Annotated in this window: 99 protein-coding genes, 2 tRNA genes and 2 pseudogenes (1 of these 103 running past the window's edge); 51 read left to right on the top strand and 52 right to left on the bottom strand. The window is 65.9% G+C overall.

Annotation, left to right across the window (positions count from 1 at the left end; all coding sequences use genetic code 11):
- Nucleotides 1-233, bottom strand: the 5' end (the start) of a protein-coding gene (locus ACIBW7_RS31295; RefSeq protein WP_364485848.1) for a TetR/AcrR family transcriptional regulator. Its footprint begins 433 nt before the window's first position; the window shows 233 of its 666 coding nt (coding positions 1-233); the start codon lies at nt 231-233; its stop codon lies beyond the left edge, outside the window.
- A gap of 850 nt (nt 234-1,083) precedes the next feature.
- Between ACIBW7_RS31295 and ACIBW7_RS31290 the strand changes: the two genes are divergently transcribed.
- Nucleotides 1,084-1,156: transfer RNA gene (locus ACIBW7_RS31290), tRNA-Lys, on the top strand.
- A 335-nt stretch (nt 1,157-1,491) separates the two neighbouring features.
- Here ACIBW7_RS31290 and ACIBW7_RS31285 read toward each other — a convergent pair.
- A complete protein-coding gene (locus ACIBW7_RS31285; protein WP_397052594.1) occupies nt 1,492-1,629 on the bottom strand; it encodes a hypothetical protein in 138 nt (45 codons plus the stop codon).
- A gap of 399 nt (nt 1,630-2,028) precedes the next feature.
- On the opposite strand from ACIBW7_RS31285, the gene ACIBW7_RS31280 reads away from it, so the two are divergent.
- A complete protein-coding gene (locus ACIBW7_RS31280; RefSeq protein WP_397052592.1) occupies nt 2,029-2,994 on the top strand; it encodes an acyl-ACP desaturase in 966 nt (321 codons plus the stop codon).
- A 123-nt stretch (nt 2,995-3,117) separates the two neighbouring features.
- On the opposite strand, the gene ACIBW7_RS31275 is transcribed toward ACIBW7_RS31280, so the two are convergent.
- Nucleotides 3,118-3,768, bottom strand: coding sequence for a hypothetical protein (locus ACIBW7_RS31275; RefSeq protein ID WP_397052590.1), 651 nt, complete (start codon nt 3,766-3,768; stop codon nt 3,118-3,120).
- A 233-nt stretch (nt 3,769-4,001) separates the two neighbouring features.
- On the opposite strand from ACIBW7_RS31275, the gene ACIBW7_RS31270 reads away from it, so the two are divergent.
- From ACIBW7_RS31270 to phoU, 4 genes are all read left to right on the top strand, one after another.
- Nucleotides 4,002-4,868, top strand: coding sequence for an SDR family oxidoreductase (locus ACIBW7_RS31270; protein WP_397052588.1), 867 nt, complete (start codon nt 4,002-4,004; stop codon nt 4,866-4,868).
- A gap of 70 nt (nt 4,869-4,938) precedes the next feature.
- Nucleotides 4,939-6,087, top strand: a complete 1,149-nt coding sequence (gene dusB, locus ACIBW7_RS31265; protein WP_397052586.1) for a tRNA dihydrouridine synthase DusB — start codon at nt 4,939-4,941, stop codon at nt 6,085-6,087.
- Between the two features lie 222 nt (nt 6,088-6,309).
- The gene (locus ACIBW7_RS31260) at nt 6,310-8,694 is read left to right on the top strand and encodes an LCP family protein (RefSeq protein ID WP_397052584.1); all 2,385 of its coding nucleotides are present in this window, start codon (nt 6,310-6,312) and stop codon (nt 8,692-8,694) included.
- Between the two features lie 100 nt (nt 8,695-8,794).
- Nucleotides 8,795-9,457, top strand: a complete 663-nt coding sequence (gene phoU, locus ACIBW7_RS31255) for a phosphate signaling complex protein PhoU (protein WP_397052582.1) — start codon at nt 8,795-8,797, stop codon at nt 9,455-9,457.
- A gap of 139 nt (nt 9,458-9,596) precedes the next feature.
- Here the strand turns inward: phoU and pstB are convergent, their stop codons facing one another.
- The 6 genes from pstB to ACIBW7_RS31225 form a co-directional block, all read right to left on the bottom strand.
- Nucleotides 9,597-10,373, bottom strand: a complete 777-nt coding sequence (gene pstB, locus ACIBW7_RS31250; protein ID WP_040686399.1) for a phosphate ABC transporter ATP-binding protein PstB — start codon at nt 10,371-10,373, stop codon at nt 9,597-9,599.
- 14 nt (nt 10,374-10,387) lie between these two features.
- The gene (gene pstA, locus ACIBW7_RS31245) at nt 10,388-11,293 is read right to left on the bottom strand and encodes a phosphate ABC transporter permease PstA (protein WP_397052579.1); all 906 of its coding nucleotides are present in this window, start codon (nt 11,291-11,293) and stop codon (nt 10,388-10,390) included.
- Complete coding sequence (gene pstC / locus ACIBW7_RS31240; RefSeq protein WP_397052577.1) at nt 11,293-12,267, bottom strand: phosphate ABC transporter permease subunit PstC; 975 nt, start codon at nt 12,265-12,267, stop codon at nt 11,293-11,295. Before pstC ends, pstA begins: the two co-directional genes overlap by 1 nt.
- A 91-nt stretch (nt 12,268-12,358) precedes the next feature.
- Complete coding sequence (gene pstS, locus ACIBW7_RS31235; protein ID WP_397052575.1) at nt 12,359-13,471, bottom strand: phosphate ABC transporter substrate-binding protein PstS; 1,113 nt, start codon at nt 13,469-13,471, stop codon at nt 12,359-12,361.
- Between the two features lie 249 nt (nt 13,472-13,720).
- The gene (gene mshD / locus ACIBW7_RS31230) at nt 13,721-14,632 is read right to left on the bottom strand and encodes a mycothiol synthase (protein ID WP_397052573.1); all 912 of its coding nucleotides are present in this window, start codon (nt 14,630-14,632) and stop codon (nt 13,721-13,723) included.
- A 65-nt stretch (nt 14,633-14,697) separates the two neighbouring features.
- Entirely contained in the window at nt 14,698-15,465 is a 768-nt protein-coding gene (locus ACIBW7_RS31225) for a winged-helix domain-containing protein (RefSeq protein ID WP_397052571.1), read from the bottom strand.
- A 183-nt stretch (nt 15,466-15,648) separates the two neighbouring features.
- Here ACIBW7_RS31225 and ACIBW7_RS31220 point away from each other — a divergent pair, with 183 nt between their 5' ends.
- From ACIBW7_RS31220 to ACIBW7_RS31195, 6 genes are all read left to right on the top strand, one after another.
- Nucleotides 15,649-16,455 carry an LmeA family phospholipid-binding protein gene (locus ACIBW7_RS31220; protein ID WP_397052569.1) on the top strand — a complete coding sequence of 269 codons (807 nt, stop codon included), beginning with the start codon at nt 15,649-15,651 and terminating at the stop codon, nt 16,453-16,455.
- Nucleotides 16,452-16,892: a thioredoxin family protein gene (locus tag ACIBW7_RS31215; RefSeq protein ID WP_364485811.1), complete on the top strand. Its 441-nt coding sequence runs from the start codon at nt 16,452-16,454 to the stop codon at nt 16,890-16,892. The genes ACIBW7_RS31220 and ACIBW7_RS31215 overlap by 4 nt, the downstream gene beginning before the upstream one ends.
- 322 nt (nt 16,893-17,214) lie before the next feature.
- Nucleotides 17,215-17,778, top strand: coding sequence for a DUF4395 domain-containing protein (locus ACIBW7_RS31210; RefSeq protein ID WP_397052566.1), 564 nt, complete (start codon nt 17,215-17,217; stop codon nt 17,776-17,778).
- A gap of 31 nt (nt 17,779-17,809) precedes the next feature.
- A complete protein-coding gene (locus ACIBW7_RS31205) occupies nt 17,810-18,643 on the top strand; it encodes a sulfurtransferase (protein ID WP_397052564.1) in 834 nt (277 codons plus the stop codon).
- 4 nt (nt 18,644-18,647) lie between these two features.
- Nucleotides 18,648-18,953 (top strand): DUF1416 domain-containing protein, encoded by a 306-nt coding sequence (locus tag ACIBW7_RS31200; protein ID WP_062988334.1) that lies wholly within the window; start codon nt 18,648-18,650, stop codon nt 18,951-18,953.
- 182 nt (nt 18,954-19,135) lie between these two features.
- Nucleotides 19,136-19,843 carry an FABP family protein gene (locus ACIBW7_RS31195; protein WP_063044459.1) on the top strand — a complete coding sequence of 236 codons (708 nt, stop codon included), beginning with the start codon at nt 19,136-19,138 and terminating at the stop codon, nt 19,841-19,843.
- Here the strand turns inward: ACIBW7_RS31195 and ACIBW7_RS31190 are convergent.
- The 7 genes from ACIBW7_RS31190 to ACIBW7_RS31160 all read right to left on the bottom strand — a co-directional run bounded on the left by ACIBW7_RS31190 (nt 19,840) and on the right by ACIBW7_RS31160 (nt 28,981).
- The gene (locus ACIBW7_RS31190) at nt 19,840-20,424 is read right to left on the bottom strand and encodes a Uma2 family endonuclease (protein WP_397052562.1); all 585 of its coding nucleotides are present in this window, start codon (nt 20,422-20,424) and stop codon (nt 19,840-19,842) included. The genes ACIBW7_RS31195 and ACIBW7_RS31190 overlap by 4 nt on opposite strands.
- Before the next feature lie 137 nt (nt 20,425-20,561).
- A complete protein-coding gene (locus ACIBW7_RS31185) occupies nt 20,562-20,999 on the bottom strand; it encodes a hypothetical protein (RefSeq protein WP_397052560.1) in 438 nt (145 codons plus the stop codon).
- A 291-nt stretch (nt 21,000-21,290) separates the two neighbouring features.
- Nucleotides 21,291-23,354 (bottom strand): thiol reductant ABC exporter subunit CydC, encoded by a 2,064-nt coding sequence (gene cydC / locus ACIBW7_RS31180; RefSeq protein ID WP_397052820.1) that lies wholly within the window; start codon nt 23,352-23,354, stop codon nt 21,291-21,293.
- 77 nt (nt 23,355-23,431) lie between these two features.
- Entirely contained in the window at nt 23,432-25,360 is a 1,929-nt protein-coding gene (locus ACIBW7_RS31175; protein ID WP_397052558.1) for an ABC transporter ATP-binding protein/permease, read from the bottom strand.
- A gap of 2 nt (nt 25,361-25,362) precedes the next feature.
- Complete coding sequence (gene cydB / locus ACIBW7_RS31170; RefSeq protein WP_397052556.1) at nt 25,363-26,394, bottom strand: cytochrome d ubiquinol oxidase subunit II; 1,032 nt, start codon at nt 26,392-26,394, stop codon at nt 25,363-25,365.
- 9 nt (nt 26,395-26,403) lie between these two features.
- Nucleotides 26,404-27,888 carry a cytochrome ubiquinol oxidase subunit I gene (locus ACIBW7_RS31165; protein ID WP_397052554.1) on the bottom strand — a complete coding sequence of 495 codons (1,485 nt, stop codon included), beginning with the start codon at nt 27,886-27,888 and terminating at the stop codon, nt 26,404-26,406.
- Nucleotides 27,889-28,063: 175 nt separating this feature from the next.
- Nucleotides 28,064-28,981 carry an aminodeoxychorismate lyase gene (locus ACIBW7_RS31160; RefSeq protein ID WP_397052552.1) on the bottom strand — a complete coding sequence of 306 codons (918 nt, stop codon included), beginning with the start codon at nt 28,979-28,981 and terminating at the stop codon, nt 28,064-28,066.
- A gap of 310 nt (nt 28,982-29,291) precedes the next feature.
- On the opposite strand from ACIBW7_RS31160, the gene ACIBW7_RS31155 reads away from it, so the two are divergent.
- The 9 genes from ACIBW7_RS31155 to ACIBW7_RS31115 all read left to right on the top strand — a co-directional run bounded on the left by ACIBW7_RS31155 (nt 29,292) and on the right by ACIBW7_RS31115 (nt 39,444).
- Nucleotides 29,292-30,404 (top strand): YgfZ/GcvT domain-containing protein, encoded by a 1,113-nt coding sequence (locus tag ACIBW7_RS31155; RefSeq protein ID WP_397052550.1) that lies wholly within the window; start codon nt 29,292-29,294, stop codon nt 30,402-30,404.
- Nucleotides 30,404-31,126 (top strand): MOSC domain-containing protein, encoded by a 723-nt coding sequence (locus tag ACIBW7_RS31150; protein WP_397052548.1) that lies wholly within the window; start codon nt 30,404-30,406, stop codon nt 31,124-31,126. The genes ACIBW7_RS31155 and ACIBW7_RS31150 overlap by 1 nt, the downstream gene beginning before the upstream one ends.
- Nucleotides 31,123-32,067 (top strand): asparaginase, encoded by a 945-nt coding sequence (locus ACIBW7_RS31145; protein ID WP_397052546.1) that lies wholly within the window; start codon nt 31,123-31,125, stop codon nt 32,065-32,067. Before ACIBW7_RS31150 ends, ACIBW7_RS31145 begins: the two co-directional genes overlap by 4 nt.
- 175 nt (nt 32,068-32,242) lie before the next feature.
- Nucleotides 32,243-32,455: a DUF3073 domain-containing protein gene (locus tag ACIBW7_RS31140; RefSeq protein ID WP_040686370.1), complete on the top strand. Its 213-nt coding sequence runs from the start codon at nt 32,243-32,245 to the stop codon at nt 32,453-32,455.
- A gap of 910 nt (nt 32,456-33,365) precedes the next feature.
- Entirely contained in the window at nt 33,366-34,217 is an 852-nt protein-coding gene (locus ACIBW7_RS31135) for a TIGR02569 family protein (RefSeq protein WP_357478799.1), read from the top strand.
- Nucleotides 34,218-34,512: 295 nt separating this feature from the next.
- Nucleotides 34,513-36,357, top strand: a complete 1,845-nt coding sequence (locus ACIBW7_RS31130; RefSeq protein WP_397052543.1) for an SCO2524 family protein — start codon at nt 34,513-34,515, stop codon at nt 36,355-36,357.
- Nucleotides 36,358-36,360: 3 nt separating this feature from the next.
- Nucleotides 36,361-37,272 (top strand): SCO2523 family variant P-loop protein, encoded by a 912-nt coding sequence (locus tag ACIBW7_RS31125; protein WP_397052541.1) that lies wholly within the window; start codon nt 36,361-36,363, stop codon nt 37,270-37,272.
- Nucleotides 37,273-37,319: 47 nt separating this feature from the next.
- Nucleotides 37,320-38,336, top strand: a complete 1,017-nt coding sequence (locus ACIBW7_RS31120; RefSeq protein WP_040694812.1) for an SCO2522 family protein — start codon at nt 37,320-37,322, stop codon at nt 38,334-38,336.
- A gap of 1 nt (nt 38,337) precedes the next feature.
- Entirely contained in the window at nt 38,338-39,444 is a 1,107-nt protein-coding gene (locus ACIBW7_RS31115; protein ID WP_397052538.1) for an SCO2521 family protein, read from the top strand.
- Nucleotides 39,445-39,458: 14 nt separating this feature from the next.
- On the opposite strand, the gene ACIBW7_RS31110 is transcribed toward ACIBW7_RS31115, so the two are convergent.
- The 4 genes from ACIBW7_RS31110 to ACIBW7_RS31095 form a co-directional block, all read right to left on the bottom strand.
- On the bottom strand, nt 39,459-40,316 hold the full coding sequence (locus ACIBW7_RS31110; protein ID WP_397052536.1) for a hypothetical protein: 858 nt from the start codon (nt 40,314-40,316) through the stop codon (nt 39,459-39,461).
- 67 nt (nt 40,317-40,383) lie between these two features.
- Nucleotides 40,384-40,923: a GNAT family N-acetyltransferase gene (locus ACIBW7_RS31105; RefSeq protein ID WP_397052534.1), complete on the bottom strand. Its 540-nt coding sequence runs from the start codon at nt 40,921-40,923 to the stop codon at nt 40,384-40,386.
- Between the two features lie 255 nt (nt 40,924-41,178).
- Nucleotides 41,179-42,663, bottom strand: a complete 1,485-nt coding sequence (locus ACIBW7_RS31100; RefSeq protein ID WP_397052532.1) for an MFS transporter — start codon at nt 42,661-42,663, stop codon at nt 41,179-41,181.
- Nucleotides 42,664-42,851: 188 nt separating this feature from the next.
- Nucleotides 42,852-43,523 carry a FadR/GntR family transcriptional regulator gene (locus tag ACIBW7_RS31095; RefSeq protein WP_397052530.1) on the bottom strand — a complete coding sequence of 224 codons (672 nt, stop codon included), beginning with the start codon at nt 43,521-43,523 and terminating at the stop codon, nt 42,852-42,854.
- Nucleotides 43,524-43,588: 65 nt separating this feature from the next.
- Between ACIBW7_RS31095 and ACIBW7_RS31090 the strand changes: the two genes are divergently transcribed.
- The 6 genes from ACIBW7_RS31090 (at nt 43,589) to ACIBW7_RS31065 (ending at nt 51,720) form a co-directional block, all read left to right on the top strand.
- Nucleotides 43,589-44,848 carry a CynX/NimT family MFS transporter gene (locus ACIBW7_RS31090; protein ID WP_397052528.1) on the top strand — a complete coding sequence of 420 codons (1,260 nt, stop codon included), beginning with the start codon at nt 43,589-43,591 and terminating at the stop codon, nt 44,846-44,848.
- Between the two features lie 250 nt (nt 44,849-45,098).
- A complete protein-coding gene (locus ACIBW7_RS31085; RefSeq protein WP_397052818.1) occupies nt 45,099-46,562 on the top strand; it encodes an MFS transporter in 1,464 nt (487 codons plus the stop codon).
- Nucleotides 46,563-46,588: 26 nt separating this feature from the next.
- Entirely contained in the window at nt 46,589-49,138 is a 2,550-nt protein-coding gene (nirB, locus tag ACIBW7_RS31080) for a nitrite reductase large subunit NirB (RefSeq protein ID WP_397052526.1), read from the top strand.
- A 64-nt stretch (nt 49,139-49,202) separates the two neighbouring features.
- Complete coding sequence (nirD, locus tag ACIBW7_RS31075; protein ID WP_357478823.1) at nt 49,203-49,655, top strand: nitrite reductase small subunit NirD; 453 nt, start codon at nt 49,203-49,205, stop codon at nt 49,653-49,655.
- Nucleotides 49,652-50,893 (top strand): uroporphyrinogen-III synthase, encoded by a 1,242-nt coding sequence (locus ACIBW7_RS31070; RefSeq protein WP_397052523.1) that lies wholly within the window; start codon nt 49,652-49,654, stop codon nt 50,891-50,893. Before nirD ends, ACIBW7_RS31070 begins: the two co-directional genes overlap by 4 nt.
- Nucleotides 50,890-51,720 (top strand): sirohydrochlorin chelatase, encoded by an 831-nt coding sequence (locus ACIBW7_RS31065; RefSeq protein WP_397052521.1) that lies wholly within the window; start codon nt 50,890-50,892, stop codon nt 51,718-51,720. Before ACIBW7_RS31070 ends, ACIBW7_RS31065 begins: the two co-directional genes overlap by 4 nt.
- Before the next feature lie 120 nt (nt 51,721-51,840).
- Here ACIBW7_RS31065 and ACIBW7_RS31060 read toward each other — a convergent pair whose 3' ends face one another.
- Both ACIBW7_RS31060 and ACIBW7_RS31055 read right to left on the bottom strand, forming a co-directional pair.
- A complete protein-coding gene (locus tag ACIBW7_RS31060; protein ID WP_397052519.1) occupies nt 51,841-52,218 on the bottom strand; it encodes a hypothetical protein in 378 nt (125 codons plus the stop codon).
- A gap of 21 nt (nt 52,219-52,239) precedes the next feature.
- Nucleotides 52,240-52,815, bottom strand: coding sequence for a DUF3558 family protein (locus ACIBW7_RS31055; RefSeq protein ID WP_397052517.1), 576 nt, complete (start codon nt 52,813-52,815; stop codon nt 52,240-52,242).
- A gap of 32 nt (nt 52,816-52,847) precedes the next feature.
- Here ACIBW7_RS31055 and ACIBW7_RS31050 point away from each other — a divergent pair, with 32 nt between their 5' ends.
- Nucleotides 52,848-52,976 carry a hypothetical protein gene (locus ACIBW7_RS31050; protein WP_397052515.1) on the top strand — a complete coding sequence of 43 codons (129 nt, stop codon included), beginning with the start codon at nt 52,848-52,850 and terminating at the stop codon, nt 52,974-52,976.
- Between the two features lie 133 nt (nt 52,977-53,109).
- Here the strand turns inward: ACIBW7_RS31050 and ACIBW7_RS31045 are convergent, their stop codons facing one another.
- Entirely contained in the window at nt 53,110-53,433 is a 324-nt protein-coding gene (locus ACIBW7_RS31045) for a hypothetical protein (protein WP_397052513.1), read from the bottom strand.
- A 451-nt stretch (nt 53,434-53,884) separates the two neighbouring features.
- On the opposite strand from ACIBW7_RS31045, the gene ACIBW7_RS31040 reads away from it, so the two are divergent.
- Together ACIBW7_RS31040 and ACIBW7_RS31035 are read left to right on the top strand one after the other, a co-directional pair.
- Nucleotides 53,885-54,754 carry a helix-turn-helix domain-containing protein gene (locus tag ACIBW7_RS31040; protein WP_397052511.1) on the top strand — a complete coding sequence of 290 codons (870 nt, stop codon included), beginning with the start codon at nt 53,885-53,887 and terminating at the stop codon, nt 54,752-54,754.
- Nucleotides 54,751-54,957, top strand: coding sequence for a DUF397 domain-containing protein (locus ACIBW7_RS31035; protein WP_397052508.1), 207 nt, complete (start codon nt 54,751-54,753; stop codon nt 54,955-54,957). Before ACIBW7_RS31040 ends, ACIBW7_RS31035 begins: the two co-directional genes overlap by 4 nt.
- A gap of 168 nt (nt 54,958-55,125) precedes the next feature.
- Here ACIBW7_RS31035 and ACIBW7_RS31030 read toward each other — a convergent pair whose 3' ends face one another.
- Together ACIBW7_RS31030 and ACIBW7_RS31025 are read right to left on the bottom strand one after the other, a co-directional pair.
- Nucleotides 55,126-55,470, bottom strand: a complete 345-nt coding sequence (locus ACIBW7_RS31030) for a hypothetical protein (protein ID WP_397052506.1) — start codon at nt 55,468-55,470, stop codon at nt 55,126-55,128.
- 272 nt (nt 55,471-55,742) lie between these two features.
- The gene (locus ACIBW7_RS31025) at nt 55,743-56,702 is read right to left on the bottom strand and encodes a GlxA family transcriptional regulator (protein WP_397052504.1); all 960 of its coding nucleotides are present in this window, start codon (nt 56,700-56,702) and stop codon (nt 55,743-55,745) included.
- Nucleotides 56,703-56,831: 129 nt separating this feature from the next.
- Between ACIBW7_RS31025 and ACIBW7_RS31020 the strand changes: the two genes are divergently transcribed.
- Entirely contained in the window at nt 56,832-57,743 is a 912-nt protein-coding gene (locus ACIBW7_RS31020; RefSeq protein ID WP_397052502.1) for an NAD-dependent epimerase/dehydratase family protein, read from the top strand.
- Nucleotides 57,744-57,824: 81 nt separating this feature from the next.
- Here ACIBW7_RS31020 and ACIBW7_RS31015 read toward each other — a convergent pair whose 3' ends face one another.
- From ACIBW7_RS31015 to ACIBW7_RS30995, 5 genes are all read right to left on the bottom strand, one after another.
- Nucleotides 57,825-58,094 (bottom strand): Txe/YoeB family addiction module toxin, encoded by a 270-nt coding sequence (locus ACIBW7_RS31015; RefSeq protein ID WP_397052500.1) that lies wholly within the window; start codon nt 58,092-58,094, stop codon nt 57,825-57,827.
- Nucleotides 58,095-58,098: 4 nt separating this feature from the next.
- Nucleotides 58,099-58,362 carry a type II toxin-antitoxin system Phd/YefM family antitoxin gene (locus tag ACIBW7_RS31010; protein WP_397052498.1) on the bottom strand — a complete coding sequence of 88 codons (264 nt, stop codon included), beginning with the start codon at nt 58,360-58,362 and terminating at the stop codon, nt 58,099-58,101.
- A gap of 276 nt (nt 58,363-58,638) precedes the next feature.
- Complete coding sequence (locus ACIBW7_RS31005) at nt 58,639-59,091, bottom strand: VOC family protein (RefSeq protein ID WP_397052496.1); 453 nt, start codon at nt 59,089-59,091, stop codon at nt 58,639-58,641.
- Nucleotides 59,092-59,199: 108 nt separating this feature from the next.
- The gene (locus ACIBW7_RS31000; RefSeq protein WP_397052494.1) at nt 59,200-59,619 is read right to left on the bottom strand and encodes a pyridoxamine 5'-phosphate oxidase family protein; all 420 of its coding nucleotides are present in this window, start codon (nt 59,617-59,619) and stop codon (nt 59,200-59,202) included.
- A gap of 66 nt (nt 59,620-59,685) precedes the next feature.
- Nucleotides 59,686-60,711 (bottom strand): hypothetical protein, encoded by a 1,026-nt coding sequence (locus ACIBW7_RS30995; protein WP_397052492.1) that lies wholly within the window; start codon nt 60,709-60,711, stop codon nt 59,686-59,688.
- A 94-nt stretch (nt 60,712-60,805) separates the two neighbouring features.
- Between ACIBW7_RS30995 and ACIBW7_RS30990 the strand changes: the two genes are divergently transcribed.
- Nucleotides 60,806-61,423 (top strand): TetR/AcrR family transcriptional regulator, encoded by a 618-nt coding sequence (locus ACIBW7_RS30990; RefSeq protein ID WP_397052490.1) that lies wholly within the window; start codon nt 60,806-60,808, stop codon nt 61,421-61,423.
- Here ACIBW7_RS30990 and ACIBW7_RS30985 read toward each other — a convergent pair whose 3' ends face one another.
- On the bottom strand, nt 61,424-61,870 hold the full coding sequence (locus ACIBW7_RS30985; RefSeq protein ID WP_397052488.1) for a cupin domain-containing protein: 447 nt from the start codon (nt 61,868-61,870) through the stop codon (nt 61,424-61,426).
- Nucleotides 61,871-62,059: 189 nt separating this feature from the next.
- Here ACIBW7_RS30985 and ACIBW7_RS30980 point away from each other — a divergent pair, with 189 nt between their 5' ends.
- Nucleotides 62,060-63,760 (top strand): metallophosphoesterase, encoded by a 1,701-nt coding sequence (locus tag ACIBW7_RS30980; protein ID WP_397052486.1) that lies wholly within the window; start codon nt 62,060-62,062, stop codon nt 63,758-63,760.
- Between the two features lie 4 nt (nt 63,761-63,764).
- Here ACIBW7_RS30980 and ACIBW7_RS30975 read toward each other — a convergent pair whose 3' ends face one another.
- The 6 genes and pseudogenes from ACIBW7_RS30975 to ACIBW7_RS30950 form a co-directional block, all read right to left on the bottom strand.
- Nucleotides 63,765-64,103 (bottom strand): TfoX/Sxy family protein, encoded by a 339-nt coding sequence (locus tag ACIBW7_RS30975; protein WP_397052484.1) that lies wholly within the window; start codon nt 64,101-64,103, stop codon nt 63,765-63,767.
- A 47-nt stretch (nt 64,104-64,150) separates the two neighbouring features.
- Entirely contained in the window at nt 64,151-65,125 is a 975-nt protein-coding gene (locus ACIBW7_RS30970; protein WP_397052482.1) for an alpha/beta hydrolase, read from the bottom strand.
- A 226-nt stretch (nt 65,126-65,351) separates the two neighbouring features.
- Nucleotides 65,352-65,987: pseudogene (gene narI, locus ACIBW7_RS30965) on the bottom strand (respiratory nitrate reductase subunit gamma); the annotation flags it as partial.
- Nucleotides 65,988-66,001: 14 nt separating this feature from the next.
- A complete protein-coding gene (gene narJ / locus ACIBW7_RS30960) occupies nt 66,002-66,682 on the bottom strand; it encodes a nitrate reductase molybdenum cofactor assembly chaperone (protein WP_397052480.1) in 681 nt (226 codons plus the stop codon).
- Nucleotides 66,683-66,707: 25 nt separating this feature from the next.
- Nucleotides 66,708-68,438, bottom strand: a complete 1,731-nt coding sequence (gene narH / locus ACIBW7_RS30955) for a nitrate reductase subunit beta (RefSeq protein WP_397052478.1) — start codon at nt 68,436-68,438, stop codon at nt 66,708-66,710.
- 62 nt (nt 68,439-68,500) lie between these two features.
- The gene (locus ACIBW7_RS30950) at nt 68,501-72,280 is read right to left on the bottom strand and encodes a nitrate reductase subunit alpha (RefSeq protein WP_397052476.1); all 3,780 of its coding nucleotides are present in this window, start codon (nt 72,278-72,280) and stop codon (nt 68,501-68,503) included.
- 765 nt (nt 72,281-73,045) lie between these two features.
- Here ACIBW7_RS30950 and ACIBW7_RS30945 point away from each other — a divergent pair.
- A complete protein-coding gene (locus tag ACIBW7_RS30945; RefSeq protein WP_397052474.1) occupies nt 73,046-73,840 on the top strand; it encodes a helix-turn-helix transcriptional regulator in 795 nt (264 codons plus the stop codon).
- Nucleotides 73,841-73,949: 109 nt separating this feature from the next.
- Nucleotides 73,950-74,384: a hypothetical protein gene (locus tag ACIBW7_RS30940; protein WP_397052472.1), complete on the top strand. Its 435-nt coding sequence runs from the start codon at nt 73,950-73,952 to the stop codon at nt 74,382-74,384.
- 20 nt (nt 74,385-74,404) lie between these two features.
- Here the strand turns inward: ACIBW7_RS30940 and mtnC are convergent, their stop codons facing one another.
- The 4 genes from mtnC to ACIBW7_RS30920 all read right to left on the bottom strand — a co-directional run bounded on the left by mtnC (nt 74,405) and on the right by ACIBW7_RS30920 (nt 79,745).
- Complete coding sequence (gene mtnC, locus ACIBW7_RS30935; RefSeq protein WP_397052470.1) at nt 74,405-75,088, bottom strand: acireductone synthase; 684 nt, start codon at nt 75,086-75,088, stop codon at nt 74,405-74,407.
- Nucleotides 75,085-75,660, bottom strand: coding sequence for a 1,2-dihydroxy-3-keto-5-methylthiopentene dioxygenase (locus tag ACIBW7_RS30930; protein WP_397052468.1), 576 nt, complete (start codon nt 75,658-75,660; stop codon nt 75,085-75,087). The genes mtnC and ACIBW7_RS30930 overlap by 4 nt, the downstream gene beginning before the upstream one ends.
- Nucleotides 75,657-77,333: an S-methyl-5-thioribose-1-phosphate isomerase gene (gene mtnA, locus ACIBW7_RS30925; protein ID WP_397052465.1), complete on the bottom strand. Its 1,677-nt coding sequence runs from the start codon at nt 77,331-77,333 to the stop codon at nt 75,657-75,659. The genes ACIBW7_RS30930 and mtnA overlap by 4 nt, the downstream gene beginning before the upstream one ends.
- 99 nt (nt 77,334-77,432) lie before the next feature.
- Complete coding sequence (locus ACIBW7_RS30920; RefSeq protein WP_397052462.1) at nt 77,433-79,745, bottom strand: sulfatase-like hydrolase/transferase; 2,313 nt, start codon at nt 79,743-79,745, stop codon at nt 77,433-77,435.
- Between the two features lie 294 nt (nt 79,746-80,039).
- On the opposite strand from ACIBW7_RS30920, the gene ACIBW7_RS30915 reads away from it, so the two are divergent.
- The 4 genes from ACIBW7_RS30915 to ACIBW7_RS30900 are packed head-to-tail and all read left to right on the top strand — an operon-like array spanning nt 80,040 to nt 85,217.
- Entirely contained in the window at nt 80,040-81,644 is a 1,605-nt protein-coding gene (locus ACIBW7_RS30915) for an ABC transporter substrate-binding protein (protein WP_397052460.1), read from the top strand.
- Nucleotides 81,641-82,600: an ABC transporter permease gene (locus ACIBW7_RS30910; protein WP_397052457.1), complete on the top strand. Its 960-nt coding sequence runs from the start codon at nt 81,641-81,643 to the stop codon at nt 82,598-82,600. Before ACIBW7_RS30915 ends, ACIBW7_RS30910 begins: the two co-directional genes overlap by 4 nt.
- On the top strand, nt 82,597-83,439 hold the full coding sequence (locus ACIBW7_RS30905; protein ID WP_397052455.1) for an ABC transporter permease: 843 nt from the start codon (nt 82,597-82,599) through the stop codon (nt 83,437-83,439). Before ACIBW7_RS30910 ends, ACIBW7_RS30905 begins: the two co-directional genes overlap by 4 nt.
- On the top strand, nt 83,436-85,217 hold the full coding sequence (locus ACIBW7_RS30900) for a dipeptide ABC transporter ATP-binding protein (protein WP_397052453.1): 1,782 nt from the start codon (nt 83,436-83,438) through the stop codon (nt 85,215-85,217). Before ACIBW7_RS30905 ends, ACIBW7_RS30900 begins: the two co-directional genes overlap by 4 nt.
- Nucleotides 85,218-85,800: 583 nt before the next feature.
- Here ACIBW7_RS30900 and ACIBW7_RS30895 read toward each other — a convergent pair.
- From ACIBW7_RS30895 to ACIBW7_RS30880, 4 genes are all read right to left on the bottom strand, one after another.
- A complete protein-coding gene (locus tag ACIBW7_RS30895) occupies nt 85,801-87,585 on the bottom strand; it encodes an NTP transferase domain-containing protein (RefSeq protein WP_397052450.1) in 1,785 nt (594 codons plus the stop codon).
- A 97-nt stretch (nt 87,586-87,682) separates the two neighbouring features.
- The gene (locus ACIBW7_RS30890) at nt 87,683-88,423 is read right to left on the bottom strand and encodes a VOC family protein (protein ID WP_397052448.1); all 741 of its coding nucleotides are present in this window, start codon (nt 88,421-88,423) and stop codon (nt 87,683-87,685) included.
- A gap of 39 nt (nt 88,424-88,462) precedes the next feature.
- Nucleotides 88,463-88,759, bottom strand: coding sequence for an MGMT family protein (locus ACIBW7_RS30885; RefSeq protein WP_357478911.1), 297 nt, complete (start codon nt 88,757-88,759; stop codon nt 88,463-88,465).
- Nucleotides 88,760-88,763: 4 nt separating this feature from the next.
- Nucleotides 88,764-89,549: an alpha/beta fold hydrolase gene (locus tag ACIBW7_RS30880; protein WP_397052445.1), complete on the bottom strand. Its 786-nt coding sequence runs from the start codon at nt 89,547-89,549 to the stop codon at nt 88,764-88,766.
- 84 nt (nt 89,550-89,633) lie between these two features.
- Here ACIBW7_RS30880 and ACIBW7_RS30875 point away from each other — a divergent pair, with 84 nt between their 5' ends.
- The gene (locus tag ACIBW7_RS30875; RefSeq protein ID WP_397052442.1) at nt 89,634-93,650 is read left to right on the top strand and encodes a PD-(D/E)XK nuclease family protein; all 4,017 of its coding nucleotides are present in this window, start codon (nt 89,634-89,636) and stop codon (nt 93,648-93,650) included.
- 73 nt (nt 93,651-93,723) lie between these two features.
- A pseudogene (locus ACIBW7_RS30870) lies at nt 93,724-96,216 on the top strand (UvrD-helicase domain-containing protein); the annotation flags it as partial.
- Nucleotides 96,217-96,552: 336 nt separating this feature from the next.
- Here ACIBW7_RS30870 and ACIBW7_RS30865 read toward each other — a convergent pair.
- Nucleotides 96,553-97,149 carry a hypothetical protein gene (locus tag ACIBW7_RS30865; protein WP_397052816.1) on the bottom strand — a complete coding sequence of 199 codons (597 nt, stop codon included), beginning with the start codon at nt 97,147-97,149 and terminating at the stop codon, nt 96,553-96,555.
- 129 nt (nt 97,150-97,278) lie between these two features.
- Here ACIBW7_RS30865 and ACIBW7_RS30860 point away from each other — a divergent pair, with 129 nt between their 5' ends.
- The 3 genes from ACIBW7_RS30860 (at nt 97,279) to nudC (ending at nt 100,004) form a co-directional block, all read left to right on the top strand.
- A complete protein-coding gene (locus ACIBW7_RS30860; protein WP_397052814.1) occupies nt 97,279-97,881 on the top strand; it encodes a PD-(D/E)XK nuclease family protein in 603 nt (200 codons plus the stop codon).
- A gap of 141 nt (nt 97,882-98,022) precedes the next feature.
- Nucleotides 98,023-99,078, top strand: a complete 1,056-nt coding sequence (locus ACIBW7_RS30855) for a potassium channel family protein (RefSeq protein WP_397052440.1) — start codon at nt 98,023-98,025, stop codon at nt 99,076-99,078.
- A gap of 23 nt (nt 99,079-99,101) precedes the next feature.
- On the top strand, nt 99,102-100,004 hold the full coding sequence (gene nudC / locus ACIBW7_RS30850) for an NAD(+) diphosphatase (protein ID WP_397052438.1): 903 nt from the start codon (nt 99,102-99,104) through the stop codon (nt 100,002-100,004).
- Between the two features lie 62 nt (nt 100,005-100,066).
- Here the strand turns inward: nudC and ACIBW7_RS30845 are convergent, their stop codons facing one another.
- On the bottom strand, nt 100,067-100,297 hold the full coding sequence (locus tag ACIBW7_RS30845; RefSeq protein WP_040694747.1) for a mycoredoxin: 231 nt from the start codon (nt 100,295-100,297) through the stop codon (nt 100,067-100,069).
- Between the two features lie 117 nt (nt 100,298-100,414).
- On the opposite strand from ACIBW7_RS30845, the gene ACIBW7_RS30840 reads away from it, so the two are divergent.
- The 4 genes from ACIBW7_RS30840 to ACIBW7_RS30825 all read left to right on the top strand — a co-directional run bounded on the left by ACIBW7_RS30840 (nt 100,415) and on the right by ACIBW7_RS30825 (nt 104,483).
- Entirely contained in the window at nt 100,415-100,870 is a 456-nt protein-coding gene (locus ACIBW7_RS30840) for an EVE domain-containing protein (protein WP_397052436.1), read from the top strand.
- On the top strand, nt 100,867-101,322 hold the full coding sequence (locus tag ACIBW7_RS30835) for a MarR family winged helix-turn-helix transcriptional regulator (RefSeq protein ID WP_397052434.1): 456 nt from the start codon (nt 100,867-100,869) through the stop codon (nt 101,320-101,322). Before ACIBW7_RS30840 ends, ACIBW7_RS30835 begins: the two co-directional genes overlap by 4 nt.
- A 60-nt stretch (nt 101,323-101,382) precedes the next feature.
- On the top strand, nt 101,383-103,572 hold the full coding sequence (locus ACIBW7_RS30830) for an ATP-dependent DNA helicase UvrD2 (protein WP_397052811.1): 2,190 nt from the start codon (nt 101,383-101,385) through the stop codon (nt 103,570-103,572).
- A gap of 590 nt (nt 103,573-104,162) precedes the next feature.
- Nucleotides 104,163-104,483 (top strand): WhiB family transcriptional regulator, encoded by a 321-nt coding sequence (locus tag ACIBW7_RS30825; RefSeq protein WP_084484010.1) that lies wholly within the window; start codon nt 104,163-104,165, stop codon nt 104,481-104,483.
- A gap of 149 nt (nt 104,484-104,632) precedes the next feature.
- On the opposite strand, the gene ACIBW7_RS30820 is transcribed toward ACIBW7_RS30825, so the two are convergent.
- From ACIBW7_RS30820 to ACIBW7_RS30810, 3 genes are all read right to left on the bottom strand, one after another.
- Complete coding sequence (locus ACIBW7_RS30820; RefSeq protein ID WP_397052431.1) at nt 104,633-105,988, bottom strand: ABC1 kinase family protein; 1,356 nt, start codon at nt 105,986-105,988, stop codon at nt 104,633-104,635.
- 72 nt (nt 105,989-106,060) lie between these two features.
- The gene (locus ACIBW7_RS30815) at nt 106,061-106,927 is read right to left on the bottom strand and encodes a hypothetical protein (protein WP_397052429.1); all 867 of its coding nucleotides are present in this window, start codon (nt 106,925-106,927) and stop codon (nt 106,061-106,063) included.
- Between the two features lie 88 nt (nt 106,928-107,015).
- A complete protein-coding gene (locus tag ACIBW7_RS30810; protein ID WP_397052427.1) occupies nt 107,016-108,425 on the bottom strand; it encodes a zinc-dependent metalloprotease in 1,410 nt (469 codons plus the stop codon).
- 127 nt (nt 108,426-108,552) lie between these two features.
- Between ACIBW7_RS30810 and ACIBW7_RS30805 the strand changes: the two genes are divergently transcribed.
- Nucleotides 108,553-109,578 carry a PDZ domain-containing protein gene (locus ACIBW7_RS30805; protein ID WP_397052425.1) on the top strand — a complete coding sequence of 342 codons (1,026 nt, stop codon included), beginning with the start codon at nt 108,553-108,555 and terminating at the stop codon, nt 109,576-109,578.
- Here the strand turns inward: ACIBW7_RS30805 and ACIBW7_RS30800 are convergent, their stop codons facing one another.
- Complete coding sequence (locus tag ACIBW7_RS30800; RefSeq protein ID WP_397052423.1) at nt 109,579-110,169, bottom strand: PPA1309 family protein; 591 nt, start codon at nt 110,167-110,169, stop codon at nt 109,579-109,581.
- 481 nt (nt 110,170-110,650) lie between these two features.
- On the opposite strand from ACIBW7_RS30800, the gene ACIBW7_RS30795 reads away from it, so the two are divergent.
- The gene (locus tag ACIBW7_RS30795) at nt 110,651-113,656 is read left to right on the top strand and encodes a UPF0182 family protein (RefSeq protein ID WP_397052421.1); all 3,006 of its coding nucleotides are present in this window, start codon (nt 110,651-110,653) and stop codon (nt 113,654-113,656) included.
- A gap of 108 nt (nt 113,657-113,764) precedes the next feature.
- Here the strand turns inward: ACIBW7_RS30795 and ACIBW7_RS30790 are convergent, their stop codons facing one another.
- Entirely contained in the window at nt 113,765-114,316 is a 552-nt protein-coding gene (locus ACIBW7_RS30790) for a transglycosylase family protein (protein WP_397052419.1), read from the bottom strand.
- Between the two features lie 555 nt (nt 114,317-114,871).
- Between ACIBW7_RS30790 and ACIBW7_RS30785 the strand changes: the two genes are divergently transcribed.
- A tRNA-Met gene (locus ACIBW7_RS30785) sits at nt 114,872-114,945 on the top strand.
- The last annotated feature ends 398 nt before the right edge of the window (nt 114,946-115,343 follow it).

Below are 115,343 nucleotides of genomic sequence, written 5' to 3'. Positions count from 1 at the left end.
GCAAGCCAACGCTCGGCCGATGTGCGGTATCGGTCGACCGCGGTCTCGAGTACCGCGCGTGCGAGATCTTCCTTGGAATCGAAATGAAAGTACATGGCGCCCTTGGTGGCGCGTGAACCTTCCAAAATGCGGTTGAGCGATGCAGCGGCATAGCCGCTCTTCCCGAACTCAACGGCGGCGGACCTGATTATCGCCGCGCGTGTCCGGCGGGCCCGCTCTTGCTGCCGTGCCATGCTCGAAACGCCTCCGAAGCCTACTCGTCGCCAATCGGTGCCCCCAAAGGAACAAACCCTTGGCGCGAAGTTATGAGTTTTATCAATACTTCAAACCGGGATTTCGCCCCGTTTCAAACTTTCGGTACGAAAACTTGGGAAAATCCTGAAACACACCAGCTGGTATAGTTTCCTTGCCCAGGTGCGCCGCAGGGGGTGCGCACCTGGGCATTACTTCGTCTCGGATCTGCCTCCCCCGGCGTCGATTCGTAGGAAGTCGCGATCGGTCGAACCGGCCGCGACACGTTCGGGCACACCAACGATAAGCCGAATTCCGGATCGCCGGGTAAGTCGGCGATTCTTCCGTAATTCACCAAGTCGTCACCGTACCCGGAAACACCATCCGACACGCGGCAAACCGAAGACTCCAGCGGCCGAAACATCCGGATATCTGTTACGGCAAACTTCACGCAATCGAGCAAAGTGATGCCTCGGATTTCCGAATTCGACAGCGTCGCAGCACTGTTCACCCGAGTCGACCAGCGGCCCGGTCGCCGCGGCGCCGACCGCGCGACACCGGCCAGTCGCCTCGCTGCGTCCCCCCGCGCACTGGCCCTACACCCCCCGCAAATCCAAAGACATTGGTACGCAACATGATTGGATGGTATCGCGGCGCGGTAGGAATGAACAAAGCTGGGTACCAATTGTTTACCGGCAGCATCGCTACCCGCACGCATCGTGTTACCCGGTGCGCCAGCACGACTCGACACCGGCACCCGACAACCCCGAGCGAACCGATCCACGCCCCCAGCCGACGCGCCCCGCCCCCGGTTACCCGATCCCCGCCCGGCCCACTACACTGTCCATCCGCGCCCCTATAGCTCAGTTGGTAGAGCTACGGACTTTTAATCCGCAGGTCGTAGGTTCGAGCCCTACTGGGGGCACCTTCTCAGGCGTCCGGTTTCCATACCGGACGCCTGAGTCATATTCCAGACCGCACGCAGTCGCGAAACGCATCGGCTGCGGCCATGAAACACCACATTCCGCGGCACGCTTTCCATACCGTCGGCCGCAGCCCGCACACCCGGGGGCATCCCTCGGCAACAGGCGGTGCCGATGACTTCGCTCGATGATTCGGCTCCCTCAGATTGCTATTGGACAGATCGCCGACAGGTCGACCATGCCATCGACACGAAGGCGGTAGAGGCGGCATTGCTCGGTTGATTGCCCCCCGGGGCGACCGAGCCGAGGGCGCGGCTTCGTTGGTCGACGCGCTGGATCAGCCCTCGGCGTGCAGGAGGGCACCAGCGGCATTGATCCGGCCGCCGATGCCGGCCCGTATCGTGATGGCCCATCCGGTCGAGCAGCTGGGCAGTGGCGCGCCCCACAGGCGCAGTCCGGCGACGGCGTCGGACACATGCTCGGCGGTCCGCTCGGCGGCAGCGGCAAGTGTGGAGGCATCGGCGGCGTGCTCGGAGAAGCGTTGGCCGAGAACACAGGTGGTGCACCCACGCGGACTTTCCGGTGGCGAACGCGGAACGATCGCAGCGGCGACACCAGCGGCTTTGTGCGTTACGGCACGCTGGGCTAACGACTCTCGGCCCGTAGCGATACACCCCTAGCTGCGGGCCGAGCCCCTACAATCGGTGTGGTTGTCGAACGCCGACGTCGGCGTATGACCTCTGTCACGAGGTCTTATTTGTCAGCCAGATGCGTTTCGCATCACACCTACGGTGCCGTAAGGTATGGCCGCATCGGCACACGGTCTACCCGGGGGACTGACCAGCAAGAGCGCACACACATGAAGGGCTTGTATATGGCAAGGGATCTGACTCAACTCGAGCTGCTCACGGAGTTGGAGCCGGTTGCCGAAGAAAACGTCAACCGGCACCTCTCCCTGGCAAAGGAATGGCATCCGCACGACTACGTCCCGTGGGATGAGGGCCGCAACTTCGCGGCACTCGGCGGGGTGGACTGGGACCCTGAGCAGTCCCGACTGAACGAAGTCGCGAAGGCGGCCATGATCACGAACCTGCTCACCGAAGACAATCTGCCCTCCTACCACCGAGAGATCGCCGAGAACTTCTCGCAGGACGGCGCCTGGGGCACCTGGGTGGGTCGCTGGACCGCCGAGGAGAACCGCCACGGCATCGTCATGCGCGATTACCTCGTGGTGACCCGTGGCGTCGATCCCGTGGCGCTCGAAGAGGCGCGCATGATCCACATGACCAACGGATTCGCTTCGCCGACCGAAGCCGATGCGGGCTTCCTGCACTCTGTCGCGTACGTGACCTTCCAGGAGCTGGCCACCCGGGTCAGCCACCGCAATACCGGCCGGGTCTGTGACGACCCCATCGCCGACCGCATGCTGCAGCGCGTCGCCGCCGACGAGAACCTGCACATGATCTTCTACCGCAACATGTGCGGCGCGGCCCTGGATCTGTCCCCGGACCAGGCGCTCGAGGCGATCACACTGATCCTGGAGAACTTCCAGATGCCCGGCGCCGGTATGCCCAACTTCCGCCGCAACGGCGTACTGATGGCCAAGCACGGCATCTACGATCTGCGCCAGCACCTCGAAGATGTGGTGCAGCCCGTGCTGAAGAAGTGGAACATCTTCGAACGCACCGATTTCACCGCACGCGGCGAGGCCGTGCGCGAACGGCTCAGCCTGTTCCTGGAGAAGCTGAGTCAGGACGTCGTCAAGTTCGAAGAGCAGCGCGACCGCATGCTCGCCCGCGAGGCGAAGAAGCGCGAACTCGCCGGGGTCGCCGCCGGCTGATCTCGACCCGCAAACGTAAACGCGCCGCCACCGGATTTCTCCGGCGGCGGCGCGTTTATTTTCGGCAACGCCCGATCTCAGTGGCGAACTTATAGCTTCAACAAGCCGAAACTCCTTGCGGCGCTACTTCACCGGCAGTGCGCCGTCGACACCGCCCACATCGGTGATCTTCCAATCCGAGTTCTTATCCAGCGTGACGTTGTAGGTCACCGTTGTCTGCGCGCCTTCCGGACTCTGCGCATTCGTCGAACTCACATTTACGAACACATCGACTTTGTAGATACCGCCTTGCTCCGACATCACCTTTGCGGTAATCGGCGCGGCGGTGGAGGTCCACTTCAACGGAACCAGAATCTGTTCGAGCTTGGGCGCGGTCGCATCGAACTTATTCGCCAACTGCGGAACGGTATTCGCCTTCAGCTTGGCCACCCATGACGGGATGTCCTGGTAATTGACGGTGGCCGCGCCGACCGCGTATTCGGTGGCCACCTGCTCGGCCTTCTTATCCGCGGCTTCCCGATCGTTCCGATCGGCGAGATCATCGCGGGCCGAGACGAGAAAACCGCCCAGCACGGCGACCGCGATTACCAATGCGCCGATTACCGCACCGAGGACGACGGTGGAGATGCGAATCGACACGGTCCCCGACTGCCGATCCGGCTGCTGTCCGGACTTGCCGGCCTTCGTATGGGACGCCTTGGTCTCGGCAGTCTTACCCAACTCGCCGCCGGAGTCGTCCCCGCCCGATGCGGTGCCCTCGATCCGTTCTGTCATTCGCCCTCTCCCGGTGAGTCTGGTGGTCACGGGCGCTACCCGTGAGTAACAGGCTACTGAGGGCGTCTGAGAAGGTCGGAGTGCCCTCGGCGCCGGGACACCGATCCGAGATGGGACATCTGATTCCGAATCCACCGACGATCCGGCCGCGAACCTCGACACTGGTGGTATTGCCGCCGACGGCGCGCCGCGCTGACCGGCCATGGCTCAGAGGACCGCAGGAGGCCGAGGATATGTCCAGCACATCGAAGGGCGACGGAGCGCTCACCGGGAAGGTTGTCGCGATCACCGGAGGGGCGCGCGGTATCGGACGCGCGAGCGCCGAGGCATTTCTCGCGGCGGGCGCCGCGGTCGCGATCGGTGATATCGATGTCGAACTGGTCGCCAAGACGGCTGTGGAGTTGGGCGCCGATCCGGATGCCAAGATCGTCGGCCTGCCGCTGAACGTCACGGACAAGGCCTCCTTCGCCGCCTTCCTCGACAGCGTGGACAGCGAGCTCGGACCGCTGGACGTGCTGGTCAACAATGCGGGCATCATGCCGACCGGATTGTTCGCCGACGAGGACGAGGCGATGACCCAGCGGATCATCGATATCAACCTCATCGGCGTCGTCCACGGCTCGCGTCTGGCCGTCCAGCGGTTCATGGACCGCGGCAGCGGGCATCTGATCAATATCGCGTCTTTGGCTGGGACACAGGGCTTTCCGGGCCTGGCCACCTATTGCGCGACCAAGCACGCGGTAGTCGGTTTCACCTCGGCGCTGCATCTGGAGATGAAGGAGCACGGCGTGCACGTCGGCGCGGTGCTGCCGGGCATCGTGCGCACCGAACTGTCCGCCGGCGCCAATATGCCGGCCTGGATTACGCCGCTGACCACGGTGGATCCGGAGGATGTCGCGCAGGCGATCGTGAAATCGGTGCGACAGGACAAACCACTGGTGACCGTGCCGCGCCGACTCGCGGCCATCATCAAATCAGCACAGCTGCTGCCCTACCGCGCGCAGCTGGGTGTCGCCAAATTCACCGGCGCGACAACGGCTTACGCACAACCCGACCCGGCTGTGCGGGAGATCTACCACCGCAGGCTTCGCGGCGAATAGCAGGTGAATCAGCGCACGTCAGCGCATGCGGCTTGGGAACAGCCCGGCCGCTGATGAGAGACTGGTGGGCGTGACGATTACTGCCGAAGCCAAGAGCACGCTGCGGATCGGACCGTATCCGGTCGATCCGGCGGTGGTGCTCGCGCCGATGGCGGGCATCACCAACCTCGCGTTTCGGAAGTTGTGCCGGGAGTTCGGCAGCTCTACGTCGATCTATGTGTGCGAGATGATCACCGCGCGAGCGGTGGTCGAGCGCAATGAGAAGACGCTGCACATGATGTCCTTCGACGAGGACGAGCATCCGCGCTCGATGCAGCTCTACGGTGTGGATCCGGCCACACTCGGCGAGGCCGTGCGGATCATTGTCGGCGAGGGTTGGGCCGATCACATCGATCTCAACCTCGGCTGCCCCGTTCCGAAGGTCACTCGACTGGGTGGCGGCGCGGCGCTGCCGTACAAGCGCGCGCTGTTCAGCAAGATCGTCAAGGCGATGGTTTCCGGCGCCGAACCGGCCGGTGTTCCGGTGACGGTGAAGTTCCGGATCGGCATCGACGACGACCACCTCACCTACTTGGACGCGGGCCGCATTGCCGAGGCCGAGGGCGCCAAGGCCGTAGCGCTGCACGCCCGTACCGCCGCACAGCGATATTCGGGCCAGGCCGACTGGACGAAGATCGCGCGGCTCAAGGAAGCCGTCACGACGATTCCCGTGCTCGGCAACGGCGATATTTTCTCGGCCGCCGACGCGGTGCGCATGATGGACGAAACCGGTTGCGACGGAGTCGTTGTCGGCCGCGGCTGCCTTGGTCGCCCGTGGCTGTTCGCCGAATTGCAGGCGGCACTGCGCGGCGAAGCACTGCCCGAGGCGCCGAATCTCGGCCGCGTCGGCGAGGTGCTGTACCGGCACGGGGCGCTGCTCGCCGAACACCTCGGCGAGGACAAGGCCATGCGCGATCTGCGCAAGCATATGGCCTGGTATCTGATGGGCTTTCCGGTCGGTGCGGACCTGCGCCGCTCCTTCGCCACTGTGTCGAGTCTCACCCAATTGCAGGACCTCGTCGGCGAACTCGATCCGACCGCGCCATTCCCCCGCGACGCCGAGGGACCGCGCGGCCGTCAGGGTTCGCCGGGCAAGGTGGCGCTGCCGCACGGCTGGCTCGACGATCCCGACGATCCGGCCGTCCCCGCGGGCGCGGATCTGATGCACAGCGGCGGCTGATCGTTTCGCGCGACCGGCCAGCGACTCGCACGTGCAATCGCACTTTCACCCGATCATAGAAAACCCTCCGACCAGCACACATCCAGATGCGCAAGACATCCTCGGCCCGTCGATTTCGCACTGGGCTGGCTCGCTGTGGCGGAATCGTTATCATTGGCGGAATCGGTCATGCGGGTCGAAAGCGGCCGAAACGGCAGCGGAGACGAAAAGCGAGGTTCGTTGGTGGGTGACGATCGGCACGGGCAGTCGCCACGGCCCGGAGGTCGCGCCCCGTGGGAGCGCTATCCCACGGCGGATTACACCGAGCGCGACGGTGCACGGTCGTCCCGGAGAGCCCGACATACCGATCCCGATTCCGGCTCGACACCGCTGACGGTTCAGGACCTGGTCCAGAAGGTCGACAACGAACGCAGCGGGCGCAGACGTCGGTCCGCCACCCCGGATGCACCGCCCACGCATGCGAACCGGGCCGCCCCGAAGCCGCCGGAGTCCGCCGCACGCCAAGCCGATACCCCGCCGCGCAAATCGAGCGCTCCCTCCGCGCGTCAAGCGGACGCGCAGCCCCGCACCTCGGCCATGCCCGCCGGACGCAATGCCGACGCACCCCGCACCTCGGCCAACCCGGCCGGCCGCAAGGCCGACGCACCGCCTCGCACATCCGCAATGCCAGCTGGACGCAAAGGCGATGCGCCTCGCACGTCGAGCACCCCAGCCGGGCGCAAGACCGACGCACCCCGCACCTCGAGCACTCCGGCTGCACGCAATACCGACGCACCCCGTACATCGAGCACCCCAGCCGGGCGCAAGACCGACGCACCCCGTACGACGGCCACCCCAGCCGCCAAGGCCGACGCCGCCCGCCGTTCCGCGGCCTCCCCGGTCGTCGACGACATCGCGGGCACGACGACCGCGCGCACCGGGAAACGCCGCGCATCGACGGTTTCCGGAAAAGAGCCGCCCGAGGTCGTCACCGACGTAATCCCCCCGGTCGAGGAGACCCCGCGACCGAAGAAGCGCACCATCGGCTGGCCGACCACCGACCCGGACGCCCCGAAAACCGCGGCCGCATCCACCCGTGTCGGCCTGTCCCGGCTCGCCGCGAGCCGACAGCGCCGCAATAAGCGGCTGCAGGTCGCGGGCCGGGCCACCCTGACAATTTGTGCGGTGGTCGCGCTGCTGGTCACCGGCGGCGGCTGGAGCTATCTACGTTCGACCGCCAATGGCTTCACCCAGGTCTCCGCGCTCGACGACCATCCGGAAGACGTCCTCGACTCCGGCGCCCAACTCGGCGACGAGAACTACCTGCTCGTCGGCACCGACACCCGCGCCGGCGTCAACGGCCAGGTCGGCGCAGGCACCCTGGACGATGCCGAGGGCTCCCGCGCCGACACCGTCATGCTGGTGAACATCCCCAAGAACCGCTCGCGCGTCGTGGTGGTCTCGTTTCCGCGCGACCTCGATGTCAGCCGTCCGCAGTGCAACGGCTGGGACAACGACAAGGCCGAATACACCAACGAGGTCTTCCCTGCGGCCATGGGCGACAAGCTCAATGCCGTGTACGCACTCGCCGGACCGAAGTGTCTGGTCAATGTGATCCGCAAGATGACGGGTCTGAGCATCGGCCACTTCATCGGCATCGACTTCGCCGGATTCGAGGCGATGGTCGATCAGGTCGGCGGCGTCGATGTCTGCACACCCAAGCCGATCATCGACGGCATCCTCGGCACCGTGCTGGAAAACTCGGGCCATCAGCACATCAACGGCGAGACTGCGCTCAACTATGTGCGCGCCAGGCACGTCTACGGCGAAGAACGCAGCGACTACGACCGGATCAACCGGCAGCAGCGCTTCCTGGCCTCGCTGCTGCGCGGCGCACTGTCGAGCCGGGTGCTCTTCGATCCCGGCAAGTTGAACGGCTTCATCTCCGCATTCACCAGCCACACCTTCGTCGACAAGGTGCAACCGACAGACTTGCTGACCCTGGGCCGCTCGCTGCAGAAGGTCGACGCGGGCGCGGTCACCTTCCTGACCATCCCGACCGCGGGCACCACCTCCTACGGCAACGAGATCCCGCGCGATTCGGATATCAAGGCGATCTTCCGCGCCGTCATCGATGACCAGCCGCTGCCCGGCGAGAAGAAGTCGACCCCGGCCCCCGGTTCGATCCCATCGGCCCAGCCGGCACCACCGAAGCTGACCGCGGTCGATCCGAGTTCGGTATCGCTGCTGGTCTCCAATGGTTCGGAGACGGCAGGCGCGGCCAATAAGGCGGCGACCAAGCTCGGCAATCAGGGCTTCCAGATCTACAACACCGGCAATTACTCCGGCGGTAATTCCGAGGTCGCCACCAAGGTGCGCTTCGGGCCCGGTCACGAGGCCGAGGCGGCCACGGTGGCCAGTTCCCTGCCCGGGGCGACGATGGAGCAGTCGAATAGTCTCGGCGGCATCGTCGAGGTCGTGATCGGCGCCGATAACCCGACCATTCGCACGCCTACGCCGGTCGGCGATCCGATCTCGAACGTTTCGGTCACCATGGCGAGTGCGGAACCGGTCACACTGCCCTCGGACCTGGAGCACGTCAACGCCGCCGACGAAACCTGCAAGTAGTGCCACCGCGAGCTGGGGCAACACCCTCGCAATCGTTCGGCACCACCCATTAACCCAGTGTTGGTGACTAGGTCAGCACCTGGCACTAATGTCTGTATTCATGCGTGTCATCTACAACGAGCAAATGGCCGACCTTGCCCACCTGCTGGGCGAGATGGCCGGTCTGGCGGGTTCGGCGATGGAACGGGCCACCCAGTCGCTGCTCCAGGCCGATCTCACTCTGGCTGAGTCGGTGATCAGCGAGGGCGACCGGATCGCCGAAATGATCACCGATGCCGAGGAGAAATCGTTTGCCCTGCTTGCGCTGCAGGCGCCGGTGGCGGGTGATCTGCGGCAGGTAGTGAGCGCGATCCAGATCGTCCAGGACGTCAACCGGATGGGCGCGCTGGCGCTGCACGTCGCCAAGGTGACCCGGCGCCGTCACCCGAACCACGCCGTGCCCGAGGCGGTGAACGGCTACTTCGCGGAAATGGGCCGCATCGCGGTGAATATGGGTGAGGGCGCCAAGGAGGTGCTCGAGTCCCGTGATCCGGAGCGCGCCGCGCAGCTCAACGAGGACGACGAGGCGATGGACGATCTGCACCGTCACCTATTCACGTTGCTGATGGATCGCGACTGGAAGTACGGCGTCGCCGCCGCCGTCGATGTGACGCTGCTCGGCCGCTACTACGAGCGCTTCGCCGACCACGCCGTGGAGATCGGCCGCCGGGTGATCTTCCTGGTCACCGGCGAGCTGCCGCCGGACCCCGACGTCGAGCTGTAGTCGAGACATCCTGCCGGACAACGAAACACGGCACGCACCGTCGCGCCGGGGCTCGGTCACGCGCCCCGGCGGTCACGAATAGCGGTGTCCGACATAGCAAAAGGCCCGCACCGTAGTGCGGGCCTTTTTGGCTTGCCTCTTATCCGAAGCGACCGGAGATGTAATCTTCCGTGGCCTTCTGTCCCGGGTTGGAGAAGATCTTCTCGGTATCGTCGATCTCGATCAGCTTGCCCGGCTTGCCCTGTGCCTCCAGGTTGAAAAAGCCGGTCTGGTCACTCACACGCGCGGCCTGCTGCATATTGTGCGTGACGATGACGATGGTGAATTCCTTCTTCAGCTCGGTGATCAGGTCCTCGATCGCCAGAGTGGAGATCGGGTCCAGGGCCGAACACGGCTCGTCCATCAGCAGCACATCAGGCGATACCGCGATGGCGCGCGCGATGCACAGACGCTGCTGCTGACCACCGGAGAGGCCGCCGCCCGGCTTGTCCAGCCGGTCCTTGACCTCGTTCCACAGGTTGGCGCCGCGCAACGAACGCTCGGCGACCTCGTCGAGCTCTTTCTTGTTGCGCACACCCTGCAGTTTCAGTCCGGCCACCACATTGTCGCGAATCGACATGGTGGGGAACGGATTCGGGCGCTGGAACACCATGCCGATGGTGCGGCGCACGCCGACCGGGTCGACGGTGGAGCCGTAGATGTCCTCGCCGTCCAGCAGTACCGCGCCCTCGACGCGAGCATTCGGGGTCACCTCGTGCATCCGGTTGAGCGAACGCAGCACGGTGGACTTACCGCAGCCCGACGGGCCGATGAAGGCGGTCACGCTGCGCGGCAGTACCGACAGCTTGACATCGGCAACCGCATGGAATTTGCCGTAGTAGATATTCAGGTCTTTGACGTCGATCCGCTTGGCCATTTTTCCGTTCGCTTCTATCGGTTCCGCGTGAGCAGCTTGTTGACGACCGCGGCCGCCGCGTACAACAGGGCGATCAGCAGGATCAGCGTCAACGCCGCGCCCCACACCCGGGCTCGGCCGGCCGGTTCCGGGTTCGCCAACTCTTGGTAGATCAGCAGCGGCAACGACGCCATATTGCCGTCGAACAGATTGGTATTGATCGACTTGCTGTAGCCGACCAGCACCAGCACCGGCGCCGTCTCACCCATGACGCGGGCGAGCGAGAGCAGGATGCCGCTGATCATGCCGGGCGCCGCGGTCGGCACCACGATCCGAACGATGGTCTTCCACTTGGGAATTCCGAGCGCGTAGGACGCCTCGCGCAGCTCGTCGGGAACCAGCTTCAACATTTCCTCGGTGCTGCGGATCACCACCGGGAGCATGAGCAGTACGAGCGCCAGCGATACCGCCAGGGAGCTCTGCGGGAAGCCCATGGTCGCGATCCACAGCGCGAAGATGAACAGCGCCGCGACGATCGAGGGGACACCCGCAAGGATGTCGACCATGAAGGTGGTGACCTTGGCCAGCACGCCACGCCCGTATTCGACGAGGTAAACCGCGGCCATGACGCCGAGCGGCACCGCCAGGATCGCCGCGACGACGGTCTGCACGATGGTGCCGTAGATCGCGTGGTACACACCGCCACCGGTCTGGTCCGGCAGGATGCCCTTCTGTGATTTCTGCCACCAGTCCGGCGAGACGACGGACTCGAGGCCCTTCGACACCACCATGTACAGCACCCAGATCAGTGGCACGAGCGCGATGGCGAAGCAGAGCCAGACCACCGCGGTCGCGATGTTGTTCTTGACCCGGCGGGCCGTGCTCACATGCCGGAAGGTGGGCGCCTTGACCGGCTTGTCGAGAGTCGTCGTGGTGGTCATTACCCGTTCACCCTTCCACCGGACACGAGCCGCGCCAGCGCGTTGACGATGAAGGTCAGCGCGAACAGCACGAAGCCGGCCGCGATATAGGCGCCGGTCGGCAGTGGCTGACTGAATTCCGATGCGGCGGCGGCGATTTTGGAGGCGAAGGTGTAGCCGCCGTCGAACAGCGACCAGTGTCCGGCCTGTGCCGAGGTGCGCAGGATCACCAGTACCGCGATCGTCTCACCGAGCGCGCGACCGAGGCCGAGCATGGAACCGGCGATCACACCGCTGCGGCCGTAGGGCAGCACCGTCATCCGGACCATCTCCCATTTGGTCGCGCCGAGTGCCTGCGCGGCCTCGATATGCGAGCGGGGCGTCAGGTTGAAGACTTCGCGGGAAACGGAGGTGATGATCGGCAGAATCATCACCGCGAGCACCACGCCCGCGGTGAAGATCGTGCCGCCACCGGAGATCGACACATTGCCGTCGGAGAACAGGAAGAACCAGCCGAGATTCTTGTTCAGGAAGGTCTCGACGGGTTCGAGTCGCGGCGCGAGCACCAGGAAGCCCCAGAGACCGAACACGATGGACGGCACCGCCGCGAGCAGATCGACGAGCATCGCGAACGGACGCGCCATCGGCTTCGGCGAATAGTGGGTCAGGAACAGTGCGATGCCCACACCGATGGGCACCGCGATCACCAGCGCGAGTATCGAGCTCAACACCGTGACCATGAGCAGGTCCCGGATGCCGAACCGCAGGTGATCGGCATTGGTGGTGTTGAACTCGCTACTGGTGAAGAAGTTCGCCTCGTTCGCCATGATCGAGGGCCACGCACGGATCAGTAGGAATAGCGCGATCAGTGCGATGGCCGCCACGACCGTCGCACCGGCCGCGGTGGCAAGCGACCGGAAGATGACCTCGGCCCTCTGGCTGTGGCCGGGGCGGGCCTTCGGTGAGGCCGGTTCGGTGCTCGGTTCACTCGACATAGGGGCAGTATCTCCAGCCGCCCGCGGACCAGTCGAGTCCGACTGGTCCGCGGCGGTCACCTCAGGGTGCACGGTCATGGCGTGGCAGCTATCAGGAAATGGCGTTGATCGCGGTGGTCAGCTTGGTCTTGAACTTGTCCGGGATCGCAACGTAGCCCGCGGTGTCCAGACCCTTCTGGCCGTTGTTGACGGCCGAGGTCAGGAATGCCTTGACCGCCTTGGACGTATCGGCGTCGGCGTACTTCGAGCAGACGATCTCGTAGGTCGGCAGGATGATCGGGTACGCGCCTGCCGCGGTCGGCTTGTAGAACGACGAAGTGTCGAGCACCAGGTCGTTGCCCTCGCCCTTGATCTTCACGCTGTCGACGGCCTTGGCCGCGGACTCCGGGGTCAGCTTGACCGGATCCTTGGAGGCCGAGGTGACGACCTGCGCGATGGACAGGTTCTGCGCCTTGGCGAAGGACCACTCGTTGTAGGTGATCGAGTTCTTGGTGCTCTTGATGGCGGCCGAGGTGCCCTCGTTGCCCTTGGCACCCTCACCGATACCGCCGTTGAAGGTCTTGCCCGCGCCCTTGCCCCACGCGCCGTCGGAGGCGGCGTCCAGGTAGAGCTGGAAGTTGTCGGTGGTGCCCGACTCATCGCTGCGGAAGATCACCGAGATCTTGTCCGAGGGCAGCTTGGCGGTCGGGTTCAGTGCCTTGATCTCCGGGGCGTCCCAGGTGGCGACGGTGCCGTTGAACACCTTGGCGGCGGTCGGGCCGTCGAGCACCAGATCGCTCACACCGTCGATGTTGTAGGTGATGGCGATCGGACCGAAGACGGTCGGCAGGTTCCACGCCGGGGCGCCGCAGCGCTCCTGAGCCTTGGCGGGCTCGCCCTTCTTGTCACTCAGGGGCGAGTCGGAACCGGCGAAATCGGTCTGGCCGCCGAGGAATTCGTTCACGCCTGCGCCGGAACCGCTGGAGGTGTAGTTCAGCGTGGAGCCGCTGCAGTTGGCCTCGTAGGCGGCGACGAAGCGGTCCATGGCGTTCTTCTGCGCCGAGGAACCGCTGGCCTTGAGGGCCTTCTTACCGCCACAGGCGACATCGACCTTGGCGGCGGAATCGCCGCTGGCAGAGGTGTTGTCGTCACTGCCACAGGCGGCCAGGGGCATGGCGACGGCGGCCAGCACACCGATCAGGGCGCTGCTGCGCTTGAAGTTCACTTATTCCTCCGGGGAATCGCGTTCGACACGCCCGGTCCCTCACCGGCCCGGGCGGGTTTCGTGGTGCCGTTCGCGGGGAACTTGCGCACCAGGCGGCAACTGTGCCGCCCTTATGTAACGTAAGGTCGCTCGGTTGACATTTGGACCAGGCTGAGTGAACGGAGGGTGAACAGCCCGGCGCGATTGGTCACGTCATGTGTGACATTTGCCCCAGTGTTACTCGAGCAACCCCAGCGAGCCGCCTGTTATTCAGTCAGCGACCGAATACGCGACATCGATATGTGCCGGTTCGAAGCCGAGTCGCGTGTAGGTGCGCACGGCCGCGGTGTTGTCGGCCTCGGTATAGAGCAGAACCTCTGGCAGGTCGCGTTCGCGCAGGTAGCGCAGGCCCGCGAGGGTGAGCAGGCGGCCGAGTCCCCTGCCTTGCGCAGCCGGGTCGATGCCGACCACATAGACCTCGCCGACCGGTGGGTTCTGCTCGTAATGCACCTTGGTCCAGTGGAATCCGAGGATGCGGCCCGGATCGGCCGGATCCACCGCGATGAACAGCCCCTTCGGGTCGAACCAGGACTCTTCGCGGCGGACGGCGATATCCCGCGCGGTCCAGCCGCCCTGTTCCGGATGCCAAGCGAAGGCCGCGTTATTGACACGCAACAGTTCGGCATCGTCCGCCGGGCCTTCGTAGGTCCGCAGCGCGTTACCTTCCGGAACGACCAAATCCGGTAGCTCTGGCGTTGCCAGTGACCGCCGCATCTGCCACAACTCCCGTGCGACGCGCAGTCCGAGTCGGGCCGCGAGCGCCTGGGCGGCGGCCCGATTTCCGTGTGCCCAGACCCGGGCACCCGATCCACCCTTTGTCAGCGCGGCCGAGACCAATTCCGCACCGATGCCATGGCCGCGCGCAGCCGGATCGACGGCGACCTCGGCCATTGCGGGGTGTTCGCCGTGTGCGGGAACGAGATTCGCGTATCCGGCGACGACACTGTCATGCAGCGCCACCAGATGTTCGGCTTCGGAATCGGTCGCGACGAGCGAGAGGACGGCCTGTTCGGAGACCGGTGCGACACCGTCTTCGGCACTGGCCCGCTCCAGCAGTTCACGCACCGTCCGCGCCACCTCGGCATCGAGCTCCGTGCTCCACCGCAGCGTCGTCTCACCCATGAGCGTCTCCCTCGTCGATCCCGTCATCGCGACGAACGCGCGAATACCGCGCGCCATTCCATCGGCTACGGGACGGATCCGTTGACGGTGACGGGCGGGGAGTCGTCGGTGCCCTCGGCGGATTCGTCGTCGGGGAAGGCGACGTGGTCGCCCTTGGTGCTGTTGCGCGCGGGGCGGACGGCCTTGTAGCCGACATTGCGGACCGTGCCGATCAGCGATTCGTATTCGCTGCCGAGCTTGGCGCGCAGTCGTCGCACGTGCACGTCGACGGTGCGGGTGCCACCGAAGAAGTCGTAACCCCAGACCTCCTGCAGCAGTTGGGCCCGGGTGAAGACCCGGCCCGCGTGCTGCGCGAGGTATTTGAGGAGCTCGAATTCCTTATAGGTGAGATCCAGCGGGCGACCACGCAAGCGGGCGGTATAGGTGCCCTCATCGATCACCAGTTCGCCGAGGGTGATCTTGCCGGTGTTCTCCGGGCTGGCGACACCGCCGTTGCGGCCGACCAGCAGGCGCAGCCGGGCGTCCAGCTCGGCCGGCCCGGTAGCGGGCAGCAGAATGTCGTCCAGGCCCCAGTCGGCATTGACGGCGACCAACCCGCCCTCGGTCAGCACGGCGACCACCGGCACCGACGACCCGGTGCTGCCGAGCAGTCGGCACAGGCCGCGGGCCGCGGCCAGGTCGGTGCGCGCATCGACCAGCGCAACATCCGCGGTCCCCGCCTCGAGCAGGGACGCCACCTCGGTCGGCGCCGGGCGCACATTGTGCGCCAGCAGCGATAGTGCTGGCAGTACCGACTCAGGGTTGGGGTCGGAGGTCAGCAGGAGCAGCTCCACAAGCCCTCCTCCCATCTAATAGCTCCGGACAACAGCCACACCGCCGGGGCCACGTCGCTGATCACAGGTAATCGGATGCAAGATTAGCGCGTGAACACCGATGACCTCGCCATCCGGGGTTAGTGTGGCACCTCGGGACAGACGTGCGATACCCGAAACGCACCGCCAAGTAGTGTTGCCCGCATGCGCAAGCTGATCATCGGGCTGCTGTGCCTCGCGGCATTGGCGGTAGTCATCGATTTCGGCGCCGCCGCCTACTCCGAGTACCGCGTGTCGCGTGCCCTACGTGTCGGTGCCGACCTCACCGCGGATCCCGACGTGATCATCTATGGGTTCCCCTTCCTCACCCAGGCGCTCGACGGCCGATACCAGACCGTCGATATCCGTGCGCGCGTCATGCGACCCGATATCCCCGGCGAAATTTCGATCGGCGCGACGCTGACCGGAGCTCACCTTTCCCTCGGCGACCTCACCGACGGGAACGTGCGCGCGGTGCCGGTGGACCGGGTCGAGGGACAGATGCGGCTCGAGCCGACGGAGCTCGGCAGGCTGTTCAAAATCCCGGACCTGCAAGTACATTCGGCGCCGGGGAACAAATCCGACGGAACGGGCGGATCGGGCGGGTCCGGTATGACCACCGGCGGGCAGCTCCTGCTCACCGGCACCATGCCGGGCAAGACGCCGAGCAAGCCGGGCGCACCGCTCGGCGGTGACAATGTGAGTGTGACGGCAGACCTGGTGGTCGACGGCGATCAGGTGAAGATCGTCGCGACCAGCATCTACCGCGGTACGGGTGATGCCACGACGACCGCGGTCGTCACCGATACCGAGCGCCCCAAGGTGCTCGAGCAATTCACCCGGACAATCGATACGAACGAACTGCCGTTCGGGCTGCGGCCGACGAAGGTCTCCGCACAGGGCGGCCAGATCGTCATCGAGGCCAAGGCCGAGAACGTGACCATCGACCTGGACAGATTGCGGCGACCATGATTGAAATCACAATACTGCTGGTGGTGGTGCTTGCCGCGGTTGCGGTCGGAGTGGTGCTGCAGCGCCGCAACGGCAAGCTGCGCGCGAGCGACACCGAGGCACAGGACGAATCGGCGCGCACCGATCTGCTGGCATCGGTCGGCGCCGACAACTCGGGCCCGGCGGTACTGCACTTCTCCGCCGACTGGTGCGGACCGTGCGCCGCGGTGCGTCGCGTGGTCGCCGGGGTGACCGAGGAATTGTCCGGATCGCCGCGCCCGCCGCTGGATATCGAGGTCGATATCGATGCCGAGCCCGCGCTGGCCAAGGAACTGAACGTGCTCTCGCTGCCGACCACCTTCGTCTTCGATATCGAAGGGCGGGAACGATTCCGGATCTCCGGGGTCCCCAAATCCGCGGACCTGCGTACCGCACTCGAGCCGCTGACCGTGGGATAACTCTTCCGGCGAATCGCCCCTGACGGTGGAAAAACCGGGCGTGACAAGCGTTGATAGCAACTGTGACGAACCCCGGGTCCAATTCTCCGGCAGAACCAGGTAAACTCCTCTGCGTGCAAGCCAACCACGAGCTGATGCTCACCCGACGCCGCACAGTTGATCTGTGTCGCCTCGGTGGTTGTTGCTGCCTGTGTGGCTGAGCGGTCGGCTCCGTCAGAATTCCTGATGCCGACCTGCGTCCGTCGTGCGAGTGATCTTTTGATCCCCCGGCGAACTGGCATTTTTCCCGCCAACAGCGAAATTCAGCGCAGGAGTACGCACAATGTCCACAAATTCCCGAAACACAGCCGTTGAGAACGGAATTCCCGCCGTCGTCGATGTGCGCGGGCCACGCTTCGCCGCGTGGGTCACCACCGGCGTGCTCGTTCTGGTGGTGCTGACCGCCGCCGTTTCGACGCCGGTCGCCGCGGTGCTCATCGCCGCTCAGGCGGTGGTCTTCGCGATCGGCGCGGCCTATGGGCCGCGGCGGCATCCCTACGGCCGGATCTTCGCCGCGTTCGTCGCACCGCGCGTGGGTCCGACCCTCGAAACCGAACCCGTGGCACCGCTGCGGTTCGCCCAATTACTCGGCCTGGTCTTCAGTGCCGTCAGCCTGCTGGGTTTCCTGGTCGGCTCCACCGTCGTCGGCGCGGTGTTCGCCGGCTTCGCCCTGTTCGCGGCGTTCTTGAATGCGGCGTTCGGGATCTGCCTGGGTTGCCAGATCTATCCGCTGGTCGCCCGACTCCGCCGGGCAGGGCCGATGGGCGGTGTTCGCGGGCCCTCCGTGGTCACGCAAGCTACCGCCTCCGGGCCTGACGCGAACACCGCTGGGTCCCCGGCGAACTGACACTGCAAGTCACCACCCCGAAAGGAACAACATGGCTCGCTCCGATGTCCTGGTCTCCGTTGACTGGGCCGAAGAGAACCTCAACGCCCCCGGCGTCGTCTTCGTCGAGGTCGATGAGGACACCTCCGCCTACGACGGCGGCCACATCGAGGGTGCCGTTCGGCTCGACTGGAAGAAGGACCTGCAGGATCAGGTTCGTCGCGACTTCGTGAACCAGGAGCAGTTCTCCGATCTGCTCTCGGCGCGCGGCATCGGGAACGACGACGAGGTCGTGCTCTACGGCGGCAACAACAACTGGTTCGCCGCATACGCCTACTGGTACTTCAAGCTGTACGGCCACAACAACGTCAAGCTGCTCGACGGCGGCCGCAAGAAGTGGGAGCTCGACGGTCGTCCGCTGTCCCGCGACGCCGTGAACCGCCCGGCCACCCAGTACAAGGCCGCCGCGCCCGACCTGACCATCCGCGCGTTCCGCGACGAGGTCATCGCCGCCATCGGCACCAAGAACCTGGTCGACGTGCGCTCCCCTGACGAGTTCTCCGGCAAGATCCTGGCTCCGGCGCACCTGCCGCAGGAGCAGAGCCAGCGTCCCGGCCACATCCCGGGTGCCATCAACGTGCCGTGGAGCAAGGCCGCGAACGAGGACGGCACCTTCAAGTCCGATGCCGAGCTGACCGAGATCTACGGTGAGGCCGGGCTGGACGGAGCCAAGGACACCATCGCCTACTGCCGCATCGGTGAGCGCTCCTCGCACACCTGGTTCGTGCTGCAGGAGCTGCTGGGCCACCAGAATGTCAAGAACTACGACGGCAGCTGGACCGAATACGGCTCGCTCGTCGGTGCACCGATCGAGTTGGGAGAGTAATCACATGTGCGCAGCACCTACCCAGGGACAGGCCATTCCGGCCGGAGTCGATGTCGAGAAGGAAACGGTCATCACCGGCCGTGTTCTGAGCACCGACGGTCAGCCGGTCGGCGGCGCGTTCGTGCGCCTGCTCGACGGCAACGGTGACTTCACCGCCGAGGTCGTGGCCTCGGGCACCGGTGATTTCCGCTTCTTCGCGGCACCGGGCGCGTGGACCGTGCGGGCGTTGTCCTCCTCGGGCAACGGCTCGGCCGAGGTTCGGCCGGAGGGCGCGGGCATCCACGCCGTGGATGTGGCAGTCGCCAAGTAGCAATTCCACCGACGGCCCCGTCGTTTCCCGGTAGCTGGGAAGCAACGGGGCCGTTGTGCTGGGCGGGACGCAACTCGTTAGACTCCAGTTGTGGTCCTCTTCTTCGAGATTCTGCTGGTGGCCGTGGCCGTTCTGATCGGCTGGTTCGGCCTGTACGTCTTCTACCGGTTGTTCACCGAATCATGAGTGAACTCGCGAGCGAAGGTTCCAACCCGGCCGAGCGAGCGAGTGAACAACTGAACGGCAACGGCCCGGCTGAGTCGGCGCCGCGCCGCAGTGGCGACGAGGCCGTGGCCGAGGCTGCCGAACGGGCGAAATGGACTGGTGCGCGCAATATTCCGGTGCTACCGGATCTGCCGCTGCCGGAGGACACCGCGAATCTGCGGCTCGGTCCGGATCTGAGTTCATCGATGCTGGCGCTGCTGCCGATGGTCGGCGTGTGGCGCGGTGAGGGTGAGGGCAACGATCCCGCTCGCGGCGACTACCGCTTCGGCCAGCAGATCATCGTCTCGCACGACGGTGGCGACTACCTGGCCTGGGACTCGCGTTCCTGGGTCATCGAATCCGACGGCTCCTACGGCGGCCCGGATCTGCGCGAGAGCGGCTTCTGGCGGGTCGGCATCGACGGTGATGACGAGGTCATCGAACTGCTGTTGACCCACAGCACCGGCATCGTCGAACTCTTCTACGGCACCGCGCTGACCCAGTCCTCCTGGGAATTGGCCACCGATGTCGTCATCCGCAGCCAATCCGGCATCGTTGTCGGCGGAGCCAAACGCCTGTACGGCATCGTCGAAGGTGGTGACCTGGCCTACGTCGAGGAGCGCGTCGTGGCCGACGGCCCCCTCGAACCCCGCCTGTCGGCCCGTTTGCAGCGCTACATCGGTTAGCCGCGCCGCCCGATCGATGTCAGGTCGATGTCGATCGGGAAGGGGACGCTGATTTTCAGGCGGTCGTGGAAGATGCCGACCGAGCCGTAAGTTCTTGTGCCGGGATCGAGTTCGTAAGCGTAGACGACGGCGTCCGCGTCCCGCCGCTCGATTCGCCAGTAATGCGGAATCCCGGCCTTGGCGTATTTGCCTGGCTTGGTCTCGCGGTCGCGCTCCTCGGAGTCCGGGGACACGGCCTCCACAGCGAGGACGAGGTCCTCGGCGAAGTAATACGTCGACGGGTCCTCACGGACGAATGCCTCCGCGGTAACGATAAGAACGTCCGGCTCCGGCATCTGACGCTTGCCGAGCCGCACCGCCATCTCCCGATCAGCCCGCAAGTGCGGCGGGGCCTGCAGATCCAGTTCCCTCAGGAAAAGTGAGATGACTCGACTGTGCCACTTTTCCTGTGGACTCACGCAGATCAGACTCCCGTCGATCAGTTCGGTGTGCTTGGGAAGGCCGCGCAGCTCCAAGAAGTCCTCGACGGTGAATCCACCAGCAGGTGGGATCACCCAGTCAGGCAACGGCTCAACGGTCATTGCCCCAGCGTAGCGCCTGTCGGAGTGGAACTTGACGGAAAGCGACGGCCCATCCGCTGTGTACGCAAGCACCCTCTGTATCGGCTGCACACCCGTTGTACTGGGCGTTCGTCTAGGACAATGGGTGTGCGGGCAAATCAGGTTGGGTGCCAGGTGACGAGGAGTTCGTCGGCGAGGGTTTCCACGGCGAGTTTGGAGCCGTTCACCTCGAGAACGGCGGCGCGGAGGCGGTCGTCGTGCAGGCGGGATTCGGAGACGGCGGCGATGTGGGAGCCGATCAAGTGTGAGTACGGGGGTTCGGAGCCGACGTCGAAGGCGGTGTATTTACCGGATTCGGCTACGTAGTCGATGTATTCGGGTTCGGTGAGCCCGGCGAACGGGTCGCGCCACGGGGTCGATGCGACGAGGAGTTCCTCGCCGTCGGTTCCGGCGTCCAGCAGCAGCACCGAACCGTCGTCGAAGGTCAATTCGATGGGGCCTTCGGTGCGGTCGACATCACTGCCCTGTACGTAGAACATGCGGCGAACCGCCCTGATGCGGCGCCCAACCACTGCCGCGAGACCCTCCGATGGCATCGGCTACCCCTCGTGTCGAACCCGGTCGCCGGACTCTACCGTCCGAGAGAATTGTGCCGAAAAAGGAACGGCCCCCGAGCCATACCCCGCAGGCGGTGAAGCCTGCATGGGTCCCGGTCGGACTAGACCGGTAGCTCGGGGGCCGGGTGGCTGCCTGGAATTCGCTCAGCGCTCGCGCGAACGGAAATCCGTTGCAGCGGTGGCGCTAGCGGACAGCCACCTCACGAGTCCTATGAACATACATTCTTCGAACCACCTCCTTCCTTGTGTACATACGAATCTAGTCAGCGATCAGCGGGTCGGCAACGGAATTTCGCGGGGCGCTGAACCGGTGCGCTCCTCAACTCTTCCAATGGTCGTGACCTGGCCTGATGCATCGATTTGCAGCACCACTTCGGCGCGGTGATCCGATGGCAGCTGATGTGTGACGACGACCACAATTCGGTCGGGTTCGACCAGGCCGCTGCCGATATCGAGTAGTTCGCGCAGCAGTCGCGCGCCCGCCTCGGCCTCGAGATGTTCGGTCGGCTCATCGAGCAGCAGCACCCGTGCGGGCGAAATGAGCGCTCGGGCGAGCAGAATCCGCCGCCGCTGCCCGCCCGAAACCGCAGCCGCACCTGCGACCAGATCCGTGTGCACGCCGTCCGGCAGCGACGCCAGCCAATCCCCGAGACCGACCGCGCACAAAGCCTTCTCGGCCGCTTCGGCGCTGAGATCCCCCCGCGCGACACGCAGGTTCTCGAGCACGGAGGTGCCGAAGATGTGCGCATCCTCGGCAAAGAACGTCACGCCGGGCACGGGCGTACCGAACAGCCCCGCCCACGCCATGAGCAACGTGGTCTTGCCCGCGCCACTCGGTCCGACGACGGCAATCCGCTTTCCTGCCGGACGCTCGGGGAGGTTGCCCGGCAATCGATTTCGTGCGCCGCGGATGTCCGCATCGGTACCCCTGCGGTCGGGTGCCACCGGTGCGCCCTCGGTCGACGAGCCGGCCATGCTGTGCCCGCTGCCCTCGGCTCGTCCGGTGGCATTGCGCAGCAGAGGTTCTCGGGCCGAATCGCTGTGGCGGTTCGTGGCGGAACCGGCGATGGCGTGGTCGGAGCGTTGCTGCGTCATCGGGTCTCGGGTGCTGGTTTCGAGCAGCGGGAGGCGGTGGAGGGCCGCGCGGGCGGTGGTGAGTGCCTGGGCGGCGGCGGGGAGTGGGGCGACTGCTTCGAAGGCTGAGAGGGGGAGCAGGACAAGGATGGTGAGGGCCATGGGGGTCATGGCGGGCGGGTTGGTGCCGTAGACGGCGATGCCGATCAGGAGGGCGCCGAAAAAGCTGGCGCCGATCGAGAGTGGCGTGGCCGCGGCCGCCCAGGCGCTGCGTGCGGCCGCGGAATCCTCCGCGGCGACCGCACGTTGTCCGGCGCGGTCAGCGGCCGCCAGCGCGGCATCCAGCTTGCCCGCGACGCGGAGTTCGGCCGCGTGGTCGAGGACCGTGAGCGCCTGCGCGGTGAATTCGGCCCGGTCGGCGCGCACCGCACGTTCGGCCTCACGGGCGGCCCACCCCGAAAGCCACGGTGCGACGATTCCGGCAATGCCGAGCGACACCGCCAGAATGGCCGCTGCCCCAACCGAAATGGTGGCCATGAGTCCGATCGCGGCCAGCGACAGCACAATCGCGACCGCGATCGGCACGAACACGCGGACGACAACGGCTCCGAGATCGTCGATATCGCTGCCGATTCGAACCAGCAGGTCCCCGCGCCGCAACGACGCAGCACCATCCGCGCTCGTCGAATCCGTCTCGGCGACCGGACGACCCACACCGCCGTCCGAGGTGTCGCGTCGGCCGAACGCAGACACCTCGCCGGCGTCCCGAGCCGATTCGGCAACCGAAACATCCCGGCCGCGCCGAGAACTGAAGCCATCGCTACCACGGGCCGAGCCGGCCGACGCACTATCGCGCCGGAGCCGACGAGACGCCTCGTCGAACTCCTCGGCACGTAAGCCGCCGGAACCATCACCGCCGTCGCCCGGCCCGTCCGAAGCGCCACCTCGCATATCCCGCCGCATCCAGACGTCCGATCGAGCGAGGGTCCGGTAAACGGTTGTCCGAGCCGTCGTCATCGCACGCAGCGCAACATCGTGGGTCGCAAGGCGTTCCAGATATCGGCACAACCCACGGGAGATACCCAACGCCCGGACCGCGACAACAGCAACGCTCAGATCGAGCACCGGAGGCATCTCCCAGGCACGTGCGATCAACCACGCCGCCAACGCCGCAAGCCCGAGACCGCTGCCCAGCGCCAACACACCCCACCCGATCGCCACGGCAACTCGCCACGGCGACAACTCGAGCAGACCCCACATCCGCCGCAGATCCGCTACTACTCCGCGGCCACCGCGACGCGCCGTTGTCCTTGGCACCGAAGTGTCTCCCGCGCGGTTCATGAGGCGACTGCCTCGGGAGCGGTGGAGTGGACGGGGATTACGTGGTCGGCAGCGGCGAGGACTGTTGGGCGGTGGGCTATGACGATTACGGTTGCGCCGGCGCGCGCTCGCTGCTGTAGGGCGTTGAGGACGGTGGCTTCGGCGGCGGGGTCCAGGTGCGCGGTCGGTTCGTCCAAAAGGAGGATGGGGCGGTCGGCGGCGAGCACTCTGGTGAGGGCCAGGCGTTGGCGCTGGCCGAGGGAGAGGCCGATGCCGCCTGCGCCGACGATCGTGTTCCAGCCGTCGGGGAGTTCGTCGAGTACTGCGTCGAATCCGGTTGCGATGCAGGCGGCTTCGAGTTCGTCGAGCACGCGTGCCGCGCCCTTCACAGTCGTGTCGGGTGTGCGCGCGCCGAGTAGTTCGAGATTCTCGCGCAGTGTTCCCGGGACCAGGACCGGACGTTGCGGCAGCCAGGCGACACGGGACCACCAGAGCTCCTGATCCAGCTCACCTACGTCGGTGCCGTCGATCCTCACCGAGCCACACTCCGGTGTGATCAAACCCAAGATTGCTTGCAGTGCAGTCGATTTCCCGCTCCCGTTAGGCCCGGTCAGTACGGTCACCAACCCCGGCCGGAACGCCGCCGTCAGCCCGGCGGGCGCAAACCCGTCCCGGGCGCGTATCGAGAGATCACATATCTCGATGAGGCCCCGGCCATCTCCAACGACTTCGGGCCTCGCCTCGGCGGGAATGCCAATCGATGCCACTGAACCGAGTTCGCTGATATCCCAACCGTTGTCCCCGCCGATATCCCCGTGATGGGAGCCGACGGGGGCCACCGGATCAACGTCATTCGGACTCGAAGCCGGTCGGACGGCACCTGCCCCACTAGTGCCGGAGACCGCCCGGTCACGTCCAGCCGCCGGACAATCGGCACCCGGTCCGGCCTGGCCGCGCGTAACCTCAGCAGGCTCCAGAACAGCAAAGGCCTTGTCCGCAGCCGCCATTCCATCCTGCGCCGCATGAAAACGCTCCCCCACCATCCGCAGCGGCAGATACACCTCCGGCGCGAGAATCAACGCAACCAGCCCGGCATAGAGACTCATCTCCCCGTATACGAGCCGCAGACCGATGGATACCGCGATCAACGCGACGCTCAACGTGGCAAGCATCTCGAGCACCATCGACGACAGGAACGCGATCCGAAGCGCACGCATAGTGCGCTGCCGCAACGCATCCCCGAGCGCATGCACACGGTGTTCCATCGAACCCGTCCGCCCCGCGCTTCCCTCCCGCCCCAACGCCCGCAACGTCGGCATCCCGGCGAAGAGATCGAGCAGTTGATCCGACAGCCGTGTGGTCGCGACGAGCGTGGCCGCCGCCCGGCCCTGCGTGAGCAGACCGATGAGCACCATGAACACCGGAATCAACGGCAGCGTTACCACGGCGATGAGACCGGAGATCGGATCATGGAACCCGATGACCACCAGGACAATCGGCGGCACCAGGCAAGCAAGGAGCAGCGCGGGCAGATACCCGGTGAGATACGCCCGCAGCCCGGTCAGCCCGGTACTCACGACAACCGCCAATTCGGTTCGCCGAGTTTCGAGTTCGCGCGGCGGCAGCTGAGCCCCGGCGGCAAGCGCCGCGGTTTCCAGCTCCGCGACCACCGCGGCCCCCGCCCGATGCGCGATCCGCGACTGGACCCAGGTGGCGAGCACCCGACAGCCGATGGCGACCACGAGCACCAGCAACTCGAATGTCCACGCCCCGAAGCTGCGCCGACCGGGATCGGTGACGACCCCGGCCAGCACCTTCGCCAGTGCGACCGCCGTGACCACGATCGAACCCGTGATCACCACGGACAGCGCCACACTCAGCACCAGATAGCGGCGGGCCGAGCGCGCGTACGTCCACAACCGCGGGTCGACGGGCGGACGAGCCATGATCAGTCCTTGACCGCTTCCAACGGCAGCCCGACCGGCGCGGGAATCTGCTCGACCGTAATCCGTTTGCGGAACACCCAGTACGTCCAACCCTGATAGCCCAGCACCACGGGCGTGACGACCACGGCCGCCCAGCTCATCACCTTCAGCGTGTACGGCGTCGAGGAGGCATTGTCGATGGTCAGGCTGAACATGTCGCTGATGGTGGACGGCAGCACATTCGGATACAGCGACCCGAACAGCAGCACCGTGGCCGCCGCGGTGGTGACCGCCGTGCCGACGAACGCCCACCCGTCGCGGTCGGCGAAACTCGCCGCGCCCGCGAGCAGCAGCCCGATTACCGCCAGCGCCAACGGAATCCAGGTCCATCCGGTTCCGTAGGCCAACTGCGTCCACACCCCGAACACACCGACCACGATCGCGGTCGGCGCCAGCAACAATCGCACCGTCTTCGCCGCATCGTCGCGCACCTCGCCGCCGGTCTTCAGGACCAGGAAGACCGCGCCGTGCAGCGCGAACAGCAGTCCGGTCGCGAGTCCGCCGAGCAATGCATACGGCCCGAGCAGATCCCACACCGAGCCGGCGATGTGCTTCTTCTCGTTCAGCGGCACCCCGCGCACCACATTGGCGAATATCCAGCCCCATGCCAATGCCGGTACCCAGGAACCGATTCCGATCGCGGCATCGCACCACGCCCGCCACCGCGCATCGTCGATCTTGCTGCGGTATTCGATGGCGCAGACCCGCACGATCAGCGCGACCAGCACCAGCAGCAGCGCTATGTAGAAACCGGAGAACAGGCTCGCGTACCACTCCGGAAAGGCCGCGAACATCGCACCGCCCGCGGTCAGCAACCAGACCTCGTTGCCGTCCCACACCGGCCCGATCGTATTGAGCACCACCCGCCTTCGGGTATCGCTGCCCTTGCCGAGGATCGGCATCAGCATGCCGACCCCGAAGTCGAAGCCCTCCAGCACGAAGTAACCGGTGAACAAGACGCCGATCAGCAGAAACCAGAACTGTTGCAGATTCATCGTCGGCTCCTAATACGCGAACGAAAGCTGTTCGACGGCAGGTTCTTCGGCCCGATGACGACTGCCCGTATCGTCTGGCCCGCCGGTCGGAATCGTCGCGGGCTCGGGTCCCGCGACCGTGTACCGCCGCATCAGGTAGAACCACACCACCGCGAGCGCGCCGTACAGCAGGGTGAACACCACGAGCGAGGTGATCACCGTGCCCGCGACGTGGTCGGAGACGCCCTGCTGCACCACCAGCCGCAGACTCTGGTCACCGGTCGGATTCGGCGCGACAACCCAGGGCTGCCTACCCATTTCGGTGAAGACCCAGCCCGCGCTGTTGGCCAGGAACGGGGTCGGGATGGCGATCAGGCACAGCCACGAGTACCAGCGCTTATCGGTGATCCGGCCACCGCGGGTCAGCCAGAGGCCGACCAACCAGAGCAGGATCGCGCCGGCCGACAGACCGATCATGGCGCGGAAGGACCAGTACGTGACGAACAGATTGGGCCGATAGTCGCCGGGCCCGAACTTCGCGTTGTACGCGTGCTGCAGATCGGTGACGCCCTCCAGGGTGACGTCGCTGAACTTTCCCTTGGCCAAATACGGCAACACATAGGGCACCTCGAGCACGTGCGTCACGCTGTCGCAATTGTTGTGCGTGCCGATGGTCAGCACCGAGAAGTCCGGATCGGTTGCGGTATTGCACAGCGATTCCGCCGAAGCCATTTTCATCGGCTGCTGTTCGAACATCAGCTTGCCCTGCACATCGCCGGTGAAGAACAGCGCGACACCGGCAATGACGATCACCCACAGGCCACCGCGTCCGCCGGAGCGCCACATCGTTTGCGCCTCAGCGACTTTGGTCTCGTCACCGCTGCGCGCGTTGCGCACCATCCACCAGCCACAGATGCCGACCACAAAAGTTCCCGAGGTCAGGAATGCTCCGGCCACCACGTGCGGAAATGCCGCCAGCGTCGTGTTGTTGGTGAGCACCGTCCAGATGCTGGTGAGTTCGGCACGCCCGCGCTCCGGGTTGTATTTGGCGCCGACCGGATGCTGCATGAACGAATTGGCCGCGACGATGAAGTACGCGGAGGCATTCACCCCGATCGCGACAAACCAAATCGTCGCCAGGTGCACCATTTTCGGCAGCCGGGTCCAACCGAAGATCCACAGGCCGAGGAAGGTCGATTCCAGGAAGAACGCGACGAGCGCCTCCAGCGCGAGCGGTGCGCCGAAGACGTCACCGACGAAGCGGGAGTATTCGCTCCAGTTCATGCCGAACTGGAATTCCTGCACGATGCCGGTCGCGACACCGAGCGCGAAATTGATCAGGAACAGCTTGCCGAAGAATTTGGTCAGCCGGTACCAGTGCTCTTTGCCGGTAATCACCCAGGCGGTCTGCATACCCGCCACGAGCGGGGCCAGACCGATCGTCAGTGGTACGAAGACGAAGTGATAGACGGTCGTGATGCCGAACTGCCAACGCGATAAGTCCAGGACGCTCAAAACCGACCTCCCGCCGATCTACGACATTACGTAGTAAGAGTACGCCCGGGAAAGGGTCCATCAAGGAGTGCTACGCCACGACACCCCGGCGCAACCGACCCTCAACGACCCGTTTTCCAAGCTCGCCGAGTACTCCTACACGCTGTAGTAGGACGAAGATCACGGCCCGGCGAACTCACCAATCGCCGATTGCCCCGGCCCGCTCCACTCCTCGGTCCACCAAGTCGATGATTTCGGCCGCATTGTCCGGCGCCATCATGCGCAATCCGTCCAGTGAATTCACCCTCGCGGCGAGCGTGATACTCGACAGCAGCCAAATGCTGTCGCAGGTCAACAGGTCGGCGGTGAACAACGAGTCGTAGCTGCACTTCCACCCGGCCTTCTCGGCCTCGGCGAACAGCGCGCGCTGGGTAACCCCCGGCAGTACGCCGTTCTTCGCGGGCGGGGTGATGAACTGCTTATCGCGCACGATCACCACCGACGAGCGCGGCCCCTCCAGCACCCGGTTCTCGGTACTGGTGAAGATCACGTCATCGGCGCCCATCCGCTGCGCAAACCGCAGCGCCGCCATATTGGTGGCATAGGAGAGCGTCTTCGCACCCAGCAGTTGCCACGGCGCGGCCTGGGCCAGGTCGACCGAGATCCCACGCGATAGCGACACCACCGCGACGCCATCGGTGCGCGCCTTCTGCACCCGCTCGGGCACCGGCAGCACCAGTACATAGGAGGTCGGCACCGGCACCGCGGCCGCGAGATCACCCGAGGTGACGCTGGACGGGGCCGACAGCTCGGTATCGCGCCCACGGGTGAGGACCAGCCGCATCAGGCCCTCGCGGTCGGTCCCCCATTCCTTCGTCGCCGTCTCGACCGCGTCTCGCCATTTCCCCAGCTCGGGCTCGGGTAGATCGAGCGCCTGCGCCGAACGACGCAGTCGGCCTAGATGAAATTCGATCGCGCACGCGTCACCGGCACGAACCAAAACCGACTCGAAGACACCGTCACCGCGCAGTACGCCGATGTCGTCGGCAAACAACAACGGCGCGTCCGGATCATGGACGGCGCCGTCGAGTGTTACAAGAACTCGATCCACCATGGGTCGAGCGTAGGCGCTGTTCGTTGACCGCGCCTAGGACTGTGTTGGATTGGCAACGCCTGCGGCGCTGCGTGTTCGCGGCCCCCTTCTGTCTCGCGGCTGACCCTTTCGAGCGACCTGCAAGCAGTCGCTAGCGGCGCGGCCGAGACTCGCGACTTCGTCGCATGCGCTTGGGCCACTCGGAAGCGAGACGGGCCGCGAACGTCGCTCGTAAAACTCGCTCCGTCGTGGTTGCCGAGCAACGCACGTCCCGCACTACTCAATAGGCCGCTGAAAGCGAGCAATCGGGTTCGCGCTTAGAGTGGTTTACGTGTCCGTGGTCGTAGCACCCAGTCCTATCCTCGCTGTCCCGGGCGCCGTCGCGGGAGCGGCCGGTTCACCGGACGCCGCCGTCGCCTGGCATTACGGGGATCCCTTCCGAGAACAGCGCGCCGCCGCGGAGCGGGTGGCGATCGTCGACCGGTCGCATCGCTTCGTCCTGAAAATCACCGGGGCAGAGCGGCTGACCTGGTTGCACACCATCAGCAGCCAGCACATCGCGAGCCTCGGTGACGGCCGGTCCGCCGAGAACTTGGACCTCGATCTGAACGGCCGGGTGCTGCACCATTTCGTGCTCACCGAGCTGGATGCCACGGTGTGGATCGACACCGAAGGCGAGCACGGACCGGCGCTGCTGGAGTTCCTGGCGAAGATGGTCTTCTGGGCCGATGCCAAACCGGTCGAGGCCGATCATGCGGTGCTGAGCCTGCTCGGCCCGCGCACCACCGAGTTGACCGAAGCGCTCGGCATTTCCACCCTCCCGGACACCTACGAAGCAGTCCCGCTGCCCGACGGCGGTTTCCTGCGCCGCATGCCGTGGCCAACCGCGGACTCCTTCGACCTGGTCATCCCACGTGAGCAACTCACCGACCGCTGGACTCACCTCACCTCCGCCGGCGCCGAACCCGCGGGCATGTGGGCCTTCGAGGCACTGCGCGTCGCGGCACTGCGCCCCCGGATCGGACTCGATACCGACGAACGGACCATCCCGCACGAGGCCCGCTGGATCGGCGGCATCGCCGAACACGGTGCGGTGCACCTGGACAAGGGCTGCTATCGCGGCCAGGAGACGGTGGCCCGGGTGCACAACCTCGGCAAGCCGCCGCGCCACCTGGTGCTGCTGCATCTCGACGGCTCGGCCGACGACCGTCCGACCACCGGCGAGGAGGTCACCGCAGGCGGCCGTGCTGTCGGCCGAATCGGCACCGTCATCGACCACTACGAATTCGGTCCCGTCGCACTGGCTTTGATCAAACGCACCATCCCGGCCGATACCGAACTGGTCGCGGGCCCGACCGCCGCCGCAATCGATCCGGATTCGGTCCCCGCCGACGACGCACCCCAGGCGGGTCGGATCGCCGTCGACCGGTTGCGTGGCCGTTGATGCACCCTGATAGCGCTCGGGTGCTTGCCGTGTGCGTCGTCCATGCCGAACTGGAGGTGCCGACCCGCGTCGGCCGGACGGCCATCGACAAGCGGCCTGTTCCCCATCGCGTCGCCGCGCGGGCCCACGGTCTCGACGGCGATTATGTGTGCGACACCAAGAATCACGGCGGCGTACATCAGGCCGTCTACGCCTACGCCGAGGAAGACGCGCGGCGCTGGGGCGAGGAACTCGGCCGCGAACTACCCGCGGGTTGGTTCGGCGAGAATCTGCGCATCACCGGGCTCCCGGTCAGCGATGCGGTGATCGGTGCGCACTGGACCATCGGGGACACCCTGCTCGAGGTGAGCGCGCCCCGTGTGCCGTGCTCGACCTTCCAGCACTGGTCCGGCGAGTCCCACTGGGTCAAGCGATTCACATTGCAGAGCGATACCGGCGCCTACCTGCGCGTACTCACCGAGGGCACGATCGGCGCGGGCGACGAGGTCCGCATCGTGCACACGCCCGACCACGGCATCACCGTCCGCGACCTGTTCACCGGCAACGATCCCGATCTTCTCGCGATTCTGCTCGCGACCGAACCGACCATCTCCGATGATGTGCGGATGCAGATCGAGCGTCACGGCCGCCGCCACGCCAATGCCACCCGTGCCCGCGAGCAGCGAGTCGATGTGGCGGGCGCGGGCGAGCAGCGGGCCGAACCGGCAGGAGCCGAGCTATGACCGTCGAACTGGTCGAGGTCGTCCGCTCCGGCTTCCGCGAATGCGTGCACAGCGGTTCGGTGGTGATCCTCGGCACCGACGGCGAACCGACCCTCGCGCTCGGCGAGGTGCACATCCCGATCTTCCCGCGTTCCACCAATAAGCCCATGCAGGCGGTCACCTTGCTGCGCAACGGCTTCGAACCGCTCGACGACGCCGAGCTGGCCATCGCGACCGCATCGCACTACGGCGAACCGGATCACGTCGCCCTGGTCGAGCGCCTGCTCGACCGGTTCGGCTTCGACGAGAAGTCCCTCGAATGCCCGCCCGACCTACCGCAGGAGGAGCGCGCGCGGGCCGAGGCGCTACCCGAACCCCGCCGCGTGTACATGAACTGCTCCGGTAAGCACGCGGCCATGCTCGCCACCTGCGCCGTCAACGGCTGGCCCACCGAGGGCTACCTGGACCAGGCACATCCGCTGCAACAAGCGGTGATCGCCACCATCACCGAGCTCACCGGTGAACCCGAGACCGACCTCGGCATCGATGGCTGCGGACTACCGATCATCCCGGTCTCACTGGTGAATCTGGCCCGTGCGTTCGCGGCCATGGCTACCGCCGCGCCCGGCTCGCCGCAGCGGCGCGTCGCCGATGCGATTCGCGCCAATCCGCGAGTGATTTCCGGCACGAACGGACCCGATTTACTGACCATGCAGGCCACCCCCGGCCTGGTCTGCAAGATCGGCGCGGACGGTGTGCACGCGGGTGCGCTACCGGACGGAACGGCCTTCGCATACAAGATCGCCGATGGTCACGACCGTGCGCGAATCCCCCTGACGCTGGCCATTCTGCATCGCATGGGCGTCGAGTGGACCGCCGCGCACGCCGAACTCGCTGCGCCGCCGGTGCTCGGCGGCGGTGCCAGGGTCGGGGTCATCCGAGCGATTCCCGGGGTCGTCTGAGGGGCCGGCCCGACGGCGACAACCGGGCAAACGGCGCCACTTCCGGAGTTCTTCCCCCACTCCTGGAAGCGCGACCGCCTGACACACGCTAAAGTGTCTGTCAGGAAGAGTATTAATTCGAACGGGGCCGCCAACAAACCCCAGGCCGCCCCGCAGTGACGCGAGGGGGTCAGCCATGGGCCGTGGCCGGGCTAAGGCAAAGCAGACCAAAGTCGCACGCGAGCTGAAGTACAGCTCCGCGCCGACTGACTTCGCGAGCCTTCAGCGCGAGCTTTCGGGTAGCCCCACCTCCCAGCGGAGTGGTGGTGTGCTGTCCGATGAGCACGACGCGGACGAATCCTCATCCCGCTGGGACGAGGACGACGACTACAAAGACTGGCGCCGCTGACTCGGTAGACGACGAAGGGGGAGGCCGACGGGCCTCCCCCTTCACCCGTTGACGCCGCGTGACCGGACTAACCATTCGAGGCTTGCACAGCAACAGCGTCCCGCATCCGACGATGCGGGACGCTGTTGTGAATTTCCGTGCGTGACAAACGAAACCACAACCCGCGAGCCTTACGAGCAACCCGTTCGCGGCCCATCTCGCACCCGAGCCGTCCAAGCGCATGCGACGCAGGCGTCGGACTCGACCATCCGTCGAGCGTGCACCGGTGACCAAACGATCCGCCATCGGCGACCACCACGGAGCGAGTCTTACGAGCGACCCGTTCGCGGCCCATCTCGCACCCGAGCCGTCCAAGCGCATGCGACGCAGGCGTCGGACTCGACCATCCGTCGAGCGTGCACCGGTGACCAAACGATCCGCCATCGGCGACCACCACGGAGCGAGTCTTACGAGCGACCCGTTCGCGGCCCATCTCGCACCCGAGCCGTCCAAGCGCATGCGACGCAGGCGTCGGACTCGACCATCCGTCGAGCGTGCACCGGTGACCAAACGATCCGCCATCGGCGACCACCACGGAGCGAGTCTTACGAGCGACCCGTTCGCGGCCCGTCTCGCACCCGAGCCGTCCAAGCGCATGCGACGCAGGCGTCGGACTCGACCATCCGTCGAGCGTGCACCGGTGGCCAAACGATCCGCCATCGGCGACCACCACGGAGCGAGTCTTACGAGCGACCGTTCGCGGCCCGTCTCGCGTCCGAGTCGTCGAAGCGCATGCGACGAAGTCGCGAGTCTCGACGACTCGGACGCGAGACACCAGGGGGCCGCGAACCCGCAGCGCCGAAGGCGCTGCCAAAAACAGAGCCACGGCGCGCCGCAGGCGGGCCAAATTCAACACAGGTACCGTACGGCCGTGACTTCTGTGGAACCCCCCGAGCACGTGCGCGCCACGTTCGGTCTGCGCGAAGTGACCCCGGTTTCGCTGGGAGACTGGGACGGCGGCTGGCGGCTCGGTGACGTGGTGCTGAGCCCGATCGCCGATCATGCCAGGGCGGCATGGTCGGCGAAGGTTCGCGAAACCCTGAAGGTGGACGGCCTACGCCTGGCCCGCCCCGTGCGCGCCACCGATGGCCGCTACGTGGTTTCCGGTTGGCGCGCCGATACCTACCTGGAGGGTGTACCCGAGCCACGTTACGACGAGGTCGTCTCGGTATCACTGCGACTACACAAGGCCACGGCGGAGCTCGAACGACCACGGTTCCTGGTGCAGCCGCCGGTCGCCCCCTGGGTCGATGTCGACGTCTTCGTCGCCGCCGACCGCGCCGCCTGGGAGGCGGTACCGCTGCGAAGTCTGCGCGCCGGTGGCATCACCCCGGCAACCTCCCCCGACGGCCAACGCAGCATGGAACTGATCGGCCAACTCGCCACACTGCGCAAACCGGTCCAAACCCCCGCGCAACTGGTGCACGGGGACCTGTTCGGCACGGTACTTTTCGCCGGAGTCTTCACCCCCGGCCTCACCGACATCACCCCGTACTGGCGTCCGGCGGCGTGGGCTGCCGGTGTCATCGTCGTCGACGCACTCGCCTGGGGCGGCGCCGACGACGGCCTGCTCGATCGCTGGTCCGATTTACCCGAGTGGCCGCAGATGTTGTTGCGAGCGGTCATGTTTCGGCTTGCTGTACATGCGCTGCACCCCCGCTCGACCCCCGAGGCGTTTCCCGGATTGGCGCGGACCGCCGACATGGTTCGCCTGATGCTCTGAGTTTCGTCCCAACCGCGCGATCGCCTGGTTACCCGATCTGCGCCGTGCGCTGCATCGGTTGCTCTATGCTCGGACAACCGCCTCAGGCGGCGTTGTTTTACCTGCTTTTCGGGCCACCGGGATGCTGTGTGGTTGCCCGTGCTCGGACGGCCCCGCGACCGGTTCCGATGATGCCGGAATGGAACCGGATCGGACCCTCGTGGAGCCAGCGTAAGCGTTGTGCCCGTGCTAATTTGACGTTCGTGGACGCGGTGAGGAGCGGCGCGCCTGCGACTTGGGGTGAGGACGGCAGCAGGTGAGAATCCAACCGAGGCAACAGATTCTGGACGTGTGGCGCGCCATGCTCGCCGCGTGCTGGGATGGCAGGGACTGGCGCTGGGGCGGTCGGATGGACGCCAACTCTATCAGCGATTCCGAACAGTTGCTCTGCCTGCTGTATCCGGCCACCGAGATCGATATCTTCGCACTGGACAATCCGGATCGCATGGAGGACGACGTCAGTTCGGTCCTCGAGCCGCTCGGCGGTCCGAAGCAGATCGGCAGTTTCGTGGTCTGGCTGCTCGAGCGCTACATCGAGCAGAACACCCGTAGCGACGGGCAGCCGAACTTCTCCGCGGGCAGCTATCTGCGCTCCGCCGATGAGCGCGAACCCAATGCGGCGCAGCGCGGCATCGAGGTCGTCGACTCCTATTCGATGTCGCTGACCGTCTGTATGGCGGGCCTGCGCTTTCTGCGCGCCTTCCGCGGTTGGGCGCGACCGGGGGAGCTGACAGAGCGGATCGATATTCTTTCCGGGCAGCTCAGTGCGCGGCTCACCGCGGCGATGACCGGACTGGTCCGCAGTTTCGTCGTCAATACCGTTAAGCCGAAATCCCCTGAGGGACAGGCGATTCTGGGGATGCTGAACCAGACCGGCGAACCCGAGCAGGCCATGGTCGACGGTGTGCGGCGCAGTCTGGAACGGGTACGCGCGCGGTTGCGCAGTGACGTCACCCTGGGCCAGGAGAAATCGGTCAGGGAGCTCGAGGACGAGAATCTGCTGTTCGAATGCGGGTGGAGTTGGGGTGTGGTCAACGACGCCACCGAGGTCGACTTCGTCGAGGCGCGGATAGCGAGTCAAAAGGGCATCGCCGATCCGCGCCCGTACCTCTATTTCACGGTCGTCGCGCTGGACGGCATCAACGACCTGGTCTCTCCGCGCACCGGTGAGCTCGGTCTGCTCGACGAGAAACAGCACCGGCTTGCCCAGGCCCTGCGTACCCGCTGGGAGTTGACCCAGCGCTACTGGTCGACGGTCGCGCGATTCGGCTCCGGCAGTTGGCCGCTGGAGGACATTCCGTGGCGCACTTCCGACGACGAGCAGTCGGACTACTTCAGTCTCATCGTGTCCGCCGTGCTGATCCAGGATCTGGTCGCGCGCACCGCCTCCGATGACGACTTGACAAGGGCCGTGGCCATTTTCGACGAATTGGCCGGACGAGGCCGGATCATTCGCCGGACCATGCGCGAGGACCCTGCGGTCGCGCTGCACACTCCCGGCGTGCGACTGACCCTGCAGGGCAGTCAGTCCGTCGATGGCGGACCGACGCTGCAGTGGGAGGTTTCGGACTTCTCGGCGGTGCTGCTCAAGCGAATGCTGCAGGCGGCCAGGCTGTCCAACAATGTCGCGGCCCGCGACAAGCTGATGGAATTGGCCAAATCGGTGATGGAACATCTGGATCGGCGCATGCTGCGGGCCGGTGCGCCCGGACTGTGGGACGATCCGGCGGGCGCGTTCGGGGAGAACGGCGATGCCGAGGTGACCAGGCCGTCCTGGTACATGACCGAACGCGTCGTCGAATGTCTGGTGGCCGCTGACCGCACCTATCGTGAACCGCCGCCCAACTGGCCGGATCTGCAGGACGTCGCGCGGGTCATGCTGAATACCGCCGAGCATCGATTCGATCAGGAGATGCTCGGCGTGAGCATCGATGACACCTCGGGCAACCGGGCCGCGCTCGATCGCGTGGAGGACCATATCGATCAGGCCAGACGGTTGGTGCGCGAGGATTCCGCCACCACCTTCGTGCACGCCCTCGACGCACTGCGTGAACTCGACCGGCTGGCCGCCGCCCGCCGCGACGCGACAAGGAACCCCTAGCGCATGATCGTGTTCGCGACCTCCGACAAGGGCGGCACCGGCCGCTCGGTGACCAGCTGCAATCTCGCCTATCGGATGTGTGTGCGGGGTAAGCGGGTCGCCTATCTGGATTTCGATTTCGGTTCCCCTACCGCGGGTGCGCTTTTCGAGATCAGCGGTGTGGAGCGAGGCATCACCGGTGGCGACGGCCTGCATTCCTATTTGCTCGGCCGTGGCGTCGCCACTCGAATCGACGTGCGGGACAATACCGATCGTCGCGAATTGCGCAAGATGCGCACGCGAACCGGCAAGCTGTTCCTGTTGCCCGGTGATGCCGGTGGCGCGGAGTTCACCAAAATCGATGACCGCACCCTGGACAACTGCGCCCAGTTGCTGCTCGCACTCGATCAGGACTTCGACGTGTGCATTGTCGATCTCAGCGCGGGGCGCTCGGTGGCGATGGAAATCGCGCTCAAGGCAACGGCTTTGCCGCAGCTGGCCGCGCGAACGGTGCGCTGGTTGGTATTTCATCGCTGGACCCGTCAGCACATCATCGCCGCCCACGGTCTGGTGCGCGGACAGTACGGGATCCTCGATTGCGGTGCGGGCGCGGGCCACGATCCCGAGGTGCTGCTGGACAACATCAGGTACGTGCGCACCGCGGTGCCGCAATTGAACGAGGCGACCGACTCCCCGGGGCCGCAGGCGGCTTGGTTGCACCAGCAGGACTCCATGTTGAGGCGGCTGGCATCGACGAACAAGGTCGGTGCGAGCGCGATGCTCGGCGAGACCCCGGTCGAGCCGGTATTGCAATGGCGTGAACAGCTGATTCTGGACATCGACGTGCAGAAGGAAATTGCCAACCAGGCAACCGTCGAGGCCTTCGACACGCTCGCCGATCGCGTGCTCGATCCCGCGACCTGGCGCCGGATCTGAATCGACCGAACTCGAGAACACCGTCGGAGGAAAGGGATTTCGAGCACATGGAGCATGCCGCAGGCTACAGCGAGGCCACCGAGCACCCGCGCGTCGCCAAGGTGCCGCTGTCCCATGTGTCGATCGAGGTCGGACATTTCTATATGCACGATCTGGCCAATGGCGAGGAGAAGATTCGCACGCAGTTTCGTCGGATCGTACCGCTGGTCACGGCATTCACCGAGGCCGCGAAAATCGAATTCGGTCCGCGCGCCAGGGTGAGCACCTGCTTTCTGGTCGACGACTATTTCCGGTCCGATACCAATCCCGGCGAAATCCTCGACAAATTGCTGCGCAATGCCGACGAATGTGGTTTGAGCATCGACTATTTGGCGCGCGAGGCGGGTTGCTGGGAGGTTCCGGCCGCCGAATACGGCGCGGTGAGCGCGCCGCGTATCGAACTGGCCGAGTTGGTCCGCGCCCGCATCGTGGCCGAACCGCCCGAGGGCGCGAACGGCCGCAGACCGCCTACCGCGGAATCCGGCTGGCTGTGCAATGGCCGACGCGCCTCCGATGATCCCTCGGAGCAGGCCATGCACGACGAGCCGTACGAACCGGCCGAGGAGTTCGGACGGCGCGAGCATTCGATTTTCCTCGATGTCGAAATGTGGAGCAAACAGACCCGAAAGGTGAACGGGCGCAAGGAAGTCTTCACCAAATGGTCCTGCCCGTATCTGGCCTCCATCTGGCAGTTGCTGCGACTGGGCATGCTGCGTTTCGACGGTATGCCGGTGGTCGAGCCACAGCCGTGGGAGGCGGGCATGCCGTGGCCGAGCAGTTGGTGGGAGATGCCCGCGGTGGTCCAGCTGAATCCGCGGGCCAAACCTTTTGCCGCATATCGGTCACTTTCGCTGCTGCCGCAGCGATATCTGGGTATCGAGCACGCGGTGCGGGTAATACTCGATCACATCCAACTCGACGACGAAGTGGTGGATCAGATCGTCGCCAGGGGCAACGAGGAGGGTATCGACGTATCGCGCAAGGTGACCGAACGCCTCACCCATTTCCTGCTGGACGGATCCTGACGTGAACGAACCGAACGATTCGGTCGCGCGCCGGATGCGCACGGCCCGCTCGACGCCGCATCTCAGGCAGCTGCGTCGTGGCCGAGCCGTGCGCCTGCTGGTGCGCGCTGGTGCGGCACAGACCAGGACACCCGCCGGCCCCCTGATCGTTTTCGGTGAGGTGGACACCTGCCTGCTGCCCGCGGCGACGCCGTTGCCGCGCAGTGATCTCGAGGAGCTGCTCGAGCTGGTGCCGGGCCGTCCGATGCTGTGGCGGGAGCGCCCGATGTCGCTCGCGGTTTCGCCGACCACCGCCGAGGGCGTGGATTGCCGGTTGGCCGCTCCTTCGCATCCCGATGTGCGGGCGATCGGCACGGTGGCAACGCATGCGGTCGTCGTCGGCGGACGGGTGCTGCAGAGTTCGGCACAGACCAGAGTCGTGCGTGCCGCCGGCGATCAGCGCCGGACGTGGTCGCACTATCTGAGCCAGGTCGGGGTGTCCGAGGTGATCACCAAGGTCACCGCCGAAACCGGCGCCCGGCTGGCCGAGGGCTTCCTGGCCGCGGGCCCGCCGCCGGTGGGCACCCTCGATCTCGCGTCGATCGCCAATCGGCTGCTCGGCCGCATTCGGATGGATCACCGCCTCGATCAGAACACGCCGGTGCAATCGGGTACGACCAGGCTGCGCTGGGCGGCGCGGATCGGTGATCCGGCGCAGCCGGTTGTGTGGTTCCGGTTGCAGAACGATACGGTCCGCACCGCGTTGATCACGGTGCGCACCGAGGCGGAACTGGCCGATGTGCAGCGGTTCTGTGAGGATCTCGCGGTGCACGATTGGCTGCTGTCGGTCACCGCCGCGGCGCTGGAGCAGTCCGATCTGTACCCGCCGGGCAGTGCGGAGTCGGTGGCGGTGTTGGCCCCGGTGCTGCACCACCTGGCACATCTGTGGGTGCCCGGCGCGCATACGCCACCGGCGCTGCGCGGGCTGTGGACGCAGCTGAATACCGATCCGGATTTCACCGCGGGACGGCGGGCATTGATCGATCAGCTGCACAATCGGGTGCTGGTGGCGACATTGGATGCGGTGCGGCACACCAGGATCGGCACCGAGGACTACAGCGCGGATTAGCCTCCGCGATGCGATCAGATCCGGAACCATCGCCGGACCAGCAGTGCGAAGAACAGCGAGTTGAGTACGAGTCCGGCGTAGGCCTCGACGATCAGCAGTGTCCGCCCGGCGCCCCTGATGTCCTCGAGATCGCCGATGCCGAGTGGATTCAGGTAGTTGATCAGGCACATGTGCAGCGCGGTCGGGATCGGCTGGCCGTCGGTGGCCCACAGCACGACGGTGCCGATGAGCAGTACAGCGGCGATCCAGCCGAGCAGCCGGAACGGCCGAAAACCATAGCCGCACAGCACTTCGAGGGTCCAGTGCGGGATCCGCTTCCAGACCTGATCGACGGCGCGGCAACGCGCTTGTGCCAAGGCGTGCCCGCAGCGGTCCTGTGCGTCGAAGTCCTCCTCGACACGGTGCAGTCCCACCGCGCGTTTGAAGGCCAGCACGGCATGGTGGGGCAGGTCGGCGGCGACCAGCGCGCGGCCGAGATGCTCATAGATTTCGGCGATCCGGGTGTTCTGGGTACGGCTCAGCCGTCGTGGCCCGCGGAATTCGACCTCGGCGGCGAGTAGCGCCGTCAGGACGGGCAGTCGTCCGTCGCCGTCCGCGGCGGGTTCCTGCGCCGCCGCGTAGATATGAGAGAAGACCAGGCTGTCGCCGGGCTGGGAGATCTTCGCCGGGTCGTAGTCGAGTTCCAAGGTCTCGACGTGGGTGTTGAAGGAGTCGAGGAGTCGCTGTTCGGATCCGGCTCCGGCCTGTTGGAAGTATTCGGCGATCTCACCGGCGTACCGGTCGGCATGTCGATCGATCAGCATGGTCATCGAATTGACCGCCTTCTCGGCGGTGGCAGGTGGTAGTTGGGATAGGCCCGCGTATTCGGTCATCGTGTGTTCCCCCGGGTGCAGCCGTCACATTCGACGTGATACCCACCATACCAACGCGATTCGACTATCAATCCGGTGCGCGACCCCCCTTGAGCCATCGCTTGTCGTTCGGTCCGGGGAACTGCGAGGTGGTAGGCCAGTGATCGATGCGGTGTACCAGCACATCTCGCGGTTCGTCGGCGCCGAAGTAGCGCTGTTCGTATCCGGCCCAACGGAATCCCGCGTTCTTGTACAGCTTGACCGTGCGCCGATCGGTCGGTCGCACCGTGAGGTATACCGAATCCGCCTGTGCGGTGCGGCAACTCGTCACGGCCCGGTCCAGCAGCGCGCGGCCGAGGCCGCGATTGCGGTAGTTCGATGCGACCGCGAGACCCATCACCCAGCCGCGGCGCCGGGTGCCTACGCCGACGAGTGCGTAGCCGCGCACTCTGCCGCCGATCTCGGCCACCACCCAATCGGGTCCGTGCAGGTCGAACAGTTGCCGCAGCGTCACATACGGGTAGCACAGGTCGCCGAAATGTTCTCGCTCCAACACGGCGATATCGTCGAGATCCGCCAATCGTGCGGTCCGGAACACCGGTTCCCCCGCCCCCTCGGAATTATCCAATGCCCACCCTCCCGGTGTGAGGCTGCTTTCCAGCGTAAAGTGCTGGCGCAGTTGACGGACCGAGACCGCCAAATGCGATCCCTGCTCAGTCGCGGGTGGTGATGCGGATGTGTGCCATCTCGCCGGAGCCCCCCTTGTGCTGCCTACCGACTCGGCGTGATATCCACGATAGCAATGTGATTCGACTCGTGGACGTCCGAATGCCGCGCTGGGGACCTCGTCCAGCGCGGCATTCGGGTCTAGCGGGTGATGTGGTTATACGTTGGCGTAGGCCAGTGAGGGGACACGGGCTACGGCGAACGAGGAGCGCAGGTAGAAGAACCAGGTGACCGTGGCCATGACCAGGAAGGCGCCGGCGTAGGCCCAGAAGGCCGGGTTCATGCTGTGGAAGTTGATGTTGGACAGGCGAAGTGCCTGCTGGAGCAGGTAGCCGCCGGATGCGCCGATCGCCCCGATGACACCGATCGCGGCACCCGCTTGACGCTTGGCCGAGGCGGCGGCGTCGGTGAGGTCGAGTCCGTGTTCGGCCGCGTACTTCTTGGCCTCGGCGCTGAAGATGGACGGGATCATCCGGTAGGTCGAGCCGTTGCCGATGCCGGTCAGCACGAACAGCAGCAGGAACGCGACCAGGTAGAGCGGGAAGCTCTTGGCCCGCAATCCGGCCATGATCAGCACACAGGCGATCGCCATACCACCGAAGACATAGATGGTCATCTTGGCGCCGCCGACCTTATCGGAGATCCAGCCACCGAACGGACGGCTGAACGAGCCGACCAGCGCGCCGAGGAAGGCGAGGTTACCGAGGGTGGTGATCCAGCCGATCTTGGCCAGATCCGGGAAGTTGGCCTTGATCAGCGTCGGGAAGGCGAAGGAGAAGCCGATGAACGAACCGAAGGTACCGATGTAGAGGAACGACATCACCCAGGTGTGCTTGTTGGTCAGCGCCAGCTTGTAGGACTTGCCGTCGGCCTTGGCCGTGCTGATGCCGTCCATGTAGCGCAGTGCGCCGAACATGGCGATCAGGATGAACGGCACCCAGACCAGCACCGACAGTGTGATGCCGAAGCGGTAGCCCGCCGCGTCCTTGGCCATGATGTGCGTGCCGAGGGTGATCAGCAGTGGCAGCACCAACTGGGTCTGCGCCACACCGAGATTGCCGCCCGCGGCGTTGATGCCGAGGGCCGCACCCTTTTTCCCTTCCGGGAAGAAGAACGAGATATTGGCCATCGAGGACGAGAAGTTGCCGCCGCCGAAGCCGGCCAGTGCTGCAAGCACCATGAACACCCACATGGGCGTGCCGGGCTGGTTCACGAAGTAGGCCAGGCCCAGCGTCGGGATGAGCAGCATGGCCGCACTGAACGCCGTGAACGCGCGTCCGCCGAACTTCGGGATGGCGAAGGTGTACGGAATGCGCAGTGCCGCACCGACAAGCGTCGGGGTCGAGGTCAGCAGCAGGGCGTTGCTCACCGCGGTCGGATTGCCCTTGCCGAGTCCGGCCAGGAAGTCGAAGCCCGCCAGGCCCATGCTGGTCACCACGGTGCCCCAGATGACCCAGACGCTGAAGCCGAGATTCTCGGCGAAGACGGAGAAGATCAGGTTCTTGCGGGCGGTGAGTTTGCCGCCCGATTCCCAGAATTCGGTGTTGTCCGGTTCCCAGTGATCCAGCCAGCGCCCCTTTTTCTGGTGCGTGAATACTGGGGTGTCCGACTGCTGGCCGGTGGCAGCTACTGCGGCAGTCATCGGCTTCCTCTCGATCTGGCCCGGTGGGTTCGCCGAGCTACGGTCGAGACAAAGGTAAAAGCCGGTTGTTGCGTGTGAATGGCCTGAAGTGACGTTCCAGGCAAATCCGACTCACATGGTGACGAGCCGGTCGGTGACCTCTTGGTTACCTGGTGGGCGCAAGAGTTTTCGGTCGGTCGACCAGAAGTCTAGCGGTCCGGATATTCGGCGATCAGCGAGGCGAGGAAGCACCGCGCGGCCTGCGCCGCGCGTTCCGGATCCCCATCGATGACGGCCTGCACCAATTCATTGTGCTCCGCGTCGTAGGCATCGTCGGATTTCGCGGACCGCGCCCGGATCACCTGTTCGATAATCGGCAGCAGCGAATCGTAGAACTCCAGATATACCGCGTTGTGGCTGGCGACGACGATCGCGCGGTGCAGTTCCACATCGGCCTCGATGGCCGCGAGATTCTGTTCATCCCAGTGCTGTCGGCTGCGTTCCTCGAGCAGCCGCCGCAGATTCGCGATATCGGTCTCGTCGCGCCGGCGCGCGGCCAATGCCGCGGCGTTGGTGTCCAAGGCCATGCGCAACTCCAGCACATCGCGTTCCTCCGCGTCGGCGAAGTACTTCGCGAGCGTGCCGCCGACCTCCGAGGCCGCTATGACATAGGTGCCCGAGCCTTGGCGACGCTCCAGCATCCCGGAGTGGACGAGAGCCTGCACCGCCTCGCGTACCGTATTTCTCCCGGTTCCGGTGAGCTCGGTGAGCTCCGGTTCGGTGGGGATACGGGAGCCGATAGCCCAACGGCCAGAACGAATTTCGGCACGCAGCTGCTCGGTTACCTGGGCAATGAGGCTGGTCCGCCGGACGGGTTGCACGGCATCAGAGTACCGCCCGTCACAAATCCTTGCCTCCTATCATCGGGTCATCCTATGATTTCGCGGTGACTGCAACTCTCCCGGAAACTATGACTCGCCCGGAATACGTCCGGGTCGAGCGGCGCAAACGTGCACTGACGGAAGGCCGACTGCTCGTCCTCGCCGCCATTGTGATGTCCGCGCTCACCCTCCGGGTCGCCGTCACCGCGTTCTCGCCGCTGGCCGAGCGCATCGGCGCCGATATCGGTTACTCGACGGCCGTCGTCGGCGTTTTCGGCATGATCCCGACCCTGATGTTCGCGGTTTCGGGTCTGCTCACCCCGGTTTTCGTGCGCCGGATCGGCCTGGAGCGCACCGCACTCGTCGCGATGCTGATGGCCGGACTCGGCATGCTGATCCGGGCGGTGGTCGGCGGCACGGCCGAACTGCTGATCTTCTCCGCGCTGGCCCTCGGCGGTATGGGCATCGGCAATGTGGTGATTCCGCCGCTGGTCAAGCGTTATTTCCCGGATCGGCTCGCGGTGGTCAGCTCGCTGTACATCACCATGGTCCAGCTCGGCACCGTGGTGCCCGCGCTGATCGCGGTGCCCGTCGCCGACGCGCACGGCTGGCGAATCTCCCTGGGGCTGTGGGCGATTCTCGGCTTCGCGGCCGCGCTGCCGTGGCTCGGTGTGCTGCGTGATCGCCGCGGCCACGATCGGGTCGACAGCACCGCGCTGCCGTCGCGGACCCAGGAGCCCAAAGGCAAGGTATGGCGTTCGCCGGTGGCCTGGGGCATGGCGGGCATGTTCGGTATGACCTCGCTGACCACCTACGCCATGTTCACCTGGCTGCCCAAGATCCTGTCCGAGGCGGGCGCGAGTGCCGGGTTCGGCGGAACCATGGTCGGTGTTTTCGCGCTGGTCGGGCTGGTGTCTGCGTTCACCGCGCCGACGGTGGTCGCGCGGTTCCGCAATCCGTTCCCGTTCGTAGTGGGTTGTGCCGTCTTCTTTTTCACCGCATTCGCCGGACTGCTGATCGCGCCGATGGCTGCGCCGTTGCTGTGGGTCGTGCTGTTGGGCCTCGGCCCGAGCACCTTCCCGATGGCGCTGACGCTGATCAATATGCGCACCAGGACCGCGCAGGGTTCGGCCGCGCTGTCGGGCTTCACCCAGGGCGTCGGATATGCGGTGGCCTGCGTCGGTCCGGTCCTGTTCGGCATGCTGCACAGTGCGACCGAGGGCTGGGCGGCGCCGTTCGCGATGCTCGTCGTCGCGGTGCTGGTGCTGCTCACCGGAGCCTGGCAGGCCTGCAAGCCGCGCATGCTCGAAGACACCTGGAATTGATCGCGCCGTTCGAGTTGCGAGGTGGTGTGACGGCGCGCATGCTGTGCGCGTCACACCTCACCGGTCGGTAATTCGAAGATCGGCTGTTTGTGACGAGCGGAAACCGGTGTGTCACATGCCCGAAACATTTCGTTGAAACTCACCCTCCATTCCCGGTAATCGTGAGCAACCGTTGATTTGACGGTCATTTGGGGCAGCATTTCGGCAATACCCGTTTCCTACCGTGGGGCTAACCGATTTTGGGAGGCCCCTGTTGAGCACGCTGACGCGTAACCACAACATCGAGCATTGGGATGCCGAGGATGTCGCGGCCTGGGAGGCCGGTGGCAAAGACATCGCCAAGCGGAATCTGATCTGGTCGGTCTTCGCCGAGCACGTCGGGTTCTCGGTGTGGTCCATCTGGTCGGTCATGGTGCTGTTCATGCCCACCGATAAGTTCGGCATCGATCCGGCGGGCAAGTTCTTCCTGGTCGCCATGCCGACGCTGGTCGGTGCGTTTCTGCGCATTCCGTACACCGTTGCCACGGCGCGCTTCGGCGGTCGCAACTGGACCATCTTCAGTGCCACGCTGCTGCTGATTCCGACGCTGCTCACGCTGTATTTCATCAATCAGCCGGGCACCTCGTACACGACCTTCCTGGTCGTGGCCGGATTCGCCGGATTCGGTGGCGGCAACTTCGCCTCCTCGATGACCAATATCAATGCCTTCTACCCGCAGCGGCTCAAGGGTTGGGCCCTCGGGCTGAACGCGGGCGGCGGAAATATCGGCGTGCCGGTCATCCAGCTGGTCGGGCTGCTGGTCATCGCCACCCTCGGCAACACCCATGCCTCCCTGATCTGCGCGATCTACCTCGTGCTCGTGGCGCTGGCCGGTGTCGGCGCCGCGCTCTACATGGACAACCTGAAGAACCAGAAGGCCGATCTCTCCTACATGATCACGGCGCTCAAGGTGCCGCAGTCCTGGGCGATCGCCTTCCTCTACATCGGCACCTTCGGTTCGTTCATCGGCTACAGCTTCGCCTTCGGTCAGGTGCTGCAGATCAGCTTCAAGGCCGGTGGCGACACCGTCGCCCAGGCCACGCTGCACGCCGCGCAGATCGCGTTCATCGGTCCGCTGCTCGGCTCGCTGGCCCGCCCCTACGGCGGCAAGTGGGCCGACCGGATCGGTGGCAGCCGCGTCGCCCTGTACACCTTCGCCGCGATGACCGCGGCCGCGGTGCTGGTCGCCGTGGCGAGCACCGCGGGTGACCACCGGGGCGGCGTGCCGAGCGGTGCGGCGATGGTGGCGCTGGTGGTCGGATTCATCGCGCTGTTCGTCGTATCGGGGATCGGCAACGGCGCGGTCACCAAGATCATCCCGTCGGTCTTCGACGCCAAATCCAAGAGCCTCGACGCGAGTCCGGCCACCCAGGCCGCCTGGTCGCAGAACACCTCCGGTGCGCTCATCGGTTTCGTCGGCGCGATCGGTGCGCTCGGCGGTGTCGCGATCAACCTGGTGCTGCGCTCCTCCTACGCCTCGACCAAATCGGCGACCACCGCGTTCTGGGTCTTCATGGCCTTCTACGTGGCCTGCGCCGCGGTGACCTGGCTGGTGTTCCTGCGCCGCCCCCGCGGCGGCGTCGACTCCGCGGTCGTCGTGGAGGCCGAGGCACTCGTGCTCGAAGCCGAGGCAACCACCCCGTCCCAGTCCACCAGCACGTCGGCCCGAGCCTGACGCCGAATCATCAACGGAGGACAGTCATGAACTCGACAGTCGACCCCACCCAGCGCAAGACCGTCGTGGTCGCCGGCCACGGCATGGTCGGGCACCGGTTCGTGGAGGCGCTGCGGTCCCGGGACGAGGCAGGCCGGTGGCAGGTCGTCATCCTCAGCGAGGAGCAGCTGCCCGCCTACGACCGCGTCGGACTCTCGTCCTACGTCGGCAACTGGGATCCCGCCGCGCTGGCGCTGCCCGGTAACGAATACGCCGGTGACGAACTGGTCGAGCTGCGTCTCGGCCAGACCGCGCAGTCCATCGACCGCGACGCGCGCAAGGTCACCACTTCGGCGGGCGACACCATCGCCTACGACGCGCTGGTGCTGGCGACCGGTTCGTACCCGTTCGTACCGCCGGTGCCGGGGCACGACCTGCCGGAGTGCTTTGTCTACCGCACCATCGATGACCTGGACGGCATCCGCGCGGCGGCCGCCGCGGCCGGATCCGGTGCGGCCGGTGTGGTCGTCGGTGGTGGTCTGCTGGGTCTGGAGGCGGCCAATGCGCTGCGCCTGCTCGGCATGACGCCGCATGTGGTGGAGTTCAACCCCCGCCTGATGCCCGCCCAGGTCGACGAGGGTGGTGGCGCCATCCTGGAGAAGCTGGTCACCGATCTCGGGCTGCAAGTGCACACCGGTGTCGGCACCGCATCGATCGAGACCGTCGTGGACGCGGGAGCGGCTGAGCGCCTGAAGGTTACGCTCTCCGACGACACGGTGATCGACGCCGGACTGGTGGTCTTCTCCGCCGGTGTCCGCCCGCGCGACCAGATCGCCCGCGACAGCGGCATCAAGGTCGGCCCGCGCGGCGGCATCGTCACCGACCTCGGCCTGCAGACCTCCGATCCGAACATCTACGCGATCGGCGAATGCGCTGCGGTGGAAGGTGTTTGCTACGGCCTGGTCGCCCCCGGCTACACCACCGCCGAGATCGTCGCGGACCGATTGCTCGGTGGCGCAGGCGAATTCCCCGGCGCGGATATGTCGACCAAGCTCAAGTTGCTCGGCGTCGACGTCGCCAGCTTCGGTGATGCGCACGGCACCACCGAGGGCGCGCTATCGGTCGTGCTGCACGACGCCGCCAAGGGCACCTACGCGAAACTCGTCGTCTCCGATGACGCGCAGATCCTGTTGGGCGGCATCCTGGTCGGCGACGCGACCGCGTACTCGGCGCTGCGTCCGCTGGTCGGGCGTCCGCTGCCCGCCGAACCGGCGGCGCTGATCTCGCCCGCCGGCGCCGAACTCGGTGCCGACTCGCTGCCCGACGATGCCCAGATCTGCTCCTGCAACAACGTGTCCAAGGGTGCGATCTGCGGGGCCATCGAAGAGGGCGCCTGCGATATCCCGGGCATCAAGAAGTGCACGTCCGCCGGAACCTCTTGCGGCGGTTGTGTTCCCATGCTCAAGAAGCTGCTGGAGCAGTCCGGCGTCGAGATGTCCAAGGCGCTGTGCGAGCACTTCTCGCAGTCGCGCGCCGAGCTGTTCCAGATCGTCCAGGTCACCGGCATCCGCACCTTCTCCGCCCTGATCGCCAAGCACGGCAAGGGCACCGGCTGCGATATCTGCAAGCCGACGGTCGCCTCCATCCTCGCCTCCACCTCGAGCGATCACATCCTCGACGGCGAACAGGCCGCGCTGCAGGACACCAACGACCACTTCCTGGCGAATTTGCAGAAGAACGGCACCTACTCGGTGGTGCCGCGGATGCCCGGCGGCGAGGTCACCCCGGATCAGCTGATCACCATCGGCCAGATCGCCAAGGAATTCGACCTGTACGTCAAGGTCACCGGCGGTCAGCGGATCGACCTGTTCGGCGCGCGTGTCGAACAGCTGCCGCTGATCTGGAAGCGCCTTGTCGATGTCGGCATGGAATCCGGGCACGCGTACGGCAAGTCGCTGCGCACCGTGAAGAGCTGCGTCGGCTCCACCTGGTGCCGCTACGGCCAGCAGGATTCGGTCGGTATGGCCGTGTTGTTGGAGAAGCGCTACCGCGGACTGCGGTCGCCGCACAAGCTGAAGCTGGCCGTCTCGGGCTGCGCCAGGGAATGTGCCGAGGCCCGCGGCAAGGACGTCGGTGTCATCGCTACCGAGCACGGCTGGAACCTGTATGTCGGCGGCAACGGCGGTCTGACCCCGAAGCATGCGGTGCTACTCGCCGGTGATCTGGACGACGAGACGCTGATCAAGTACATCGACCGGTACCTGATGTTCTACGTCCGCACCGCCGACCGGTTGCAGCGCACCGCGCCGTGGCAGGAGGCGCTCGAGGGCGGTATCGACTATCTCAAGCAGGTCATCTGCGAGGACAGCCTCGGCATCGCCGACGATCTGGAGGCGGCCATGGCCCAGCATGTCGCCGGCTATCGCGACGAATGGGCCGCGGTGCTCGACGACGAGGAGAAGTTGTCGCGCTTCGTGTCCTTTGTCAATGCCCCCGAAGAGGCCGATCCGACCATTTCGTTCGATGCGACCGGGGAGCGGAAGGTCCCTGTGTTGCTCGGCATGCCGGAGATCCCGGTCGCCACACGCGGGCAATAGCCGCTTAACCCCGAAGAAACAGGGCGCCTGTACCAATGGGTAAGGCGTTTGGAGGATGACACCGATGACCGTGATGGATACCCCCGGCATTGCCACAGCTACCACTGTGTTCACCCACCCAGTCGGCTCCGCCGACTTGCCATCCCCCTCGGGTTGGACGCAGGCGTGCCGACTCGACTACCTGATTCCCGGCCGCGGCGTCGCGGTGTTGCTGAAGGGTGGCCGACAGGCCGCTCTGTTCCTGATGACCGATGGCACCCTCGCCGCCGTCGGCAATATCGATCCGATCGGCCGGGCGGCAGTGATGTCGCGCGGGATCGTCGGTGACCGCGCCGGTATTCCGGTAGTGGCCTCACCGCTGCTGAAGCAGGCGTTCTCGCTCCTGGACGGGCACTGCCTGGACGACGATTCGGCGACGCTGCCGGTATACGCGGTGCGCGTCGAGGACGGCATCGTTTCGGTTTCCAATGAGCCGGTCGATGCCGGACTCGTCGCCACGGATGGTGGATCGGCATGACAACAATCGATACGGGCGCCTGTCTGGCCGGTTTCACGGTCGGCGTCACGGCCGCCAGGCGGGCCGATGAGTTCGCCACGCTGCTCACCCGACGGGGTGCCGGTATCGTCGCCGCTCCCGCCATCCGGATCATCCCGCTGGCCGACGACACCGAACTGGAGCGGGTGACCCGCGACCTCGTGGCCGATCCACCGCAGATCGTGGTGGCCACCACCGGCATCGGATTTCGCGGCTGGATGGAAGCGGCCGAGGGCTGGGGCATCGCCGAGGATCTGCGGCTGACGCTGTCGTCCACCAGGATGCTGGCGCGTGGGCCGAAGGCCAAGGGCGCCATCCGCGCCGCCGAACTGCGTGAGGAATGGTCGCCCGCGTCGGAATCTTCCGCCGAGGTGCTCGACCACCTGCTCGCCGAGGGCGTGGAGGGTGTGCGGATCGCGGTCCAATTGCACGGCGCGACAACGGAATGGGAGCCGGTTCCGGACTTCTGTGAGGTATTGCGTTGTGCCGGTGCGGATGTCGTTCCGGTGCCGGTGTATCGCTGGGTGCCGCCGGATGATCAGGGTCCGATGGACAACCTGATCGAGGCCATCATCACCTCGAGCCTGGACTGCGTGACCTTCACAAGTGCGCCCGCCGTGGCGTCGATGTTGATGCGCGCCAAGGAAACCGGCCTGCTGGAGGGTGTGCTGCACGCGCTGCGTGGACGGGTGTTGCCCGCCTGCGTCGGGCCGATCACCGCGGCTCCGCTGGAGGAGCTGGGTGTGGCGACTTCGATGCCTGGACGGGCGCGCCTGGGTGCGCTGGCCCGGCACGTCGCCGAGGAATTGCCGCGGCGCGCCAATCGAATTCAGGCCGCCGGACACGCCATCAGTGTGCGCGGGGCGTGCGTGGTGGTCGACGGTTCGGTGCGTCAGCTCGCGCCGGCACCGATGGCCTTGATGCGATCGCTGGCACGGCAGCCCGGCCGGGTGGTTTCCCGGGAGGATCTGCTCGCCGCGTTGCCCGGCGGCGGTGACGACACCCATGCCGTGGAGACCGCGATCGCGCGGTTGCGCGCCGGGCTCGGTACCCCGAAAGCCATTCAGACCGTGGTCAAGCGGGGCTACCGATTAGCGCTGGACGCCGCGGATTGCGCCGATGACTTTCCGCGCAACGTCGCTACCGGCCGTGCGCCGGTAGCGGGCATCGGTACCCCGGCCCGCGCGCCGAGGTACGCACAGCCTGCGGGGAGCTGGTGACGGCTCCGGCCCTGGTTCTGGTCGCCCACGGCACCAGGAGTACCAGGGGTGTGCAGATGATCGCCGCGCTCGCCGAGGCGGTTACACGAGAGCTCGGCGTCGCGATTTCGGGGCGCGACGCCGATACCTCCGCGGCTCCGGTTCGTGAACATCGCGTCGTCGCCGGCGGGCCGGAGGCCACCGAGAAGCCGTGGGTGCGTACTGCTTTCGTGGACGTACTCGGCCCATCGCCGTCCGAGGTCCTACGTGATCTCACCGATGCCCAAGGAGAATCGGTTCCCGCCGTGTTGGTTCCGGCCTTCCTCGCCTCCGGATACCACGTGTATCAGGATGTGCCTCGGGAGGTGGCCGAGAGCGGTCATCCCGAGGTGGCGGTGACACCCGCGATGGGACCGGATCCGGCATTGGCCCGCATCATGGCCATGCGACTGCGTGCCGCAGGCTGGCGTCCGGGTGACGCGGTGGTCTTCGCGGCGGCCGGATCATCGGATGCCCGTGCCCGCCAGGATGTTCGGCGCGCAGCGGGCATGCTGGCCGAACATCTGGATGTCCCGGTTCGCATCGGCTACGTCGCCACCGGAGCTCCGCGCGTGCCGGAAGTCGTTGCCGAACTTCGCGAGTCGGGCGCGCGGCGCGTCTTCATCGCCTCGTATCTGCTGGCGCACGGTCTGTTCCAGCAGCGCCTGCACGAGGCGGGAGCTGATGGTGTTGCTGAACCGATCGGTGTTCACCCGGCTGTCGTCCGTCTGATCGCCGACCGCTACCGTGCTGCTGCCCGAGAACTGGTGCGGACCAACACATTCCCTGTGGAAGTCAGCGGGGCGTAGCGCGTAGGCGGCGCAGTACGAGCGCTGATATTGCGGCGAACGCGCCCTAACCGGTTCGATCGGGTTAGGGCGCGTTCGCCGCCACTGGGACTGGTACTCGTCGGCTGGTTCCAGAGAATGTCACTGGATCTGAATACCAGCGATGCTCTGGGCGTTCTGCTGCTCCTGCTCACTGATCCGTTGGACCGACACTTTGATCGTGTCACGGATCAGCTTCACCACCTCGATATGCTCGGCGAGTGCGGAGTCGACATCCCCGTCACCGCCAATGGCTTTCTCGCCCAGCATTTTCGCCAGCTGGTCCGCGCATTCGAATTTGCCCAGCCCAGTGACATGGTTCATCTGGTGAAGCAGGTATCGGCAATCTTCGTAGATTCGGATCTGTTTCTCGCAGGCTGCGTAGCAGTCGTTTGCGACCGATGGATCGAGGGTCAGCCGACCCGCCTGTGCTTCATCCGCGAGATGGCGCCAGCGGGTGATTTCCTCATCCATCGACACGGCGGCCCCCTTATCGCTCGGTCACTGTGGCAACAATGGAACCACAATCTCGGCAACCGCGGTAGCGCGGTCACATGGTGCCACGGGGCTGCTTGCTTCCTGCTTCAACACAGTCACCGAGAATGAGCCCTGCCTGGCTGGAAACATGAGTACGCACTGGTCGCCGCGCTTGTCAGCCGCTGGCCGATACCGGACACCATCACGCCCCGCGACAGTGACTGGGACGAATTCGGTGTTGCCCTCTTTCCTTCGGTAGTCCTCCACTGTGTGGATGGTCGACCATATCGTCACATCGAAGGTCCGCTCGGGCTTGGTGTCGTGGCCGCCGCACAGCTTGAATCCGGGTTCTTGGGTGCCGCCGATATCGGATGTGAGCGTGGATGGGTCGACGCCGATCCTGCGCCATACATCCTGGGCGATCTGGCAGGGGTCCCACAGGGTAGCTGTCGCGGCCGTGATGTCGGTAGTGGGAGTCGTGCTCGCGGTGGGTGTGCCTTTGGTGGTCGACCCGCAGCCCCCGATCAAGAGAACCACCCCCGCCAAAACTGCGATGATCGTTGTTGCTCGCTGTCGCACCGGCACCCCTCCATTTGGCATCCACGGGCCGCATCACAGTGTAGGTCAGGCTGATGGCACCCGGAATGTTCGACAAGCGCAGACGCATATGGCACGGCGCTGGTCAGGTTGATATCGATTACGTCGGTTTCGTCCAGGTCGTCATACTCGATGAGCCAGCCGTCCGCACCTACGACACATAGTGAACCGTCCGCGAGTTGGCACAGCGTGGCGCTATTGGTGGGAGCCAGTTCGAGCTTGCGTCGCGTGTCTTCGTGGAAGGCGGTGAGTAGTGCCTTTACAGCGGGGGCGATTTCGTCTCTGTGGGGCTCGATCTCATTCATCTGCGTTGTGCCCCAACGGTTTCGGGCGGCCTGCCGCGCATAGCAGCACGGTCCAATAGTCGTTGCGCAGCACGTCCCAGAGGTCGTCGTGCGCGGGCAGCAACTCGCGCGCATCGGCCAGATCCGGATTTACGTCGAACAGGATGGTTCCGGGCTGCGCATCCGGAAGCGGCGTGCGCGACGGAAGCCGATGTGCGGTGAACGACTCGCGAGGGAACTGCACCCGCAGTACACGTGCCGAACTATGGATCAGCTGCCACACCGCAATCTTGTCGCCGTCGCGAGTTCGGGCGGTTCGCAACATATTTCGCCGCATCACCTCACCTCTCCACCGGCACGCCCGATGCCAAGGGAATCGACACCCCGGCACCGGGACGACTCGATGGGCGCGATCTGCTCTGCCCACTCTTGAATCGCGTTCGCGAACAACTCGACAACATCGGCCGACGCACCGACGTAGCTGGTGGGTGGACCGATGAACGGATCTCGTTGGGGAAGCTCATGGTTCGGCATCTGCGGTCCTCCCGTACCTCGATGGCTATAGTTGTGTGTCTGAGCCTCGGCAAGTCCCTGAATGTTTTCGGGTGGAAGCGGACTGTTCGAGGAGAGTTGGCGCCGTGCCGGGCGCATATCTAGAAGACCACCGAGCAGGCCGCTCGGAGCTGCCGATCTGCAATTTCGCGGGAAGCTCCGCAAAAAGCCTGCGTGGATTACAGATATTCGCAAGTGCTGCTTCAAATTGAAACGTCACAGAAGGGGAGACGGGCATGGATGAAACGAGCGAACCGCAGTCTTTGCCGAAGCGTCAACTCGGCCAGTACCTTCGAGAGGCCCGCGAGGAGCAGGGCATGAGCCTTGCCAAGGCGGCCGAGCACATCAACCGCTCGGCCCCGACTCTGCTGCGAATCGAGAAGGGGATCACGAAAAAGCTTCAGCCGCTGGAGATCGAGGCGCTCTGCAAGTTGTACGAGTTCGACGAGGTAAAGACTGAGGCAATGAAAGGGCTTGCTATGCAAGCTGATTCCAAGAACTGGTGGCATGACTACGAGGGCGCGGTCCGGGCCAGCTTCTTAACATACTTTGGGCTGGAGGCCGCTGCCCAAGAGATCGCTACGTACCAACCCGACCTGATCCCTGGCCTGTTGCAGACACCTGACTATGCCCGTGCGCTCATGCGGAGCGCGTTTCCGCTCGAGGCGGCCGAGGAGATCGAGCGTCGCGTCCAGCCGAAGCTGCGACGGCAGCGCCTCATTACGCGCAAGGTTAACGCGATTACATTCCGGGTCATCATTCATGAAGGCGCGATTCGCCGCGTCGTAGGTAGTGGCAAGGTGATGGATCCCCAACTGCGTCACGTCGCGGATATGAGTACCCGGCCCAACATCACAGTCCGAGTACTTCCCTTCACAGCGGGCATCCCGCTCGGCGATTCTGTCGGGTCCTTTGTCGTCTTGCGGTTTGGTGAGGAGGCACGCACTGTGGTGTACGCCGAGACGTACGCTGGGGATTTGTACATGGAGAAGTCCGCCAGCCTGCGGCGGTACGCTGGGGCGTACGAGGCGATGGAGCGAGCCGCGCTGGATGAGGTCAGCAGCAGGAGCCTGCTTCGGCGGACAGCGAAGGAGCATTTGAGGTGAGCATCCATCTATCCGGTGCCAGGTGGTTCAAGAGCAGCCGCAGTGGGGCGCATGCTGAATGCGTCGAGGTTGCGTTCCTCGATGGCGGCATGGTTGGTGTCCGCGATTCCAAGAACCCGACCGGTCCGGCGCTCGTATTCACCCCGGGCGAATGGTCGGCCTTCACCGCGGGCGTGAACGATGGTGAGTTCGAGTGCCCCTGACCCTCGAGAGTGAGACCATGCAGGGTCTCGAAAGTCGTGGCCAAATCTCGGAATGATTGGCCACGGCTTGGCCGGTTGGCCACGATTGTGCGATTCCTGCCCCTCCGCTGGCCCGGTTGATAAATGATCTTCGCCAGTTGTGTTCGGGGGCAAAAGGGTTCGGGTTGGTCAGTGCGAATCGTCCAGGTGGACACGCACCGTGACCCGCCCGCGCTCGTCACGATGTGCGAGTGCGTGACCACGCCGGTCGCCGCCCTCGAGGTGTAGCGTGATCGGGCCGCCTTCATCGGTGAAGTTGCGCCACCAACTCTTTCGATCCGGGAGTGCAACTCCGATGACGATCGAATCGCCGGAACGGCGGTAGTTCACGGGCGTGCTGAAGGTTTTGCCGGAACGGCGGCCCACGTAACTGATCTCGACGAAGCTCTTGCGCATGAGCGCCCCAACCAAGGGTGCATTCGTCAAGGTCAGCGTCACCGAGTTGAAGCCGTTCACGAACGTTTTCGCATTCACCGAATGCCTCCTGGTACAGCCTGGATAGCGGGTCGAGTTCACTTTACCGACCGTCCATGACGCCGGCACTCGGCGGCGGTTGGTGTATCAAGGCGGGACCGCATCGGCCGGATTCGGCTGAGCCCCAGCGCTGTTCAGCGGCATTCCGGGCTGGCAATCTGCCGGGCAACTGCGATCGCACACAGATGGCCGGTAGTGAGTCAGGACACCGGGTTCGCTCTGTCGTGCCCTAGCTGACTGTCATTCAGGTATAGCCGCCGCCTCGGGTTCGCTCATGCCGATCGGCGCGGGGTGCGGGTGAAGGAGGTGCGGTAGGCGCTCGGGGGTAAGCCGACGTGGCGGATCATGTGCTGGCGCAGGGATTCCGCGGAGCCGATGCCGCTGTGGCGGGCGACCTGGTCCATGGGCAGGGTGGTGGATTCGAGGAGTTCGCGGGCGCGCTGAATGCGTTGGTGCAGTAGCCATTTCTGCGGGCTGAGGCCGGTTTCCTCGTGGAAGCGGCGGGTGAGGGTGCGCACGCTGGTGCGGGCGTGGGTGGCCAGATCGTCCAGGGATAGGGGAGTGTCGAGTCGTTCCAGGGCCCAGGTGCGGGTGGCCGAGAGGGTGAGGCCGTTCTCCGGCGGCAGGGGCGAGTCGACGAATTGCGCTTGGCCGCCGGGGCGTACCGGTGTCACCACAGCGGCGCGGGCCGCGGCATTGGCGACCGTCGCACCGTAGTCGGTGCGAATCAGGTGCAGGCACAGGTCGATTCCGGCGGCGGCACCGGCGGCGGTGGTCACCGGTCCGTCCTCGATGAACAGTGCGTCGGCGCGCACGGTCACATCGGGAAACATCGCGGCGAGTTCGTCGGCCAGACCCCAGTGCGTGGTCGCGGTGCGGCCGGATAACAGCCCGGCCTGGGCCAATACGAATGCGCCACTGCAGATCGACGTGACCCGTTTGCCTTGATCGACGGCCCGGCGCAGTGCCGCGATGGTGGCCGCGTCGGCGGTCCCTCGACTGCCGGTGCTCGGCACGATGACGGTATCCGCCTCGTCGAGCGCATCCAGTCCGCGCGGCACCACGACATCGAAGCCGCCCAGTGCGCCGGGAACAACGCCGGGTTCGGCGGTGCACACCAACATCCGGTAACACGGCTCACCGTCCACCGCCACCGAGCCGAGCATGGTTCCGGGCATGGCGAGTTCGAAGGGCTTCACCGGCGCGACGGCGACAACGGCCACGGTCTTCATGGCTGGATCCTTGGGATAGATGGCTGACTGGCCACTAGTCTAGCGGTCCCGCACCGGGCAATGTTGACGGCACGCGATCGGCAAATTATCTCGGTTGCGTGAATCATCTTGTCTCAGAAGGGAAGTCGCATGCCTTCGCATGTCATCATCGGCCGGGGCGCCACCGCCTCGGCAACCGCGGTCCGGTTGGCCGAATCCGGCGGCCAGGTGCGGATGATCAGCCGCAGTGGGACCGGCCCGCAGCATCCCGATATCGAGCTGATCGCAACCGATGCCGTGGACGCGACCACGCTCACCGATCTCGTAAAGGGCGCGGATACCGTATTCAATACCGCGATGCCCGCCTATCACACCTGGCCGGAGGCGGTACCGCCACTGTTCGGAGCCATACTGTCGGCCACGGAGCACTCCGGTGCGAACTACGTGATGCTCGGCAATCTGTACGGCTACGGCCCGGTGGACGGTGTGGTCACCGACGACACACCGCTGGCTGCTACCGGCCCCAAGGGGCGGGTGCGCGCGCAGATGTGGCTCGATGCCAAGGCGGCGCACGATGCGGGCCGGGTGCGGGTCACCGAGGTCAGGGCGGGCCAATTCCTCGGCCGCGGTGCGGTTTCGCTGTTCTCGCTGCTGGTGCAGCCGAAAGTGGTTGCGGGCCAACTCGCTCTGGTCCCGCAGGATCTGGATCTGCCACACTCCTACACCGCGATCGGTGACGCGGCCGCCGCACTCGTCGCGGTCGCGCGCAACGAAAACGCTTGGGGGCGTGCCTGGCTCGCTCCGACCATCACCAGCACCCTGCGTGCGGCCGCCGAGCGCTTCGCCGCAACAGCGGATGCCCCGGCGCCGCGGCTCGAGGTGATGACCGACCGCGAGCTGACCCTGCTCGGCCACACCGACCCGTTCTGGGGCGAATTGTTCGAGACCTACCACATGTCGCATCGCGAGTTCACCGTCGACGACACCACCACCCGGGAGACCTTCGGACTCACCGCGAGCAACCTCGACGATGTCTTCGCGGAGGTGGTTTCGGCATCCTGATCGGGCCTGACGACGGCGGTCGGCGGCGACATTTCGGAGTGCGTCGAATGACGCGGGCTTCGAAGCCTTGTTGTTCAGCCGTCAGTCTTCGTAGTGTGAACCGACTTGTACCACAACGATTTCGGTGTCTGTCACGTAGTAGATCAACCGATGCTCTTGGGTAATTCGCCGTGACCAGTGCCCAGCAAGGTGGTGGCGTAGCGGCTCGGGTTTGCCGATCCCCTCGAACGGGTCGCGGAGTGTGGCGTCGATGATTTTATTCGCGCTTTTCAGCACGGCCCGGTTGGTGGTCATCCAGTCCGTGTGGGACTCCCAGCCTTGAGTGGTGAACGTGAGTTTCCGGTCGGCCATAGGCTCAGTCCTGGCCGGGGTCGATGAGCGCGTGCGCCTCTGTGCGTCCCGCGCGGGCATCCTCGGCGGATTGGAGTAGCTTCACGCCGCCATGGGTGCGCAGAACGTATAGCGTTTCCATCAGCGAGTTGTAATCGCTTTCGGCTATGAGTACGGCGTTCTCGCCGCTCTTGGATACGACGGTCACAGTATCGTGGTCGTCGTTGACCTGCTGTACCAGTCCGAACAGGTTCTGGCGCACGGTCGATATGGGTAGCGCTTTGGTCATCTCTCGCACCTCACACGGTAGTCGTACGACTTATTGTACGTGCGCCCGCGCGTCTCCTGTAAGGGCGTGATGTTCCGGGTGCGTGAGTGGGATGGGCGGCGGCGCGGACCGGGCGAGTCCGTCGCGGTAACCTTGCCCCGCTCACTCGAATCCGTGCGGCTGTCGCCCGAATCGGATCTCGCCGACCATTGAGTGCGCAGGCGCTGCACATCCACCCCTTGTCGTAGCCGGGCACCCTGTGTGTGGGTGCCCGGCTATCAGACGGCGTGCCCGGTCTCAGGCGTTGTCGTACGCGTCCTGCAGAACCTTGATATCGAGCTTGGACATGGACTGCAGCGCCGCGGCGGCGGCGCCGGTCTTGGTGGGGTTCGCACCGTCCATGAGGGTGAGCAGGGTCGCGGGGACGACCTGCCAGGACAGGCCGTAGCGGTCGGTGAGCCAGCCGCACGGCCCGGGCTCACCGCCATCGATCAGGGCGTCCCACAGGCGATCGACCTCGGCCTGGGTATCCACGATCACCTGGATCGATGCGGCATCTGTGAACGGATGCCCGGGACCGCCGTTCATCAGGGTGTACGGGTGACCGTCGAGTTCGATCGAGACGATGAACGCCGAGCCATCGGGGTGGCGATTGACATCCACGATGCGAGAGTTGGGGATCAGCGCGGTGTAGCGGGCGGCGGCTTCCTCGGCGTCGTTGTCGAACCAGAGGAAAGTGTTGACCGACATGGTGGGCTCCTTGGGTTGGTTATGACCTGCTGTCACCCTTCGGTCGGAGCTGCCCCGACGTCTTCGACGTATCTCCGCGAAATTTTCTGAAGAAATTTTTCGTGCAGGTCAGACGCTCGCGACGGCGATGAAGCGGTCTGGCGTGATCGTGATCAGCATCCGCGCACGCTCCACCTCGCCCAGCACCGGCCCGCTGCCGTACTTCTCCCAGATGCGCTGAGTCCACACACCATCCGCATCGATGGTCAGTTCGGCATCTCCGATCACCCGCACCTGCCGATTCGGCCGCTGCCCGCCGTCCCGTGAACCCACCACCTCCCGGTCGATCACCAACCCGACCCGCGGATTCGCCAGAATCCGCCGCAAATGCGGCCGCCCCGCCCAACTGGTCAGCCGGAATGCCTGCTGATCCCACAGAAACCATATCGGCGTGACATGCGGATATCCGGCCGCGTCGATGGTGGCCAGGTGCGCGACGATATCGCTGGCCAGCAACCCGGCAATCTCGGCTCGACGTAACGCCCGCATCCAGATCCCCTTGATTCGAACTTATGTTCGAGTCTACCTTGCGGTTGGGAGTACGGGCCATCTGGTTCAGTGCTCTCGGTAGTAGTCGGCGAGGGTATGGAACGCGGCCTTCGGTTCCCATGGCAGGTCCGGATAGGTGTCGCCCGGGCGGTTTTCGAAGACTTTGACGATGCCGTAACTGGCCAGGTCCAGGTCGGCGCGTGGGTCGCCATCGGGGCGGTGCGGGTGGTCGTGCAGGGCGAGGGTGAAGACGAAGGTGCTGTCCACGCCCATGGCGTCGAAGATCTCCAGTAGCGCGCGGAGGTAAGCGGCTTGGCCCGCCTCGTCGCGGCGGTAGCCGCCGTTCACGCGCAGTGGCGTGCCGGTGTCCGGATCGTGTTCGACGATCTCCAGGCCGAGTGCTCCGCGATCGCCCGCGCCGTGGAAGGTGGCCGCGCCGAACTCTGTGATCGCGAGCGGCTTGCCCTGGGCGACAAGGGTTTCGACGCCATCGGCGAACCGGTCGGCGATCTCGGCGGACCGATACAGATCCACCGAGGCGATATCGAAGGGCGCCCAGTCGACGCGCTCGAGCGGAACCGCGGCATAGGTGATCTTGCCGCCGAAATGTTCCCGGACCGCCGCGACGGCCTTGTCCAGGAATTCATTGACCCGCGCGCTGACCTCCCCGATCTGCTCGCGCAGCCGATCCGGTCGCAGCAGTAGCTCGAGGCGCTCGTCGATATTGCTGCCGGGCAGGAATCCATGGTTCATCAGGCTCAGCTCGGCACCGGCCACGAAGACGACCTCGGCCCCATGCTGTCGCAGGCGTTCCGTGCGCTCGGCACAGTCGGCGAGCAGTGCGAGCACCTCGTCGGGGTCGAGCTCCAGCGGATAGGGCGAGAACCAGACCTCCAGGCCGAGTTCGGCGGCGTAGGTCGCGGCGAGCTCGATCCGATCCGGATCGCCGCCCATCACGCGTATTGCGTTGCAGTGCAGGTCATCTCGGATGATGCGGAGCTCCCGCTCGACCTCGGCCGCGTCGAACGACTGCCGGGACAGCCCGCCTATGCCGAGGAAGCCGGTGCTGTAACTGATGCCTTTTGCGCGCATGGGTGTGTCCTTTCGTCGAAGTCCAATTAAGGTACTGACCGTACCTTAAGGATCAAAGTTTCGGCAGTCACGCTCAGATCAGAAGGTACGATGAGTGCCCATTACGGAAAGGGCGGCCGTGGCACAACCCGGGCAAACGCGGCGGCGCGGCACAGCGCTCGAGGAGGCGATTCTGCGCGCCGCAGCAGAGGAACTGACCGAATCCGGATACGCCGGACTGACCATGGACAAGGTCGCGGCCCGCGCGGGCACCAACAAAAACGCCATCTACCGCCGCTGGCCGAATCGACTGGCGCTCGGCATCGCCGCCTACCGGCAGCTGACCACCGCCGTTCAGCCCCCCGATACCGGGAACCTGCGCGAGGACGTACTCGAGATGCTGCGCCGCGCCAACCGCCACTGGAGTTCACCCCTCGGCGCGGTCATGCGCGACTTATTGGCGGCGGCCGGTGGCGCGGCGGAACTGCTCGCGCAGCTACCCGAGCACTCCACGGACTCCGGTGCCGCCACCTGGCTGACCATTCTCGGCCGCGCGGTCGCCCGCGGCGAGGCCGCACCGGAGGCCCTGCATCCACGGGTCGCCACGGTGGCAATCGTCTTGTTGCGCAACGAATTCGTACTGCGCGGGGTCCCCACCGCACCCGATGATGTGCTCATCGAAATCGTCGACGAGGTGTACCTGCCGCTGGTGCGGCAGCGGACGCCGGGCTGACTAGGCGCAGTCGGGGGCGTCGGCGTCTTCGAAGAGCGGCTTACCGGTGGGCGGCGCGTAGACGACGTCGAGGACGAGCGGGTCGGGGCCGAGATTGCGGCCGATGTGCACGTTCCAGGCGCCCTCGGGTTCGTAGATGAAATCGCCGGTGTGCAAGACCGGGGCCACGCAGTCGGGGCCCGGATGGGTGAGGGTGCCCGAGCGGACGAAGCCGAAGACCGGACCGTAGTGATAGTGCCAGCCGGTGGAACCGCCTGGGGCGATGGTGATTTCGCGGACGACGAGGTCGGTGCCCGCGACGAACGGCAGCAGGCCCGCGGGGATCTGCGCCTGGGCGAGAGTGACCGCGGTGATATCGGTTCCGGGCGTCGCATGCGCGGTCGCGGCACCGAATACCGAACCGCCCAGGACAACCGCGGCGGCCACCGCACGCGTAAATGGCGTCATCGCCGCAGCCTAGTCCCGAAGACGTCGTCGAAAAAGGGGCGAGATCGCCACTGTCGCTGGGGCATTCGTGCGTTTTGGGCGAATTGCGTAGCTATCGTGTCGCGCGGGCCCGAGAGTTCATGAATTGTTCGTGTGTGGGAAGCGGCGTCGAGTTGCGTGATGCGCCGGGGCCGTAGAGCATCGGATGCCGTGCCGTCGAATCCGATGAACCCCGCTGGCGATCTTCCGGATACCGGAATTCCCGCTGCCAACGCCGCCCAGATGACCATGGACGAGCAGCATGAGTGGCATCGGAACTACCTACGTCGGCACCCGGTCTCGCGGCGCAATGTGCTGCGCGGTACCGCAGCGGCCGCCGCGGTCGCGGCTGTCGGAACCTCACCGTTCGGCAGGCGCGCCTACGCCGAGGACCTGCAGCTCGCGGTCGGTGGTCGACGTGTCGGATACGGGCCGGATGCGACGAGTCAGCTCCGGTTCGCCGGTCAGCTCTCCCGGCCGCCGGCCGGTACCAAAGTCTTTCTGGACCACGGCCCGACGCCCGCGCTCGGCGGCAGCATCGAGGCCGAGGTGCGCAATCTGCTGACCCAGGTCCCCTCCGCCGACGGCGGCGTCCTCGCGGCCGAACAGTTCTACGTGCACGCCCCGGTCGACGGCCTACCCGGGCGTGTGCCGCACTTCTATCGCTGGCGCACCTCCGACGGCTTCACCGGCGATATCCGTGCCGCCGCTCCCGCGATGCCGAGTGCGCGTAGCGCAATCCTGCCGTTCCGGTTCACCATGATGGGCGATCAGGGCACCGACGAGACTCCGGCGCTGCCGCAGGGCACAGTGCCCGGCGACTACGACGATAAGTACTACAAAGCCGATAACGATCCGAACGCGCCGCACGCGAGCAATGTGCTGCGCCAAATCGCCGCCGCCAAACCGGATTTCCACATTCTCGCCGGTGATATCGCCTATGCCGACCCGTCCGGCGGGGGCAAGCCGAACGAATTCGTCGCCAACGGCGCGAAGCTCGAATCCGGGTTCGACAAGTACAACCCCTACGTCTGGGATGTCTACTTCGGGGCCATCGAACGCAGTGCCGCCGAGACGCCGTGGATGTTCGCCACCGGCAACCACGATATGGAAGCGACCTACGGCCAGCGCGGCTACGGCGGACATCTGGCGCGGTTGGACTTCCCCGGCAACGGCCCCGCGGGCTGCCCGTCGGCGTATTCGTTCACCTACGGCAATGTCGCGGTGCTCTCGCTCGACGCCAATGACGTCAGCTATGAGATCAAGGCCAATACCGGGTATTCCGGTGGGGCGCAGACGAGTTGGGTGGAGCGCACCCTCGCCGCCTACCGCGCGGATCCGAATATCGACTTCCTGGTCTGCTTCTTCCACCACTGCGCGTACTCGACCACCGACGCCCATGCCAGCGACGGCGGCGTGCGCGATGCGTGGGCCGGATTGTTCGACCGGTATCAAGTGGATCTGGTGCTGCAGGGCCACAATCATGTCTACGAACGCACGGATCCGATCCGCGCCGGCGCCGCGACCAGGATCGCCGCGGACAATTCGATCGTCTACCCGGATACGGACGGCACGGTCTACTACACCGTCGGCGGGGGTGGCCGGCCGCGCTACGACTTCCAACCCGGTTCGCAGGAAACGTTCCGGGGCCACGAATTACCGGACACCGCGGTCCCGAACAGCTATGTCTGGACTGCATCCGGCGGCAAGCAGGACGAGGCGGCCCCCTGGTCGCGGGTGCGGTTCCGCAACTACTCGTTCCTGCGCGTCGATGTCCGCCCCGGCATTTTCGCCAGCGAAATGGATGTGGTCGCGGTGGACGAATACGGTCGGGAATTCGACAAACTCACCTTCCGCCGCCTGGTCCACTGAACCGCTATTTCTCCTTCGGCGGCAGCGAACGCGCATAGCTGACGCCGCGGTCGATCCATTCATCGAGCGCTTCGTCATCGGCGACGGCCGCGCCGTCGACCCGCAGCCAGTTGTTCATTTCGCGACCGCCCATCACCATCGCGCCGACGTATTCGCGGGCGAGCAGGGTGGTGCTCTCCGCCGGGTCGACGCGGACGAGCAGACCGCCCGTCCGGCTCGCTGCTACCGCCATGTTGCCGTTGATCAGAAAGGCGAGACCGCCGAACATCTTCTTCTCGCTCACCTCGGGTGTCGGGTCGATCAGCTCCCGGATCCGATCGGCGAGCACTTTGTCATAGGCCATACCGCATTGTCGTCCAGGGCACCGACAAGTTCGTGAGGAATCGTCGGCTATGCGCCCAGCGCGGCAGCGAACAGCGGCCAGGACTGGTGGACGTCGTCCTGCCAGTACGACCAAGCGTGCGTGCCCGCCGGACGCAGATTCACGGTGGCGGGTATGCCTGCCTCGGCAAGCCGGTCCACGAAGGGGCCGGTGCAGCCATCGATGACGGTCTCCATGACACCGCCGACCAGCATGCGGTCGAGCAGCCGGACCGGATTGCCCTCGATGCCGACATCGCCGAGGGTCTCGTGGACGCCCGGTGCGCCATTGCCCGACGAGACGTAGAGCGCCAAGCCGCGCAGCCGGTCGACGTGCAGCATCGGATCGTGTTCGGCCCAGGCCGGATTGTCCGGGGTACCCCACATGTTGCCCGCATTCGCGCCGAAGACCGCGAGCTGGGAGTGCAGATAGGCGATGGCGGCGGGGTCACTGGTGCGCGGGCAGCCGCTGTATGCGCCCACCGCCTGATAGAGGCCGGGTGCGCCGATGGCCAGATTCAGTGCCGAGGTCGCCGACATCGACAGGCCCGCAACGGCATTGCGCCCGGTCATAGCGAAACGCGAACCCAGCAGCGGCGGCAGCTCCTGGGTCAGGAACGTCGTCCACTTGTTGCGGCCCAGGACCGGATCGTCGTTGAGCCAATCGGTGTAGTAACTCGCGCGCCCACTCATCGGCACGATCACATTGACGTTCTTATCCGCGAAGAAATCCGCGACGTCCGTGCGGCGCGTCCACGGTCCGCCGTCCTCGCCGCCGTCGATCGCATTGAGCAGATAGAGCGCGGGCGCACCTGTACCGGGATGCGACATCCACAGTGTGATGGGCCGATTCATCGCCGCCGAATGGACCACGACCTCGAACTGTCGCCCGCCCAGCGGCCGGACCTCGAGGATCTGGGAGCCGGGATCGGCTCCGGCGGTTACCGGAATGGTCGCGGCGCAGACCGCGAGGAGGAAAACCAGGCATCGCACCAGCCGGTACATGGGTCGAATACCTATCACGGCCGTCGGCGCGTCCTCGGGATTCGACGGGCGTGTTTGCTGGGAAAAGACACAGCCCCGCCCTTCCGATCAGGGAGGACGGGACTGCGGGGCATCGGGTGAGAGGACCCGAACTCGGGGGTCAGCGCCAGGTTTCGGGCGTGACGGGGGCATCCCAGGCACGCGCGTAGCGGCGCTTGTCCGGGGCGTTGGATTCCTTTGCGCGGTACACGATGTACGGCCGGGTCAGGTAGCCGACGGGCGCGCTGAACATGTGGACCAGGCGGGTGTAGGGCCAGATGGCGATGAGGGTCAGCACGACGAGACCATGCAGCTGGAAGGTCCACGGGGTGCCGACCATCAGCTCGGGCTCCGGATGGACCGTGAAAAGGCTACGGAACCACGGGGATACGGTCTCGCGATAGTTGTAGGTACCCCACAGCAGATTGCTGCCCCAGGTATTGAGCAGACCGGTGATCAGCGCGGCCGCCAACAGCACATACATGAGCTGGTCATTGCGCGTGGTGGCCTTGCGGACGGCGGGAACGGTGATGCGGCGGTAGAGCAGGATGCCGACGCCGAGGATGACCGCGAGTCCGGCGACCGAACCCGCCGCGACCGCGACCACGTGGTAGGTGTGCTCGGAGATGCCGACGGCGTCGGTCCAGGATTCCGGGATCAGCACGCCGAGCACGTGCCCACCGATGACGCCGAGCATGCCGAAGTGGAACAGCGGGCTGCCCAGCCGCAGCAGACGGCTCTCGTAGATCTGGGAAGACCGTGTGGTCCAACCGAATTGGTCGTTGCGGTAGCGCCACAGGTGGCCGAGTACGAACGAGGTGAAGGCCACGTAGGGCAGCGTCATCCAGAAGGCGGTGGTCATCGGCGGGCTTCCGATCCGTCGAACAGCGATGGGTCCATGGCGAAGGGGTCGAGACCGACCTCTTCCTCGGGCGGGCCCTGGGCGGCGAGTTCGGCGATGCGACGCCGGTCCGCAGTGGTCAGCGGCGGCAGGGTGGCGACAACGGCTGCCAGCACTCCGGCGTACGGGGATCCGTTGTCTACCAGGGAAAGTCGCAGGAGCTCGATCACCGGAACGTGTTCGCCCAGCAGACGTTCACCGCCGATCGGGTCGACGGTCGCGGCGAATTCCAGCAGCACCGGCAGGTGGTCGGGCAACTCCTCGTCACCGAGTTCGACACCGGCGTGCCGGTAGGCGTGCTTGAACCGCAACAGTGCCATACCGCGTTTGCGGGTGTCGCCGTAGGCGTAGAACGTCAGGTGCATGCTGGAACGGCGGCGCAGATCGAAGGTTTCGACGTACTGCTGGGCCAGCGTGATCGGCGGGGTGGCGCGCAGATGGTGAATGAATTCCAGCAGCGGCGCGCCTACCACGTCCGGCAATTGCGTTGCGGCATCATCGATCTGGTCGACGGTCGCCAACATCTGCTCGCTCGGATAATCGAGCAGGAGTGCGGCGATCCGCCACAGCAGGCGGCAATCGCGCTCGGACAGCTGAGCGACAGGCTCGGGCCTGCGGCGCACTTTCAGCAGTGCCATGATGCGCCTCCGGGTGTCAGCGGATTCATTTGGTCGCTCCGGTCGGCGTCGGCGTGACGGAACCGTTGGTGGAGCCGTCAGTGGGCAGTGCCGAACCATTTGTGGCCGCACCGTTTTTCGCGGAACCGTTGGTCTCGTTCGCACCGTGCCCATTGCCATTGCGTGCGGTGGGCAGCAGTCCGTCGGTGTTGCGGCCATCCCAGTTCAGCAGATTGATCCGATTCGACTTCTCCTCCGGCGCAGCGCCATTGGCGTCGGTCAGATGGAACTTCTCCACCATCGTGTCGAATGCCGTCATACCCGGCCCGCCGTCGGTGTCCAGGCTGCAGCCGGTCGCCAGCGAATCCAGTTCGTGTGCCTGCGTAGTCGCGCCGTGCGGAATCACGTACCGGTGTTCGTATTTCGCGATGGCCAGCAGCCGGTACATCGCCTCGATCTCCTCCGGCGCCAACCGCACCGAGGGTGCGATCGACGGATCCGGCTCCATACCGAGATTCACCGAGCGCATGAACGACCGCATGGCCGCCAGCCGCTGCAGCGACGCGCGCACCGGCCCGATCTCACCGGCGGTGAACAGCTCGGCCAGGTACTCGACCGGAATGCGCAGTGCGTCGATGGCGCCGAACAGATTCGACGCGTCCTCCGCATCGTGGCCGGTCTCGGAGAGCACATCCACCACCGGCGACAGCGGCGGCACGTACCAAACCATCGGCATGGTGCGGTATTCCGGATGCAGCGGCAGCGCGATCTGGTAATCGACGATCAGTTTGTAGACCGGCGAATTCTGCGCGGCCTCGATCCACTCCGGCGAGATCCCGGCCCGTTCGGCCTCCGCGATCACCCGCGGATCATGCGGATTGAGGAACACCCCGAGCTGTGCGGGATACAGATCCTTGGTTTCGGTGACCGAGGCCGCCGCCGCCACGGCATCCGCGTCGTACAGCATGACGCCGATGTAGCGCAGCCGCCCGACGCAGGTCTCCGAACAGACCGTCGGAATACCGACTTCCACGCGCGGGTAGCAGAACGTGCATTTCTCCGCCTTGCCCGTCTTGTGGTTGAAGTAGATCTTCTTGTACGGGCAGCCGCTGACGCACTGTCGCCAGCCACGGCATTTGTCCTGGTCGACGAGCACAATGCCGTCCTCGGACCGCTTGTAGATCGCACCCGACGGGCACGAGGCCACACACGACGGATTGAGGCAGTGCTCGCAGATTCGCGGCAGGTAGAACATGAAGGTCTGTTCGAACTCCAGCTTCACCTGATCCGACAGCTTGGCCAGCAGCGGGTCCTTGCCGACCTGCTCCGGTCCGGAGCCCAGGTCGTCATCCCAGTTGGCGCCCCAGGTGATCTTCGTATCCTGGCCGGTGATCAGCGATTTCGGCCGCGCGACCGGACTGGTATCCATGGCGGGCGCGGACAGCAGGTTGTCGTAGTCGTAGCTCCACGGCTCGTAGTAGTCGGAGACCGTGGGCAGATCCGGATTGGCGAAGATATTGAGCAGCCGCTTCAGTCGCGAACCTGATTTGAGGGTCAGCTTGCCGCGCTTGTTGAGCGTCCAGCCGCCCTTCCACTTCTCCTGGTCCTGGTACTGCCGTGGATAACCCTGTCCGGGACGAGTTTCCACATTGTTGAACCACATGTACTCGGTGCCGCCGCGGTTGGTCCACGCCTGCTTGCAGGTGACGCTGCAGGTGTGACAGCCGATGCACTTGTCCAGGTTCATCACCATGGCCATCTGTGCCATGACACGCATGTCAGTACTCCACTTCCTGCGAGCGTCCATCGAGCGGAGCGTCGTGACCTCGTCGGACCATGTCAGTACTCCACTTCTTGGTTGCGCCGACGAATGGTCGTGACCTCGTCGCGCTGATTTCCGGTGGGCCCGTGGTAGTTCAGCGCGAAGGATTGCTGCGCATAGCCGCCGATGAGGTGCGATGGCTTGATCATGATGCGGGTCAGCGCGTTGTGAATACCGCCGCGCTTACCCTTGCCGGGCTGCTTATCCGGTGCGCCCCAATCGAATCCGCCCGGCGCACCCTCGATACGCGGCACATCCACCGCTCGGTCCTGGGCGTGGTACATGAACACCGTGCCCTCGGGCATCCGGTGGCTGACGATGGCTCGCGCGACGACCACACCGTTGCGGTTGACCGCCTCGATCCAATCATTGTCCGACACACCGATTTTCGCGGCGTCGCGATCCGACATCCAGATCGACTGCCCGCCGCGCGAGAGCGTCAGCATGTGCAGGTTGTCCTGGTACGCCGAATGGATGGACCACTTGGAATGCGGGGTCAGGTACCGAACGGTGACGCCGTTGTCACCGACGGACCCCACCCCTGGCTCACTGAACAGCGCGCTCATATCGAGCGGCGGCCGGAATACCGGCAACTGCTCGCCGAGTTCGGCCATCCAGTCGTGATCGAGGTAGAAGTGCTGGCGCCCGGTCAGGGTGTGCCATGGCTTGAGTCGTTCGGTATTGATGGTGAACGGGGAGTACCGCCGTCCGCCGGTCTCGCTGCCCGACCACTCCGGCGAGGTGATCACCGGCACCGGTCGAGATTGAGTGTCCGCGAAGGTGATTCGCTTGCCCTCGTGCTCGGCGGCGAGATCGGCCAGCTCGGTGCCGGTGCGCCGCTCCAGCGCTCGGAAACCCTCGACCGCGAGCCTGCCGTTGGTGGTGCCGGACAGCGCGAGGATCGCCTCGGCCGCGTGGGTGTCCTTGGCCAGCGACGGACGCCCCTGGGCCACACCGGAAACCACGGTGCCGTTCACCCCGGCGAGGTAGGCCACCTCTTCGTCCGGATGCGTGGTGACGCCTTTGGTGGTGACGCCGAGCGTATCGATCAGCGGTCCGAGCGCGGCCATCTTCTCCGCGAGCTTCGGGTAGTCCCGCTCGACCACGACCAGCTTCGGCATGGTCTTACCCGGAATCGGTTCGCACTCACCGGCTTTCCAGTCCAGTACGCGGCCACCGGCCTGCGCCAGCGCATCCGGCGAGTCGTGCTGCAGCGGTAGCGCGACGATATCTTTGCGCTTGCCCAGATGCTTTTCGGCCATCCAGGAGAATCCACGCGCGATCCGATGGAACGCCTCGAAGTCCGTCTTGGCCTCCCACGGCGGGGAGATGGCGGGGGAGAAGGCGTGCACGAACGGGTGCATATCGGTGGAGGACAGATCGTGCTTCTCGTACCAGGTGGCGGCGGGCAGCACGATATCGGAGAACAGCGTGGTGCTCGTCATCCGGAAGTCCAGCGACAGCAGCAGATCCAGCTTTCCGCTCGGCGCTTCCTCGCGCCAGACCAACTCCTGCGGCCGTACACCTGCGGCGTCGGTGGTCTGCAGATTGGAATCAGCGCCCAGCAGGTGCTTGTGGAAGTACTCGTTGCCCTTGCCGGAGGAGCCGAGCAGATTCGCCCGCCACACGGTCAGGCAGCGCGGAAAGTTCTCCGGCGCATCGGGATCTTCGCAGGCGAAGCGCAGGTCGCCGGATTTCAGCCCGTCCACTACATGTTCGGGCGCGGTCTTGCCGGCGGCTTCGGCCTCGTCCACCAGATCCAGCGGATTGCGGTCGAACGTCGGATAACTCGGCATCCAGCCGAGGCGACTGGCCAGCGCGATATTGTCCGCGGCGGTGCGGCCCGCGAATTTCCCGGTGCCCAGCGGGGAAGCGAAGGACTGGGCGGTGAACGGGTCGTAGCGCCACTGGTCATTGCTGAGGTACCAGAACACCGTGCCCTGCATCTGACGCGGCGGTCGCTGCCAGTCCAGGCCGAAAGCCAGGGTGGACCAACCGGTGACCGGACGGCACTTCTCCTGGCCGACGTAATGCGCCCAGCCGCCGCCGTTCACGCCCTGACAGCCGGTGAGCAGAGTCAGCGTGAAGAAGGAACGGTAGATCTGGTCGGAGTGGAACCAGTGATTGGTGCCCGCGCCCATCAGGATCATCGAGCGGCCGCCGGATTTATCGGCGTTATTGGCGAATTCGCGGGCGATCCGCTGCGCTTGTGCGGCGGGTACGCCGGTAATGGCTTCCTGCCAGGCCGGGGTGTAGGGCTCCGCGGCATCGTCGTAGCCGGTCGGCCACATGCCGGGCAGCCCGTCACGGCCCACGCCGTACTGCGCGAGCAGCAGGTCGAATACCGTGGTGACCCGCTTGCCCGCGACGGTTATCGTCGGAACGCCGCGCACCAGCACGCCCGCGGTATCGGTATCGAAGCGCGGCAGCTGCACCGCGACCGGGTGCTGGTCGGCGCGATCGTGCAGGGTCAGCAGCGGATCGACGCCCTCGAGATCCAGATTCCACTTGCCCGCATCACCCGCGGTGAAGCGATGGCCGAGCGAACCGTTGGGCACCACCGGATTGCCCTCGGCATCGAGCAGCACCATTTTGTGCTCGGCGGTCTCGTCGGTGTGGCCGAGATCGGCGGCGGTGAGGAATTTGCCGGGCAGCGCACCGTCGTGGTGGTAGTTGCCATTGGCGTCCCAGCCCTGCGGATCGTCGAGGCACACCAGGAACGGCAGGTCGGTGTAGCGCTTGACGTAGTCGAGGAACCGCGGCGTGCTGCGCTCGACGAAGAATTCCTGGAGGATCACATGTCCCATCGACATGGCAAGGGCCGCATCGGTTCCCGGTCGCGCGGGCACCCATTCATCGGCGAACTTGGTGTTGTCCGCATAGTCGGGGGAGACCACGACGACCTTCTGACCGCGGTAGCGCGCCTCGGTCATGTAGTGCGCGTCCGGGGTCCGGGTCACCGGGACATTCGAACCCCACATGATGAGGTAGCCCGCATCGAACCAGTCGGCCGATTCCGGCACATCGGTCTGATCGCCGAACACCTGCGGGGAGGCCACCGGCAGGTCGGCGTACCAGTCGTAGAACGACAGCATCGAGCCGCCGAGCATCGAAATGAACCGTGCGCCGACGGCATGGCTGACCATCGACATCGCCGGAATGGGGGAGAATCCGGCCACCCGGTCGGGCCCGTACTTCTTGATCGTGTGCACGTGCGCGGCGGCGGCGATTTCGGCGGCCTCCCACCATTCCGCGCGGACGAATCCGCCCTTGCCGCGAGAAGACTTGTAGCGCTTGGCCTTTTCCGGATCCTCGGCAATGGATTCCCAGGCCAGCACCGGATCCTTGAGCCGCTCCTTCGCCTCGCGGTACAGCTCGAGCAGTACGCCGCGCACATACGGATAGCGCACGCGCGCGGGGGAGTAGGTGTACCAGGAGAAGGACGCGCCGCGCGGGCAGCCGCGTGGTTCGTATTCGGGCTTGTCCGCGCCGACCGACGGGTAGTCCGTCTGCTGCGACTCCCAGGTGATCACGCCGTCCTTGACGTAGATCTTCCAGGAGCAGGACCCGGTGCAGTTGACCCCGTGCGTGGAGCGCACCACCTTGTCGTGCGACCAGCGGTCCCGATAGAACTCGTCGGCACTGCGCCCGCCCACCTGATGCAGGCTGCGCTGATCCGCCGAGACCTCGCCCCGGTGGAAATATTTGCCGAGACGCAGCAGTGCCTCACTTGCGTCGGTAGATTGCCGATCGGCCGAATCGGAGGACGCGGAAGCCTGAGTGCGCGAATTAACCACGACGCCCCCTTCGAGCTGTGAAACCGGGCTGTTGCACCGACTGTAAGGAGGCCACGACGCACGTCCAAACGAATCTCTCACAGCCCGCACGCCGCGATCGTGAGGTGTGAGGCCGACGCAACGTGGCGGTCACCGCGCGATTGCCGCGAAATGCCGTAGACATCGATGTGACCAGGGCTGATCCGCTCTGACCGGCCGAAATGCGGCTCGCGGATGGTGTTTCGGGGACCAGCCGGTGATGCTTTGGAAACCGCCGGTTCTCAGGCGGTTTACATTTGTTAACACATCCGGCGAGGGCTCGGGGAGCCGATTCCGCACCACCGCGCAGTGGTCGAGCCGTCCCGCGCGAAGCCATCCTGCGGGCCGCCGATCCATTCGCTGTCAGTTTGCCAACCGTCGACGTGTCAGCGGATCCAAACGCGGCGCCGGCGCGCCGGTGAGCGTGTGGCAGTCGATGCGCTGTCGTTTTTCCACCCGCCGCGAACTCGTCACGGGAGTGAAGGAGACGCAGCGTCCGCAGACGCGGACCCGCTGCATCGTGCAGGCGGTCGCCGCGGTGAGCTGGTTCTACCGGCCGCTCGGGGCGAATTTATTGGTGCTTCAGCACATTCGAACGCGGACCAGATGTCGGCGTGGCGGCCCCGACACGCGGGCGTTGGTCGGAAATTAGAGCAAACCCTTCGTTTAATATCGGATCGGCTCGCATTTTGTGCAGAACTACCCGACTTTGTCGATACATCTTCAGCTTCATAGGAGTGGATTGCTGTGCCAAGCAGGTCGACCGATGGCGGCGACGGGGCTCCAGTGCGCCCGCCCACGTTCGGGGGTGAGTTGCGCAGACTGCGTGACGATCGACGCATTTCGCGCGAGAAGCTGGCATTCGCCGCGGGCGTGAGCGCCAGCTATATCACCCACCTCGAGGGCGGCGATCGGGAACATCCCACCAGAACGGTGGTGAATGCACTGATCGGATATCTGGATCGGATCGCGCAGCTCACCGATGCCGAGCGCAGACTGTTTTTCGATCTGGCCGGATTGGGTGTGGACAGATTTCCCTCCGTACTCGAACTACGCGATGAGATCGGCACGGATATGCGCGACGGACTGCGCCTGCACGAGCCGAATGCGGCGGGCTATGTCGATACCCGGTGGAATGTCCTGTCCTGTAATGACTCCTACGCGGCCGCATTTCCCGGTCTGGTCGACGACGTGAATGTGCTGCGCTGGTTCTTCGGCAACGAACTGTCCAAACAGGTCATGGTCGAATGGGAGCGCGAGGCCGCGCTCACCGTCGACTGGCTGCGCGGACTGATCGGTCAGTCCGGCGATACCGCCTGGTCCACCGAATTCCTCGACGAACTCGGCGCGTACCCAGAATTTCGAAGAATGTGGGCGGCGGGCGGCACCACCTACGGCCGGGATCGGCCCATGCATGTGCGCGATCTCGGCTCCGGGGCGTGTTATCGACTCGATGCCCAACTGTTCCGGGTTGATTCGGGCAATCATCCGGGTAGAATTCAATTCTTCCTCGGCATCCGGAGCCCATGTGCCAGCCACTGACCAGTGTAGATACCTTCTGGGGTGCGCCGGACATCACCAATTATCGGGACAGCGCCACACCGAACGTATTTGATCCGGTCATCGGAAAATCGAAAACGGGAGGCATTCCATGATCCGCAATGCTCGTGGCACCGCCCAAACGGCCGTCGATCCCGGCGTCGAGTTGCGTTCCGCACTGGAGGCGCTGCTGCTGCACGACGCCGTCGGATTGGATGCCAAAATGCGCCACGCTATCGCCGCTGTGGTCCATTTGGCTGTTGACACCCCGCACGGCGCACCCGAGGACGCCGAGGAATTCCTCGGCCGCCTCGACGCCGCCTGGCTACTCGCCGCTTGGTCGGGGCGGGACAGCGAAATGTCGCTTATCGCAACCCTGGCCGCGGGTGATGTGCCCGCGCTGTCCTGGTGTGAACTCATGTTCACCACCGCCCTGGCCCCCTGGTCCATCAATCCGGTGGCTGTACACGCGCGGCGCATCTTCGCAACCGTTGAGCACGGCCGCCTGGGCACGGTCCGCCCGTCGATCGGCATTTCCGGCGCTTGACCCTGCGGCAGGCGAATATCTCAGGGCAGCGTGAGTTCGGCGAACGAAGAGATCCAGTGATGCGGGGGGCGCGGGGGATTCGGTTCACCGGGACGGTGGACACCGGTCACCGACCAGCCCGCGGTGACGGCGGCATCGAGTTCGTCGGGATGGTCGGACAGGAACAGGATGCGATCGGCGGGGGTGCCGATGGCGCTCGCGATCTTTTCGTAGGAGGCGGCTTCGCGTTTCGGGCCCGCGCTGGACAGGTCGAAGTACCCGCTGATCACTCCGGCCAGCTCACCGCCGCGGGCGAAGGTGAACCAATCCTGTTGGTTGCGTACCGATCCCGAGGAGTAGACATAGAGTCGCAGACCGGCGGCGTGCCAGGCGGCGAGGGCGGGCGGGACGTCCGGGAAGAACTCCCCGTGCAGCGCGCCGTTGCGGAAGCCCTCGGCGCAGATGATGCCCTGTGCGGCCTTGAGCGGTTCGGCCTTCACATCGGAGCCGAGCCAGTCGCGCAGGATCGCGGCGATCTCGTCGGTGTCGGCATCGGGGCGGTCGGCGAGTTCGCGGGTGGCCGCGATAATGGGTGCCGCCGCGGCCGTGCGGTTTTCGGCCAGCCATTCGGGCAGGCGGGCGCGGGTGTAGCCGTAGAGGTCCTCGCGTACCGAACTGGTCGGGCTGGTGGTGCCCTCGATATCGACGACTACGGTGGCGATCACGGGGCCGTCAGCAGCTGATCGAGGGTCGGGAAACCCGAGCTGATCGGGTCACCGGTGAAATCGCCGACCCAGCCGTCTGCCTCTTCGAAGAAGCGGATGGCGATGAAGTCGGGGCGGGTGCCCATATCGAACCAGTGCAGTGTGCCGGCCGGGACCGAAAGCAGGTCCCCGCCTTCGCATACCGCCGCCACGACTTCGTCACCCAGATGCAGGTAGAAGCAGCCGCGTCCGGCCGCGAAGAACCGCACCTCGTCCTCGGCATGCCGATGCTCGTTCAGGAACTTTGCGCGTGCGCCCTCGGCGATCTGCGGCCACTCCGGATTCGCGTCGTCGGGGTGGATGCGGGCGATATCGATATGCTTGTAGCGCCCGGAGGAATTGAGTTCGGCCACGCGGTCGTCGTATTCGGCGAGCAGTTCATCCGAGGCGGTCTCGGTGGCATTGTCCAGCACCGGCCAGCGGTCGAAAGCGATACCGCGGGCGGCCAATTCGGTGCTGATCACCGCATCGTCGATGGTGCGCAGCAGTACCTTGTCGGCATCGTCGGCGGCCATAACCTGCAACAGCGTCATGATGTCAGTCCAATCTCGAGGATCTCGTTCGGATTGCGCGCGGCAAATGCCTGCCGACGGCCGGTGCGGGACACCAGCTCACACAGGGCTTCGAGGCATTCGGCGCGGTCGCGTGCCTGGGAAAGATTGTCTCCCCACGTCGTGATCCCATGTCCCGCGATCGCCAATACCGGTGCGGCGGTCGGATTTTCGAGCAGGTAGGCCTCGATATCCGCGCCGATGCGCGCGACGTCGGGCCAGTTGGGGAAGACGGGCAGGTCGAGGACGGTCGGATAGGTGCCGTCCGGGTCCTTGGCCACCAGACCTTTGATGAGTTCGTAGTCGGTGATCCGCAGGGTGGTCAGTGCGTCGGGGGAGCCGGAGCGCGTCGCGGCTGCCGTCGCGTAGGGCGGATGAATGTGGACAACGGCTGCGGCACCGGTGGTTCGGTACACCGCCGTGTGAATTGTGGTCTCCGCCGAAGGCTTTCGCTGCTGATTCGGTGTCGGCGCGGAGTCGGCGATGCGGACGGTCACCATATCCGCGCCGGTCAATTCACCCTTGGACAAACCGCTGCCGGTGATCACCGCGGTATCGCCGGTGCGCACCGAGATATTGCCTGCCGTGCCCGGCATCCAGCCCCGCCCGTACAACTCACGCGCGATATCGGCGATGGACGCATCCGGATTACCTTCGGCATTCGCGCCATATACGACACCCAGTTCGGTAACTACCGCCGTCACCAACTCCGCGGGCGTCACATCGAAGGCCGGATTGAAAGCCTCGGAATCGACGGGAGCCGTTGTGACACCGCCGAATCCGGTCACCTCGGCTGCGGCCCGCTGTTCGACGACGATGTCCGCACCGGTCGCCATCTTCGGATCACGCGTCGACTCCGGAGCCACCACGATGAACGGAATGCCGTGGTGGCGGGCTGCGATGGCGAGGCCGTAGGTGCCGATCTTGTTCGCGACATCGCCGTTGGCGGTCACACGGTCCGCGCCGACCAGCACACAGTCCACCTGACCGGTCGCCATCGCCCAGGCGGCCGCCGAATCGATGGTGAGCCGATGGGGTATGCCCGCCTCGGCCAGCTCCCAGGCCGTCAGCCGGGCGCCCTGCAATAGCGGCCGGGTCTCGTCGACCAGGACATTCTCGATCGCCCCGCGCTCCGACAGCACCCGCATCGCCCCGATCGCGGTGCCGAAGGCGCTGGTTGCCAGCCGCCCGGTATTGCAGTGCGTGAGCACCCGCAGCGGCCGGTCCGGGCAGAGCCGCTGCACGAGATCGGCGGCATGGGTCGCGGCGGTCCGGTTGACCCGGCCGTCCTCGGCCAGCATGGCCAGGGTTTCGGCGAGTACCGCATCGGCACCGAGCGGCACCTTGGTCAGCACCCGCCGCACCGCCCAGGCCAGATTGACCGCCGTGGGCCGGGCATCCGCGATCCGCGCGGCATCCGCCTCGGCCCGCGCCACATCGACGACGCCGTCGGTGGTGTGTGCGGCGGTGGCGATGACCACACCGAACGCACCGGCGATGCCGATCGCGGGCGCACCGCGGATGGCCAGCGTCTTGATGGCGTCGATCACCTGCTCGACCGTGCTGAGCCGCAGCTCGCGCACCTCATGCGGCAGTTCGCGCTGGTCGATGGTGACCAGCGCACCGTCGTCCCAGATCAGGGAACTGTCGTCCATCAGGTGCATCCTTCGGTCCGGCGGAGTGAGGTGTTGTCCCTGGTCAACGGTATCGGAAGGGCGGTGCCGCCGGAAATCCGCACCGCATGTGCGCCCGGCTCATTCCGCGACGAACTCGGCCTCGCGTTCCACCGCCTCGATGGTCTGCTGCGGCACCTGGATCGGGCCCGGGGTGTAGGTGATCGCGCGCAGGTCGCCGGTGTAGCGGAAGGTGCCGCGGCGTTCGCGCAGCTCCCAGGAGACCGGGCCGCGGGCATCGACGCCGACGGAAATACCGGTCCACGGTGACATGCCGACGAGCTGCACCTGATCGCGCAGTTCCGGACCGGCTAAGCCGTCGATTTCGATGACGAAATCCGAGCGCAGCCGGGGACGAACGGTGGCGCGCACCGCGATCCGTCGGACACCCGCCGCGAGCGGTTCGCTGGTCACGGCACTGTAGACACCATAACTGTTGAGCCCGAACACGATTCGGCCGTCCTCGACGTAGAGCACATAGCCGCCGAGCGGATCACCGTGCGCGACGAGCACACCCTCGTCGCCGGGGCGGTACCCGCCGAGTTCGGCTTCGATCGTGAAGTCGCGGTAGGCGATCAGTCGCTGCGAGCGATAGCGCTCTAGGGTCGGTGTGCCCGGCAGCAGTCGCACCGGTGCGGAGAAGCGTCCCTCCTCCGGTCGCCGCCGTGCCAGATCCTGGCGGGTGACCAGCGGGAAAACCGTATTTGCCCAGGCGGATTCGTCCCAGGCGGTGGCGAGTTCGGCGACCTTCTCCGGGAATTGCTCGGAAAGGTCGTGCAGTTCGGTCGGATCCGTTCGCACGTCGAACAGCTGCCACTGCGGTGCATCGATATCGGTGCCGGGTTCGTAGAGCGAGAGCAGTTTCCAACCGTCACGGTAGAAGCCGCGATTGCCGACCATTTCCGAGTACTGTTCGGTGTGCTTGGACGCCGCCCGCGGATCGCGCAGCGTATCGACGGCGGAAATGCCGTCGAAATCTTTGGCGGGCAGGCCATTACGCGCACTCGGCCGTCGCAACCCGGCCAGCTCCAGCAGGGTGGGCGCGAGATCGGTGACGTAGGTGTACTCGTGCCGGATGCCGTCGTCGTCCGCGGTGCGCGGCAGTCCCTTCGGCCAGGACAGCAGGAACGGCACCCGCACCCCGCCCGCGAAGGTCTGGCCCTTGTAGAACCGGAACGGCGTATTGGAGGCCTGACCCCAGCCGCGCGGATAGTGCACACCCAGTTTTGCGGTGCCGATCAGCTCCTCGTCGTGCGGCACGTCACCGATCCAGTCCGGATCGGTGATATGCGCGAATTCCGCGAAATAGGTGCGGGTTCCCTCTGGTCCGCCCTCCGCGGTGCCGCCGTTGTCCGAGGTGAACAGGACGATGGTGTTGTCGAGTTCGCCGAGTTGTTCGAGGGTGTCGAGGACGCGGCCCAGGCTCTGGTCGATGCTGTCGACCATGCCCGCGTACACCTCCATATACCTGGCGAAGCGCTGCTGCTCCTCGGATGTGAGCGAATCCCATTCCGCGGCTTCATATCCCGGTTCGGTATTGCGCGGCTTCTGCTGCGTCCCTTCCGGGAAAAGTCCCGCGGCAAGCTGATCGGCGAAGCGGGTCTGCCGCAGCTTGTCCCAGCCTTCGGCGTAGCGGCCACGGTACTTCGCCAGATCCTCCGGCTTGGCCTGCAACGGTCCGTGCATGGCGACGTGGGCGAAGTACAGGAAGAACGGTTTGGCGGCGTCGTGCGCGCGCAGATCCTTGATATAGCTGATCGCCTTATCGGTCAGATCGTCGGTGAGGTAGTAGCCCTCGGGATATTCCTCGACATCGACCACCGAGCTGTCCGAAACCAGCTGATTCGGATAGTAGAAGGAGTTGAGTCCCTCCAGCGAACCGTAGTAGCGGTCGAACCCGCGCTGAGTCGGCCACGAATCCCGATGTGCCGCAGGGTTCATCGTGGCATCGCGCACCAGATGCCATTTGCCGATCGCGTAGGTGGCATAGCCGTTGGCGCGCAGTATCTCCGGCAGGGTCAGCACATCGTCGGCGAGTTCCAGGCGCAGACCGGGATATCCGGGATCGGCATTCGCGACGAAGCCGAAACCGGCGCGGTGGGCATTGATTCCGGTCAGCAGCGAGGCGCGCGAGGGCGAGCACAGCGGGGTCGTGTGGTAATTCGTGAGCCGAAGACCGTTGGCGGCCAGCCGGTCCAGCGTCGGAGTTTCGATCTCGGAGCCGAACGGGCCGATATCGCTGTATCCCATGTCGTCGATGAGCACCACGACGATGTTCGGTGCACCCTCGGGAGCGGTCGGCGGATAGGTCCATTCGGGCGTGGCATCGGCGGTGGTGCGGCCGATGGCGCCGGTGAAACCTTCATAACCGCGAGCGTGGGATGGAGCAGGCATCATTCCAGTCAAAGCCGCCACCCGCTCGGGTCACCAGCCTTTTGCGCACGGTGCGTCTAAACGATGACCGCATGGTCGGTCCGCTGTTAATTTCGCCAGCATGCCCACGACTACGCCCTGCGCACCGCACGCCGAGTGCGCGCAGGAACCCTGCTGTTCGTGTCGCTCGCCGCGTTGCTGACGTGCCTTTGATCGCGCGTATGCCAATGCTGATTCCTTCCCGTCCGGTGCCGTCGGCGCACCGAAATCGGTTCCGTGTCCCCGGGATCGATCTGTCTCTCGAGGATTTGTCAGATGAGTTCTTCCCCCGGCGTGGGCGCCGACCAAGGTGTGGGCCGCCGTAACTTCCTGCGCAATACCGGCATCGCCGCCTTCGCGATCCTCGGCACGGGTGCGCTGGCGGCCTGCTCCTCCGCGGTGAGTGAGCAGAAGGCGGGCAGCGACGACAATGCGCAGCCGGTGCGCGGCGGCACGCTGAAGGTCGGCTGGCCGACCGATATCATTCCGGCCAACCTGCTCACCAATAGCGCAACGGTGCCCGCGCTCATCGGCCTCGTCTACGAGTCGCTGGTCCGGTATCCGCACGACAAACTGGAACCGGCACCGTTGCTGGCGAAATCATGGACCCTCGCCGACGACGGACTCTCGCTCACGCTGGACCTGCGCGACGACGTGAAGTTCCACAGCGGCAGGCAGTTCACCGCCAATGACGTCGAATTCTCGCTGCGCACCTATGCGGATCCGAAATGGTCTGCCCAACTCAAGAGCACGGCTGCCGCGATCACCGAATACGACATCGTCGGACCGAACCGGATCGTGCTGAAGTTCGCGCATCCGCTCGGCAATATCTTCGATCTGCTGGACACCGCGCCGATTCTGGACAGTGAGACCATCGCGGAGGCCACCACCGCCGACAAGTTCATCGGCACCGGGCCGTTCAAGCTGACCCAGCGCACCCCGAATTCACTGCTGGTCTTCGAGCGCAATGAGCTGTACCGGATCCCGGACCGGCCCTATCTGGACCGGGTCGAGATTTCGATCATTCCGGATACCCAGGCGCTGGTGAACGCGCTCAAGTCGGGGCAGATCGCCGTCGCGAACGGACTCAACTATCGCGACAACGAGAACTTCGCCAAGAGCGCCGGATTCACCACCATCACCTACGAGGGTGCCGAACTGCAGATCTATGTCGGCGCGAATGTCGCCGAGCCCGCACTCGCGGATGTGAAGGTGCGCCAGGCCATCGCATACGCCATCGACCGCGAACGGATCATCTCCGAGGTATTCCGCAATGCGGGCTATCCGGTGAATCTTCCTTGGCCCAAGACTTCGCCCGCCTTCGACGACGCGCGCAACAAGACCTTCAGACGAGATATCGCCAAGGCCAAGCAGATTCTGGCGCAGACCAGCAAACCGCCGAAGCTGACGCTGTCCTATGACACCAGCCTCCCGTACTACGAGGCGACCGCACAGATCGTGCAGGCCGACCTCGCCGAAATCGGCATCGAGGTCACCCTCGACCCGATCGAATCCGTGACCTTCGTGAAAAGGCTGATCGGCGCGGAATTCCCGGGCCTGTGGGTCACCACGCATTCCTGGGCGCAGTTCACGCCGTCCACGCTCACCGTCAGCGCCTACCCGTTCAATGCGCGAAAAAACGCCTCGCACTACGAATCCCCGGCCTACGTCAGTGCGGCCGATGCGGCATGGCAGGTCGAACAGGGCACCAGTGCCGAGGCTGTGCAGGCCTACCGGAAGGTCAGCGATCAGCTGCTGGAGGGTCTGTTCCTCATCGAAATCGGTGTGCACCTCCAGCAGGCCGCCACCTCGCGCAAGGTGCACGGGCTGGACTGGACCAAGCGCCGCGAAACCGTGCTCACCGACGCATACCTGTCATGACCCGATATCTGTTGCGCCGCTTACCTTCCGCGGTACTCGTCCTGTTCGCCGCTTCGGTGCTGATCTTTCTGCTGCTGCGGCTGGTTCCCGGTGATCCGGCGCTGACGCTGGCGGGCCCCGATGCCTCGCCGGAGACGATAGCCGCCATCCGTCATCAGCTCGGACTCGACCGATCGATTCCGGCGCAGTACGTGACCTGGCTCGAAAACCTGTGCACCCTCGATCTCGGCCGCTCCTACATCATCGGCGGCCAGATCGCCGATCTCGTCGGCCGGGGCCTGACAAATACTCTGGTGCTGACCGGTGCGGCGCTGCTGCTCGCGGTGGTGGTCAGCGTTGCGGTCGGTGTCGTCTCGGTGGCATGGCCGAATCGCTGGTTCAATGCGCTCGTCGCCGCGGCGAATACCGTCGCGGTGGCGCTGCCGACCTTCGTGACCGGTGTGCTGCTGGTACTTGTCTTCGCGATCGCGATTCCGGTGTTGCCCGCCGGTGGAGTACCGCCGGATGGTTTCATCGCGCGTCCCGATATCGCCGTGCAGTACTTGCTGCTGCCTTCGATCTGTCTCGCGTTGCCGGTGGGTGCGGCGCTCACGCGGTTCCTCACCGAATCGCTGCGCACCGAGTTGGGCAAACCGTATGTGCTGACCGCGCGCTCACAGGGGATCTCGCACTGGCAGATCGTGACTCGGGGCGCGCTGCGCAATGCCGTGCCGACCATGCTGACCGCACTCGGCCTGCAGACCGGGCAACTGCTCGGCGGTGCGGTGCTGGTGGAGGCCGCCTTCGCCTGGCCGGGCATCGGGCAATTGGTCGAGCAGGGGATCAGCAGGCGCGATTATCCGGTGGTGCAGGTGCTCCTGCTGCTGTCCGTCGCGGTTTTCGTGACGATCCAGTTGGTCACCGATATCGCCCATGCCTATCTCGATCCGCGCATTCGAATCGGGGCCGGGTCATGACCGTAAGTTCTGCGGATCGCGCGGCGGGTACATTGCGAATCGCTTTCCGCAGTGGACAGGGCCTGCTCGGGCTGAGCCTAGTGGTGGTCATCGCGCTCGCCGGAATCTTGGCGGGTGTCCTCGCTCAATACGATCCGATCGCCCAGATACCGGGCGCAAATCTGTTGGGCCCCAGCGGAGATCACTGGCTCGGCACCGACCACCTGAACCGGGATGTCTTCGCGCGCGTGCTGTACGGCATCCGGATCGACCTGATCATCGTCTTCGTCGCCGTCCCGCTCGGCGCGTCGGCCGGTGCGCTCGCCGGACTGCTCGCCAGCAGTAACCCGGTCGCGGATGTCGTGGCGCAGCGCGTTTTCGACGTGATCCTCGCGTTCCCGTCGCTCATCTTCGCCATCGCGTTGGCCGCGATTACCGGACCCGGTATCCACGCGGTGATCGCGGTGATCATCGCGGTGGAGATTCCGGTGTTCGGCAGGCAGATCCGCACCGCGATCCTGCAGGTGCGCGAACAGCCGTTCGTCGAGGCGGCCGAGGTGATCGGTGCGGGCACCTGGTGGAACTTGCGCAAACACGTGCTGCCCAATGTCGTCGAACCGCTGTCGGTGCAGTTGGCACTGTCCATGTCGGTGGCGGTATTCGTCGAGGGCGCGATGAGTTTCATCGGAATCGGCGTGCGTCCGCCGAACCCCTCGCTCGGTTCGATCATCGCCGAATCGATTTCGAATCTGGACGTCAATGCCGCGTTCGCGATCGGTCCGCTGGTGGTGGTGGCCGGGTTGACGCTCGGATTCCTATTGATCGCCCAGGCATTGGGCCGGGCGAGGAGGATCGGATGAGTTCCGAAATACTGGTGGATATCCGGGATCTGGTGGTGCGTTTCGGCACTGGCACCGTCGTCGACGGTGTCGGCTTCCAGATCCGCCGCGGTGAGGTCGTCGCGCTCGTCGGCGAATCCGGGTCCGGCAAGTCGATTACCGCCCGTGCCGTACTCGGGCTGCTGCCCGATGGCGCGGTCCCAGCCGGATCGATTCGCCTCGCCGAGACCGAAATCATCGGCGCGCGTGAACCGGAACTGCGCGCACTGCGTGGCAACCGGGCCGCGATGGTGTTCCAGGAGCCGCAGACCGCGCTGAACCCGGTGCAGAAGATCGGTACTCAGCTCATGCAGGCGTTGCGCGCGCACGGCCCGATCTCGAAGTCGGATGCCAAGGCGCGGGCCGTGGAATTGCTTCGCATGGTGGACATTCCGGAGCCCGAGCGTCGTGTCGACTGGTACCCGCATCAGCTCTCCGGCGGCCAGAAGCAGCGCGTGGTGATCGCGCTTGCGTTGTCCGGCGAGCCGGATGTGCTCATCGCCGATGAGCCCACCACGGCGCTGGATGTCACGGTGCAGGCGGAGATCCTCGAGCTGCTGCGCGCCCTCCAGCGGACCCACGGCACAGCGATCCTTTTCATCACGCACAACCTCGGCGTCGTCGCCGAGATCGCCGATCATGTGGTGGTGATGCGCGCGGGCAAGGTCGTCGAACAGCAGCCGGTGCAGGCCTTGTTCGCTGATCCGCGTGCGGAATACACGCGGTCGCTACTCGGCGCTGTCCCACGCCTGCCAGAGGTCATGCGCTCAACCGGGGGCACAGGTCCGCACGAGATCGATCGACGGGGTGCGAGGAATTCCGCGTCGGTGGTCGGGGGCGACGAGAAGGTTGCAGCGGTGAACCGGGGCGACCAGCAGGCTGTGTCGGCGAATCGGGACGACATGGATGCGGGGGGCGCGGTCGCCGAGACGTCGAAATCACAGCCAGTGCTGCGCATCGACGACTTGACCGTCGTCTACCGCAACCGTGGCGGCACCAAGGACTTCCACGCCTTGCGCGACGTCTCGCTCACCGTCGCACCACGCGAGGTGATCGGCCTGGTCGGCGAATCCGGTTCCGGCAAGAGCACACTCGGTCGCACTGCGCTCGGACTGGTACCAGCGCATTCCGGAAAGGTTGAGCTGCAGGGGGTTTCGCTGACCGGGCTGCCGCACCGGGAGTTGCGTGCCCTACGTAAACATGTCGCGCTGGTCCATCAGGACGTCACCGCGTCACTGGACCCACGGCGCAGTATCGAGGACACCATCGGTGAACCGCTCCAGGTGCACCGTGTCGCCTCCGGCACGCTCCTGCGCGCCAAGGTGGGCGATCTCCTCGAATCCGTCCGTCTCCCACGCGATTACGCCACCCGCCGTCCCGGCGAACTCTCCGGCGGCCAACGCCAGCGGGTCGCCCTGGCCCGGGCACTCGCCCTGGCACCCCGGCTGCTCGTCGCCGACGAACCGACCAGCGCCCTCGACGTGTCGGTTCAAGCCCAGGTCCTGGATCTGTTCGCCGACCTACGCGCCGAATACGGCTTCGCCTGCCTGTTCATCAGCCACGACCTCGCGGTGGTCCACCAGGTCGCTGACCGCGTCGTGGTCCTACGCGAGGGCACCGTCGTCGAAACCGGTCCCGTCGCCGAGGTATTCGCATCCCCCCGGGCCGACTACACACGCAACCTCCTGGAAGCAGTTCCCATCCCTGATCCCACCCGTCGAACTCCCGACAGCCCTGCGCTGCTGCGCCTCGGCGCGTGACCCGCGAACGGGCGAGTCGAAATGATTACTTGTGCACGGGAGTCGCCGTTCGACTCGCTTCGATAGGCGCGCAGAGTTTTCTGCGGCAAAAGGCAACTCGCCGGGCGTGGCCATCGGCGGTGTAATTCGAAACGTGTGACGCGTTCGAAAGGGCGCGTCAAGCTTTATGGATCTACCGGCTGGAATGTATTGCCGTGAATAGTTTCCCAACGGCTCCGAACCCGGAGACCGCGCGCAACGAACCGAGCCGCGCACAAGCGGGCCGCCGGCTCACGTGGAGGAACCGGCGGCCCGTTTCAGATCAGTGCTGTCCGGGTCGGCGCTGCTCAGCGCCTCGCCGTTCCGAACTCGGCTCCCGCCGCTGCTCGTCACGGTCGCGATCGCTTATCGATCCGGATCGGTTCATGCCCTGGTCCTGGCGCTGCTGTTGCTGCTGCCGTTCCATCTGCTTGGGCATTTTCTTAGGCGCTTTCTTCGACTTTTCAGCCATCTCCACTCGGTCCTTTCCGAAGTGATGTTGTATTCGCCTAACCAACACACAATAGCGAGCGGACATCATCAGTGGAAGAAGAATATCGATTATTTACACCTGGAGTGGGAGGAATTCGACGAGGTCGTCGTCGGTGGCCTCGGCGGGGACGATGACCAGGCCGTCACGGTCGACGAGGCCGCCCAGATGGGTGGTACGGATCTGCGGATCGCCGAGCCAACCGCCGTATGGGGCGAGCCGAGCCGGGACGATGCGGGTAACGGGTCCGGAGATCGCGCTCGCATTGCGCAGTGGCCCGATCAGCGGTCGCAGCGGATGGCCGCCGGTTCGACCCTCGACGACCGCGGGGGACAGGGCCATCAGTACGGCCACGGCCGCGAATGGATTACCCGGTAGGCCGAGAACGGTTGTACCGCTGGATAATTCGGCGACCACAGTAGAGCCGCCCGGACGCAATTTCAAGCGGTGGACCAGGATTCGAGCTTCGGCACGGGCAATAGCCCCGCGCAACTGGTCCGCCGCGCCGCCGCCGGTCGCACCGACGATAACCAGCAGATCGCAATCGTCCGCCGCGCCGAGCACCTCGTCGAAGCCGCGCGGAGAATCGCGCAGGTGCACCCGATCGATCGTGCGAATTCCATACCAGGACAGCACATCCGGCAGAATCGGCCCGATCGAGTCGCGGGTCTGACCGGTCTGCAGCGGGCCGGTGCTGCGGATCTCGTCGCCGGTCATGACGATGCGGGCCCGCACCGGGCCGCGGACCATCGACTCGGTCACCTCCACGCTGGCCGCGGCGGAAACCAGCCCGGCCGTGACCGGTGTGCCCTCGGGCGCAACGAGATCGCCGGGTGCCCGGTCCTCGCCGCGACGGCGAATATCGTTGCGCAGCGGGGAATCCTCGTGCTGGTATAGCATTTCGTCGTTTTCGATCCGCGCGTATTCGTCACGGAGCACCCTGGTGGTGCCGTCTGGCACATGTGCGCCGGTGGCGATCCGCACCGCCTCACCGGGTAGCAGCCCGACCGGCCGCCTGCCGCCCGCGAACCCGATATCGCGCCGCAGACGCCATGGTCCGTCACCGGCGACCGCGTATCCGTCCATGGCGGAGACATCGAAGCGTGGCAGTGCTCCGACGGCCGTCAGCGGCGCAGCGAGGGTCGCACCGCGCACGGAAGCCAGTTCGGCCGGATACTCGGTGAGTCGAGAGATATTGGTACGCAGGATATCCCGTGCCTCGTCGAGTGGCAGCGGCGTTGTGGAAACCGCGGTCGCCGGTGCGAGACGAGGCGCACCGACGGCACCGGTGTCCCAAGCCATCCTGGCCCTTCGCACCTGCTCCTCGGTATCGCAATCGGCGATACCGGGCATGGCGACGGTGACCGTATCGGGCGGGATCAGCGCCTTCATCGGCTGATTGATCAGCGAATCCAGCCGCCCCAACGCCTCCGCCAGCGCCGTCCGTCGCCATACGCCGATCAGGTACTGCGGCCGACCGGATTCGTCGGCCGCGAAGACCGCGTCCGCACCGGATTCGGTGCCGCGCCGGATCAGCTCGGTCACCGTCGTCGGCGACAGGAACGGCAGATCCGCCGCGAGCACCACCACCAGTGGCGCGGCGGTCGGGCCGAGCGCGCGCAATCCGGCCCCCACCGCGGCGACCGGACCCGAACCCGGCGGCACCTCGCGCACCTGTGCGATCCGCGCGTCCAATTCGGGCCGATGCGGTCCGACCACCACGGTCCGCGCACAGGGCGCCACTGCGGCCAGGGCCGCATCGAGCATGGATCGACCGCCGATGACGATGGCGGGCTTATCGACGCCCCCCATGCGGCTGGCGCGTCCGCCCGCGAGCACGATCGCGTCGGCGGTGGTCACCGGTCAGCGCCTGGCGCGAGAGAGGGCATGGCCGACATGCTAATTCGTCGGCTGTACAGATCCGGGGACGGCGGTCTGGTTCCAGCGGTCGTGAGGCCTAGACCGTCGAATAGTCCGGCGCCGGTCGGTGCAGGCAGAACTCGTTCGTCTCCGGATCGGCGAGCACCATCCCGGGCGTGCCGTCGGCATCGACCTGGGTCGCGCCCGCCGCGCGTAGTCGGGCCACCTCGGCGGCCGGATCGTCGGCGGGGAAGGACGTCAGGTCCAGGCGCACTCGATTGCGGCTGCTCTTCACATCCGGTGTCCGGACGAACTCCAGCCAGGATCCGAGCCCCGTCGCCGAGCGGAGCCCGGCCACCCGCGCGCCGCCGTAGGCCATCGGCCAGCCGGAGGCGGTGGACCAGAACTCGGCCAGCCGCGCCGGATCGTGCGTATCGATCACGATGGCGGCGACCGCACCGGTATCCACGTACTCCTCGCGCGGCTCCAGCACGCAGAACTCGTTGCCCTCCGGATCGGCGAGCACCACCCACGGCACCGTGCCCTGGCCGATATCGACGTGCCGGGCGCCCAGCGCCAGTGCGCGGTCCACCTGCACCCGCTGATGATCGAGCGAGCGACTGGCCAGATCCAGATGCATCCGGTTCTTACGGTCCTTGGCGCGCGCCTCGGGCAGGAAGGTCAGGGCCAGATCGAGGCCGTCCGGATCGGGGGCCGCCACATCGACCGCGTCGGGGCGATCGATCGTCACCGTCCAGCCGAGCAACTCGGCCCAGAAATTTGCGACGAACCGGGGCCGGTCGGCATCGAAGACGACACACGCCAGGCGGGTGGACATGCTTCAACGTTAACCGCCGATCGACGGCGGCGGGGCCGTTTACGGGAGCGGAAAACGCGCGGCGCGCAGGTCGACTCGGCCGTCGCGGATCGGCACGCCCTCGGCGGCCAGCAGGCGCAACTGACGATCGGCCAGATGCGCGGCGGGCTTACCGCCCGCGCCGATCACCCGATGCCATGGCAGATCGGCGGAGTCGGTGCGCATGATCCAGCCGACCGTGCGCGGGGTGGACAATCCGGCCGCCGCGGCGATATCGCCGTAGGTGACCACCCGGCCCGCGGGCACCGTCGCGACCAGCGCGCGCACCCGCTCGACCTCGGCATCGGTGGTGGCCATCCGACTACAGCACCGATCGGATCAGCGCCGCGGTCTCGGCCGGCCGGGCCTGGGCGACCATATGGTCGCAGTCCCATTCGAGCACGGTCAGATTCTCGCCCAGGTGCGCGGTGAGGGCGGCGCGGAACTCCGGGGTGACGAAGGGCGGCATCACCTTCATGGCCTGGACCAGGATCGTCGGCAGGTCGACGGGCGGCAGCACATAGTGCCGGGCCAGCTGACCCCAGTAGGAGTTGACGGCGGGCAGACTGATCCGCCAGCCGACCCGGCCGTCCGCGGTGGGCATCAGATGCTCGGTGAGTTCGGCATCGAGCAGGCGCGGCTCCACCTCGCCCCAGCTGGTCGCGATCTTGTCCTGTCGGGCGTGCTCGACGGTGTCGTAGTCCGGTGAGGCCAGGCTGGACAACGCGATATCCATCAGGCGCTCCGGCTCCAGTGCAATCGCCGAATCGAGCAGGATCAGCTTGCGCACCAGGTGCGGATGCCGATGCACCAGGTGCAGCGCACAGGCACCGCCGAAGGAGTGTGCGACGACGACCACCGGTTCGTCGGTTTCTGCGGTGAGCAGTTCGACGAGATCGTCGACGATGGTCTCGAAGTTCCACGGCGGCAATGAGGTCGAGCGACCGTGTCCGCGCAGGTCGGGGGCGATGAGCCGGACCTCGGGCAGATGTCGGGTGGCCAGTTCCTCCCAGCGTTTGCCGTGGCCGGTGACACCGTGCAGGGCCAGGACCTTCGGCCCGTCGGCGGGGCCGAACCGATACACATGGAGAGGCGACACAAGTCTCATATTGACGCATCTGGAAATCCGTCGCAGATCCAGGCGTGTGTCGGACCTCACCGATCGGTGAATCGCCCGCGTGGCGTGTCGGAGGTGTCTGTTGCAATAGCCCGCGTGGTGCGATCGGATAGCGCGGTGCGACTTGTTCGCCGGAATGTGGCGGCACCCCCGGCTCGGACCTGGGGTGCCGATGTCCGCGCGCTGTTCGATGCCGCGGCGACGGTCGGCCCGATCCGGCCGGAATGGCGGCCGTGGCAGGTGCTCGGCGGACCGGGAACCGGCAAGACCGCACTGCTGATCGATCTGGCCGCCGAGCGCATCGCCGCGGGGGCGGATCCGGAATCGGTGCTGGTACTGACCCATTCGAAGCAGGCGGCGAGCACGGTGCGCGACGCCATAACCGCCCGGCTGACCGATCCCGGCGCCGCCGAGGGCGGGGTACCCGGCGCCACCAGGGAACCGCTGGTGCGCACACTGCATTCCTACGCGTTCTCGGTGCTGCGCAGACATGCGAGCGCACACGGCAATCCGCCGCCGCGTTTGCTGACCGGTGCCGAGCAGGATGCCGTGCTGCGCGAAATGCTGCGCGGCGACCTGATCGATATCGCGGCCGGAGCGAGCGGCCTGTGGCCGGAACGGCTGCAGCCCGCCCTGGGGCTCGGCGGATTCGCCGAGCAGTTGCGCGATCTCATGCTGCGGGCCACCGAACGCGGCCTCGGCCCCGAGGATCTGGTGCGGCTCGGCCGCGAGCACGGTCGGCCGGAATGGGTGGCGGCGGGCAGATTCGCGGTCCGCTACGAGCAGTCGATGCTGCTGCGCTGGTCGGTCGGGGTGGAAGCGCCCGAGGCGACCGCGCCCGCGCTGGACGCGGCCGAACTCGTCGGAGCCGCGCTGGACGCGCTGGCCGGAGACGCCGATCTGCTCGCCGCGGAACGGAATCGGATCCGATACCTGCTGGTCGACGATGCCCAGCATCTGGATCCGCAGGCCGCGCTGCTGGTGCGGGTGATGGGTACGGCCGCGCATACCGCGGTCGTGGCGGGCGATCCGGATCAAGGTGTATTCGCCTTTCGCGGCGCGGATTCGCGCTTCGTCGCCGACCTCGCCGCGTCGGATGGACAGCGGATCATCCTGCGGGACAACCACCGATCCGGCGGCGCGGTGGAACTGGCCGTCGCGCGGATCGCGGCCAAGTTGCCCGGCAGTGCGCCACAACGCTTTTCGGCACCCGAGCATGCGACGGCACCGAAGGCCGACGACACCGAGGTGCGCGTGCGGGTACTGGCGACCCCGGCGAAGGAAGCTGCCCTGATCGCCGACCATTTGCGCCGCGCCCACCTCACCGACGGTGTGCCGTGGTCGCGCATGGCGGTGATCGTCCGCTCGGTCCCCTTGTCACTGGCGCCGCTGCGCCGCGCCCTATTGGCGGCCGGAGTGCCCGTGCAACAGCCCGCACTCGACGCGCCACTGGCCCGACGGCGCGGCGCGGCCTGGATGCTGCTCGCACTGCGCGCGGTGCTCGCGCAGGACGCGCAGCGGCGCGGGCGTCGGAGTTCGGCCGAGGCAATGTTCTCGGCCGAAGACGCATTGGATCTGCTGGCAGGACCGCTCGGCGGCGCCGATCAGATCACTCTGCGCCGATTGCGTCGCGGTATTCGGCGCAGTGTGCTGGAGTCCGCACGCAGCGAAATCAAGGCCGCACGGGCACGTGCGAGTTCCGCATCGGGCGATGAACCCGATTGGGCTGGTTTCCCTCCGGATGAGGAGGTGCTTCCGCCCGAAGACGAAGGCTTCGTGCTCGGGGCCGACAGCTCCGAACGGAATGTCCCAACGGCCGAACGGAATATCAGCCAAGTCGAACGGATCACCGACGATGCCGACTGGTACGGCATCGAACCGGAATTCAGCAGCCGAGATCTGGAATGGCACAGCGATAAGCCCGAATCGGAAGTCGACGATTCCGATGACCCAGGACACGATGGTGCGACACCGCAACGCGCAAATGCCTCGGAGCGGGACGCCGACGAGGCGCGGCGGAGGGTGGATGGTGCCGATTCGGAGGCCGATGAAGCCGGGCAGCGTGCGGATGGCGTCGAGCGGGGCGCGGGCGAGGCCGAGCGGAACCCACTGCGAACCGACCAGGGAAGCACGGATGCTTCCGAACGGACCAGCGGCGATCCGGAAGGGGACCCGTCGGCACCCGAACCGGACGACAGCGATTCCCCATGGCGCGCCTATGTCGACAAATCCTCCGCGGAGGTGCTGCGTGACCTGCTGGTCGGCCGCGCGGATCGTCGAATCATAGAGCGGCTCACCGATGTCGAGGCGGCGCCGCTGAAGCGGGTGTTCGACGCACTCGACCGGGCCATCAAGACGCGGCGGCGCGGCGCCGGTCTCGAGGATGTGCTGTGGGCGCTGTGGACCGGGTCACGGCTGGAGCGGCGGTGGGTTGCGCAGTCCGAGCGCGGTGGGGCGGCGGGTATGCAGGCCGATCGCGATCTCGATGCCGCTGTCGGATTATTCGATGCCGCAGCCGCTTATGTGGATCGGCTGCCCCGCGCGAGCATCGAGGGCTTTGTCGAATTCCTTGTGCAGCAGGAGATTCCGCACGACACCAGATCGTTGACCGCGGCCGGGGAGGCGGTCGCGCTGCTCAGCGCGCACGCGTCCGCGGGCCGGGAGTGGGATGTGGTCGCGGTTGCCGCTGTGCAGGAAGGCATTTGGCCGAATCCGCGCCCGCGCGGCACTCTGCTGCAGACCGAGGATCTGGTCGACCTCACCGCGGGCATCGTCGACGCGGGTGAGGTGGTGAGCCGCGCGGCCCCGATCATGGCCGAGGAGCGCAGACTGCTGCTGGTCGCGTGCAGCCGGGCTCGGCGTTCGCTGCTGGTCACCGCGGTGGAATCGGTATCGGGCGAACGCGATCTCGTACCCTCTCGGTTCCTCGGCGAACTCCTCGGCCACGACGACGACAGCGAACCCGGCGCGCTCCCGGTCGCCGACCCGGGCCGCGCCCTGGTCATGCATGCGCTGGTGGCCGAATTGCGCGGTGTCGTCTGCGATTCCGAGGCCGAACCGGACCGCAGACGTCGCGCCGCCCACGAACTCGCCCGGCTGGCCCAGGCCGGGGTGCCGGGTACACATCCCGACGAGTGGTATGGCACAGCCGATCTCAGCTCGTCGCGTTCCCTCTGGGATGACGACGAGACCGCGGTTGCCCTCTCTCCGTCCACCGTCGAGCTACTGCGCACCTGCCCGCTGCGCTGGGCGCTCGAACGGCACGGCGGCACCGACGGCGACAACCCCCACGCCGTCAAGGGCAATCTGGTCCACACCCTCGTCCAGGCACTGGCGGGCAAGGTGCCGGAATCGCAGGTCCGCGCCGCACTGGATAAGGCATGGCAGGCCATCGATCCCGGCACCGGCTGGCATTCCCGTCAGGAGTTGCGCCGCACCGAGGCCATGCTGGAGACCTTCATGGCCTGGGTGCAAAATACCCGCGGTGAATTGACCCAGGCCGGTGTGGAGGTCCCGGTCGACTGTGTACTGCCGCCGCGCACGGAAGACGAACCCGCCGTGCGGATTCGCGGCCGGGTCGACCGACTCGAGCGCGATGCCTTCGGCCGGTTCGTCATCGTCGATGTGAAGACCGGGAAGTCGCCGGTCACCAAGCAGGCTGCCGCCGACCACGCCCAGCTCGCCACCTATCAGGTGGCCGCGGCAGCAGGCGCACTCGACATCACCATCGGCGAGTCCACCTCCGAATCCGGCCGAGCGCAGGATGAATCCGCCCCTGCCGCAGGCGAAACGGACCTATACACCATCGAGTCCGGCCCAACCCCTGGCGAACCGCACAGCACCACAGGCGAACCCGGCGGCGCGCGGCTGGTCTACGTCGCCAAGCCCAGCAGCAAGGAGGGTGCCACGCAGCGTATGCAACCTCCGCTGGATGCCGAGGCACTCGACAAATGGCGTGGCACGATTCATGATGCCGCGGCCGCAACCCAGGGCCCGAGCTATCTCGCCATGCGCAACGATGGCTGCAGGCACTGTTCGGTCGCGGGCAGCTGCCCCGTCCAGGACACCGGAAGGCAGGTGACCGACGAGTGAGCGAACGCAGTGAGCGAACCATGTGCCAGCGCGCACCGCGCATGCCGGAGCCGAGCGCCAGCGAGGCGCAGGCATGAGCGGCGCCGTATCGCCGAACCGGCTCGCGGAGGCGCTCGGCCTGCCACCACCCACCGAGGAGCAGGCCGCGGTGATCGCGGCACCACCGGGACCGACGCTGGTCGTGGCCGGTGCGGGCGCGGGCAAAACCGAGACCATGGCCGCCCGCGTGGTGTGGATGGTCGCGAATCGTCTCGTCCTGCCCGACGAGGTACTCGGCCTGACCTTCACCCGAAAAGCCGCCCAGCAGTTGACCTCCCGCATCCGCACCCGGCTGGCCCGGCTGGCCGGTTCACCGCTGTTGCGCGACCTCGATACCGGCGGTGAGCTGCGCGCCCAACTTTCCGGCGCCGAACCCGAGATCAGCACCTATCACTCCTACGCAGGCCGCCTGCTCACCCAGCACGGCCTGCTGCTGCCCGTGGAACCCGCCGCGACGCTGCTGACCGAAACCCAGCTCTGGCAGCTCGCCCACCAAGTGGTCCGCAACTGGGACGGTGACCTCGATACCGACCGCACCCCGGTCTCGGTGACCGAGGCGGTGCTCGCGCTGTCCGGCCAACTCGCCGAACATCTGGTGGAACCCGAACAACTCGCCGAGGCCCATACCGAACTCGAAAAACTGGTCCACACCCTGCCCGCCGGCCCGCGACAACGTGGCGGACCGAGTCAGGCCCTGCAAAACATCGTCCAGGTGCAGCGCGAACGCGTCGCCCTGTTGCCCCTGGTCAAACAGCTCGCCGAGGCCTTACGCCGCCGCGGCGCACTGGACTTCGGCGCCCAGATGTCGCTGGCCGCCCATCTCGCCGCCGAACATCCCGAGGTCGCCGCCGCCGAACGCACCCGCTTCCGCCTGGTCCTGCTCGACGAATATCAGGACACCGGTCACGCCCAACGCATCCTGCTGGCCTCACTGTTCGGCGGCTTGTCCCCGCAACCGCACGCCAAGCGCGCACGAAAATCCGCCGATACCCCGAAGTCGAGCGAGGATGCTGCGGATTCACGCGTGCCGGACGCTCCCCATGGCGATGCGGCGCAGGGGCATCACTCGGATGCCGAGCACGGGACAACCAGCCGTCGCGAACCGCGTTTGGCGGTGACCGCGGTCGGTGACCCGATGCAATCGATCTACGGCTGGCGCGGCGCATCCGCCGCCAACCTGCCCAGGTTCGCCACCGATTTCCCGAGCGCTCCAGGCATTCCCGCGCCGATCCTGCCACTGCTGACCAGCTGGCGGAACCCGCCGGAGGCGCTTGCCCTGGCGAACCTGGTCGCCGAACCATTGCGTCGTAATGCCATCGACAGCGGTGGAGTAACCGTCGACGCACTGCGCGCGAAACCCGACGCCGAACCGGGCGTTGTCGCGCTGTCACTCACCGAAACTGTTGCTGACGAACGGAATTGGGTGGCGGTCCGGATCGCCGCGGAATGGGCGGCCAAACGCGAAGCAGGAGAGCCGCCGCCGACCTCGGCCGTACTCGTACGACGCAATGCCGATGCCGCCCCGCTCGCGGAAGCCCTACGCGAACAAGGACTTCCGGTGGAAATCGTCGGCCTCGGCGGCCTGCTCGCCACCCCGGAGGTCGCCGATATCGTCGCGACGTTGCGCCTCATCGCCGAGCCCGGCGCGGGCAGCGCAGCCATGCGCATACTCACCGGTGCCCGCTGGCGCATCGGCGTCGCGGACCTCGCCGCGCTCGCCCGTCGCGCCAGGGATCTGTCGATCGGCCGTCTGCACGGCAATGAAGTCGATGAAATCACCGATTCGACCGCACTGGCCGAGGCACTGCGCGAGGTGGCGCCCGAGCCGGCCGAACAGGCCGGGCTGGCCGATGCGATCGCCGATCCAGGCCCACCGGAACAGTATTCGGAGTCCGGATTCAAGCGCATCGTCGCATTGGGCCGGGAACTCGCCGCATTGCGTGAGCGCAGCGGTCAACCGCTCGCCGAACTGGTGGCGGACGTGGAACGCACCATCGGCGTAGGCGTGGAAACTCAAGCCCGCCGGGCCATGCTCGGCGCCGGTGCTGGACGTGAACATCTGGACGCTTTCGCCGAGGTGGTCGCCGGCTATGCCAGCGATTCCGGCGCCTCGCTCGGCGGCCTGCTCACCTTCCTCGCCGCCGCCGAATCCGTCGAAAACGGCCTGGAACCGGGCGAAGTCGAGGTCGCGCGGGACCGCGTCCAGGTGCTGACCGTGCACGCGGCCAAGGGCCTGGAATGGGAGATCGTCGCGGTACCGCACGTGACCCGCGGCGTCTTCCCCTCCGGCGCGGCCTCGGGCACCTGGCTCGGCGCACTCGCCGAACTCCCCACCTCCCTGCGCGGTGACCGCAGGCAGGACGATGCCGCCGAAGGCGTCCCCGTACTCGACCTCTCCGACCTCTACGATCGCGCCGACCTGGATCGAGCGATCAAGTCCCACAAGGAATCCCTGGACCGCCGCCGCATCGACGAAGACCGCCGTCTGTTCTACGTAGCCCTCACCAGAACCGAACGCGTCCTGTTCGTCTCCGCCCACCACTGGGCCGAAACCGGCACATCCCCGAAGGGGCCGTCGGATTTCCTCTTGGAACTCAAACACGCCGGCGAGGCACCCGACGGCCCGGCCGACAGCGCGGTCACTATCGACCGCTGGGACGACGCTCCCGACGCCGACGCCGTCAACCCCTTCACCGATAACCCCGCGACCGCCGAATGGCCCCGTGACCCCCTTGGCAACCGCCGCGACCCGATTGAACAGGGTGCGTCCCTGGTCCGCGCCGCCCTGGCCGAACTCGCGGCGCAACCGGTAGGCGTCACCAACCCTCCGGCCCGACCTTGGGCCGGTGACAAAGCAACTGCCTCAGTCGATTTCGCGGACCGCGCGCCCCATGACATCGACATGGCACCGACTGTAGACCCTGCCACCGACAACTTTGCCGCCCCGACAACAGCGGCCGCTCGCGCCGACGATCCCGCCCCGGCCGCACTGTCGGTCGATCCGTATGCCGACGTTCCCCCACCCGACTTTCCCGATGCGCCCGCAGCGTTCTACGACTCGTACGAACCGCCCGCGAGCGCCCCTGGAGCGCACGGCCAAGACGAATCTCAGCTGTCCCCACCCGAGTTCGAACCGGATCCCGACGAATTCGAGCCGCCTCCGAGCGACTTCGAAGCTCGTCCCGACGAGTTCGAAACTCCCCTCGACGATCTCGCGCCTCCCCTCGACGATCTCGCGCCTCCCCTCGACGATCTCGCGCCTCCCCTCGACGATCTCGCGCCTCCCCTCGACGACCTCGCGCCTCCCCTCGACGACCTCGCGCCGCCCCTCGACGACCTCGCGCCGCCCTTCGATGACGTCGCGCCGCCCTTCGACGACTTCGCGCCTTTCGACGAATTCGAACCACCCCCAGACGAATTCGCCCCATCCACCTCCGACCCCACACCGCCCCGCGACCATTCCACCGCCCCCGACCCCGACGGCTGGTCCGCCGACGTCGACGCCCTCCTCGCCGAATTCGAAGCCGACCAAGCCATCGCCCAGGAAGTCGAACTCCCCGGCCAGATCGCCGCCACTGCCCTTGTCGAAATGCGCGCCGACCCAGCCGAACTCGCCGCCCGCCTGCGCCGCCCACTGCCGTTCCCGCCGAATCCACTGGCCCGCCGCGGCACCGCCTTCCACGCCTGGGTGCAGCGCTGGTTCGCCGCCGATCGCCTGCTCGGCTTCGACGAACTGCCCGGCGCCGCCGACAACACTGCCGCCGACGCGGGCCTGGACGCCGAGCTGGTCACCATGCAGGAGTCCTTCCTCAACTCGCCGTGGGCCCATCGCAGCCCGCTCGAAGTGGAGATCCCCTTCGAAACCTCCATCGCGGGCACGGTGATCCGCGGCCGGATGGACGCGGTTTTCGCCGAGCCCGGCGGCGGCTGGATCGTGGTCGACTGGAAAACCGGCGCCGAGCCCGCAGCCGCCGATGAGCCCGCGGTCGCCATGCAGCTGGCCGTCTACCGGCTGGCCTGGGCCAGGTTGATGGCGGCGCGCGACCACGGCACCGAGGCGGAAATGCTCGAACGCATCGGTGCCGCATTCCATTACGTGCGCACCGGACGCACCATCGCGCCGGTCGAACTCCCCGGCCCGGACGAACTGGCCGAGCTGATCCGGAATGCGGCGCCGACGTCCTCGGAATGATCCATAGATTCACCAACCGTTCGCGTCGGCGCCAAGCGCCGACGCCGCGACCCGGTAGGCTGCCGTGCGTGCCGGAGGGACAAGCAACGCCGCGGACGGCCGAGGTCGTGGGATCGGCGAGCACAGAGGCGGGTGCGTCCGGTGTTCGGTGATCGCGCACGCAGTGTCGGGCTGTCCAGTCGTCCGGATTTCGCGTTGGTCGGGGTGCTGCGCATCCCCGAAATCCAGACCAGCCCATGGGCTTCGCTGGTGCGCCGGGTGCTCTTCGCGATCGGCCTGCTGTTCGCCGCGGCGCTGGTGGTGTACTTCGGTCGCGCTGGGTACCACGACAATTCCGGTGACGAGCTGTCGTTTCTCGACGCCTTCTACTATGCGACGGTATCGCTGTCGACCACCGGTTACGGCGATATCGCGCCGGTCAGCGCCGAGGCCAGGCTGGCCAATATCGTCATCATCACCCCGCTGCGCGTGCTCTTCCTCATCGTGCTCGTCGGTACCACCATCGGCGTGCTCACCGAGCGCTCCAGGCAAGCATTCAAGATTCAGCGTTGGAGGCGCAGCGTGCGTAATCACACCGTGGTCGTCGGATACGGGACGAAGGGCCGCACCGCGATCGATGCCATGCTCGGCGACGGCGTACAGCCCGCCGATATCGTCGTGGTCGATACCGATGCCGTCGCGCTGGAGGCGGCGGCGAATGTGGGCCTGGTGACGGTGCACGGTTCGGCCACCCAGTCCGATGTGCTCCGGTTGGCCGGTGCGCAGCGGGCCTCCTCGGTCGTGGTCGCCGCCAACCGGGACGACACCGCCGTCCTGGTGACTCTCACGGCGCGCGAGCTCAATAAGAACGCCAAGATCGTGGTCGCCATCCGCGAGGCTGAGAACACCCATCTGCTGCGCCAGTCCGGTGCCGATTCGGTGGTGGTGTCCTCCGAGACGGCGGGCCGGCTGCTCGGCATCGCCACCACCACCCCGACCGTGGTGGAGATGATCGAGGATCTGCTGACCCCCGAACAGGGCTTCGCGGTCGCCGAACGCGATGTGGAACCGTCCGAGGTCGGCGGCTCCCCGCGCCATCTCGGCGATATCGTGCTCGGTGTGGTGCGCGGCGGCGAGCTGATCCGGGTGGGCGAGGCCGAGGTGGACGCGCTGGAGGCGACCGACAAGCTGCTCTACATCCGGCACGCAGGCCGGTAATACCGGCGCGATAGTCTCGAACCGTGGCCTCTGGATTTCAGCTCAATGGTGTTCCACTGCTTTCGCGTTCAGTGCTCGACCGGGCCGAGGAGATCCGGGCCGACGAACAGTCGCTGAAGGAGGGCTGGGCCGAGGCCGAGTTGCTCCGGATCAATAAGCGCGGGCAGTTCCGCTTCGACGACGGTGCGCTGGTGCTGGAACCGGCAATCGAGCTGTCCGCCGAGCCGAGTCCGGCCTCGGTCTTCCTCGGCATCCACGGCGGCAAACACGTGTGGGCTGTGCGTGATGCCGATCTGCAAGGCACGCTGACCGATCTGCGCGCGATGGCCGGCGGTCTCGACGATCTCACCGCCGACCTGCTCACTTCCGCCATGGCCCTGCTGAACTGGCATGACAAGGCCGGATTCAATGCCGCCGACGGCACCGCGTCCGTTGCGACCAAGGGCGGCTGGTCGCGGGTCACCGAGAACGGCCACGAGGAGTTCCCTCGGATCGATCCGGCCGTCATCTGCCTGATCCACGACGGCGGCGACCGGGTCCTGCTGGCCCGCCAGCACACCTGGCCGAAGACGCTGTTCTCCCTGCTCGCCGGATTCGTGGAGGCGGGGGAGTCGCTGGAGCGGTGCGTCGAGCGCGAGATGCGCGAGGAGGTCGGGCTCGACGTGCGCGATATCACCTACCTGGGCAGCCAGCCGTGGCCCTTCCCGCGCTCGCTCATGCTCGGCTTCGCCGCCATCGCGGATCCCGATCAGCCGCTGATCTTTTCGGATGGCGAGATCGCCGAGGCCCACTGGTTCACCCGGGCCGAGGTGCGCGAGGCGCTGGCGGTCGGTGACTGGTCCGCCCAGAACCAGGGTGCGCGGCTACTGCTGCCCGGTTCGATCTCCATCGCGCGCACCATCGTGGAGTCCTGGGCCGCGCTCTGATCGAAGACACGCAAAAGCTCCGTGCGGGCCGATCGGTCCGCACGGGATCAATTGCGGCCTGATCAGGCCAGCGCGGCCAATGTCTGCTTGACCGCGGCCAGCGACGGATTCGTCGCCGTGGACCCATCCGCGAACTTCACCGTCGGCACCACATGGTTGCCGCCGTTCACACTGCCGACGAACTCGGCCGATGCGGGATCCTCTTCGATATCGATCTCGACATAGCTGATACCGGACTCGTCCAACTGCTTCTTCAGCCGTCGGCAGTAGCCGCACCAGGTGGTGGAGTACATCGTCAAGGCGGGGGTCACGTCAGTCACGGACCGTTCAACATTTGACGGCCCGATCCTGTTCCACCGAACTCCGAATCCAGACTTGCGATGGATTTAGTATGCGCACATACTAAATCCATGACTGCTACTGCAACGACCACCAAGTACTGGCTGGGAGTGGTCTCCCGGGAACATGTCCGCCGCGGTGTCGAACTGGGGATCGCCCAGGTCAACCACGGCAGGCGGACGCCGCTCGAGCGCATGCGTCCCGGCGACGGATTCCTGTACTACTCGCCGCGTGCAGGCATGCGCAGCGGTGCGCCGATAAGGTCCTTCACTGCCATCGGCACCATCGAGGACCAGCCGGTCTGGCAGGCGGATCCGCAGGATGGCGGCTGCTTCCAGCCGTGGCGACGCGCCGTGCGCTACCGCACCGATGCTCATGAGATCCCTATCGACGAACTGCGCGGCGAACTGGATCTCACCAGGACGCCGAATTGGGGCATGGTGTTGCGCCGCGGACTGGTCGAACTGACCGCCCACGATTTCGCGGTAATCGAACAGGCAATGATCAGTGATAAAGGAGGCATATGAGTGAGGATCGCGGTCTGCGCAGCCGATTCGCCGAGGCCGATGAAAGTCCCGGCCTCTTGCTCTGGCAGGTGACCAACCGCTGGCAGGCCGCTCAGCGCGCGGCCCTCGCCCCCTTCGGGCTCACCCATGTGCAATTCGTTCTACTGGCCGCGCTCACCTACCTCGCCGGTCGCGACGAACCGGTGATGCAGCGCGATCTGGCCGCTTACGCCGCCACCGATCCGATGATGACCTCCCAGGTATTGCGCGCGCTCGAGCAGAAGGGGCTACTCGAGCGCCGCGACCATCCGCACGACCGCAGGGCCAAGGCCCTGGTCCCCACCGAAGACGGTGTGGCACTGGCGAATCGGGCGCTGGTCGCGGTCGAGAACTGCGATCACGAATTCTTCGCTCCGCTCGACGGCGATACGCGGGCATTCGCGGGTGGACTGCGGCGCCTGCGCGATCGCTAGACCAACCGAGCCTGCGGAACCGGATCCTTGCGGCACGACTTGTCAGCGGGCACTGCCATGATGTGTGTCGTGTCGGCAACGAGAACGAGCGAGCCCACCCGCCCGGAGTCGGCTGATGCTTCAGGCGGGGGGCTGGACCCCGAACAAGCGGCAGCCGTCCGCGCGCCCCGGGGGCCGGTCTGTGTGCTCGCCGGTGCGGGTACCGGCAAAACCAGAACCATCACCCATCGCATCGCCCACCTGGTCTCTGCCGGACACGTCAAAGCCGACCAAGTGCTCGCGGTGACATTCACCGCGCGCGCGGCGGGGGAGATGCGCAGTCGCCTGCGCGCGCTCGGCCTCGGCGGCGAGGCCAACCAGGTGCAGGCCCGCACCTTCCACGCCGCCGCGCTGCGCCAGCTCAAATACTTCTGGCCGCAGATCGTCGGCGATGTGCCATGGCAGTTGCTCGATCGCAAGTTCCCGGTCGTGGCACAGGCCGCACATCAGGCCGGTTTGTCCTCGCACACCGAAGCCGTTCGCGATCTGCTTACCGAAATCGAATGGGCGAAGGCCACTCTCATCGCGCCGGAGGACTATCCGGCGGCCGTGGCCGAACACCACCGCGAGCCCCCGTACGACCCGATGCGGGTCGCGGCGGCCTACAGCGGCTACGAGAAGTTGAAGGCGACACCGGACGGTCTGCTGCTCGACTTCGACGATCTGCTGCTACATACCGCCGCCGCGCTGGAGGACTATCCATCGGTGGCCGACGAATTCCGCGGGCGCTACCGCAGTTTCGTGGTCGACGAATACCAGGACGTCACGCCATTGCAGCAGCGGGTGCTCGATGCCTGGCTCGGCGACCGCGACGATCTGACCGTGGTCGGCGACGCGAACCAGACGATCTACTCGTTCACCGGCGCCACCCCGACCTATCTGCTCGACTTCTCCCGGCGCTTTCCGGAGGCGACGGTGGTCAGGCTGGAACGCGACTATCGCTCGACACCGCAGGTGGTCTCGTTGGCCAACCGGGTGATCGGTGCCGCGCGCGGTCGCATCGCGGGCACCCGGCTGCAACTGGTCGGCCAGCGCGACGACGGCCCAGAGCCCATGTTCGCCGAATTCGACGACAGCCCGGCCGAGGCCCATGCGGTCGCGCGGTCGATCAAGAAACTGATCGCCGCGGGCACACCAGCGGCCGAGATCGCGGTGCTCTATCGGATCAACGCGCAATCCGAGGCCTATGAACAGGCGCTGACCGAACTCGGCATTCCCTACCAGGTCCGCGGTGGCGAGGGCTTTTTCGCGCGAAATGAGGTGAGGCAAGCCGTATCTGCATTGCGTCAGGTGGCCGCTCGCGAGGACCTGCCCGACCAGTCCCGCAGTGGTAAGGCCTTGGTTACCTTGGTGCGCGCCGCACTCGCGCCGGTCGGTCTCACCGCGACCGAACCAGCCGGCGCTCAGGCGCGCGAGCGCTGGGAATCGTTGCTGGCGCTGGTGCGGCTGACCGAAGAGTTGGTCGACCAAGACGACGCACTCGACCTGATCGGCCTGCTGCGCGAGTTGGCCGCACGCGCCGAGGCCAGGCACCCACCCACCGTCCAGGGCGTAACCCTTGCGTCATTGCACGCGGCCAAGGGGCTGGAGTGGGATGCGGTATTCCTCGTCGGTGTCGCCGACGGAACGCTGCCGATCGCGCATGTGCTCGGCGACGACGGTTCGGTCGCCGATCAGGCCGCCCTCGAAGAGGAACGGCGTCTGCTCTACGTCGGTGTGACCAGGGCGCGCGAATATCTGCAACTTTCCTGGGCGCTCTCGCGCGGCGAGGGTAGTAGGCGCACGCGGCGGCGCTCCCGATTCCTCAACGGTCTGGTGCCCGACGACTCGCCGGCCTCACGAATCGCCGCGCCCGTTGCCGACCGCGCCTCGAATGGTGTGCGCCCGACCTGCCGGGTATGTGCCAAACCGTTGATCGGCACCTACGCCACCATGCTCGGCCGCTGCCGCCGCTGCCCGGCCGAACTCGATGCCGAGCTACTCGCGGCGCTGCAGGCGTGGCGCGAGGAGAAAGCGCAGGATCTGCGGGTGCGCGAGTTCGTGATCTTCACCGACACCACGCTCACCGCGATCGCCGAGCAACTGCCCGCCGATGACAACGCACTCGCCGCGATCCCGGGAATCGGGGCGAAGAAGCTCGAGCAATACGGGGCCGAGGTGTTGTCGATAGTGGCATCACGGCTGCGGTCAAGCCCACAAAACCGCAGGTAGAAAATAGGTTGTCGCAATGAGCGGCAACACATATGGTGGGATTCACGCACCGGGAGGTCATCTCGGCGCGCAGAGTTACCGACACGAGTACAGGAGGGAGGCAGACCGATGAATGGCAATACGAACTTCAGCGCCACTGGCGTTGCGGTGAATGCTGCACCCGTCATGTCGGCCTCCCGGGGGATCCTCACTTTGCAGGGGATCGGTCTGTCCGGTGTCGGCGTATCCGGGGATCACGGCAAAGCCATGAGCATGCATTCCCCGATTTGCGTCGTCATTCAGGACAAGCCCAGCGCGGGCTGGCACCCGGCATTTGCCCACACGGCAGAAGCCGGCGTCTTCGCAGTTGAGGCCGGATATGCACCGGCAGATCTGCAGGCACGCCTTCGCCGCACCGCACACCCAGCGACCGTGATCAGGATTCGACAGAGATGTCGAACTAGGTAGGGAACACTCCCCGACCTCCTGGCCACGGATCGCCCGAAGCGAAACCGTGGCCAGTATTTTTTTACCGGCCCTTCAGCCACCACCGGCCTCGGTTTCGCGGAACGAACGAACGTACCGCTGCAAACGAGCTGAAGGAGAACGACGTGTTCACCGCAGAGAGGCCACAAGCCGCTACTGACGTGACATGCCGAACCGTGGCACGGCCCACCCGCCCCCGGGAGGTCACAAAGGTCCTGCCTTGTCGAGCCGGAGATCCCGATCTCTGGTTCGCCGAGAGCCCGGTCCAGTTGGAGCAGGCCAAGGCGCTGTGCGCGTCTTGCCCCATCCGAAAGGGCTGCCTGACCGCGGCCATGGATCGGCGCGAGCCGTGGGGTGTCTGGGGCGGTGAGATCTTCGACCAGGGTGTCGTGATCGCCCGCAAGCGCCCACGCGGTCGCCCGCGCAAGGTCGCGATCTCGGCATGAGATCCGTGACTTCCCTCCCTCCGGTCGCTGAGGCCTATCCGGCCAATTCGGATTCGGGCAGGGCCCAGGAACGAGAAAGCAAACAAGCCGCTCACCGTGAGATCCGGTGGGCGGCTCGTTTGCGTTCTCGGCCAAACTTTTTCGGCTTTTCAGCTCGCGGATCGCTCCTCGCGGAAGCCGGGCATCCAGGCTCGCACCAATTGCATGAACGGTAGCTCCGCATCGAGCTGGGCCAGGATGCCGACCGAACCGCCGAGCACGCGGAAGATCATCACGTACTGCGCGGGCAGTTGCAGTGCCCGCGCGGTCTTCATATCCGGACTGCCGATATCGGAGGCCTTACCGGCCACCCGCTGCATCCACCTGCGGGTGAAGTGGAAAGAATCGGTCTGGATCGGGTCGGTGAAAGGCCGCAGGTAGTCGGCGATCTCCTGATCGGTAACGGTCCGGCCCGGAATCACCCAGCCGTTGTCGTACATGAGCTCGACCAGTTCATCGAAGCGTTCGTCCAGTTCCAGGGCCAGCATCCGGCCGAGGACCTCTGGGAAGCCGTCCGGCATGGGCGCGCAGGCGCCGAAATCGATGACGGCCAGCTTGCCGTCGGGCAGCATCATGAAGTTGCCGGGATGCGGATCCGCATGCAGCAGACCGACGGTCTCCGGTGAGGAGAAGTGGAATTTGCCCATCAATCCGGCGACCCGATTGCGCAGCGCGCGCGTGCCCTCCGGATCCTCGGCTCCCTGTTTGATGATCTGTGAGACCGGGGTGCCGTCCAGCCATTCGGTCACGATCACCTTCGGCGCGCTGGCCACCACCTTCGGCACCACGATCTCCGGATGTCCGTCGAAGGCCTTGGCGAAGGCGCGCTGGTTGGCGCCCTCGTTGCGGTAGTCGAGTTCCTCCTCGGTGCGCTCGGTGATCTCGGCCAGCAGCGGCTTCACATCCGCGCCCGGAATCACCGAGGTGATCAGACCGGTCATCCGCGACAGTGTCTTGAGGTCTGCGCGCAGCGCCTCGTCGGCACCCGGATACTGCACCTTCACCGCGACGGTCCGGCCGTCCGACCACACCGCCTTGTGCACCTGGCCGATGCTCGCCGATGCCGCCGGGGTGTCGTCGAAGGATTGAAAGCGCTTCCGCCACTGGGTGCCGAGCTGCTGGTCCAGTACCCGATGCACGGTCTCGGCGGGCATCGGCGGCGCGGCGGCCTGCAGTTTGGTGAGTGCCTCGCGATAGTGCTCGCCGAACTCCTCGGGAACCGCGGCCTCCATGACGCTGAGCGCCTGACCGAACTTCATCGCACCGCCCTTGAGCTCACCGAGCACGGTGAACAACTGCTCGGCGGCCTTCTGGTTCAACTGGGCGTTGATCTCCCCCTTATCGCCACCGGCCAGCTTCTTACCGAACCCGACGGCGGCTCGTCCGGCGATACCCAGCGGAATCTTGGCTAACTTGGCATTGCGGGACGAGCGACGGCGCACGATCTCAGACACGTAACCCATCATGGCGGACGGACCCGTGTAATCGCCACGAGAATCTTGATGTCATTGCTCGGCGGACTGTAAGAATCGACACTCTCATCCAGTGCTACCAGCGAAAATACGGCGGCATCCGCAGCCGTCGTGCTGCGGCCATTCCCGGCGCGAGATCCGGTGCGTATCGAGTTCGAGTTCGATCGTGGTGTTCATGGTGTCGAGCTGACGCTCGGGGGAACAGTGCATGATCGCTTCGAGTTCGCCGAGCAGCAAAGCCGCTGTCGCCAGGATCCCGGCCGGTGATGCGTGCCCGACCCGGCCGAGCAATTGGCTCGCCAGCTGCGGCCACTCCGGGTCGTACTCACAGCGGGTCAGGTCGAGGCAGCGCAGACAGCTCGTCAGGCCGGGAAAGACCAGCGGACCGACGATGCCCTTGTTGCCATCGCGAATCCGGACCTGCAGATGCGGAATGCCGTGCAGCACCAGCTCATTGGCCAGGCGCGGTTCGATGACGAGCGAATCGGCCAGTACCACGAGTTCACCGTGCCAATCCAGCACCGAACCATCGGCGCGGTACCCACGTGACCGGATCGGCCGCAGCCCGAGCCGCCGCAACCCGGTCGCGACTGCATCCGAGAGCGGCCCGAGCCCGTGCACCCGCACCGAACGCACCCGTCCCAGGCGTGGATCCGGATACAGCAGCAGTCCCGCGTCATCGATGCGATTCAGCAGCTCCGCCGCGTCCTCGGGTTCGATCCCACATTGCCCGGCCCGCCAGATGACCTGCGGGCGACTGTGCATGCCGTCCAGCAGCCGCAGGAATGCCAGCACGGTATCGGTATCCAATGCGGTCCGATCGAGTAGCAGCGCCCGCTCCGGATCCCACCCCAACTGCACGACCCCGGACGACCGCACCAAAACCGTCACCCGCGGCGCCAGCATCGGCCCGCGCATCCGCCTCGTTGTCATGGCAGCAGTATGCGGATCGGGTCAGCGGCGAATCAGCGCGAATCCTGCAGTAATCCACAGGAATTCGCGCTTATCAACAGGACACGTCTCAGGACGCGTCGGTGTCCTTGCCGAGGTTAGGGCCGGATTCACCGTCACCCTTCGCGGCCTCGCGTTCGGCCTTCTCGCGTGCCTCGGTTTCGGCCAACTGGGCCAGCGGATCGTCGAAGGCGTCCACGCCGCCGCCGATCACCGAATCGATGAAGCGCGCAGGGGAGTCCAGATCATTGGAATCCGGTAGCAGATCCGGATGCGCCCAGATGGCGTCCCTCGCGTCGATGCCCGCATCGGCGGTGAGCCGCCGCCACAGCGCCGCCGCCTCGCGCAGCTTGCGGGGCCGCAGCTCGAGTCCTACCAGCGTCGCGAAGGTCTGCTCGGCCGGACCGCCGGTGGCACGGCGGCGGATCAGGGTCTCGGCGAGTGCACCCGCACCCGGCAGGCGGTCACCGATCGCCTGCGTGACCACGACCTGCACCCAGCCCTCGATCAGGGCCAGCAGCGTTTCCAGCCGCTCCAGGGCCTGCTTCTGTTCCGGGGTGGTCTGCGGTTCGAACGCACCCTGGGACAGGATCTCCTCGAGCTTCGAGGGATCGGTCAGCGACATCGGGTCGATATTCTGGGCCGCCGACTCCAGGGCGGATAAGTCCATCTTGATCCCACGCGCATAGTCCTCGACCGCGCCGAGTACCTGCTGACGCAGCCACGGCACATGTGCGAACAGGCGCTGGTGGGCGGCCTCGCGGGCCGCGAGGAAGACCAGGATCTCGCTTTCCGGCTGCTCGAGTCCGGCGCTGAACTCCGAGATGGCCGCGGGCAACAGCGCCGCGGTGCCGGTCGGGCCGAGCGGCAGTCCGATATCGGTAGAGGTCAGCACCTCCTTGGCGAGTTGGCCGAGCGCCTGCCCGAGCTGGGAGCCGAACGCGAGTCCGCCCATCTGCCCGAGCATGCCGACCATGGGACCGGCGAACTCGCGCGCCTCCTCCGGCAACTGCGCGGTCCACATGCCGGAGATCTGTTCGGCCACCGGATCACACAGCCGCTTCCAGGTCGGCAGCGTTTCCTCGATCCAATCGTTGGCGGTCCAGGCCGCGGTTCTGGTGGCGCCCGCCGGCAGTGTGGTCGCGCCGTCCAGCCACAGTTCGGCCAGGTGCGCGGCATCGGCCACGGCCTTGACCGTGCTTTCGGATACCGGCGTCACGCTCGTGCCGAGCTGCTGGCGCGCCAATCGCTTGGCCACGTCGTAGTTGACCGGGCCGGACTGCGCTGAGCCCGGCTGTCCCATCCCACTGAGCATCTGGCCGAGCGAGGTGAGCATCTGTCCGAGCTGGGACGGATCGAAACCGCCCGCGCCTGCCCCGCCTAAGCCGAACGGATCGTTCGCCCCGGCACCGCTCGGCTCGTCGCCGCGCTTGCGGTCGTCGTCATCGCGGTTCGAGAATCCGAAGGGGAGGTCACTCATACCCCAAACATTACGCGTGGTGTGTAGCGGGTCGATGTTCGCGCGGCGCGAAATCTCCGGCACGCGCACGCCGGTAAATATGCGCCTCGCACGACCCGGCGCGGCGGCGATCATTACTGTGGTCCAGGTGAATCGTCGGATCCTGACCCTGGTGGCCGCCCTGATCCCGGTGCTCGTCCTCGGTGTGGTGGGCAGTCTGCTCACTGTGCCCTTCGTCGCACTCGGGCCGGGACCCACGTTCAATACCCTCGGCTCGGTCGACGGCAAGCAGGTCGTCGACGTCCGCGGCGCCGAAGTGGACCCGGTGACCGGTCATCTGAATATGACAACGGTCTCGGTGCGCGACGGACTCAACATCTTCGAGGCGTTCGGGTTCTGGGTCAGCGGTGAGCACGGCCTGGTCCCACGCGCCGAGGTGTACCCGCCCGGCGTCCCGCGCGAGGAGATCGACAAGTCCAACCAGCAGGACTTCAAGGATTCCGAGGGCAATGCCGAGGTCGCGGCGCTGCACTTCATGAACCTGCCGACGGTGGTGCTGGTGCGCAAGGTCTCCGACGACGGCCCGGCCAAGGAGACGCTGCGCGCCGGTGATGAACTGGTCAGCGTCAACGGCGCACCGATGACCGCTCCCAAGGATGTCGTCGCCGCGGTGTCCTCGCAGGCGCCCGGCGCCCAGATCACCGTGACCTACCGGCGCGAGAACACCGAAAACACCGCGACCATCACCCTGGCCGCGCGCCCCGACGACGCGAACAAGGGCTACCTCGGCCTGACCCCGACCGAGGGTGCGCGCCCGCCCATGGAGGTCTCGTTCAATCTCGCCGATATCGGTGGGCCGTCGGCCGGTCTGATGTTCAGCCTCGCGCTGATCGACAAGCTCACCCCCGGTGAACTGGACGGCGGCAAGTTCGTCGCCGGGACCGGAACCATCGATCAGGACGGCAAGGTCGGCCCGATCGGCGGCATCCAATACAAGATGATGGCCGCGCGCGATGCCGGTGCGGAGACCTTCCTGGTCCCGGCCGCCAACTGCAACGAGGCCAAACAGCGCACACCGGACGGCCTGCGCCTGGTGAAGGTCGAAAACCTCAGCGGCGCAGTGCAATCCCTCAACGACATCAACGCGGGTCGGGAGACTGTCTCCTGCGGCTGATCACTCCATCGTGTGGTGCAGTGCCTCGATGAGGTTGGGCGCCAGATTCGGATAGGTGCGCAGGTCGAGATCGCCGAAGTCGTCGGCATCGTCCTCGGGCTTGACCTGCAGCAGGCACAGATCCGCGCCGGTGCGAAGTACCGCGGCGAACAGCCGGGCCGTGCGCCGCCCCGGATGCGTCTCGGCCGCGGCGCGCGCGGCGGCGTCGGCGGCCTCGTGATCGGCGAGCAGCGGGGTGAGCGCATCGTCGAGGGTGCTCTCGGCATCCGGCGGCAGCACTACGATCTCCTGGACGAGCACGCAGCCGCTCACGGCCTCGGGCCAACTGGTGGTCGCGAGGAATTCGTCGAGCGCCATCGATCCGCCGGTGATGTCCTCCGGGAACGACTCCTGTGCAATGGGAGTCAGCTCGCTGCCCTGATCCAGCTGATCGAGCAGCCCAGGCTCGGCCGCGACCAGATCGGCGGTCGGCACCAGCGCGAACATCTGCGGCGGTCTGCCCCAACCCTCGGCATCGACGAATTCCGCCACTTCACGGACGGAACGGGCGAGGACGAGTTCGGCGTGCAGGTCTGCGGTCACATCGCCCATCCTCGCACCAGCGCCCGCGCGACAACATCGAGGGCAGCGCGACCTCGCAACCTCGACGGAGTGAGTTTTACGAGCGACCGTTCGCGGCCTGTCTCGTGTTCGAGTCGTCCAAGCGCACGCGACGAAGTCGCCGGACTCGACCATCGTCGCGTATGCACCGGTGGCCGAGCGATCCGCCATCGGTGACGCCAACGAAGCGAGTTTTACGAGCGAGGAGTTCGCGGCCCGTCTCGCGTCCGAGTCGTCGAAGCGCATGCGACGAAGTCGCGAGTCTCGACGGCTCGGACGCGAGACACCCGGGGGCCGCGAACCCGCCGCGCCGAAGGCGCGGCCATTAGACAGAGCAGGCGCTGCCAGTGTCACAGCCCGATTCCGTAGAGTGGGCCGAAATGGTCCGCTTTGGACCACCTGCAACATCGGACTGCGGTGTGACGGCCGAGAACATCGGTGCGCGCGCCGCCGGACCTTGGAGAGTGGCATCGTGGGCATGCGGCCCCCCACCGGCTTACCTTCGTTGTCCCGACGCAGCCGAGTGCTGCTGGTGGCGGCCATCATTCTGGCGGCGCTGCTGCTGCTGGGACCGCGGCTGACCGACACCTATACGAACTGGTTGTGGTTCGGCGAGGTCGGTTTCCGCAGCGTCTACCTCACCGTGCTGCGCACGCGGATCCTGTTGTTCATCGCCGTCGCGCTGTTCGTCGGTCTTGTCGTCTGGTTGGCGCTGTTGCTGGCCTATCGGACCAGGCCGGTATTCGTGCCGGTGGCGGGGCCGAACGATCCGATCGCGCGCTACCGCACCACGGTGATGAGCCGGCTCAAGCTGTTCGGTATCGGCATCCCGCTGCTGCTCGGCATGCTCTCCGGACTGGTGGCGCAGTCGAATTGGGTCACCGTGCAGCTGTTCCTCCATGGCGACTCGTTCGGCCAGAAGGATCCGCAGTTCGGCCTCGATGTCGGGTTCTACGCCTTCGACCTGCCGTTCTACCGGATGGTGCTGAACTGGCTGTTCGTCGCGGTGGTCATCGCATTTTTCGCCAGCCTGGTGACGCACTACGTCTTCGGCGGTCTGCGCCTGACCGGGCGCGAGGGCACGCTGACCCGACCCGCGCGCATCCAGCTTGCGGTGATCGCCGGAATCTTTGTGCTGCTCAAGGCGATTGCCTACTGGTTCGACCGCTACGAGTTGCTGTCGAGCAGTCGTAAGGAGCCGACCTTCACCGGTGGTTCCTACACCGATATCAATGCCGTGCTGCCCGCGAAGCTGATCCTGTTGTCCATCGCGGTGATCTGTGCGATCGCCTTCTTCGCCGGTATCGTGCTGCGCGATCTGCGGGTGCCCGCGATGGCGGCCGCGCTGCTCGTGCTCTCCTCGGTCCTGGTCGGCGCGGTATGGCCGCTGGTGGTCGAGCAGTTCTCGGTGCGCCCGAACGCCGCCGACAAAGAGAGTGAATACATCGAACGCAATATCGCCGCGACCAGGCAGGCGTTCGGCATCACCTCGGACAAGATCGAGTACAAGGACTACAAGGGCGACAGTTCGAAGAGTCCGCTGGAAGTTCCGGTCGACGCGGCGACTATCGGCAATGCCCGCCTGCTCGACCCGAATATCTTGTCGCCTACCTTCACCCAGCTCAAGCAGCTGAAGAACTTCTACGGCTTCCCGGAGTCGCTGGATATCGACCGCTACGCTCTCAACGGCGATACCCAGGACTACATCGTGGCCGCCCGTGAACTGCACCCGTCGGCGCTGAGCGGTAATCAGACCGACTGGATCAACAAGCACACCGTCTACACCCACGGCAACGGCTTCGTCGCGGCGCCCGCCAACCGGGTGAACCGGCCGCAGTACGAGGACCCCAATGCGAATACCGGCGGCAGCAGTGACAGCGGCTACCCGATCTTCCTGGTCAGCGACCTGTTCAACTCGACCGACCAGCAGCAGATCAAGGTCGACCAGCCCCGCGTCTACTACGGCGAGCTGATCTCGCAGTCCAATCCGGACTACGCGATCGTCGGCGCCGCGAACGGTTCGCAGCCGCGCGAATACGATTCCGACACAGCGCAATTCACCTACAACGGCAAGGGTGGCGTGTCGATCGGGAACTGGTTCAACCGGTTGGCATTCGCGGCCAAGTACACCGAGCGCAATCTGCTGTTCTCTTCGGCCATCGGGGACAACTCCAAGATCATCTTCAATCGCAGTCCGCGTGAGCGGGTGCAGAAGGTAGCGCCCTGGCTGACCACCGACGGCAATGCCTATCCGGCTGTCGTCAATGGCCGGATCCAGTGGATCGTCGACGCGTACACCACGCTGGACAACTACCCGTACGCGCAGACCACCTCGCTGGAGGGTGCGGTCGAGGACAGCATCGATAAGAAGACCGGAAGGCTGTTGCCGCGCAAGGAGGTCAGCTACATCCGCAACTCGGTGAAGGCCACCGTCGACGCCTACGACGGCACGGTGACCCTCTACGAGGTGGACCCCACCGACCCGGTGCTGAAGGCCTGGCGCGGTGTGTTCCCTGGCGCGGTCAAGCCGGAGAGCGAGATCTCACCGGAACTGCGCGCGCACTTCCGCTATCCCGAGGATCTGTTCAAGGTGCAGCGCGAAATGCTGACCAAGTACCACGTGGACAATCCGCGAGAGTTCTTCACCAACAACGCTTTCTGGTCGGTACCGAGCGATCCGACCACCGAGGGCGGCACCTTCAATCAGCCGCCGTATTACGTGCTGCTGGGTGACGCGTCGGCGAACAATAAGCCGGTATTCAATCTGACCAGCGCCATGGTCGGCTACAACCGGCAGTTCCTGTCCGCCTATATTTCGGTGCGCTCGGATCCGGACGGCTACGGCAAATTCACGATCTTGCAATTGCCGACCGATACGCAGACACAGGGTCCGCAGCAAACGCAGAACAGTATGACGACAGCGCCCGAAGTCTCCAGTCAGAAAACACTGCTGTCGAACTCGAACAAGATCAGATACGGCAATCTGCTGACCTTGCCGATCGCCGACGGCGGAATCCTTTATGTGGAGCCGTTTTACAACGAGCGAAATACCGGGGCAGGTAGTTCCACGTTCCCGCAGCTGCTGCGGGTTCTGGTGAGCTATCGCGATGTGGCGGGCAGTGTGAAGGTCGGCTTCGCCTCCACCCTGGCCGATGCGCTGAATCAGGTGCTGCCTGGGACGGGTTCGCTGGCCACGCCGTTCGGCGGTGATCCGGCGAGCAGGCCGAAACCGGGTACCACCCCACCGGCGGACCATGGCGCCACGCCGCCGACGCAGGGCACGACACCGCCGACACAGGGCACTACGACGCCGCCGCCGGCGACGGGTTCCGCCGCCAAGGATGCCGCGGCCGCGGAGCTGAGCAAGAAGATCGAGAATGTGCGAAATGCCATGAAGTCCGGGAACTTCCAGGACTTCGGCAAGGCGCTGGAGGAACTGGACGCCGCGGTGAAGGCGTATCAGGACGCCGGTCGCTGATCCAGTGAGAACGGCCCCGTCACCCGGTTCGGGTGGCGGGGCCGTTCTCGTCGACGTGGAGCCGACGTCGATCTCGGCGCCGTTGCCGAGTGACGTCGGATTCCTGCGTCAGCGACCGAACGAGTCGATCAGTGCACCGTTCTGGTCCAGCAGCTGCTGGTACTGGCCCTCGAGGCCGTTCTGCTTGGCCAGCTGGTAGCCGGCGGACTTGGCCTGCTCGATGGCGGACTTGACGTTGGTGGCGGGGGCGGGGGCAACCTCGGCGGGCGCGGCGGGCTCCGGCTCGACGACGGCCGGGGCGCTCGGCTCGGACTCACCGGTACGGAGGTACTGACCGCAGACCGGCCAGGCGCCCGCACCCTGGGTGGCGAGCACATTCTCGGCCACCCGGATCTGCTCTTCCTTGCTGGCGCTATTGGCGGAGCCGGCGCCACCGTTGGCCGCCCAGGTGCTCTGCGAGAACTGCAGACCGCCGTAGTAGCCATTTCCGGTGTTGATACCCCAGTTGCCACCGCTTTCGCACTGCGCGACGCCATCCCAATTGTGGGTCGGCGCGGCTGCGGCGGTGCCGGTGGAAAGACCGAACGGGACGGCAACGATTGCGCCGGTGACAGCGGCATAGCCGAGGGCGCGGGTGCTGAGCTTTCGGTTCTTCGACATGTTGTATTCCCTCCCTGCGCCCACCGCCCCCGGGTAATGCGAAAGCCGAGTCCCTGCCCCCAGGTGTGTCGGGGATCCTCGAACCGCGGGACAGGGTCGCCGGTGTTCGGCGGTTCGAGTTCGAGCCCATCACGTTTGATCCGGGCCGTGGCTCGACGGTAACGAAGAAATCTCGGCAGATCACATCTTGATAACTTCCCCATTGCGTGATGCGAATAACGTGTATATCGGTATTTGCGCAGGTCGCAAATGCCATAAGAATGGATTCTGGACGGTCGGTTATAGCATCGTTATGTGTTCGGGATCACTACGAAATAGTGGGCCAGGTCACGTTTGAAGCTGTTGGCCGACCGGCCTGTTGCGTTCTGAACGACTTTCGCCGCCGCCCTCGTTCGGGTTCGGCAGATGCCCGCTGCCGCCCTTCGGATCCGTCTGTGCGCAACCTCACCTCATCCGCCCGCGAGCCCGCATCCGGCCCGCTGACCAGGGCAAACCCCCTGGAAGATAAGCAATTTGCCTTCCGTGCGTAGACGTGTGTAATGTTGTGTTTACCGACGCGGGGTGGAGCAGCTCGGTAGCTCGCTGGGCTCATAACCCAGAGGTCGCAGGTTCAAATCCTGTCCCCGCTACTAGGGGAAACGGCCCGGAACACATTGTTCCGGGCCGTTTTTCATTGGTGCTTGGGAACGTATTCGGGAACCTTAGCCAAGCTCAGGATTGCTAGATCATTGTCGGCCGGTGGATTCGGGTCGGTGTCGCCCAAGTAGATGCTCAGCCAGAAACGCGAACACAGTGCCTGCCTGGAACCGACCCCGCCAACGCCCCGCAGCGTCCATCAACTCCGGGGCCGACCCGGGGCCTCACCCTGCACCACACAGTTATCCCGCCCAGGTCCCACCGAGCCGGGACAACACGCGGGTTGTTCAGCAGGCTCCTAATACTGCAACGGCGTTTTGGCGGTCGGTGCTGGTAGTTCTGTTGTGTGGTGTTGGATCGTGTTGTGGCCGAGTTGGATTCGTTGATGTCG

The sequence above is a fragment of the Nocardia sp. NPDC049526 genome (assembly GCF_044465765.1).
In the GTDB taxonomy this organism is placed as follows: Bacteria; Actinomycetota; Actinomycetes; order Mycobacteriales; family Mycobacteriaceae; genus Nocardia.
Note: the sequence above shows the minus strand (reverse complement) of the source record. Positions and strands in the feature narration are given on the sequence as shown.

Bases quoted from the DNA above. Each gene is read 5' to 3' on its own strand.
- ACIBW7_RS31280 (WP_397052592.1), top strand. From the start codon at position 2,029: ATGGCAAGGGATCTGACTCAACTCGAGCTGCTCACGGAGTTGGAGCCG.
- ACIBW7_RS31275 (WP_397052590.1), bottom strand. From the start codon at position 3,768: ATGACAGAACGGATCGAGGGCACCGCATCGGGCGGGGACGACTCCGGC.
- ACIBW7_RS31270 (WP_397052588.1), top strand. From the start codon at position 4,002: ATGTCCAGCACATCGAAGGGCGACGGAGCGCTCACCGGGAAGGTTGTC.
- phoU (WP_397052582.1), top strand. From the start codon at position 8,795: ATGCGTGTCATCTACAACGAGCAAATGGCCGACCTTGCCCACCTGCTG.
- pstB (WP_040686399.1), bottom strand. From the start codon at position 10,373: ATGGCCAAGCGGATCGACGTCAAAGACCTGAATATCTACTACGGCAAA.
- pstA (WP_397052579.1), bottom strand. From the start codon at position 11,293: ATGACCACCACGACGACTCTCGACAAGCCGGTCAAGGCGCCCACCTTC.
- pstC (WP_397052577.1), bottom strand. From the start codon at position 12,267: ATGTCGAGTGAACCGAGCACCGAACCGGCCTCACCGAAGGCCCGCCCC.
- mshD (WP_397052573.1), bottom strand. From the start codon at position 14,632: ATGGGTGAGACGACGCTGCGGTGGAGCACGGAGCTCGATGCCGAGGTG.
- ACIBW7_RS31220 (WP_397052569.1), top strand. From the start codon at position 15,649: ATGCGCAAGCTGATCATCGGGCTGCTGTGCCTCGCGGCATTGGCGGTA.
- ACIBW7_RS31215 (WP_364485811.1), top strand. From the start codon at position 16,452: ATGATTGAAATCACAATACTGCTGGTGGTGGTGCTTGCCGCGGTTGCG.
- ACIBW7_RS31210 (WP_397052566.1), top strand. From the start codon at position 17,215: ATGTCCACAAATTCCCGAAACACAGCCGTTGAGAACGGAATTCCCGCC.
- ACIBW7_RS31205 (WP_397052564.1), top strand. From the start codon at position 17,810: ATGGCTCGCTCCGATGTCCTGGTCTCCGTTGACTGGGCCGAAGAGAAC.
- ACIBW7_RS31200 (WP_062988334.1), top strand. From the start codon at position 18,648: ATGTGCGCAGCACCTACCCAGGGACAGGCCATTCCGGCCGGAGTCGAT.
- ACIBW7_RS31195 (WP_063044459.1), top strand. From the start codon at position 19,136: ATGAGTGAACTCGCGAGCGAAGGTTCCAACCCGGCCGAGCGAGCGAGT.
- ACIBW7_RS31190 (WP_397052562.1), bottom strand. From the start codon at position 20,424: ATGACCGTTGAGCCGTTGCCTGACTGGGTGATCCCACCTGCTGGTGGA.
- ACIBW7_RS31185 (WP_397052560.1), bottom strand. From the start codon at position 20,999: ATGCCATCGGAGGGTCTCGCGGCAGTGGTTGGGCGCCGCATCAGGGCG.
- cydC (WP_397052820.1), bottom strand. From the start codon at position 23,354: ATGTGGGGTCTGCTCGAGTTGTCGCCGTGGCGAGTTGCCGTGGCGATC.
- ACIBW7_RS31175 (WP_397052558.1), bottom strand. From the start codon at position 25,360: ATGGCTCGTCCGCCCGTCGACCCGCGGTTGTGGACGTACGCGCGCTCG.
- cydB (WP_397052556.1), bottom strand. From the start codon at position 26,394: ATGAATCTGCAACAGTTCTGGTTTCTGCTGATCGGCGTCTTGTTCACC.
- ACIBW7_RS31160 (WP_397052552.1), bottom strand. From the start codon at position 28,981: ATGGTGGATCGAGTTCTTGTAACACTCGACGGCGCCGTCCATGATCCG.
- ACIBW7_RS31150 (WP_397052548.1), top strand. From the start codon at position 30,404: ATGCACCCTGATAGCGCTCGGGTGCTTGCCGTGTGCGTCGTCCATGCC.
- ACIBW7_RS31145 (WP_397052546.1), top strand. From the start codon at position 31,123: ATGACCGTCGAACTGGTCGAGGTCGTCCGCTCCGGCTTCCGCGAATGC.
- ACIBW7_RS31140 (WP_040686370.1), top strand. From the start codon at position 32,243: ATGGGCCGTGGCCGGGCTAAGGCAAAGCAGACCAAAGTCGCACGCGAG.
- ACIBW7_RS31125 (WP_397052541.1), top strand. From the start codon at position 36,361: ATGATCGTGTTCGCGACCTCCGACAAGGGCGGCACCGGCCGCTCGGTG.
- ACIBW7_RS31120 (WP_040694812.1), top strand. From the start codon at position 37,320: ATGGAGCATGCCGCAGGCTACAGCGAGGCCACCGAGCACCCGCGCGTC.
- ACIBW7_RS31110 (WP_397052536.1), bottom strand. From the start codon at position 40,316: ATGACCGAATACGCGGGCCTATCCCAACTACCACCTGCCACCGCCGAG.
- ACIBW7_RS31100 (WP_397052532.1), bottom strand. From the start codon at position 42,663: ATGACTGCCGCAGTAGCTGCCACCGGCCAGCAGTCGGACACCCCAGTA.
- nirB (WP_397052526.1), top strand. From the start codon at position 46,589: ATGAACTCGACAGTCGACCCCACCCAGCGCAAGACCGTCGTGGTCGCC.
- nirD (WP_357478823.1), top strand. From the start codon at position 49,203: ATGACCGTGATGGATACCCCCGGCATTGCCACAGCTACCACTGTGTTC.
- ACIBW7_RS31070 (WP_397052523.1), top strand. From the start codon at position 49,652: ATGACAACAATCGATACGGGCGCCTGTCTGGCCGGTTTCACGGTCGGC.
- ACIBW7_RS31055 (WP_397052517.1), bottom strand. From the start codon at position 52,815: ATGCCAAATGGAGGGGTGCCGGTGCGACAGCGAGCAACAACGATCATC.
- ACIBW7_RS31050 (WP_397052515.1), top strand. From the start codon at position 52,848: ATGGCACCCGGAATGTTCGACAAGCGCAGACGCATATGGCACGGCGCT.
- ACIBW7_RS31045 (WP_397052513.1), bottom strand. From the start codon at position 53,433: ATGCGGCGAAATATGTTGCGAACCGCCCGAACTCGCGACGGCGACAAG.
- ACIBW7_RS31040 (WP_397052511.1), top strand. From the start codon at position 53,885: ATGGATGAAACGAGCGAACCGCAGTCTTTGCCGAAGCGTCAACTCGGC.
- ACIBW7_RS31025 (WP_397052504.1), bottom strand. From the start codon at position 56,702: ATGAAGACCGTGGCCGTTGTCGCCGTCGCGCCGGTGAAGCCCTTCGAA.
- ACIBW7_RS31020 (WP_397052502.1), top strand. From the start codon at position 56,832: ATGCCTTCGCATGTCATCATCGGCCGGGGCGCCACCGCCTCGGCAACC.
- ACIBW7_RS31015 (WP_397052500.1), bottom strand. From the start codon at position 58,094: ATGGCCGACCGGAAACTCACGTTCACCACTCAAGGCTGGGAGTCCCAC.
- ACIBW7_RS31010 (WP_397052498.1), bottom strand. From the start codon at position 58,362: ATGACCAAAGCGCTACCCATATCGACCGTGCGCCAGAACCTGTTCGGA.
- ACIBW7_RS31005 (WP_397052496.1), bottom strand. From the start codon at position 59,091: ATGTCGGTCAACACTTTCCTCTGGTTCGACAACGACGCCGAGGAAGCC.
- ACIBW7_RS31000 (WP_397052494.1), bottom strand. From the start codon at position 59,619: ATGCGGGCGTTACGTCGAGCCGAGATTGCCGGGTTGCTGGCCAGCGAT.
- ACIBW7_RS30995 (WP_397052492.1), bottom strand. From the start codon at position 60,711: ATGCGCGCAAAAGGCATCAGTTACAGCACCGGCTTCCTCGGCATAGGC.
- ACIBW7_RS30985 (WP_397052488.1), bottom strand. From the start codon at position 61,870: ATGACGCCATTTACGCGTGCGGTGGCCGCCGCGGTTGTCCTGGGCGGT.
- ACIBW7_RS30975 (WP_397052484.1), bottom strand. From the start codon at position 64,103: ATGGCCTATGACAAAGTGCTCGCCGATCGGATCCGGGAGCTGATCGAC.
- ACIBW7_RS30970 (WP_397052482.1), bottom strand. From the start codon at position 65,125: ATGTACCGGCTGGTGCGATGCCTGGTTTTCCTCCTCGCGGTCTGCGCC.
- narJ (WP_397052480.1), bottom strand. From the start codon at position 66,682: ATGGCACTGCTGAAAGTGCGCCGCAGGCCCGAGCCTGTCGCTCAGCTG.
- narH (WP_397052478.1), bottom strand. From the start codon at position 68,438: ATGCGTGTCATGGCACAGATGGCCATGGTGATGAACCTGGACAAGTGC.
- ACIBW7_RS30940 (WP_397052472.1), top strand. From the start codon at position 73,950: ATGATCCGCAATGCTCGTGGCACCGCCCAAACGGCCGTCGATCCCGGC.
- ACIBW7_RS30930 (WP_397052468.1), bottom strand. From the start codon at position 75,660: ATGACGCTGTTGCAGGTTATGGCCGCCGACGATGCCGACAAGGTACTG.
- mtnA (WP_397052465.1), bottom strand. From the start codon at position 77,333: ATGGACGACAGTTCCCTGATCTGGGACGACGGTGCGCTGGTCACCATC.
- ACIBW7_RS30920 (WP_397052462.1), bottom strand. From the start codon at position 79,745: ATGCCTGCTCCATCCCACGCTCGCGGTTATGAAGGTTTCACCGGCGCC.
- ACIBW7_RS30915 (WP_397052460.1), top strand. From the start codon at position 80,040: ATGAGTTCTTCCCCCGGCGTGGGCGCCGACCAAGGTGTGGGCCGCCGT.
- ACIBW7_RS30910 (WP_397052457.1), top strand. From the start codon at position 81,641: ATGACCCGATATCTGTTGCGCCGCTTACCTTCCGCGGTACTCGTCCTG.
- ACIBW7_RS30905 (WP_397052455.1), top strand. From the start codon at position 82,597: ATGACCGTAAGTTCTGCGGATCGCGCGGCGGGTACATTGCGAATCGCT.
- ACIBW7_RS30900 (WP_397052453.1), top strand. From the start codon at position 83,436: ATGAGTTCCGAAATACTGGTGGATATCCGGGATCTGGTGGTGCGTTTC.
- ACIBW7_RS30890 (WP_397052448.1), bottom strand. From the start codon at position 88,423: ATGTCCACCCGCCTGGCGTGTGTCGTCTTCGATGCCGACCGGCCCCGG.
- ACIBW7_RS30885 (WP_357478911.1), bottom strand. From the start codon at position 88,759: ATGGCCACCACCGATGCCGAGGTCGAGCGGGTGCGCGCGCTGGTCGCG.
- ACIBW7_RS30880 (WP_397052445.1), bottom strand. From the start codon at position 89,549: ATGAGACTTGTGTCGCCTCTCCATGTGTATCGGTTCGGCCCCGCCGAC.
- ACIBW7_RS30865 (WP_397052816.1), bottom strand. From the start codon at position 97,149: ATGGTCGCGGGGCGGTGTGGGGTCGGAGGTGGATGGGGCGAATTCGTC.
- ACIBW7_RS30860 (WP_397052814.1), top strand. From the start codon at position 97,279: ATGCGCGCCGACCCAGCCGAACTCGCCGCCCGCCTGCGCCGCCCACTG.
- ACIBW7_RS30845 (WP_040694747.1), bottom strand. From the start codon at position 100,297: ATGTACTCCACCACCTGGTGCGGCTACTGCCGACGGCTGAAGAAGCAG.
- ACIBW7_RS30840 (WP_397052436.1), top strand. From the start codon at position 100,415: ATGACTGCTACTGCAACGACCACCAAGTACTGGCTGGGAGTGGTCTCC.
- ACIBW7_RS30835 (WP_397052434.1), top strand. From the start codon at position 100,867: ATGAGTGAGGATCGCGGTCTGCGCAGCCGATTCGCCGAGGCCGATGAA.
- ACIBW7_RS30830 (WP_397052811.1), top strand. From the start codon at position 101,383: ATGTGTGTCGTGTCGGCAACGAGAACGAGCGAGCCCACCCGCCCGGAG.
- ACIBW7_RS30820 (WP_397052431.1), bottom strand. From the start codon at position 105,988: ATGATGGGTTACGTGTCTGAGATCGTGCGCCGTCGCTCGTCCCGCAAT.
- ACIBW7_RS30815 (WP_397052429.1), bottom strand. From the start codon at position 106,927: ATGACAACGAGGCGGATGCGCGGGCCGATGCTGGCGCCGCGGGTGACG.
- ACIBW7_RS30810 (WP_397052427.1), bottom strand. From the start codon at position 108,425: ATGAGTGACCTCCCCTTCGGATTCTCGAACCGCGATGACGACGACCGC.
- ACIBW7_RS30800 (WP_397052423.1), bottom strand. From the start codon at position 110,169: ATGGGCGATGTGACCGCAGACCTGCACGCCGAACTCGTCCTCGCCCGT.
- ACIBW7_RS30790 (WP_397052419.1), bottom strand. From the start codon at position 114,316: ATGTCGAAGAACCGAAAGCTCAGCACCCGCGCCCTCGGCTATGCCGCT.